This is a genomic window from Bradyrhizobium sp. CB82 (assembly GCF_029714405.1).
GTDB lineage: Bacteria > Pseudomonadota > Alphaproteobacteria > Rhizobiales > Xanthobacteraceae > Bradyrhizobium.
Genome location: NZ_CP121650.1, coordinates 3,546,375 through 3,660,024, shown reverse-complemented (window position 1 = coordinate 3,660,024; position 113,650 = coordinate 3,546,375). Strand labels below are relative to the sequence as shown.

The 113,650-nt window shown below is 63.2% G+C and carries 103 protein-coding genes, 1 tRNA gene and 5 pseudogenes (2 of these 109 only partly in view); 59 read left to right on the top strand and 50 right to left on the bottom strand.

Annotated features, from left to right (window positions below; all coding sequences use genetic code 11):
* On the bottom strand, window positions 1-235 hold the 5' portion of the coding sequence (locus QA640_RS17560) for a hypothetical protein (RefSeq protein ID WP_283041834.1). The gene continues 122 nt to the left of window position 1, outside the view; only the first 235 of its 357 coding nucleotides appear in the window; its start codon is at window positions 233-235; the stop codon falls past the left edge of the window.
* Between the two features lie 270 nt (window positions 236-505).
* Between QA640_RS17560 and QA640_RS17555 the strand changes: the two genes are divergently transcribed.
* Window positions 506-1,045, top strand: a complete 540-nt coding sequence (locus QA640_RS17555; RefSeq protein WP_283041833.1) for a tetratricopeptide repeat protein — start codon at window positions 506-508, stop codon at window positions 1,043-1,045.
* A 111-nt stretch (window positions 1,046-1,156) separates the two neighbouring features.
* The gene (locus tag QA640_RS17550; protein ID WP_283041832.1) at window positions 1,157-2,542 is read left to right on the top strand and encodes a serine hydrolase domain-containing protein; all 1,386 of its coding nucleotides are present in this window, start codon (window positions 1,157-1,159) and stop codon (window positions 2,540-2,542) included.
* Here QA640_RS17550 and QA640_RS17545 read toward each other — a convergent pair.
* Window positions 2,532-4,055 (bottom strand): peptidase S10, encoded by a 1,524-nt coding sequence (locus QA640_RS17545; protein ID WP_283041831.1) that lies wholly within the window; start codon window positions 4,053-4,055, stop codon window positions 2,532-2,534. The two genes, QA640_RS17550 and QA640_RS17545, sit on opposite strands and share 11 nt — an antisense overlap.
* 222 nt (window positions 4,056-4,277) lie before the next feature.
* Here QA640_RS17545 and QA640_RS17540 point away from each other — a divergent pair, with 222 nt between their 5' ends.
* The 3 genes from QA640_RS17540 to QA640_RS17530 all read left to right on the top strand — a co-directional run bounded on the left by QA640_RS17540 (window position 4,278) and on the right by QA640_RS17530 (window position 6,426).
* Complete coding sequence (locus tag QA640_RS17540) at window positions 4,278-5,057, top strand: NAD kinase (protein ID WP_283041830.1); 780 nt, start codon at window positions 4,278-4,280, stop codon at window positions 5,055-5,057.
* Window positions 5,058-5,271: 214 nt separating this feature from the next.
* Window positions 5,272-5,817, top strand: coding sequence for a response regulator (locus QA640_RS17535; protein ID WP_027525630.1), 546 nt, complete (start codon window positions 5,272-5,274; stop codon window positions 5,815-5,817).
* A gap of 30 nt (window positions 5,818-5,847) precedes the next feature.
* Window positions 5,848-6,426: an Hpt domain-containing protein gene (locus tag QA640_RS17530; RefSeq protein ID WP_283041829.1), complete on the top strand. Its 579-nt coding sequence runs from the start codon at window positions 5,848-5,850 to the stop codon at window positions 6,424-6,426.
* 127 nt (window positions 6,427-6,553) lie between these two features.
* On the opposite strand, the gene QA640_RS17525 is transcribed toward QA640_RS17530, so the two are convergent.
* The 4 genes from QA640_RS17525 to folE form a co-directional block, all read right to left on the bottom strand.
* On the bottom strand, window positions 6,554-7,729 hold the full coding sequence (locus tag QA640_RS17525; protein WP_283041828.1) for a DUF2336 domain-containing protein: 1,176 nt from the start codon (window positions 7,727-7,729) through the stop codon (window positions 6,554-6,556).
* Window positions 7,730-7,876: 147 nt separating this feature from the next.
* Window positions 7,877-8,893 carry a lytic transglycosylase domain-containing protein gene (locus QA640_RS17520; RefSeq protein WP_283041827.1) on the bottom strand — a complete coding sequence of 339 codons (1,017 nt, stop codon included), beginning with the start codon at window positions 8,891-8,893 and terminating at the stop codon, window positions 7,877-7,879.
* Window positions 8,894-9,109: 216 nt separating this feature from the next.
* Window positions 9,110-9,532, bottom strand: coding sequence for a phosphoribosyl-AMP cyclohydrolase (hisI, locus tag QA640_RS17515; RefSeq protein ID WP_283041826.1), 423 nt, complete (start codon window positions 9,530-9,532; stop codon window positions 9,110-9,112).
* Between the two features lie 28 nt (window positions 9,533-9,560).
* Window positions 9,561-10,253, bottom strand: a complete 693-nt coding sequence (gene folE / locus QA640_RS17510; protein WP_283041825.1) for a GTP cyclohydrolase I FolE — start codon at window positions 10,251-10,253, stop codon at window positions 9,561-9,563.
* Window positions 10,254-10,508: 255 nt separating this feature from the next.
* On the opposite strand from folE, the gene QA640_RS17505 reads away from it, so the two are divergent.
* Entirely contained in the window at window positions 10,509-10,964 is a 456-nt protein-coding gene (locus tag QA640_RS17505; protein WP_283041824.1) for an iron-sulfur cluster assembly scaffold protein, read from the top strand.
* Window positions 10,965-11,032: 68 nt separating this feature from the next.
* Here QA640_RS17505 and QA640_RS17500 read toward each other — a convergent pair whose 3' ends face one another.
* Window positions 11,033-11,932, bottom strand: coding sequence for a hypothetical protein (locus QA640_RS17500; protein WP_283041823.1), 900 nt, complete (start codon window positions 11,930-11,932; stop codon window positions 11,033-11,035).
* A 250-nt stretch (window positions 11,933-12,182) separates the two neighbouring features.
* Between QA640_RS17500 and yidD the strand changes: the two genes are divergently transcribed.
* Both yidD and QA640_RS17490 read left to right on the top strand, forming a co-directional pair.
* On the top strand, window positions 12,183-12,521 hold the full coding sequence (gene yidD, locus QA640_RS17495) for a membrane protein insertion efficiency factor YidD (RefSeq protein WP_283041822.1): 339 nt from the start codon (window positions 12,183-12,185) through the stop codon (window positions 12,519-12,521).
* Between the two features lie 108 nt (window positions 12,522-12,629).
* Window positions 12,630-12,800: a hypothetical protein gene (locus QA640_RS17490; protein WP_283041821.1), complete on the top strand. Its 171-nt coding sequence runs from the start codon at window positions 12,630-12,632 to the stop codon at window positions 12,798-12,800.
* On the opposite strand, the gene QA640_RS17485 is transcribed toward QA640_RS17490, so the two are convergent.
* Both QA640_RS17485 and QA640_RS17480 read right to left on the bottom strand, forming a co-directional pair.
* Window positions 12,801-14,003, bottom strand: coding sequence for a hypothetical protein (locus QA640_RS17485; RefSeq protein WP_283041820.1), 1,203 nt, complete (start codon window positions 14,001-14,003; stop codon window positions 12,801-12,803).
* A gap of 14 nt (window positions 14,004-14,017) precedes the next feature.
* The gene (locus QA640_RS17480; protein ID WP_283041819.1) at window positions 14,018-15,385 is read right to left on the bottom strand and encodes an amino acid permease; all 1,368 of its coding nucleotides are present in this window, start codon (window positions 15,383-15,385) and stop codon (window positions 14,018-14,020) included.
* A gap of 353 nt (window positions 15,386-15,738) precedes the next feature.
* Between QA640_RS17480 and QA640_RS17475 the strand changes: the two genes are divergently transcribed.
* Entirely contained in the window at window positions 15,739-17,037 is a 1,299-nt protein-coding gene (locus QA640_RS17475) for an alpha/beta hydrolase (RefSeq protein ID WP_283041818.1), read from the top strand.
* 63 nt (window positions 17,038-17,100) lie between these two features.
* Here QA640_RS17475 and QA640_RS17470 read toward each other — a convergent pair whose 3' ends face one another.
* The 3 genes from QA640_RS17470 to QA640_RS17460 form a co-directional block, all read right to left on the bottom strand.
* A complete protein-coding gene (locus tag QA640_RS17470) occupies window positions 17,101-17,496 on the bottom strand; it encodes a hypothetical protein (RefSeq protein WP_283041817.1) in 396 nt (131 codons plus the stop codon).
* A 106-nt stretch (window positions 17,497-17,602) separates the two neighbouring features.
* Entirely contained in the window at window positions 17,603-18,781 is a 1,179-nt protein-coding gene (locus QA640_RS17465; protein WP_283041816.1) for an MFS transporter, read from the bottom strand.
* 65 nt (window positions 18,782-18,846) lie between these two features.
* The gene (locus QA640_RS17460; RefSeq protein WP_283041815.1) at window positions 18,847-20,013 is read right to left on the bottom strand and encodes a hypothetical protein; all 1,167 of its coding nucleotides are present in this window, start codon (window positions 20,011-20,013) and stop codon (window positions 18,847-18,849) included.
* Window positions 20,014-20,527: 514 nt separating this feature from the next.
* Between QA640_RS17460 and thrS the strand changes: the two genes are divergently transcribed.
* From thrS to QA640_RS17445, 3 genes are all read left to right on the top strand, one after another.
* Window positions 20,528-22,570, top strand: a complete 2,043-nt coding sequence (gene thrS, locus QA640_RS17455; protein WP_283041814.1) for a threonine--tRNA ligase — start codon at window positions 20,528-20,530, stop codon at window positions 22,568-22,570.
* Between the two features lie 93 nt (window positions 22,571-22,663).
* Window positions 22,664-23,227, top strand: coding sequence for a nitroreductase (locus tag QA640_RS17450; protein ID WP_283041813.1), 564 nt, complete (start codon window positions 22,664-22,666; stop codon window positions 23,225-23,227).
* A 254-nt stretch (window positions 23,228-23,481) separates the two neighbouring features.
* Window positions 23,482-24,756, top strand: coding sequence for a serine hydrolase domain-containing protein (locus QA640_RS17445; RefSeq protein ID WP_283041812.1), 1,275 nt, complete (start codon window positions 23,482-23,484; stop codon window positions 24,754-24,756).
* On the opposite strand, the pseudogene QA640_RS17440 reads toward QA640_RS17445, so the two are convergent.
* From QA640_RS17440 to QA640_RS17430, 3 genes and pseudogenes are all read right to left on the bottom strand, one after another.
* Window positions 24,742-27,204 (bottom strand): annotated as a pseudogene (locus QA640_RS17440) (EAL domain-containing protein). The gene QA640_RS17445 and the pseudogene QA640_RS17440 overlap by 15 nt on opposite strands.
* Before the next feature lie 284 nt (window positions 27,205-27,488).
* Entirely contained in the window at window positions 27,489-27,683 is a 195-nt protein-coding gene (locus QA640_RS17435; protein WP_283041811.1) for a hypothetical protein, read from the bottom strand.
* Between the two features lie 470 nt (window positions 27,684-28,153).
* Window positions 28,154-29,212 carry a hypothetical protein gene (locus QA640_RS17430; RefSeq protein ID WP_283041810.1) on the bottom strand — a complete coding sequence of 353 codons (1,059 nt, stop codon included), beginning with the start codon at window positions 29,210-29,212 and terminating at the stop codon, window positions 28,154-28,156.
* Window positions 29,213-29,448: 236 nt separating this feature from the next.
* Here QA640_RS17430 and QA640_RS17425 point away from each other — a divergent pair, with 236 nt between their 5' ends.
* A complete protein-coding gene (locus QA640_RS17425; protein ID WP_283041809.1) occupies window positions 29,449-30,528 on the top strand; it encodes a patatin-like phospholipase family protein in 1,080 nt (359 codons plus the stop codon).
* 3 nt (window positions 30,529-30,531) lie between these two features.
* On the opposite strand, the gene QA640_RS17420 is transcribed toward QA640_RS17425, so the two are convergent.
* Together QA640_RS17420 and QA640_RS17415 are read right to left on the bottom strand one after the other, a co-directional pair.
* Window positions 30,532-30,960: a CBS domain-containing protein gene (locus QA640_RS17420; RefSeq protein WP_283041808.1), complete on the bottom strand. Its 429-nt coding sequence runs from the start codon at window positions 30,958-30,960 to the stop codon at window positions 30,532-30,534.
* Window positions 30,961-31,152: 192 nt separating this feature from the next.
* On the bottom strand, window positions 31,153-31,959 hold the full coding sequence (locus tag QA640_RS17415; protein ID WP_283041807.1) for a rhomboid family intramembrane serine protease: 807 nt from the start codon (window positions 31,957-31,959) through the stop codon (window positions 31,153-31,155).
* 454 nt (window positions 31,960-32,413) lie between these two features.
* Between QA640_RS17415 and QA640_RS17410 the strand changes: the two genes are divergently transcribed.
* Window positions 32,414-32,968 carry a PAS domain-containing protein gene (locus QA640_RS17410; protein WP_283041806.1) on the top strand — a complete coding sequence of 185 codons (555 nt, stop codon included), beginning with the start codon at window positions 32,414-32,416 and terminating at the stop codon, window positions 32,966-32,968.
* Window positions 32,969-33,175: 207 nt separating this feature from the next.
* On the opposite strand, the gene QA640_RS17405 is transcribed toward QA640_RS17410, so the two are convergent.
* Window positions 33,176-33,370 carry a hypothetical protein gene (locus QA640_RS17405; RefSeq protein ID WP_283041805.1) on the bottom strand — a complete coding sequence of 65 codons (195 nt, stop codon included), beginning with the start codon at window positions 33,368-33,370 and terminating at the stop codon, window positions 33,176-33,178.
* A gap of 231 nt (window positions 33,371-33,601) precedes the next feature.
* Complete coding sequence (locus tag QA640_RS17400) at window positions 33,602-34,570, bottom strand: IS110 family transposase (RefSeq protein ID WP_283041210.1); 969 nt, start codon at window positions 34,568-34,570, stop codon at window positions 33,602-33,604.
* Window positions 34,571-34,972: 402 nt separating this feature from the next.
* On the opposite strand from QA640_RS17400, the gene QA640_RS17395 reads away from it, so the two are divergent.
* Window positions 34,973-35,314 carry a cupin domain-containing protein gene (locus QA640_RS17395; RefSeq protein ID WP_283042816.1) on the top strand — a complete coding sequence of 114 codons (342 nt, stop codon included), beginning with the start codon at window positions 34,973-34,975 and terminating at the stop codon, window positions 35,312-35,314.
* A gap of 23 nt (window positions 35,315-35,337) precedes the next feature.
* Here QA640_RS17395 and QA640_RS17390 read toward each other — a convergent pair whose 3' ends face one another.
* Both QA640_RS17390 and QA640_RS17385 read right to left on the bottom strand, forming a co-directional pair.
* A complete protein-coding gene (locus QA640_RS17390) occupies window positions 35,338-35,856 on the bottom strand; it encodes a hypothetical protein (RefSeq protein WP_283041804.1) in 519 nt (172 codons plus the stop codon).
* 93 nt (window positions 35,857-35,949) lie between these two features.
* On the bottom strand, window positions 35,950-37,101 hold the full coding sequence (locus QA640_RS17385; RefSeq protein WP_283041803.1) for a zinc-binding dehydrogenase: 1,152 nt from the start codon (window positions 37,099-37,101) through the stop codon (window positions 35,950-35,952).
* 280 nt (window positions 37,102-37,381) lie between these two features.
* On the opposite strand from QA640_RS17385, the gene QA640_RS17380 reads away from it, so the two are divergent.
* The 4 genes from QA640_RS17380 to QA640_RS17365 all read left to right on the top strand — a co-directional run bounded on the left by QA640_RS17380 (window position 37,382) and on the right by QA640_RS17365 (window position 40,056).
* On the top strand, window positions 37,382-37,993 hold the full coding sequence (locus QA640_RS17380; RefSeq protein WP_027527896.1) for a PilZ domain-containing protein: 612 nt from the start codon (window positions 37,382-37,384) through the stop codon (window positions 37,991-37,993).
* A 330-nt stretch (window positions 37,994-38,323) separates the two neighbouring features.
* Complete coding sequence (locus tag QA640_RS17375; RefSeq protein ID WP_283041802.1) at window positions 38,324-38,950, top strand: transglutaminase-like cysteine peptidase; 627 nt, start codon at window positions 38,324-38,326, stop codon at window positions 38,948-38,950.
* Window positions 38,951-39,490: 540 nt separating this feature from the next.
* Window positions 39,491-39,832, top strand: a complete 342-nt coding sequence (locus tag QA640_RS17370; RefSeq protein ID WP_283041801.1) for a hypothetical protein — start codon at window positions 39,491-39,493, stop codon at window positions 39,830-39,832.
* A complete protein-coding gene (locus QA640_RS17365; protein ID WP_283041800.1) occupies window positions 39,829-40,056 on the top strand; it encodes a hypothetical protein in 228 nt (75 codons plus the stop codon). Before QA640_RS17370 ends, QA640_RS17365 begins: the two co-directional genes overlap by 4 nt.
* A 41-nt stretch (window positions 40,057-40,097) precedes the next feature.
* Here QA640_RS17365 and QA640_RS17360 read toward each other — a convergent pair whose 3' ends face one another.
* Entirely contained in the window at window positions 40,098-40,817 is a 720-nt protein-coding gene (locus QA640_RS17360) for a GntR family transcriptional regulator (protein WP_283041799.1), read from the bottom strand.
* A 283-nt stretch (window positions 40,818-41,100) separates the two neighbouring features.
* On the opposite strand from QA640_RS17360, the gene QA640_RS17355 reads away from it, so the two are divergent.
* The 6 genes from QA640_RS17355 (at window position 41,101) to QA640_RS17330 (ending at window position 46,652) form a co-directional block, all read left to right on the top strand.
* On the top strand, window positions 41,101-42,087 hold the full coding sequence (locus QA640_RS17355; protein ID WP_283041798.1) for an ABC transporter ATP-binding protein: 987 nt from the start codon (window positions 41,101-41,103) through the stop codon (window positions 42,085-42,087).
* A 44-nt stretch (window positions 42,088-42,131) separates the two neighbouring features.
* Window positions 42,132-43,421, top strand: coding sequence for a PotD/PotF family extracellular solute-binding protein (locus QA640_RS17350; RefSeq protein WP_283041797.1), 1,290 nt, complete (start codon window positions 42,132-42,134; stop codon window positions 43,419-43,421).
* Window positions 43,421-44,377, top strand: a complete 957-nt coding sequence (locus QA640_RS17345; RefSeq protein WP_283042815.1) for an ABC transporter permease — start codon at window positions 43,421-43,423, stop codon at window positions 44,375-44,377. The genes QA640_RS17350 and QA640_RS17345 overlap by 1 nt, the downstream gene beginning before the upstream one ends.
* Window positions 44,377-45,255, top strand: a complete 879-nt coding sequence (locus tag QA640_RS17340) for an ABC transporter permease (RefSeq protein ID WP_283041796.1) — start codon at window positions 44,377-44,379, stop codon at window positions 45,253-45,255. Before QA640_RS17345 ends, QA640_RS17340 begins: the two co-directional genes overlap by 1 nt.
* Window positions 45,256-45,259: 4 nt before the next feature.
* The gene (locus tag QA640_RS17335) at window positions 45,260-45,991 is read left to right on the top strand and encodes an aspartate/glutamate racemase family protein (protein ID WP_283041795.1); all 732 of its coding nucleotides are present in this window, start codon (window positions 45,260-45,262) and stop codon (window positions 45,989-45,991) included.
* Window positions 45,992-46,154: 163 nt separating this feature from the next.
* Window positions 46,155-46,652, top strand: coding sequence for a hypothetical protein (locus QA640_RS17330; protein WP_283041794.1), 498 nt, complete (start codon window positions 46,155-46,157; stop codon window positions 46,650-46,652).
* Between the two features lie 226 nt (window positions 46,653-46,878).
* Here the strand turns inward: QA640_RS17330 and QA640_RS17325 are convergent, their stop codons facing one another.
* Window positions 46,879-47,316 carry a hypothetical protein gene (locus tag QA640_RS17325; protein WP_283041793.1) on the bottom strand — a complete coding sequence of 146 codons (438 nt, stop codon included), beginning with the start codon at window positions 47,314-47,316 and terminating at the stop codon, window positions 46,879-46,881.
* A 92-nt stretch (window positions 47,317-47,408) separates the two neighbouring features.
* On the opposite strand from QA640_RS17325, the gene QA640_RS17320 reads away from it, so the two are divergent.
* Window positions 47,409-47,549 carry a hypothetical protein gene (locus QA640_RS17320; protein WP_283043154.1) on the top strand — a complete coding sequence of 47 codons (141 nt, stop codon included), beginning with the start codon at window positions 47,409-47,411 and terminating at the stop codon, window positions 47,547-47,549.
* Window positions 47,550-47,713: 164 nt separating this feature from the next.
* Window positions 47,714-47,881 carry a hypothetical protein gene (locus QA640_RS17315; protein ID WP_283041792.1) on the top strand — a complete coding sequence of 56 codons (168 nt, stop codon included), beginning with the start codon at window positions 47,714-47,716 and terminating at the stop codon, window positions 47,879-47,881.
* Window positions 47,882-47,890: 9 nt separating this feature from the next.
* On the opposite strand, the gene QA640_RS17310 is transcribed toward QA640_RS17315, so the two are convergent.
* Window positions 47,891-48,421 (bottom strand): gamma carbonic anhydrase family protein, encoded by a 531-nt coding sequence (locus QA640_RS17310; protein ID WP_283041791.1) that lies wholly within the window; start codon window positions 48,419-48,421, stop codon window positions 47,891-47,893.
* An 80-nt stretch (window positions 48,422-48,501) separates the two neighbouring features.
* The gene (locus tag QA640_RS17305) at window positions 48,502-48,831 is read right to left on the bottom strand and encodes a hypothetical protein (protein WP_283041790.1); all 330 of its coding nucleotides are present in this window, start codon (window positions 48,829-48,831) and stop codon (window positions 48,502-48,504) included.
* 205 nt (window positions 48,832-49,036) lie between these two features.
* On the opposite strand from QA640_RS17305, the gene QA640_RS17300 reads away from it, so the two are divergent.
* The 4 genes and pseudogenes from QA640_RS17300 to QA640_RS17285 all read left to right on the top strand — a co-directional run bounded on the left by QA640_RS17300 (window position 49,037) and on the right by QA640_RS17285 (window position 53,641).
* Window positions 49,037-49,750 carry a hypothetical protein gene (locus tag QA640_RS17300; protein ID WP_283041789.1) on the top strand — a complete coding sequence of 238 codons (714 nt, stop codon included), beginning with the start codon at window positions 49,037-49,039 and terminating at the stop codon, window positions 49,748-49,750.
* Window positions 49,751-49,963: 213 nt separating this feature from the next.
* A pseudogene (locus QA640_RS17295) lies at window positions 49,964-50,209 on the top strand (hypothetical protein); the annotation flags it as partial.
* A 1,385-nt stretch (window positions 50,210-51,594) separates the two neighbouring features.
* Window positions 51,595-51,912 carry a hypothetical protein gene (locus tag QA640_RS17290; RefSeq protein ID WP_283041788.1) on the top strand — a complete coding sequence of 106 codons (318 nt, stop codon included), beginning with the start codon at window positions 51,595-51,597 and terminating at the stop codon, window positions 51,910-51,912.
* Between the two features lie 346 nt (window positions 51,913-52,258).
* Window positions 52,259-53,641, top strand: coding sequence for an FAD-binding oxidoreductase (locus QA640_RS17285; protein WP_283042814.1), 1,383 nt, complete (start codon window positions 52,259-52,261; stop codon window positions 53,639-53,641).
* A gap of 148 nt (window positions 53,642-53,789) precedes the next feature.
* On the opposite strand, the gene QA640_RS17280 is transcribed toward QA640_RS17285, so the two are convergent.
* From QA640_RS17280 to QA640_RS17260, 5 genes are all read right to left on the bottom strand, one after another.
* Window positions 53,790-54,047, bottom strand: a complete 258-nt coding sequence (locus QA640_RS17280; RefSeq protein ID WP_283041787.1) for a DUF4242 domain-containing protein — start codon at window positions 54,045-54,047, stop codon at window positions 53,790-53,792.
* A 28-nt stretch (window positions 54,048-54,075) separates the two neighbouring features.
* A complete protein-coding gene (locus QA640_RS17275) occupies window positions 54,076-57,627 on the bottom strand; it encodes an adenylate/guanylate cyclase domain-containing protein (RefSeq protein ID WP_283041786.1) in 3,552 nt (1,183 codons plus the stop codon).
* 580 nt (window positions 57,628-58,207) lie between these two features.
* The gene (locus tag QA640_RS17270) at window positions 58,208-59,932 is read right to left on the bottom strand and encodes an adenylate/guanylate cyclase domain-containing protein (protein ID WP_283041785.1); all 1,725 of its coding nucleotides are present in this window, start codon (window positions 59,930-59,932) and stop codon (window positions 58,208-58,210) included.
* A 762-nt stretch (window positions 59,933-60,694) separates the two neighbouring features.
* Window positions 60,695-61,684, bottom strand: coding sequence for an ABC transporter substrate-binding protein (locus tag QA640_RS17265; protein ID WP_283041784.1), 990 nt, complete (start codon window positions 61,682-61,684; stop codon window positions 60,695-60,697).
* 225 nt (window positions 61,685-61,909) lie between these two features.
* On the bottom strand, window positions 61,910-62,947 hold the full coding sequence (locus QA640_RS17260; protein WP_283041783.1) for an ABC transporter substrate-binding protein: 1,038 nt from the start codon (window positions 62,945-62,947) through the stop codon (window positions 61,910-61,912).
* A 295-nt stretch (window positions 62,948-63,242) separates the two neighbouring features.
* Here QA640_RS17260 and QA640_RS17255 point away from each other — a divergent pair, with 295 nt between their 5' ends.
* Window positions 63,243-63,983, top strand: a complete 741-nt coding sequence (locus QA640_RS17255) for a hypothetical protein (RefSeq protein ID WP_283041782.1) — start codon at window positions 63,243-63,245, stop codon at window positions 63,981-63,983.
* 294 nt (window positions 63,984-64,277) lie between these two features.
* On the opposite strand, the gene QA640_RS17250 is transcribed toward QA640_RS17255, so the two are convergent.
* Window positions 64,278-64,688, bottom strand: a complete 411-nt coding sequence (locus QA640_RS17250) for a DoxX family protein (RefSeq protein WP_283041781.1) — start codon at window positions 64,686-64,688, stop codon at window positions 64,278-64,280.
* Window positions 64,689-64,983: 295 nt separating this feature from the next.
* On the opposite strand from QA640_RS17250, the pseudogene QA640_RS17245 reads away from it, so the two are divergent.
* A pseudogene (locus tag QA640_RS17245) lies at window positions 64,984-65,617 on the top strand (tyrosine-type recombinase/integrase).
* 267 nt (window positions 65,618-65,884) lie between these two features.
* Here the strand turns inward: QA640_RS17245 and QA640_RS17240 are convergent.
* Window positions 65,885-66,784 (bottom strand): GNAT family N-acetyltransferase, encoded by a 900-nt coding sequence (locus QA640_RS17240; RefSeq protein ID WP_283041780.1) that lies wholly within the window; start codon window positions 66,782-66,784, stop codon window positions 65,885-65,887.
* A gap of 119 nt (window positions 66,785-66,903) precedes the next feature.
* Window positions 66,904-68,280 (bottom strand): FAD-binding oxidoreductase, encoded by a 1,377-nt coding sequence (locus QA640_RS17235; protein WP_283041779.1) that lies wholly within the window; start codon window positions 68,278-68,280, stop codon window positions 66,904-66,906.
* Window positions 68,281-68,386: 106 nt separating this feature from the next.
* On the opposite strand from QA640_RS17235, the gene QA640_RS17230 reads away from it, so the two are divergent.
* Window positions 68,387-69,295, top strand: a complete 909-nt coding sequence (locus QA640_RS17230) for a LysR substrate-binding domain-containing protein (RefSeq protein WP_283041778.1) — start codon at window positions 68,387-68,389, stop codon at window positions 69,293-69,295.
* A 137-nt stretch (window positions 69,296-69,432) separates the two neighbouring features.
* Here the strand turns inward: QA640_RS17230 and QA640_RS17225 are convergent, their stop codons facing one another.
* On the bottom strand, window positions 69,433-69,651 hold the full coding sequence (locus QA640_RS17225) for a DUF3126 family protein (protein WP_027536208.1): 219 nt from the start codon (window positions 69,649-69,651) through the stop codon (window positions 69,433-69,435).
* A gap of 145 nt (window positions 69,652-69,796) precedes the next feature.
* Window positions 69,797-70,621, bottom strand: a complete 825-nt coding sequence (gene cysE / locus QA640_RS17220; protein ID WP_283041777.1) for a serine O-acetyltransferase — start codon at window positions 70,619-70,621, stop codon at window positions 69,797-69,799.
* Between the two features lie 272 nt (window positions 70,622-70,893).
* On the opposite strand from cysE, the gene QA640_RS17215 reads away from it, so the two are divergent.
* Window positions 70,894-72,270, top strand: a complete 1,377-nt coding sequence (locus QA640_RS17215) for a hypothetical protein (RefSeq protein ID WP_283041776.1) — start codon at window positions 70,894-70,896, stop codon at window positions 72,268-72,270.
* Here QA640_RS17215 and QA640_RS17210 read toward each other — a convergent pair.
* Both QA640_RS17210 and QA640_RS17205 read right to left on the bottom strand, forming a co-directional pair.
* On the bottom strand, window positions 72,256-73,011 hold the full coding sequence (locus QA640_RS17210; RefSeq protein WP_283041775.1) for an alpha/beta hydrolase: 756 nt from the start codon (window positions 73,009-73,011) through the stop codon (window positions 72,256-72,258). The two genes, QA640_RS17215 and QA640_RS17210, sit on opposite strands and share 15 nt — an antisense overlap.
* 37 nt (window positions 73,012-73,048) lie before the next feature.
* Window positions 73,049-74,185 carry a hypothetical protein gene (locus tag QA640_RS17205; protein WP_283041774.1) on the bottom strand — a complete coding sequence of 379 codons (1,137 nt, stop codon included), beginning with the start codon at window positions 74,183-74,185 and terminating at the stop codon, window positions 73,049-73,051.
* A gap of 308 nt (window positions 74,186-74,493) precedes the next feature.
* On the opposite strand from QA640_RS17205, the gene QA640_RS17200 reads away from it, so the two are divergent.
* Together QA640_RS17200 and QA640_RS17195 are read left to right on the top strand one after the other, a co-directional pair.
* Entirely contained in the window at window positions 74,494-74,739 is a 246-nt protein-coding gene (locus tag QA640_RS17200; protein WP_008140025.1) for a zinc-finger domain-containing protein, read from the top strand.
* Window positions 74,740-74,759: 20 nt separating this feature from the next.
* Complete coding sequence (locus QA640_RS17195; protein WP_283041773.1) at window positions 74,760-75,962, top strand: FAD-dependent monooxygenase; 1,203 nt, start codon at window positions 74,760-74,762, stop codon at window positions 75,960-75,962.
* Window positions 75,963-75,977: 15 nt separating this feature from the next.
* Here the strand turns inward: QA640_RS17195 and QA640_RS17190 are convergent, their stop codons facing one another.
* A complete protein-coding gene (locus tag QA640_RS17190; protein WP_283041772.1) occupies window positions 75,978-76,424 on the bottom strand; it encodes a twin-arginine translocation pathway signal in 447 nt (148 codons plus the stop codon).
* A 2,161-nt stretch (window positions 76,425-78,585) separates the two neighbouring features.
* Here QA640_RS17190 and QA640_RS17185 point away from each other — a divergent pair.
* Together QA640_RS17185 and QA640_RS17180 are read left to right on the top strand one after the other, a co-directional pair.
* The gene (locus QA640_RS17185; RefSeq protein ID WP_283041771.1) at window positions 78,586-79,752 is read left to right on the top strand and encodes an acyltransferase; all 1,167 of its coding nucleotides are present in this window, start codon (window positions 78,586-78,588) and stop codon (window positions 79,750-79,752) included.
* Window positions 79,753-79,807: 55 nt separating this feature from the next.
* Window positions 79,808-79,990 carry a hypothetical protein gene (locus QA640_RS17180; RefSeq protein ID WP_349253726.1) on the top strand — a complete coding sequence of 61 codons (183 nt, stop codon included), beginning with the start codon at window positions 79,808-79,810 and terminating at the stop codon, window positions 79,988-79,990.
* Between the two features lie 946 nt (window positions 79,991-80,936).
* Here the strand turns inward: QA640_RS17180 and QA640_RS17175 are convergent.
* Window positions 80,937-81,284: a hypothetical protein gene (locus tag QA640_RS17175; RefSeq protein WP_283041770.1), complete on the bottom strand. Its 348-nt coding sequence runs from the start codon at window positions 81,282-81,284 to the stop codon at window positions 80,937-80,939.
* A 53-nt stretch (window positions 81,285-81,337) separates the two neighbouring features.
* Here QA640_RS17175 and QA640_RS17170 point away from each other — a divergent pair, with 53 nt between their 5' ends.
* The 5 genes from QA640_RS17170 (at window position 81,338) to QA640_RS17150 (ending at window position 85,882) form a co-directional block, all read left to right on the top strand.
* Complete coding sequence (locus tag QA640_RS17170) at window positions 81,338-82,642, top strand: MBL fold metallo-hydrolase (protein ID WP_283041769.1); 1,305 nt, start codon at window positions 81,338-81,340, stop codon at window positions 82,640-82,642.
* A 947-nt stretch (window positions 82,643-83,589) separates the two neighbouring features.
* On the top strand, window positions 83,590-83,841 hold the full coding sequence (locus tag QA640_RS17165) for a ribbon-helix-helix domain-containing protein (RefSeq protein WP_283041768.1): 252 nt from the start codon (window positions 83,590-83,592) through the stop codon (window positions 83,839-83,841).
* 247 nt (window positions 83,842-84,088) lie between these two features.
* Window positions 84,089-84,177 (top strand) — tRNA-Leu (locus tag QA640_RS17160).
* A gap of 261 nt (window positions 84,178-84,438) precedes the next feature.
* Window positions 84,439-85,689 (top strand): multidrug effflux MFS transporter, encoded by a 1,251-nt coding sequence (locus QA640_RS17155; RefSeq protein WP_283041767.1) that lies wholly within the window; start codon window positions 84,439-84,441, stop codon window positions 85,687-85,689.
* 61 nt (window positions 85,690-85,750) lie between these two features.
* On the top strand, window positions 85,751-85,882 hold the full coding sequence (locus QA640_RS17150) for a hypothetical protein (RefSeq protein ID WP_283041766.1): 132 nt from the start codon (window positions 85,751-85,753) through the stop codon (window positions 85,880-85,882).
* Window positions 85,883-85,891: 9 nt separating this feature from the next.
* Here QA640_RS17150 and QA640_RS17145 read toward each other — a convergent pair whose 3' ends face one another.
* Together QA640_RS17145 and QA640_RS17140 are read right to left on the bottom strand one after the other, a co-directional pair.
* Entirely contained in the window at window positions 85,892-87,490 is a 1,599-nt protein-coding gene (locus QA640_RS17145) for a glycosyltransferase family 39 protein (protein WP_283041765.1), read from the bottom strand.
* 217 nt (window positions 87,491-87,707) lie between these two features.
* Complete coding sequence (locus tag QA640_RS17140) at window positions 87,708-89,315, bottom strand: ABC transporter substrate-binding protein (protein ID WP_283041764.1); 1,608 nt, start codon at window positions 89,313-89,315, stop codon at window positions 87,708-87,710.
* A 270-nt stretch (window positions 89,316-89,585) separates the two neighbouring features.
* Here QA640_RS17140 and QA640_RS17135 point away from each other — a divergent pair, with 270 nt between their 5' ends.
* From QA640_RS17135 to QA640_RS17105, 7 genes are all read left to right on the top strand, one after another.
* The gene (locus tag QA640_RS17135; protein WP_283041763.1) at window positions 89,586-90,716 is read left to right on the top strand and encodes a M20/M25/M40 family metallo-hydrolase; all 1,131 of its coding nucleotides are present in this window, start codon (window positions 89,586-89,588) and stop codon (window positions 90,714-90,716) included.
* Window positions 90,717-90,948: 232 nt separating this feature from the next.
* Window positions 90,949-91,890 (top strand): ABC transporter permease, encoded by a 942-nt coding sequence (locus QA640_RS17130; RefSeq protein WP_283041762.1) that lies wholly within the window; start codon window positions 90,949-90,951, stop codon window positions 91,888-91,890.
* A 23-nt stretch (window positions 91,891-91,913) separates the two neighbouring features.
* The gene (locus tag QA640_RS17125) at window positions 91,914-92,801 is read left to right on the top strand and encodes an ABC transporter permease (RefSeq protein ID WP_283041761.1); all 888 of its coding nucleotides are present in this window, start codon (window positions 91,914-91,916) and stop codon (window positions 92,799-92,801) included.
* 2 nt (window positions 92,802-92,803) lie between these two features.
* Window positions 92,804-94,450 (top strand): ABC transporter ATP-binding protein, encoded by a 1,647-nt coding sequence (locus QA640_RS17120; protein WP_283041760.1) that lies wholly within the window; start codon window positions 92,804-92,806, stop codon window positions 94,448-94,450.
* 301 nt (window positions 94,451-94,751) lie between these two features.
* The gene (locus QA640_RS17115) at window positions 94,752-95,924 is read left to right on the top strand and encodes a M20 aminoacylase family protein (RefSeq protein WP_283041759.1); all 1,173 of its coding nucleotides are present in this window, start codon (window positions 94,752-94,754) and stop codon (window positions 95,922-95,924) included.
* Window positions 95,917-97,338 carry an amidase gene (locus QA640_RS17110; RefSeq protein ID WP_283041758.1) on the top strand — a complete coding sequence of 474 codons (1,422 nt, stop codon included), beginning with the start codon at window positions 95,917-95,919 and terminating at the stop codon, window positions 97,336-97,338. Before QA640_RS17115 ends, QA640_RS17110 begins: the two co-directional genes overlap by 8 nt.
* A gap of 128 nt (window positions 97,339-97,466) precedes the next feature.
* Complete coding sequence (locus QA640_RS17105) at window positions 97,467-98,357, top strand: crotonase/enoyl-CoA hydratase family protein (protein ID WP_283041757.1); 891 nt, start codon at window positions 97,467-97,469, stop codon at window positions 98,355-98,357.
* Window positions 98,358-98,583: 226 nt separating this feature from the next.
* Here QA640_RS17105 and QA640_RS17100 read toward each other — a convergent pair whose 3' ends face one another.
* Together QA640_RS17100 and QA640_RS17095 are read right to left on the bottom strand one after the other, a co-directional pair.
* Window positions 98,584-99,561, bottom strand: coding sequence for an NADPH:quinone oxidoreductase family protein (locus QA640_RS17100; RefSeq protein ID WP_283041756.1), 978 nt, complete (start codon window positions 99,559-99,561; stop codon window positions 98,584-98,586).
* Window positions 99,561-100,169, bottom strand: coding sequence for a 2-hydroxychromene-2-carboxylate isomerase (locus QA640_RS17095; RefSeq protein ID WP_283041755.1), 609 nt, complete (start codon window positions 100,167-100,169; stop codon window positions 99,561-99,563). The genes QA640_RS17100 and QA640_RS17095 overlap by 1 nt, the downstream gene beginning before the upstream one ends.
* Before the next feature lie 282 nt (window positions 100,170-100,451).
* Here QA640_RS17095 and QA640_RS17090 point away from each other — a divergent pair, with 282 nt between their 5' ends.
* Together QA640_RS17090 and QA640_RS17085 are read left to right on the top strand one after the other, a co-directional pair.
* Entirely contained in the window at window positions 100,452-101,474 is a 1,023-nt protein-coding gene (locus QA640_RS17090) for a methionine synthase (RefSeq protein ID WP_283042813.1), read from the top strand.
* Window positions 101,474-101,698, top strand: coding sequence for a hypothetical protein (locus QA640_RS17085; protein WP_283042812.1), 225 nt, complete (start codon window positions 101,474-101,476; stop codon window positions 101,696-101,698). The genes QA640_RS17090 and QA640_RS17085 overlap by 1 nt, the downstream gene beginning before the upstream one ends.
* Before the next feature lie 294 nt (window positions 101,699-101,992).
* Here QA640_RS17085 and QA640_RS17080 read toward each other — a convergent pair whose 3' ends face one another.
* From QA640_RS17080 to QA640_RS17065, 4 genes are all read right to left on the bottom strand, one after another.
* Complete coding sequence (locus QA640_RS17080) at window positions 101,993-103,324, bottom strand: IS1182 family transposase (RefSeq protein ID WP_283037042.1); 1,332 nt, start codon at window positions 103,322-103,324, stop codon at window positions 101,993-101,995.
* Between the two features lie 215 nt (window positions 103,325-103,539).
* Window positions 103,540-104,205, bottom strand: a complete 666-nt coding sequence (locus QA640_RS17075; RefSeq protein WP_283041754.1) for a hypothetical protein — start codon at window positions 104,203-104,205, stop codon at window positions 103,540-103,542.
* Between the two features lie 104 nt (window positions 104,206-104,309).
* Window positions 104,310-104,834, bottom strand: coding sequence for a xanthine phosphoribosyltransferase (gpt, locus tag QA640_RS17070; protein ID WP_283041753.1), 525 nt, complete (start codon window positions 104,832-104,834; stop codon window positions 104,310-104,312).
* A 31-nt stretch (window positions 104,835-104,865) separates the two neighbouring features.
* On the bottom strand, window positions 104,866-105,603 hold the full coding sequence (locus QA640_RS17065; protein WP_283041752.1) for a molybdopterin-binding protein: 738 nt from the start codon (window positions 105,601-105,603) through the stop codon (window positions 104,866-104,868).
* 224 nt (window positions 105,604-105,827) lie between these two features.
* On the opposite strand from QA640_RS17065, the gene QA640_RS17060 reads away from it, so the two are divergent.
* The 3 genes from QA640_RS17060 to QA640_RS17050 all read left to right on the top strand — a co-directional run bounded on the left by QA640_RS17060 (window position 105,828) and on the right by QA640_RS17050 (window position 109,158).
* Entirely contained in the window at window positions 105,828-107,246 is a 1,419-nt protein-coding gene (locus QA640_RS17060; protein ID WP_283041751.1) for a circularly permuted type 2 ATP-grasp protein, read from the top strand.
* A 5-nt stretch (window positions 107,247-107,251) separates the two neighbouring features.
* On the top strand, window positions 107,252-108,196 hold the full coding sequence (locus tag QA640_RS17055) for an alpha-E domain-containing protein (protein WP_283041749.1): 945 nt from the start codon (window positions 107,252-107,254) through the stop codon (window positions 108,194-108,196).
* Between the two features lie 119 nt (window positions 108,197-108,315).
* Complete coding sequence (locus QA640_RS17050; RefSeq protein ID WP_283041748.1) at window positions 108,316-109,158, top strand: transglutaminase family protein; 843 nt, start codon at window positions 108,316-108,318, stop codon at window positions 109,156-109,158.
* Window positions 109,159-109,195: 37 nt separating this feature from the next.
* On the opposite strand, the pseudogene QA640_RS17045 reads toward QA640_RS17050, so the two are convergent.
* Window positions 109,196-110,002 (bottom strand): annotated as a pseudogene (locus QA640_RS17045) (IS5/IS1182 family transposase); the annotation flags it as partial.
* Between the two features lie 197 nt (window positions 110,003-110,199).
* Window positions 110,200-110,583, bottom strand: a complete 384-nt coding sequence (locus QA640_RS17040) for a hypothetical protein (RefSeq protein WP_283041747.1) — start codon at window positions 110,581-110,583, stop codon at window positions 110,200-110,202.
* A 154-nt stretch (window positions 110,584-110,737) separates the two neighbouring features.
* On the opposite strand from QA640_RS17040, the gene QA640_RS17035 reads away from it, so the two are divergent.
* Both QA640_RS17035 and QA640_RS17030 read left to right on the top strand, forming a co-directional pair.
* The gene (locus QA640_RS17035) at window positions 110,738-111,496 is read left to right on the top strand and encodes a proteasome-type protease (RefSeq protein ID WP_283041746.1); all 759 of its coding nucleotides are present in this window, start codon (window positions 110,738-110,740) and stop codon (window positions 111,494-111,496) included.
* A gap of 23 nt (window positions 111,497-111,519) precedes the next feature.
* Window positions 111,520-112,278, top strand: coding sequence for an SDR family oxidoreductase (locus QA640_RS17030; RefSeq protein ID WP_283041745.1), 759 nt, complete (start codon window positions 111,520-111,522; stop codon window positions 112,276-112,278).
* Between the two features lie 101 nt (window positions 112,279-112,379).
* Here the strand turns inward: QA640_RS17030 and QA640_RS17025 are convergent.
* Window positions 112,380-112,631 (bottom strand): annotated as a pseudogene (locus QA640_RS17025) (MFS transporter); the annotation flags it as partial.
* Between the two features lie 196 nt (window positions 112,632-112,827).
* Here QA640_RS17025 and QA640_RS17020 point away from each other — a divergent pair.
* On the top strand, window positions 112,828-113,650 hold the 5' portion of the coding sequence (locus QA640_RS17020) for a nucleoside transporter C-terminal domain-containing protein (protein WP_283041744.1). The gene runs 428 nt beyond the window's last position; only the first 823 of its 1,251 coding nucleotides appear in the window; it begins with the start codon at window positions 112,828-112,830; the stop codon falls past the right edge of the window.

Sequence of the window (113,650 nt, the reverse complement as noted above, 5' to 3'; positions counted from 1 at the left end):
CGCTCGGCGTGACGGCGGCGTTGGCGTTCATCGCCTTCGTCTTGGTGTCTAGCTTGGCATCCGTCTTCGCGTCGGCCTTGACGTTGGTTTTGGCGCCGGCGTTCGACGCCTTGGTCTGCGTCTGGTCGGCCTTGATCACCGGTGCCTGGGTCGTGGTCTTGCCTGCCTCGGCAGCGAAGGCCGGTGCGGCGATGACGGAAGCGGCGATGAAGGCTGCAGAAATGGTCTTCAACATGGTGTGTCTCCTCTTGGCAGGATCTTGAGGCGGCGCCCTCTCGCCGACCCTTCGATCATGGTGCAGACGTTAGGCGGGACGCACTGAACCCATTCTGAAGCACGCAGACGGCTTCCGTTCATCTCGATGACAACTTTGTCATGTTGTCGGCGGCAGGCCCGGCCATGGTGTTCCGGAATAAGCCGGGCGGCCGGGAATGTTTTTACGGCCCGGGTGTTCCGGTCTTGAGGCAATCGTGTAGGATCGCCGCGTTCCATACGGGAGAGATAGATGCGCAGACTTTCAATGCTTCTGGTACCTGGACTTGTCTCGATGGCCATGGTCGCAACGCCGGTCCTGACCAGCGCCTATGCCAACGGTAGCGACGAGCCCTCGCCGCCGAAGTCGGATACCTCGTCCAAGAAATCGAAGAAGAAGAGCTCCTCTGTCAGCGATCCCAAATTCCTCGCGGCCTATCGCACGGCCTACACCACGATCTACGATCGCCACGACTATGCGAGCGCGATCGACCAGCTCAAGACGCTCAAGCGCGATGACGTCGCGGACGTCGCCAACCTGATCGGCTACTCTTACCGCAAGCTCGGCGACTACAAGCAGTCCCAGGTCTATTACGACCTCGCGCTCAAGGACGATCCGAACCACGTGCGCACCTGGCAGTATTACGGACTCTGGCAGCTCGAGCAGGGCAACCGCGAACAGGCGCAGTATCATCTGAACAAGATCGCCTCGCTTGCCGGCACCGGCAGCGAAGAATATCGTTCGCTTGCCGCAGCGCTCGACAAGCCGACGGGCGCAACGCTCGTCTACTGACCACCACTCCCACTCCAGAGTTGAATGAACCGGCGCAACTCTCGGGGTTGCGCCGGTTCTGTCATGTCGGCTAGCTTTGGCGAGGGACCTCTCCTTCGCGTGTGGTGGGCAATGGATGCGTGGTTACGAGCCGCGATCGACTACATCGTCTCATGGATCGAGTTTCAGCTGATCGGGTCGCAACAGCCGGGCCTCATCGTCGCGATCACCCATCGCGGCGAAGTCGTTGCTGAGCACGCGTTCGGCCTCGCCAATCTCGACACCGGCGAAAAGCTGACGCCGCGTCACCGCTTTCGTATCGCCTCGCATTCCAAGAGCTTCACCGCCGCCGGCATTCTGAAGCTGCGCGAGCAGCGCAAGCTGCGGCTCGACGACCCCGTCGGCGAATATGTCGGGGACTTGCATCCGCGCGTTGCCGAGACGACGATCTCTCAGCTGCTCTCCCATAGCGCAGGCCTGACGCGCGACGGCGCCGACTCCGGCCAGTTCATCGACAGCCGTCCCTACCTCGACGAGAACGAGCTGTTGGCGGAGCTGCAAACGACCACTGCGATCGAGCCTGGCACGCGCTTCAAATACTCCAATCACGGCTTTGGCCTGATCGGGCTCGTGATCGAAGCCGTCACGAAACAGCCCTACCCTGCGTGGATCAAGCGCGAGATCATCGCAGCCGCCGGCCTTCGCGAGACCGAGCCGAGCGCGCCGCTTGCCCGAGGCACGCCATTCGCGCGCGGCCACACGCGAAAGCTGCCGTTTGGCGAGCGCTGCGTGATCCCCGGCGATAACCTCACGCACGCGATGACGCCCGCCGCCGGCTTCGTTGCAACCGCCGCCGACACAGCCCGCTTCTTCGCGCAGCTCGCACCCAACGCAAGAAAGAGCGTGCTGTCGGTCGCGAGCCGCCGCGACATGACGCGAAACCACTGGCGCATTCCGCAGAGCTTCGAGGGCTATTACGGCCTCGGCGTCAACGCCGGCAAGACCGACGGCTGGGACTGGTTCGGCCATAGCGGCGGCTTCCAGGGCTACATCTCCCGAACCTGCTCCATTCCGGGCTGCGAGCTCGCCATCACGATGCTCAGCAACTGCATCGATGGCGCAGCGCCAATCTGGATGGACGGCGCGATGCAGATCCTGCGCGCGTTCCAGAGTCGCGGGAGACCTGACCGGCGGTCACGGGACTGGACCGGCCGCTGGTGGACGATCTGGGGTGCGGTCGATCTCGTGCCGATGGGCAACCGCGTCGTGGTCGCCAATCCGCATTTCAACAATCCGTTCATGGATGCGGCCGAGATCGAGGTCACCGGTCGCGATGCCGGCACTTTCGCCACAGCCGCAGGCTATGCCAGTCATGGCGAGCCGGTGCGCCGCAGCCGCGACAAGCGCGGCAGGGTCAGCGACATCTGGCTCGCCGGCATCAACGTCAAGCCGGAGAGCGCGATCGCCCGCGAGATCGCGCGCAAATATCCGCCGCGAAAGCGCCGGCCTATTGCTTGATCATCGCCTCGACTTCGGCACGGAACGCCTGCCGCGATGCATCACGCGAATAGAACATGTGGCCGCCGGGATAGACCACGAGCTTGACGCGCGGCGCTGAGGCGAAGACGGGCAATTGGTCGAGCACGATCTGCGAGCCGAAATAGGGCGTGGCGAGGTCGAACAGGCCGTGTCCGACCAACACCGTCATCTTCGCGTCCGTTGCGAGGATCTGGCGCAGCTCCGACACCGACTGCGCGGGATTGATGCCGTGGCCGAAATCCCAGGCCCGTTCGACCGCGCCATTGAGAACCTCATAGGAGCCGTCCGGCCGCCAGTTGAGCTTGCGCGTGAGGAGATCGACAGCGGCACTGGTCAGCGGCGCCTGAAGCGTGTCGCCCGAGGGATCGCCGAAACGGGAGCTGGTGGAATCGGGATAGGGATCGAAGCCACGCACGGAGGCATCGTATCGGCCGGTCACCTTGCCGTTCTTGCGGTCGAGCTCGCGGCGGAATTCGCCGACGTCGAAGCGGCCGGCGAGCCTGCGGCTCACCGCCTGGTCGATGCCGGTCAACGCCGCGACCTTGTCGGCCAGGCGCGAGGCCGCCTCCCTGTCGGCTTCGCCTTTGACGAGGTCGGCCAAGAACTCGCCGCGCGCGTAAGCTTCCACGTCGGCCAGATCGGCGCGCTTCACCGGACCCTTGGCTTCGCGCACGGTCGCGACATAGCTCGGAAGCGTTGCTACATATTGCAGGAGGCTGGTGCCGGCGAACTCGCGGAAGTCGAACAGCGGCGAGATCATGATCAGGCCGTTGACGCCGACGCCCTGCTGCATCTGCAACTGGCGCACGACCTTCGGCCCACGAATGCCGCCATAGCTTTCGCCCGCGACAAATTTTGGCGACAGCAGCCGGTCGTGCTTCTCGAGCCAGCGGCGGATCACCAGCGCCAGTGCGCTGACATCGCCGTCGACGGAATAGAACCGCCTGCGGACGTCCTCGCCGGTCGCCACGAAGCGGCTGTAGCCGGTTCCGACGGGATCGATGAAGACGAGGTCGGTAAAATCGAGCCAGGTCTCTGCATTGGGCATCACCTCCGGAGAGGTCGATGGCGTGACCTCGTCGGCATTGATCGGCAGCCGCCAGGGACCGGCATTGCCGAGCTGCAGCCAGGCCGACGATGCGCCCGGCCCGCCGTTGAAGAAAAACGTCACCGGGCGCGTGGCGCGGTCGGTCCCGTCGAGCTGATAGGAAGTGTAGGCGAGTTCGGCCTGCGGCTCGCCCTTGTCATCGAACAGGCGGATGGAGCCCGCGGTCGCCGCGAAGGCGAGCGTCCGCCCAGGGAGCTCCAGCGTCTGCCTGGTCGTGGAGTCCGGGGGCAGGCGATGCTGCTCGGCCGCGGACGGCGTGCTCGGCGGTTGGCCGGCGCGCGCCCCGGGACCGCCCTTCTGGCCTGCGGGCGTCGCGGCATCGGGACGCTGCGGCGGGTCGTCCGCGCGGACCGGCGCGAGCGTGGCAAGGGCGAGGAGCGCCAACAAAAGCCCCCCGCGGCAAAGCGCCGATGATGTGATCACGCTGCTCACTCCCTGTTATCCGCTACAGGCTGTAGCACAAGACTGCGACAAAGGCACGGCATCACGGCGGATTGACCGTTTGCCATGGCTCAGGGTCACGCTCGACAAGAACCGCAGAGGTCGTATAGACGACCTCGGCACACGTTTTCGAGCCGGCCTGACCCTTTCGAGCCCCGCGATTTCATGACAAAGCCCAAGCGATATGATCGGATCGCCTTCGTCGCCAGCGCGGGCACCGAGGCCCAGGAAGCCTATGCGCAGCTGACAAGGCTGTACGGCAATTGCACACCCGATGAAGCCGACGTCGTCGTGGCGCTCGGCGGCGACGGGCTCATGCTGCAAACGCTGCACCAGAACATGCGCACGGGAAAGCCAATCTACGGCATGCACCGCGGTACGGTCGGCTTCCTGATGAACGAGTTCTCGACGCACGACCTGCGCGTGCGGCTCGAGGCCGCACATGTGTCCGTGATCCATCCGCTGCTGATGCGCGCCACCGACGTGCAGGGCGCGGTGCACATTCATCACGCGATCAACGAGGTCGCCCTGTTTCGTCAGACCTATCAGGTGGCGCGGCTGAAGATCCTGGTCGATGAGCATGAACGCATGTCCGAACTGATGGCCGACGGCATCATGGTGGCGACGCCGGCGGGCTCGACCGCATACAATCTTTCCGCGCAGGGTCCCATCCTGCCGATCAACGCCGCCCTGCTCGCCCTCACGCCGATCAGTCCCTTCCGTCCGCGCCGCTGGCGCGGCGCCCTCCTGCCCAACACGGCCTATGTCGTGTTCGAGGTGCAGGATTGCGAGAAACGTCCGGTCGCGGCGGTCGCCGACCATGACGAGGTGCGCGACGTCCGCCGCGTCGAGGTGCTGTCCGACAAGACCATCTCGATGCGGATGCTGTTCGATCCCGGTCACAGCCTGGAAGAGCGGATTCTGCGCGAGCAGTTCGGCTACTAGCAATCACCTACGCCGCTTCCACACCCACAACTGTCATCGCCCGCCTTGCCTGTCATCGGCTCGCCGAAGGCGATACCCGGCGGCGGAGCATGACACCTGTTTGGTCAAGGAGCTGACATCCTCGGACCGGACTCGGCGAGCCGGCAAAAGCAACGCTTCGTTAACCCACAACGCGATATGGTTAACGAAGTTTGACCGCTTCGGCCCGGGCGTCATGTTTCGCATCGATTTCAACAAGCTGCGCTTCCTCGTCTGCGACGACAATCCGCACATGCGCCGCATCCTGCGGACGCTGCTGCACTCCTTCGGCGCGCGCGAGGTCTACGAGGCGGAAGACGGGGCCACGGCGCTCGAAATGTACAGCCACTACGTGCCCGACATCGTCATCACCGACTGGGCCATGCCGATCTTCGACGGGCTCGAGCTGGCGCAGATGATCCGGCAGCCGGAATCCAAGGGCAACCCCTACGCGCCGATCATCATGCTGACAGGTCACTCCGAAAAGCGCCGCGTCACCGTGGCGCGCGACGCCGGCGTCACCGAATTCCTGGCCAAGCCGATCTCGGCCAAGGGCCTCTACCAGCGCATCCTGAACGTGGTCGCCAATCCCCGGCCCTTCATCAAGACCAAGACCTATTTCGGACCCGATCGCCGCCGCAACACCAGCTCCGCCTATATGGGCCCCGAACGACGCGTCGGCGAAAAGCACGAGGTGCTGCAGCAACCCTCGCTGCTCGACAAAGCGCGATCCTCCATCTAGCGAGCGTCCTCAATCATCGAGGCAGGCATCATGGCCAAGAACAGCCCCAGAGACATCGAGGTCAAGGCCTTCGCTACCCATCACGTGATCACGCAGCCCAATCCGCTGCGCAAGGTGCTGCGCCGGGTCGAAGAGAAGGACATGGACGATCCGGTCGGTCGCGCCGAGCAGGCGCTCGCCGGACTCTCCGGAGAGTTCAAGGACTGGATGGCGATCGAGACCGGACGGCTGGCTGCGGCCTACGCGGCCGTGCAGAAGGGCGGCTTCACCAAGGAAGCGCGCGACGAGCTGTTTCGTGCGGCCCACGACATCAAGGGCGATGCCGCGACGTTCGGCTATCCGTCTGCCGCGGTCATCGCCGAAAGTCTGTGTCGCGTCATCGAGCATGCGCCGGATCTTGCCAAGGTGCCGAGCGAACTGTTCTCCCACCACATCAACGCCATCCAGGCCATCGTACACGAGAACACCAAGCTCGACAGCCTGAGCGTCTCGGGCGAGCTCAGCCGCCGCCTGCGCAGGGTTGCCGACGACTATCTCGCCCACGTCAACCGGGATCGCCCCGAGCATCTCGAAGCAATTCTGGCGCCGAGCATCGTGCCGGCGGATTAAGGGCTCACCACATGCAAGCCGCCGTAGGGTGGGTTAGTTAGCCGAAGGCGTAACCCACCTCTTTGATTTCCGCGTGTCGAGTAAAGTGGTGGGTTACGCTTCGCTAACCCACCCTACCGAGACTTCGCTACGCCGCGATCAAGTCGTCATAAAGCGGGGCGATCGCCTCCTCCGCCACGAGCTCGTCGCAGAACAGGCGCGCTTCCTCGCGCGCCGATTCCGTCGCGAAGCGGCGCAGCAAGATGAGAAGCGGCTCGGTTGCGTCGCGATCAGTCTCGCAATGGGTGAGCACGCGCTCGACCATGCGCCTGCGCAGCCGCGCAGCGCCATCCTGGGTGTCGGCAAAGCCGTGCTCGTGGCAGGCCTCGAGCGCAATCTGGAAGGCCGCGAAGGTCGATTCCGGAAAGCCCGCCCGGCGCAGAAGCGCGTGCAGGCTGGCTCCGCCGCGATCGTGCAGCAGCGCAGCGACGCGCGCCTGCGGCATCTCCGACAATTCCGCAAGCGCCGTATTGAACAATTCGAGATTGCCCGACAATAGCGCGCGCAGGATCAGGCCTGCCGTAAGCTGCGACGTCGCGCGCAGGTGGCGCACGAGGCCTTGCATGTCCTCGCCGCGCGAGCGCGCCGCGATGTTGACGGTGGAGCGGTCGCGCGCCTCCGTTGCGATGCGCTCGGCGCGATCGGTACTCAGCCAGTTGCGGGCGATCACGAACTGCGACAGCGTCTCGGCGAGTTTTGCGACCAGCGCGGCGCGCGTGGCCGCGGGCAGATCGTCGAGCACCAGCAGTGCTTCGCGGATCGCGGCAAGATGGCCGTGCCGCTCGACGATGCGGTCCCAGGAGAACGGCGCGAGCGCTGCATAGGGATTTTCGATCAGCTCGAGCGCGGCCGCCGCACACCCGACCTCGGCGATCGCGGCGCACACCGACGCCGGCAGCGCGATGCGGCGCGCGACGGCGCATTGCACCTCGCAATTGCCGGTCGCGACGATGTCGACGAGATCGGCATCGATCAGGAGCGGCGAATATTCGAGCACGGGAAGCGCGACCGAGGGCTGGTCGGTCGACAACGCCTGAACGATCGCCGCCGGCGCCTCTGTCGAGCGCGCGAAGGCTTCCGCCATGGCCTGGCGTACCAGCGGTGACGGATCGTCGAGCTGCATCAGCAGCGCGCCTTCGGCGGCGAGGCGATCGTCGCGAGAAAGATCTGAAATCAACCACGCACGGGCCAACGCCCGTGTTGCCTCGGCCCGCTCACCAGCCGGCGCAGTCCTGATCCAATTGACAAACTGCCGAACGATCATTGTGCTTCCGGCCGACGCAACCAAACGAAACGGTGACGCCCGTCACCCGCAAGACAAAATAAACCACGACGCTTAACAAAGCGTTCACCATAACTGACTGGTTTTATTGACGTTTTGTTAAGGGCTGCAAAATGTGCAGCGTGGCTCTCAGCTCGAGAAGGTACCGCCGCGATCGCTGAAGAGGTCGAGCGGCTGCGGCGCACGAACGTCCGGCGTCGCATTCGTTACCGAGGTGAGCGAGGCATTATTGCCCCACAATTTCTGTACGGTGGCCGAAACCGGCTGCGTGCTGTCGCCGGGCTGGTAGATCGAGCGAAACACCGGTGTGCTCGGCGAATTGTCCGCCACCGTCATCGCCGAGGTTGCGCTGACCGGCGTCGCCACGCGCGTATCCGGGAAGGTCTGGAGATAGGCCGCGTTGTTGATCAGCGGCGTGGGCTGTACTCCATTCGCGCTCGCGACCTGCGTCGTCGACGGCGTGTCGCCATAGAGCGCCATGGCCGTACGCGTCGCCTTCGAGTTCGCGGCGCTTGCGTAGCGCGAATCGAGCACCGAATAGACCTCCGAGACACTGCGTGCCCGGCCGTCCTGCGCGTAGAAGATCGAACGGTTGGCGGCCGCGGCATTGGGAAACAGCCGCGCGCCGACGGCTTGGGGATTGTCCTCGGCGTTGGCGATCAGCTTGGCCGCGCCGCCGACGCCCATGAAGTGCGCCATATAGAGTTCGCTGTCGCTCGGACGGCGGCCGAGCAGGCCCGTGAGCTTGAAGCTGTTCGACTGTGCCAGCACCGCTGCCATGCTCGATGCGGCATCGGGGTCGTCGCGCAGCTTCATGATCGAGCGCCGCATGGTCGGGTCGGTGACCGTGTAGCTGCCGGAGGAGGTCTTGGTGATGGCATCGGCATAGCTGCCGTAGCCGAGCAGGGCGCCCGCTTCCTTCACGGTGCCGAGCCAGGTCTGGTCGATGAACTGATAGAGCCCGTGCGCAGACGAAGTCGACGCACCCGCGGTCGGATTGAAATCCGATTCCATCTTCGCGGTGGTCAGCATGTATTCGAAGCTGACGCCGGTGAGATTGGAGGCCTGCTTGATCGCGCCGGTCACACGCACCCGCGACGGATCGATCCCGGCCGTCGTCGTGGCACTTGAGTTGTCGACCGACATGATGGAGCGCCAGCCCTTGCGCGGCAGTTGAGTAGCGCCACATTTCAGCGCCCTGTCGTGCCAACCTGGGACAGCTATGGTTAATGCGGGGTTAAGATGCTTCCGCTTGTCGTTCCGGGGCGCACCGAAGCTGCGAACCCCGAATCCATTCAGCCGCGCGTATTGCCTATCGATGGATTCCGGGCTCGCGCTGCGCATGCCCCGGAACAGCGGAGGCTACTTCTTATAGACCGCGTCGGGATCGAACAGTCGCACGGCCTCGACAAAGACGAGCTTCGCGTCCCCACCATCGGCTTCCACCTTGCGGTAGAAGCACGAGCGGCGGCCGGTATGGCAGGCTGCGCCGATCTGCTCGACCCGGATCCAGACCGCGTCCTGATCGCAATCGGTGCGCATCTCGACGACGCGCTGCGTTTGACCCGACGTCTCACCTTTTCGCCATAACGCGTTGCGCGAGCGGCTGAAGTACCAGGCCTCACCCGTCGCGATGGTTTTGCGTAGCGCCTCGTCGTTCATGTGGGCGACCATCAAGACGTCGCCGGTCGCGGCATCCGTCGTCACACAGGTGACGAGGCCGGCCCCATCGAACCTGGGCTGGAAGCTCAGCCCTTCCTCGATGTCGTGGGAGTGCGTGGACACGAGACCCCTTGCAAATTCGCCCGCGAGGTCAGCGCTGTGAGCCTCGCACCAGGGACAGGAACCGGGCCTGCTCCGCAGGATTGTCGCGGAACATGCCAGTGAAGCGGCTGGTGAACGTCATCGCACCATGCTTGGCAACGCCGCGCACCGACATGCAGGTATGCTCGGCCTCGACCAGCACCGCAACACCGCGAGGCTTCAGGATCTCGTCGATCGCAGCCGCGATCTGCGCGGTCAGGTGCTCCTGGGTCTGAAGCCTGCGGGCGAAGATGTCGGTCAGGCGCGCGAGTTTGGACAGGCCCACCACCCGCTCGACCGGAGTATAGGCGATGTGCGCCTTGCCGTAGAACGGCATCATGTGGTGCTCGCACTGCGAGGTGAACTCGATGTCGCGCACCAGCACGAAGTCGTCATAGCCGGCGGTCTCGCCAAAGGTGCGGTCCAGCACCTCGGCCGGGCACTGGTGGTAGCCCTGATAGAGCTCGTCGAAGGCCTCGACTACGCGGCGCGGCGTATCGAGCAGACCCTCGCGCTCGGTGTTCTCGCCTATATAGGCGAGCAGGGTCTTCACCGCCTGCTCGGCCTCGGCGCGCGCCGGGCGCGGCTGGTCGGCGCGGGCGGCGACAGCGAGGAATTCGGCAGGATCGAGCTCAGCGGGCCGGCCTTCCGGCTGCTTGTCGGAAGGCTTGTTCGGGCGGATGGATTTGATCAGCGCGTCCATGTCAACTCCGTTCGACCGGCCTTCTGGCCGGAGTGTCACCGGCAGACGGGGCGGGATGCCGCCGGACGCCTGAAGAGAACAACCAATTCTGGCGATAAGTCGCCCTCGCCTCAACGTCGGACACGAGGTCTTCGATCATCCGACAAGGCTGCCGGACTGTTTTTCTGCCAGTTCCGACCCTATATAGGGCCGAGGACGGCGGCCGCCAAGGCCGATCCCGCCGGAAGCCGCCCGGAAGGTCTTAGGCCCCATCACATGCTGAACGACATTTATAACAAGCGGATCATCGAACTGGCCGGGAATATTCCCCGTCTGGGTCGCCTCTCCGATCCCGACGCCAGCGCCACTGCTCATTCCAAGCTGTGCGGCTCGACAGTGAAGGTCGATCTCAAGATGAGTGGGGATACCGTCACCGACTTCGCCCATGATGTGAAGGCCTGCGCGCTCGGACAGGCGTCTTCATCCATCATGGCAAGTCATGTGGTCGGCTCGACTGCGAGCGAACTCCGTGAGTTACGTGAAACCGTTCGCAAGATGCTGAAAGAAAACGGTGCGCCGCCGGACGGAAAATGGGCCGAGATCAAGTTCCTCGAACCGGTCCGCGACTACAAGGCGCGCCACGCTTCGACACTGCTGACCTTCGACGCCGTCGTCGACGCCATCGGCCAGATCGAAGCGAAGACGAAGCAGCCGGCTACCGCGCAGGACTAGCTCCTGCTGCCGTCACTCTGGCAGCCCAGCAAAGCGCGGCACCCGGAATAACCGGGCCATTGTCGGGCTTACTTCTGCGACGCCGGGCCAGGCGCCGACGCACCGCCGGTCGCCACCAGCGCTTCCGCCGTCTTGGTCGACTTTACAGGCTGCTCCGGTTCCGCCGCAAAGCGGTCCTGAGCCTTCGGCGCCGCGTCGGCCATCGCAGGGGCCGAGACATCGACGTGCGGCAGCACATCGGAAGCGGCATCGGTCGTCACCAGATTGGTCAGCTTGAGCTCGGCCGTATTCAATTCGTGCAGGTCTTCCCAGGGCGGCACATTCAGCGCGAGCGACAGCAAGTCACCGGCGCCGCCCATGTCGAAGGTGTACTTGGCGAGCCGGCCGATGTCGCGCTCGACGATCATCAGGTCCTGCGCACTGTAGCTTGCGGCCCGCGCGTCGTCGGCGCGGTCGCCCATCCAGATCTGATGCACGCGGACATGAGCTGCATCCGGAACATAACGCTTCTTGCCCGCCAGGAGCAGGAACACGCACATCGATTCGCAATAGGCCTCAGACGCGACCGCCGGACGCCCGCCCTGCCCGCCGCGATTCGGCATGCTGATGCCGACGGTGGTCAAAAGGCCGAGATTACGGAAGCGCCGACCGAGCGCGATCGCATCGTTCACGGACCCACCGCTCGAGTCGAGCACGACGGTCGCGCCGCCGAGCTGCCGTCCGCGGGCAAAATCCTCGAAAGCCTTTGGCGTATCGGCGGTGATGATGCCGACGGCGCTGACCCAGCCGCGGCAATTCGGCTCGCATGCAACCCAGTTGAACTTCATCGGCAGCTTGCGCTCTTCGAGCGTACCGCCTGCATGTGCGGAAGAGCTGAAGGTTGCGACCGCGCCCGCCAGCGCAGCGCAGCAAGCGGTGGTTCCAACCAGCAACCAACCGCGAATATCAAGCGACTTCAGGAGTCTCAACGTGGTCCCTTCCCCAAGCCCCAATGTCGCGCAAACATCCCCCAGTTGCGCCAGATGAGTCTATACATACAGACGTATGTTCCTATCTCACGAACGTCACAAAAATGGTATCCGTGGGAATACAGCTCGTCCATAGAGACTTGCTGCAGTGCTCCCTAAAAACAGGCAAAGTATGGCGCGCGCGCAACAAGTTGATGTTCCGTGCGCAGGAACCGCGCAATTCGCGGCACAGGTTTGCAGCAAAGCGCACATGAAGCATTCAGCCTCCGAATTTGGTTCCACAATCTCCGCCATGCTGCTGCTCCTGCCGCGCAATGTCGGGCGTGGGCTGATCTGGCTGTACCGGCACACGCTCTCGCCGCTGGTCGGCTACAACTGCCGGCACTTGCCGACCTGCTCCGTTTATGGCGACGAGGCGATCGAACGTTTCGGGCTCTGGGCCGGGGGCTGGATGACGCTTGCGCGGCTGTTGCGTTGCCACCCGTTCGGAACATCAGGCATCGACAACGTGCCACTGACGGCCCCGCAAGGCGCACGCTGGTATCTGCCCTGGCGCTACGGACGCTGGCGCGGCGTCAACGCATCCTGATCTCAATCCAGCACTTCCAAGCGTACCGCGCAACTCTGACGTGCGCGGAACCGCGAACGCTACGATTGCGTTGGTGTGTTGTGACGCTCCCATCGGGAGGAAACAACAATGCGCTGGAAAATCAGCCCCCACGGTCACGACCGCAGGACCATCGACCTCCTCGCCATCATCGCGCTGCTCGCCCTCGTCCTCGGCTCCGGTTGGTACCTGGCAACAAGCCTCGCAACTCCGCCAAGCACGACGGCCTTCATCGTTCCGAGCCAGAGCGTTCACTGGTAGCTAGCGAAACCAGAAGAAGCGTCCGGGCGGCGGCGGGATCGGCTCGGGCGGACGCGGCCGTCTGGGACGCACGGGCTTTGGCGTCGGTTCGGCCGACGAGGTGGTCTCGGCCGGCATGGTCTCGCTTCCCGGCACCTTCACCGACAGCAGCAGGTTCGATTCATTCATGCGCCAGCGATAGCCGATGCCGAAATCGATCGGCTGGGCGCTCGAGAAGAGCTCGGCATAGCGTTCCTGATATCGGCCGGGAAATTCCGCAATCGGGCCGAGGTAGCGCCCGAACGGGAAGAACCGCCATTGCCGCGCATTGTAGTTCGCGAGCGGAATGCCGGAATCGTCCTGGATGATCGTGGCGCTGTTGGCGAGCAGCCAGTCGCGCACCATCGTGAAGTTGCCGGCGTGCAGGAGATACGACGCGCTCTTGAGCAGGCTGTTGCCGGGTCCGAGCGTTTCGCAGAACTTCAGGAAGCCGGCCGCGCGCGCGCCGGGATTGGAGAGATCGGTCGAGAAGTAATACAGCGTCCGAGCCGCGCCGTCGCTGCCGGCGAAGGTGATGCGCACGCCGTGCGTGGCGTTCGGACCTGCGTTTTCGCTCGCCATGTGCAGCCCGCCCTTGTCGTCAATCGAGATCATCTCGACGTTGCGGATGGTCTTCCCCGAACGCGCCAGGAAGACGTAGAGGATCGGCAAGGTGCCGTTGACCTCGTTGATGCGCAGGTCGACCTTCATATGCTTGGTGATGAAGAAGCTGAAGCTGAGGATCGAGCTCAGCGACTGCTCCACATTATAAAGCGCGGGCGCAATCGCGCCGCGCGGCACGCGCGTCAGGTCGGGAACGTTGCCGACCGGCTCGAGCGCGCCAAGCACGTAGGTGCTTGCCTTGGAATAGAACGCGTCGGCGTAGAGGAAATCCGGCCCCGAGAACATGTAGAACATGGTCGGCCGGGGCGCGGCCAGATTGACCTCCGACCAGGCGCGGATCCTGGAAAGCTGCCGCTGCTCGAGCTGGGCGAACGCACCGTCGAAGAATTTTGCGTGGCGTTGCCAGGATGGATCCCTGGTCAGCGCCACAAGCGGAGACTCCGCGGATGGCTGCATGCCCGCGAGGAAGCGCGCCGTATCGTCGGCCGTCACGGTGCCGGCCGCACGTGCGGGAGTCACGACCGCGAACAACAAGGTGAAGGCAACGGCCGCAATCTTCATGGGTCGAAACACGTCTATTCGCGATGGCGTGAGGTTGCAGCGGCGTCCGGCCTTCTGCGGAAAATGGCGTAGATCAACAGGCCCGAGAGCATGATCAGCATACTCGACAGCGACTGAACCGGCCGCTCGTTCAACAGATAGTACATCATGAAGGCGGTCACCAGCAGGAACACCACCGGCGTGACCGGGTACCCCCAGGCGCGGTAGGGCCGCGGCAGAGCGGGATCGGTAAAGCGCAGCTTGATCACCCCGAGCACGGTGAAGAACGAGCAGAACAACAGCGCGAACTGGATGAAGTCGAGCACGGCCTCGAAGCTGCGCGTGAAGAGCAGCAGGTTGGCGACCGCGAGCTGAAACAGGATCGCATAGGCCGGCGCGCCGCTCGCCGATTTCCGGGAAAACACGCGGAGCGCAGGAATGTCCTCGCCCATCGTCATCATGACGCGCGGACCGATCCACATCATCGCGCTGATGGAGGAGATCAGACCGATGCAGATCATGGTGCCGACGATGCGGCCGCCGAGGTCGCCGAAGATGGCGGCGCCGCTGATGCTCGCGACCTCGAGCTGGCCGGCGAGCTTGTCCATCGGGGTTGCGTAGAGAAATACCGCGTTCAGCGCCACATAGAGCAGCATCACGATCAGCGTGCCTGCAAGCAGCGCGCGCGGCAGGCTCTGCTGCGGCATGTGCAGCTCGCCGATGATGTAGGTCGCCGCGTTCCAGCCGGAGAAGGAGTACATCACGAAGACGAGCCCGATCGCGAAGGGCGCGCTGGTGACGTGGCCGAAGTCGCCCGCCGCCGGCATGAACGACACCGGCTGTCGTACGCCGATCGCAAAGCCCGCGACCAGGAAACCCAGGATCAGAATGACTTTCAGAATCGTCGAGACGAGCTGGAAGGTCGAGGAGTGTTTGACGCCGGTGAGCTGCACGATCGACACCAGCCACACCACACCGATAGCAAGCGGGATCGGCGGCAACGTCGGAATGACCGACTTTGCATATTGGCCGAAGGCCATCGCCGCGAGCGCGACCGGCGCGGCAAAGCCGACGGTCGCCGAGACCCAGCCGGCCAGAAAACCGAATCCGGGATGATAGGCGCGGCCGAGAAAATTGTACTCGCCGCTCGAGCGCGGGAACATCGCCCCGAGTTCGCTGTAGGAAAATACGCCGCACAGTGCGACGATGCCGCCGACCGTCCAGAGCAGCAGGATCGAGAAGCCGGACGGGATATCCTTGACCTGGAAGCCGAGGCTCGTGAACACCCCGACGCCGACCATGTCGGCGACGACGATCGCGGTCGCCACCAGGACGGAAACGCCGGACTCGCTTCCGAGACGCCGGCCCGTCCACGCCGGGCTTCCCGCATCTGATGCCGTCATCGCCGTCCTTAGCTGAGGCCTCGCGCCTCTCCCAAGCATCGTGCAGATTGGTCCAGTCAATTCAAGCAGGGTTAACACGGGTTAAATGAGGCAAGCGAAGGCGGTATTTTCGCACCACATATGCTCGCTTGCGGGCGATAAACCTGCTCCCGTGCCGTGAAGGCCGGCTCGCCCTCGCCCTCCCCACAATCACGACACGATTGCGTGGTCCTTTTGAGCGTTCCGGATGTGGGGACTTTTCTCCGGAAGCTTAACGTCGCCTAAACACCAGTCGGCTCAATTAGCTCAAGATAGCCGATTGCCTTGGGGTTAGTGGGTGGATGGTCGGGGCCGATCCGAGAGTCGAAACAGCCATGGTTGCTGACCGGGCGAGATCGCCCGGCATGCATCGTCGCGCGCTCCGACTTGCCTGCCGGATCGGCCTCGCCTTCGTCTTTGTGCCGCTCTCGCTGACACTGGTTCATTGCGGCCAAGCCCCCAACCCGACGACGCTCGCCGCGAACTCCCAAGCCAACACTCAGGTCATCGCCAAGACGGACCGCCAGGTCGCGAGCGGCGACACATTCGAGGATCGCTTCCCGGCGCCGCAGTTCAAGGAGCGCTTCCCCACCGCGAGCGAGAGCTTCCTGCAGCGGCAGATGTCGGACTTTTCGCCCAAACGCGCGGCGCAGCAGGCGGAGCCGGCGCCCTACAAGGTCGCCTCGCTCGAGCCGCAGGTGCCCTATCAGCGTCCGCAACGCGACGACCTGACGACGCTCGTCAGCATGAAATCGTCCGCTTTTCCCTATTTCGGCAACAATCCCGCCTCCGATACACCCTTCCTCAACATCTCCCAGGGCGATCGCCGCGGCCACCGCAGCTCTTCGGGACGCGTGTTCTGGCAGGACGAGACCTACAATGACAGCCGCGTGCTCGTGCATGTGCCCGAGCATTTCGACGTGCGCAAGCCCGGCGTGATCGTGGTGTTCTTCCACGGCAACGGCGCGACTCTGGAGCGCGACGTGCGCGACCGGCAATTGGTGCCGCAGCAGATCTCCGACTCCGGCGCCAACGCCGTGCTGCTTGCACCGCAGATGGCGGTCGACGCCGCCGATTCCAGCGCCGGCAAGTTCTGGCAGCCCGGCGGGCTCAAGCGCTTCATGGCGGAATCCAGCGAGCATCTCGCTCGTCTCTATGGCGATCCCGGCAGCGCGCGCGCCTTCGCCAACATGCCGATCGTCATCGTCGGTTATAGCGGCGGATTTCTGCCGACCGCCTGGAGCCTCGAGGTCGGCGGCATCAGCGACCGCGTTCGCGGCGTCGTGCTACTCGACGCGGTCTATGGCGAGCTCGACAAGTTCGCCTCGTGGATCGAAAGTCACCGCTCCGGCTTCTTCGTCAGCTCCTACACGCACTACACCGCGCGGCGCGATCGCGAGCTGATGAGCATGCTCCGACAAAAGGGCATCAGCGTCTCGGAGGACATGGATGGTCCCCTGCGTCCCGGCAGCGTGGTGTTCGTCGAGACCGGCGACGGCATCAGGCATCGCGACTACGTGACCCGCGCCTGGACGCAAAATCCGCTCAAGGACGTGCTGGTCAAGATGTCGGCAACACCATCGCTGGCGCTGACACGCGTGGCCGCAGGTGCGCCATCCTCATCGAGCCGCTAGCATCGACGATAGCTGCACCCGCCGTCATGCGTCTGTGCTGTCTCCAAGGTGTCGTTCGGACAATCAGTTCTTGGGCAGCTTCGGAATGCTTTCCGCAAAGCCGTTGAAGCAGGCCAGGCGCTCGTCCTCTTCCTTGAAGAAGCGGCAATCGGCAACGCCCTTCGCCTTCGCGGGCTTCGGCTTCGGCTGCGGCGGGATCACCCCGTCGTAGCAGTTGAGCCGATCCTTGGTACCATCGTCGATGTCGAGGCAGGCCTGGAGCTTGACCGCGGTGGACTGCGGCTTGCCCTTGGGCGCGGCAGCCTCGGGTTTGCCCTTGGCCGCCGCCTCCTTGGTCCCCTTGCCGCCCCCCTTGGGCTTGACCTGCACCAGCGGCTTGTCGCCGACCATCGGCGTGTCGGTTTGCGCAAAAGCGGCGGCCGAATACAGCACCGCGACAAGCGCCAGAATCATCCTCATCTCAGTCAGCTCTCGTTGGTCCCCAACCCTCGCCTTCTAGCGCCGTCCTGCGCTGTTTGCCAAGCGTCCACTGAGGGGAAAAGCCGGATGTGAGGGCTTTGCACTATTATGCTGCGACCGTCGCCACGGCCGGCCGGGGCCGGGTTAGCCCAACAACGGCAAGTGCGAGGACGACGAAGCCGGCCGCCACGAAGCCGATCGTGTGCAAGAGATCGCGCGCGAACAAGGCCCCGCCCGCTGCAGAGCCCACGGCCTGCCCGATATAGAGCACGGACGTGTTGAGCGAAACGGTAACCGGCGCCAGCGACGGCGCGGCCGCGACCAGGCGCACCTGCTGCATCGAGTTGGTCGAGGCAAAGCCCAGCCCCCAGATCGCGACCGAGAGGATCATCAGTGCAAGATTGCCGGCGCCCAGCGTCCATCCGGCGACGCCCGCGAGCAACAGGCACGTGAACAGAACGGATGTCCTGTAGGGCCCCCAGGTGTCGACGATGCGCGTGGCAATGAGGAGGCCGAGAAAGCCGCAGACACCGTAGATGCCGAAGACCAGACCGATCGTATCGGGACTGGCATCCGTCAGCTTCTTCAGGAGCGGCCCCATGAAGGTGAAGATCACGAACTGCCCGGACATCTGCAGCATGGTAATCGCAAGCAGCAGCACGATGGTGCGATTGCGCCCGACTTCGCGCCAGGTCTTCAAATCGACCGGCGTACCCTTCAGCCCCACCGGCATGCGCCATAGCAACAGGAGGAAGCTGAGGCAGCCAAGCCCGCCAATCGCGCCGTAGGATGCCCGCCACCCGTAGCGGCTTGCGATGAAGGTGATTAGCGGCAGCCCGACGGCCGCGGCAATCGACCATCCGAGAAACACATAGGCGATCGTGCTGCCGCGCTTTTCAACCGGCACGATGATCGCCGCAGTGCCGGCGGCCTGCGGGGTATAGAGCGCGCCGATCGCGAGCATCACCAGGCGAATGGCGAGCAGGCTCGCATAGTCGGGTGCGAGGGCCGAGCCGATATTGCCGACGGCAAGAAGCGCGAGCGTTGTGGTGAGCAGCATGCGCCGCTCGATCCGGCTGGTCAGCCACGCCGTCAGCGGCGAGCCGATGCAGAGCGTGATGGCGCCGAAGGTGATCAGAAGGCCCGCAGTGCGGATGGTGATGTCCAGTCCTGAGGACAATTCGGGGAGCATTCCGGCCGGCGCCAGCACCGAGCAGCCGGTGACGACGTTTCCAAGCATCAGGGCGGTAGGCGCGAAACGGCCGGCGGCGAGATCGGATTTCATGCAGGCGCATGTAGGCAGCAACGGCACGGCATGGAAGGGCCGATCAAATCTATTTCGGCGGATCTCTATTTCGCCGGATCCACAATGTCGCTGCGCGCTCCGGCCGTGTTCACCTTCGCCGGTGCGCAGGTGGCCAGCAGCCGGTCGAGTGCAGGGGCCAACCCCTCGTTCGAGAGCCGGCTGGTGCGGGAAGGCCCGACGCCGTCCGGGCCCTGCGCCGCCTCCGTGAAATCGAAGTGTGGCGCATCCGACAGCGAAAGCAGCGTGGCCCTCCTGAATTGCGTGCCCCAGAACTCAAATCCCTGCAGCGTGACGGGACTCGAGCTGAGCGCGAGCGAATTTGCGCTTCCCAGCGCCACGCGAACCGAGGCGGGGCTGGCCGCGGACGCCGCCGGACGCCGGAACTCGAGTGCGAAACGATCGAGATCGAAGCATGTCAGGCGCCAGGCAAACAAGCGAAAGGATTTGTCGGTGTCATTCCGCTCGGCGACGATCTTCTGCACCATGCTTCGCGTGCTGAACTCAAACAGCCACGGCGTCTCAACGTGCCCTCGTCGATCGATGCCGAATCGCGCGATCTCGTCGCGCGTAAGCACGTGCATGTCTTCATATCTCACGGTGTCGGCGAGCCTGAGCAGACCGAGGTCGCCACCCATCCTGGTGATGTAGTTCGTCAGCAGCTGATCGGCCCGGTCGAGGCCTCGCTTGTTCGCTGCTGCGCGCATTTCCGCTGTCGGCGTCTCGATACGGAAGAAGGTCACGACCTTGGGCGAGTGCACCCCGAGCACGGCATCCGGAGCGATCTCCCGTATCGCAGCGCCCAGGATCAGATAGGGACAGGCCGAGGCGCAAACGACCCCTCGGGTGGAGAGGTCGCCGCGCAATTCGCGCCCCGAGGCCTTCAGCTTCAGACAGACGTCGCTGTCCTGGGCCTCGAAGCCACACTCCTCCGCCTCCGTGCGCCCGACCCGCGCCACTGCGGACCGCTCCCGGAGCATGGCGCCCATCGCCACGGCCTGATCCAGATTTCCACCGGGCGAGGAGAAATAGATCGGCAGGCCACGATCGGGGACCTTGTGCAGGAATCTGCGAAACCGCGGTGCGGCTCCGGCGTCGATCGTGCCTTCAGCAGCGATCCAGCGGTCGCAACCGCGGCCGCAGGCATCGGGCCTTCCTTTGACGACATAGAACGTGATCGGCCGTTGCGAGGTCGGCGGTATCTTTGGCCGCATTGGTGGCATCGGGCGTGCCGGCAACGGCTGACGTAGTTGGGATGTCACAGGGGCTGCGAGACTCGGCCCGCGACCGGCGCGGCCCAGGCAGGAGCGGACGTCGGCCCGCCGACCATTGTCAGAAATGTGACCAGGACGATGCCGGCGCCTTCCCTGAGGCAAGTCGATCCAACCCAAGTCAATCCAACCCAAGTCAATCCAACCCAAGTCAATCCAACCCAAGTCAATCCAACCCAAGTCAATCCAACCCAAGTCAATCCAACCCAAGTCAATCCAGCGAACGTCACGAAGCAACCAACCCCAAAACCGGTAATCCATCCCCGATAAGCCCATGAAACAACAACCTGTGGACGCATGCAACGTCGAGATCGCGTCCGGCGCCGGGCTTCGAAACGGGATGTTTGCGGGCAATTTCCTCGTTTTGCCCGATTGCGCAGGCCGAATCGCCTGATATACCGGCTCGTTCCCGCTTACCTGCGCTCGTTCGCAGGAGTGAGCTTCAGGAGAAATACCCATGTCCGACGACCACAAGTCCGAATCCGGCTTCCAGTACAGCCTCAGCAATTTGAAGCCCGTGACCCCGGCCGCCAAGGTTACCCTCACCTTCCCCGACGGCGCCAATCGCCAATTCGACAAGGGCATTACCGGCCTCGACATCGCCAAGGGCATCTCGCCGTCGCTCGCCAAGCGCACCGTGGCGATGGCGCTCGACGGCGCGCTCGCCGACCTCAATGATCCCATCGAGTCTGATGCCAAGATCGAGTTCGTGGGCCGCGACGATCCCCGCGCGCTGGAATTGATCCGGCATGACGCCGCGCACGTGCTGGCGGAAGCCGTGCAAACGCTCTGGCCGGGCACTCAGGTCACCATCGGTCCGGTGATCGAGAACGGCTTCTACTACGACTTCTTCCGCAACGAGCCGTTCACCCCGGAAGATTTTGCCGCGATCGAGAAGAAGATGCGCGAGATCATCGCGCGCGACAAACCCTTCACCAAGGAAGTCTGGGACCGCGAGAAGACCAAGCAGGTGTTCCGCGACAAGGGCGAGGCCTTCAAGGTCGAGCTGGTCGACGCCATTCCCGGCAGTGAGCCGATCAAGATCTATTTCCAGGGCGACTGGTTCGATCTGTGCCGCGGCCCTCATATGACCTCGACCGGCAAGATCGGCAACGCCTTCAAATTGATGAAGGTGGCGGGCGCCTATTGGCGCGGCGATTCCAACAACCCGATGCTGACCCGCATCTACGGCACCGCCTTCGCCAAGCAGGAGGACCTCGACGCTTACCTCAAGCAGATCGAGGAAGCCGAGAAGCGCGACCATCGCAAGCTCGGGCGCGAACTCGACCTCTTCCACTTCCAGGAGGAAGGTCCGGGCGTGGTGTTCTGGCACCCCAAGGGCTGGACCATCTTCCAGCAGCTCATCGCCTACATGCGGCGACGCCTGACCGGCGACTACAGCGAGGTCAACGCCCCGCAGATCCTCGACAAGGTGCTGTGGGAAACCTCCGGCCATTGGGGCTGGTATCGCGAGAACATGTTCGCGGCGCAGTCCGCCGGCGACGAGGCCGAGGACAAGCGCTGGTTCGCGCTGAAGCCGATGAACTGCCCCGGCCACGTGCAGATCTTCAAGCACGGCCTGAAGAGCTATCGCGACCTGCCGCTGCGGCTCGCCGAGTTCGGCGTGGTGCATCGCTACGAGCCGTCCGGCGCCATGCACGGCCTGATGCGTGTGCGCGGCTTCACCCAGGACGATGCGCATATCTTCTGCACCGAGGATCAGCTCGCCGACGAGTGTCTGAAGATCAACGACCTGATCCTGTCAACTTATGCCGATTTCGGCTTCACCGGCGACCTCACCGTCAAGCTGTCGACCCGCCCCGACAAGCGCGTCGGCACCGATGCGATGTGGGATCATGCCGAGCGCGTGATGGCAACGGTGCTGCGCGAGATCCAGTCGCAGAACAACCACATCAAGACCGAGATCAATCCCGGCGAAGGCGCGTTCTACGGGCCGAAGTTCGAATACGTGCTGCGCGACGCCATCGGCCGCGACTGGCAGTGCGGCACCACGCAGGTCGACTTCAACCTGCCGGAGCGGTTCGGCGCGTTCTATATCGACCATGACGGCGGCAAGAAACCGCCGGTGATGGTGCACCGCGCGATCTGCGGCTCGATGGAGCGCTATATCGGCATTCTGATCGAGCACTATGCAGGCAACTTCCCGCTCTGGCTCTCGCCGGTGCAGGTGGTGGTCACGACCATCACCTCGGAAGCGGACGAATACGCCAAGCAGGTGGTGGAGCTGGCACGCCGCGCCGGCCTGCGGGTCGAGATCGACCTGCGCAACGAGAAGATCAACTACAAGGTCCGCGAGCACTCGCTGGCCAAGATCCCGGCGCTGCTCGTGGTCGGCAAGAAGGAGGCCGAGACGCATTCGGTCTCCGTCCGCCGGCTCGGCAGCGACGGCCAGAAGGTGATGCCGACGACCGAGGCGCTGGCTGCGCTCGTCGACGAGGCGACCCCGCCCGACGTCGAGCGGGCGCGGGCCACGGTCTGATCGCTGAAATCGGTCTAAACTCGCTTTCGGTTGCGGGCATGCATGCCTATCTCGGGTAGGCATGCCCGACGACCAGCCGAAGAGGGAACTTCCGTGCCCGACGCCATCGAACTTCTGAGGACCCGCCGTTCCGTCAAGCCGCGCGAGATGGCGGGGCCCGGCCCCTCGCCGTCCGAGCTAGAAACGATCCTGACCATCGGCGCGCGGGTGCCGGATCACGGCAAGCTCACGCCCTGGCGCTTCATTGTCTTCGAGGGCGAGGCCCGCGCGCGCGCCGGCGAAGTGATCGCGCGCGTGTTCGCGCGCAAGAATCCGGGCGCGCCGGCGGCCGACATCGAGGTCGAAAAGAAGCGGCTCACTGACGCGCCGCTCGTCATCGGGATCGTCAGCTTTACCAAGCCGCATCCGAAGGTGCCGGCCTGGGAGCAGGAATTGTCGGCCGGCGCCAGTGCCATGAACATCGTCACGGCCGCGACTGCGCTCGGCTACGGCGCGTGCTGGCTCACCGGCTGGTTCGCCTTCGACCGCGACGTGCTGGAAGGGCTCGGCCTGAAGCCGGACGAGAAGCTCGCTGCCTTCGTGCACATTGGCAGGCCGACCAAGCCGACCGAAGACCGCCCGCGGCCGGCACTTTCGGAGATCGTGACGCGGTTCTAGCGCAGATCCGGACCCGAAGGGCCGCGTTACTAGCGCAAGTGTGCAGCGGTTTTCCGAAAAGATCGTGCGCAAACAAAGACCTAAAGCACGATAACGATTGATCCCGATCTCATCGCGCTTTAGTCTAGTCGACTTCTCGGAGTTGACGGACCACGCGACTTCCGGCTTTGATCTTGCTGCGCCGGCCGGGCAGGATACCGAAGTGAAGCTTGCTCACGCCTACGCCGCCGCCTGACGCTGCGCGGGCTCCCGCCATGACCACCACACGACGAACGTTCCTCGCCGGCGCAGCGCTGCTCGCCGGCACCGCCGTGCGCAGCCGCGCGAACGACGCCCCCGCGCCCTCGCCCGACCAGCTCGAGCGCATCACGGCATTCTTCGACAACGAGGTCGCGGCCCGCCGGCTGCCGGGTGCGGTCATCCTGGTCCAGCAGCATGGCAAGCCGCTTTATCTGAAGACCTTTGGCGTGCGCGACGTCCGTATCGCCCAGCCAATGACGCCGGACACGATCTTCGCCATCCACTCCATGACCAAGCCGATCACGAGCCTAGGGGCGATGATGCTGATCGACACCGGCAAGCTCGCGCTCGCCAATCCGGTCTCGAAGTACATTCCCTCCTTCGCCGATACCAAGGTTGGATTGGAAGTCACCAATCCCGACGGCACGCTGTCCCTCGACATGGTGCCGCCCAACCGTCCTGTTACCATCCAGGACCTGATGCGTCACACCTCCGGCATCAGCTACGATTACATCGGCGGCAAATGGGTCGAGCAGGCCTATCATAACGCGATGATCTTCGCCGGCCAATTCGACAACCGCGAGTTTGCCGAGCGCATCGCTCGACTGCCGCTTGCACGTCAGCCCGGCACGCTCTGGCGTTATGGCCATTCCACCGACGTGCTCGGCCGGGTCATCGAGGTGATCTCGGGGCAGACGCTCTACGAGTATCTCAAGCAGAACGTGCTCGATCCGCTCGGCATGACCAGCACCAAATTCGTGCTGACGACGCCCGACGAGTTCAAGCGGATGGCAAGGCCGCTGCCGAACGACACCATCCTGCTCGACGCCGAGCGTGATCGTCTCGCGCATCCCGAATGGGAATCCGGCGGCGGCGGCCTGCTCTCGACCATTACCGACTACGGGCGGTTTGCGCAGATGCTGCTCAACGGCGGCGAGCTCGACGGCAGGCGCTATCTGAGCCCCGCTGCCTTCAAGGACATGACGACGGATCACATCGGGCCGGGCTCGGGCGTTGACCGCGACTATTTTTATTTCCCGGGCGACGGCTTCGGCTATGGCTACGGCCTTGCGGTGCGCACCGATCCCGGCGATGCCAAACCGCCGCCGCCGGGCTCGATCGGCGAACTGAAGTGGGATTCCGGCAGCGGCACCTACTTCGGCGTCGATCCCAAGCTCGACATGATCTACGTCATGATGCAGCAGACCCAGACCGAGCGCGGCCGCATCACGCCCGCCTTCAAGGCCCTCGTCTACGACGCCTACCCTCCCGGGCTACGGCGCCCGTGAGGCGCGCTGTCCGAACTTGGTCAGCAGCTGCGCGATCTCGCCGGCGGGACACGCCGCGCTGAACAGGAAGCCTTGCACCTCGTTGCAGCCCTCGGCGCGCAACCAGTCGAGCTGATCCTCGGTCTCCACGCCTTCCGCGGTCGTAGTGATGTTGAGGCTGCGCCCCAATCCTGAGATCGCACGCACGATCGCGACGCAATCGGGCCGCTGCGCGAGGTCTTTGACGAAGGAGCGATCGATCTTGATCTTGTCGAAGGGGAAGCTGCGCAGATAGCTCAGGCTCGAATAGCCGGTACCGAAATCGTCCATGGAGATGCCCACACCGAGCTCGCGGAGCTGATGCAGGGTCGCGAGATTGGCATCCGTCTCGGCAAGGAAGATCGACTCGGTGATCTCGAGCTCGAGCCGTTTCGGCGACAAGCCCGATTGCGCCAGCGCCGAGATCACGACCTGGACCAGGTTGCGGCTGCGGAATTGAGCAGGCGACAGGTTGACCGCGACCTTGATGTCGACAGGCCATTTCACCGCCTCGCTGCAGGCTTCGCGCAGCACCCACTCGCCGAGCTGGGTAATCAGCCCGATGTCCTCGGCGACCGGAATGAACTCGGCCGGCGAGACCATGCCCTTTTCGGGATGTCGCCAGCGCAACAGGGATTCGAAGCCGGAGATGCGATCGGAGGCGATCGCGACCAGCGGCTGGTAGTGCAGCTCGAACTCGCCATTGGCAAAAGCGTGCCGCAGATCCAGCTCCATGTCCCTCCGCTTCTGCGCCTGGAGATCCATCTCCTTCTCGAAGAAATGGTGCACACCGCCGCCATCCGATTTCGCCCGGTAGAGCGCCATGTCGACATTGCGCATCAAATCCTCGGACGTCAAACCATCACCGGGCGAGAGCGCGATCCCGATGCTGGCGCCGATTACCAGTTCCAGGCCGTCGATCTCGTAAGGCGCGCTCAACATCTCGATCAGCAGGCTCGCGCAGGCGCTGGCTTCGTTCGGGGAGACGTCGGCGGCCAGGATCACCGCAAACTCGTCGCCGCCGAGCCGCGCGGCGAGATGGGCGCCGCGGATCGCGGTGCGCAGACGTTCGGCGACCTCCTTGAGCAGGCGGTCGCCCATGGGATGACCGAAGGAGTCGTTGATGTTCTTGAACAGGTCGAGGTCGATGCAGAGCACGCCGACCCGCCTGCCGCCGGCCTGGTCCAGCGCCTGCTTCAGGCGCTCCTGGAAATATTCTCGGTTCGGCAGATTGGTGAGCCCGTCATGATGGGCCATGTAGGCGATGCGCGCCTCGGCCTTCCGCCGCTCGGTGATGTCGACCACCGCGACCAGATAGCCATCGCGGCCTTCGAACGTGACGCGGCGGCCGAAGGTCAGGACCTCGATCTCGCTGCCATCGGCGCGCAGGTGCCGCCAGCTGCGAGAGGAGCGATAGGTGTCGCCGATGCGTTCGAGCGCCTCGTTTTGGCTGTCCCATTCGTCCTGCGGCCAGATCTCCGGCAGGCTCATGCGCAGGAAGGTGGCGCGGCTATAGCCGTAATGCTGGACCGCCGCGTCATTGACGCTGAGGAATTGCTTGGTCTCCGCGTCGAACACCCACATCGGCATCGGGTTGTTGTCGAACAGGAGCCGGAACGAGGCGTCACGCCGCTTCAGCGCAGTAACATCGGACATCGTTAGTGAGACCACGTCGGCAAAGACGGTGGCGCTGAGCCGAAGATAGCGGCCGTCGGTCTCGATCTCGAGTTGCACACCGCGGCCGCCAGAGACCACCGCAAGCAGAAGTTCCCGGACATCGGGCGATGCCAGCAAATTGCCGCCATCCCCGAGGCGGCGCCACAGCAGGTTGCCGCTCGGAACCTTCAGGATCAGTTCGGCGCTCTTGTTGTGGTGCACGACCTGGAAATCGAACGGCCGTCCATTGGCGTCGCGCAGCGTCGCCAGTGACACGACCGCATCGTCGGTCGCGGAGAAGATCGCATCAAGCAGATTATATTGCGTGCCGCGCTCGTTGATGTAGGCGCCGATCAGCGTGGTGCCCCAGCGCGAGGCGGTCGGCAGTGCCAGCACGTCGTAGGTCCTGACCATGCCGTCGCGGACGCAATGCGCGTTTGCGAGATGCGGCCGGCCGTTGTCGAGCGCATTCGCTGCGGCCTCGATCAGCGCAATAGCGCAATCCGGAGCGAGCGCGGCAACCGAGATGTCCCAGCGCTCGTCACCAAGCCATGTCTGCACGTAGCGCCCACTGCGCGACAGTTCGAGCGTGCCGTCATGTCTGAGCAGCGCGATGTGGTCGGCAAGCCGTCAGAGGCTCCCCAGCATCACATCTTCATAGCGCGGCAGCCGTTCGCCCGGGCGAAGGGCGGTGCGCCATTTGCGTTGAAGCACCGGGATGTCGTCGAACGTTTCGGCGGCCGGTTTTCCCGGCGTCTTCTTCGCGGCAGTCATAACGTTCCCCACGCACTCCTGACGTGGCATCCAATGCAGGCCGACTTAACGGTATGTAAAAGATATCCCGCCGCAGGGCGCGTTAGAGACTGTGACAGTTTCGTCTCGCTCTCGATTTTTCCAAACCGTCCCCGCGCGAAGATCCTGGATTGCTTCGCGGAGCCTGTCATCGGGCCGCGCTACGCGCGGACGCGCGGACCCGGTGGCTCGCCCTACGGGATCTCCTCGACGGCAAACGTCGATCGCCGCCTTCCGGCGTCTTCGCGGGGACCGCGTCACGCTCGTCAGTCCCCGCTCGAAGCTGCGGACCGGTTGTTCAGATAAGCCTGGGACAGCAGGAAGAAGAGCGCGCGCTCACCCTGATACTTGGCTGCCGGACGGGTGCGCTCGTATCCATCGGCAAACACTTTGCCCGACTGGTCGCAAACCTGCCACCGCCAGCCAAACCGCTTGCGCCTCGTGAGGACCACTTCGAACATGCCGACGGGCTGCGCCCCCTGCTCGTTGCCGGCCACGCGGGGCGAAAGACACAAGTCCCGCGCATCCGGCCCGTTGGACGGATGCCCGACATATAACGCAGCAGGAGCGAAAGAGAACAAAATTGATTATCGGAATTGCGCTGCAGGTGCGGTGTTTCCCCAGGCCTTGCGCCTGAAGACGGATTGGTAGTGCACTCGCCGGAAACACAAGGCGGAATGGCCGGTAAGCAGAGACTCACCGATCAATCCCATGGCGAGCCTCAGCGGCCGACTCGCGCCTGCAAAATGCGCTGGCCCCACAGCCTTGGCTTTCGCGCGCGCGACGCAGAGGTCGACGAGAGCCTGGCTGGCCTTTCGTGCGCTGGATGAGAAGCGCGGCACGATGTTGGGAAATCGCTCTGGACGAAGGTGGTGCCCAAGCCGGCGCTTACCTTCCCCGTGTTGGTCGAGGCGCTCGTTATCGGAGATGATCAGCGCGCGACGACCTCGACTTCGCCATCGACGCCGTTGACGACGTTGAAGCCACGCTCATAGACCTTGCCTTCGTTCTTGGCGATGGCGCGGTATTCGCCTTCGGAGAGCACGACGCGCGGGAAGGCGCCGATCGATTCCTTGATCACGTCGCCGCCGGGAGTGAGCACCGACCAGGCGGTGTTGGCGAGCGCCTCGCCGCCCTTGTCGCTGACAAGCTTCAGCGTGATCACGGCGGCGCGGTGCGTGATGGTCACGTCAGTGAGCTTGCCCGCCTGAACGCGGATGTCGGAGCGCACCACCGAGTTGGCGTCGCCATAGTTGGAGATGATGTAGTAGGTCCCTTCCGGCAGCAGCACGACGTCGCCGGCGGCGACGTTCGGCACCAGCGAGGAGCGCTCGCCGCCTTCGAACTGGCTGCCCTTGTAGATCGCGAACGAGATCTGGTTCTGCGGGATGCGGCTGGTGCCGACGCGGCCCTCGATGCGCAGCCCTCCCGCCGGGAGCACGAAGGCCTCGCGGTCCGTCTCGGCCTTCAGACTCACCGTTCGCACCGCGCTGACGAGGCCGAAGGCGACGTGCACGACGTAGTTGCCGGGTGGCAGCACGATGTTGGGCGTGGCGTTGCGGTCCTCGCGGATCAGCTTGAACGTGCCGTTCTCGTCGGGACGGTCGGCGAACACCCGCCACACCAGCCCACTGGTGATCGGCGGCAGGTCCTTGCCGTATTTCGCGGTCAGCGACAGCACGGCCTGGCCGGGCGCAGCCGCCCCCATGGGCGCGGCCGGCGGAACGGTCGAGAGCGAGGGCGGGATGGTAGGAGAAGCCGGCTGCGTCAGCGTCGGAGGCAGGCTCGGCGGCGCCGCGCCCGAGGGCGGCGCAAGGCTGACGGCCGCGCCGGGATCGGGTACGGCGGCCGGCGGCACCGGCGGCGGGCGGTCGGAAAACAATTGCGCGTGAGCGGCGCCCTCGCCAAGGAGGAAACAGGCAAGCCAAACGGCTGGCAGCAGCCATCCGCCGCGCCGCCATCGTCTGATGCCGTCACCCCCGAAAATCATGTTCACCTGCTTTCACCGAAAACGCGGCAAATTCAAGCCACCGGAACCCCGGGAAACACCTGTTTCTGGAACCAAGCGGAACCTCAGCTAGTTAGTTTTGCAGCAATCGGCCACCGCCATATTCCTGCCCAGCGTCCTTCCCAAAGCGGCATAAACCATGCTTTGCCGTGTTTCTGGCGGAGCGGGATCGCGGTACCTAGTCTGGTCGGCGTCAGTCGGGTCGTAGGAGATCTTCGGTGCTGGATATGTTGAAGGGGCGCGGCGCGAACGGCTCCAACGGCGAGAAAGTGGGGCTCGGCAGCATTCGCCGGCCGGTCATCGGCCTTGCGCTCGGGGGCGGTGCAGCGCGCGGCTTTGCCCATATCGGTATTCTGAAAACGCTGCTGGCCAACGGCATCGTACCGAACGTCGTGGTCGGCACCTCGATCGGCGCGGTGGTCGGCGGCGCCTATGCGTCCGGTCATCTCGACACGCTGGAGGATTGGGCGCGCAGCTTCCAGGGCGTGCGCAACATCCTCTCCTATCTCGATATCCGCCTCAACGGCTCCGGCCTGATCGGCGGCGAGAAGCTCGCGACCCGGCTGGAGGCGGCGATCGGCCAGACCCTGATCGAGGATCTGTCGATCAAGTTTGCCACCGTCGCCACCGAAGTCCGCACCGGCCACGAGATCTGGCTGACACGCGGCCGCATGGTCGAGGCGATGCGCGCTTCCTATGCGCTGCCGGGCATCTTCGCGCCCGTACTGATCGGCGACCGCTGGCTGGTCGACGGCGCGCTGGTGAACCCGGTGCCGGTCTCTGCAGCGCGGGCGCTGGGCGCGGAAATCGTCATCGCTGCAAATCTTTCCAGCGACATCTTCACCCATTCCACGACGATCTATTCACACGGCGCGATGGCCGCTCCGGTCGAGCCGGCGACAACCGAGGATGCTGCGGCCAAGGACACGGCCAAACGGCGCTTCCCGAGGTTTTTCTCGCCCGAGCGCACGGTGAAGCGCGAGTTCTTCGGCGGCGGCGGACGACCCGGCATCTCCTCGGTGATGGTGGATGCGTTCAACATCATGCAGGACCGCATCACCCGCGCGCGTCTTGCGGGCGACCCGCCGGACATGCTGATCACGCCGCGTGTCGGCCAGATCGGCTGGTTCGACTTCCACCGCGCTGACGATCTGATTGCCTTCGGCGTCCGCGCCGCCGAGCGCGCGATCGACTCCATCCAGGAGGCGATCCACGTGCTGGCGCCGGCGCCGGAAGGCACCGCGCCCAAGACGAGCGACAAAACGGGCGACAAGGCCGCCGAGAAAGTCAGAGAATAAGGCTCAGGCCGTCTTGATGTAGTCGCGCAGGGCTTCCTGCTCGGCCTCGTATTCGCGCACGCGCCATTTGACGACGTCGCCGATCGAGATCAAACCAACCACCTTGCCATTGTCGATGACCGGCAGATGGCGGAACTTGCCCGTGGTCATCATCTCCATGATCTCGGCGACCGTATCGGTATCCTTGCAGCTCACGACCTTGCGGGTCATGACATTGGCGACCGGCTCGTCCAGCACGCCGGCTCCGCGCTCGCCAAGCACGCGCACGATGTCGCGCTCTGACAGGATGCCCTCGATCCGGTTCTGGCTCATCACGAGCACCGCGCCGATCTTCTTCTCGCTCAGCAGCTTGATTGTGGCCGATACCTTCGCGTCGGGCTCGACGCTCGTGATCTGGTGGCCCTTTGTGTCGAGGATAGAACGTACCGTCATTGCCGCCTCCCTGAATCCGACCCTGCCCTCCAAGCTTGGGGCCGGTCTTGTTCGCGAGTCTTCAACTAACAGTCTCAATGCCGGGTTTCATTCCCAGGCGCCGCGCGAAGCAGGGCCGCTACCGGCTTGTCGCATCACGACATTCTTCGCATGCGATGATGGATGAAATCGCTCCATCCCGCAAGCGCCGCTTCAGATGCGATCTGAAATGTCCTGTGATGACGCATCCGCAGCATCGGGGCGTACGCGCGGTACGGGATCGAACAGCGAGAACAAGAGAAGCCCCGCGAAGAAGCCCCCGATATGCGCCTGCCAGGCGACGGTCGCGCCCTCGGTATCGACCCCGATGGCCCCGATGCCGAAGATGATGTTGGCGCCGAACCACACGCTGAGAAAGCCTATCACCCGTCCGTCGCGCAGTGCCCGCGATAGCGGCAACGCCGGCACCTTTGCCGCCGTGTCGGCATCGCTGCGGCTGAAGGACAGGAAGCTGCCCCGCACGAAGGCAAAGCGGATCGCGGCCGCCATGGCGCCGGATACCGACGCCGACGCCCCGATCATCGGCGCCACCGCATGCTCATGGGTGAGCAGATGAGCAAGCGCGCCGGCCGCCGCCGTCACCGCCAGGAATAGGTAGAAGCGCACCGGCCCCAGGCGCCGTGCGAGCGCGCTTCCGAACGGCAACAGCCACAGCACATTGAAGCCGAGATGGGTGAGATTGGCGTGGAGCAGCGAATAGGTGACGAAGGTCCACACCTTCGCACCGGTGCCGCCGGGGATCGCGAGATTGAGCAACGAGGAATCGTAGCGCTTCGGGATGAAGCCGAAGACGTCAATGGTCCAGTTTTCGAGCTCCGGCGGCAGCAGGACCCGCAGATGGATCACCGCCAGCAGCGCGATGTAGGCCGTCAGCGCGCCCGGCAGCGTCAAAACCGGCTCGCGCGGCGCGTCCTGAAGTGCGGCCGGCTCATCCGGCGGGGAATTTGGCGGGGGGTCCAAGGGATTTTTTGCCTTCAAGGCGTAAGCAGAGCGACAAGCGTGGAGATAGTCGCCTTTGCCCACCCCGTGCAAGTGCACAAAAGGAAAAGGGAGGGCCTGGGAAAGCCCTCCCTGTCCGTGCCGGCCTTCCCGGACCTGCAAGGAATGAGGAGTATCCCACCCTCCCCGCAGCCCGCGGCCAAACTGTTTGACGCCTTGTGTACAGGCCCCGCCGAGAACCTGGAGAAAAGCGGCGGAGCTTGCGACCGCCGAAACCATAGCAGCCGCGCGAACGGGTTAAAGCCCATCGTTAATTTAACGTTAACGACGCAAAGAGCTGCCCCCGAGGGCCAAAAACCCGCCTCCGGCATGGACGCTGCAAATCCTCTCCTGCACAACAAAGAAGGGGCCCGAAGTGCACTGAAGTGGGACAAGTCTGTCCCATGACGTGTGGCCGAGGGGCTAACGTAGAATCATGAAACATCCGTCAAGCCGCGAATTCTTCGCCTACTGGGACGACAAGCGCGGCACCGCGCGGGCGCCTGATCGCGCCGATATCGATCCGGCCGCCGTCCGCGGCCTGCTCGGCGACATCTTTGTCCTCTCCTGCGAGCCGACGCTCGGCTTTCCTTTCCGCGTCGCCGGCACGCGAGTCTGCGCGCTCGCCGGCCGCGACCTCAAGGATCAGAGCTTTGCCGCGCTCTTTGCGGGCGAAAGCCGCACCGAGATCGAGGAGATCACGGCAATCGTCGCCGAGGAGACACTCGGCGCCATCGCCGGCCTCATCGCAACGCGGCAGGACGGCACCCGCGCGCATCTCGAGCTCTTGCTGCTGCCCTTCAACGCCCGTCCGCATACCCCGGTGAGCGTCACCGGCGTGCTCGCTCCGTTCGACGACGAATACGGCGCGCTCGGCGAATTCACCCTCACCTCCTGGCGCTATCTGCACCAGCCGGAGAAGCTGTTGCCCCGCGCCATCCGCAAGCTGCAGATCGCACGCGGATTGATGGTATATGAGGGGCTGAGATAGGCGCGCGCCTCGGGCGCGCGGGAACATCGTGCAGTCACAGTGGCGCCGCGCCGAGCCCTCCGACATGCCGGCGATCATCGCGATCGCCACAGTCGTCCATCCCGATCTGCCAGAGCGCGCGGACGTGCTGGCGGAGAAGATGAGCTTGTTTCCGGAGGGTTGCCGGGTACTCATCGCAGGCACGGATGTCTTTGGCTACGGTGTCGCTCACCCCTGGACGCTCCACCTCCGCCGCTCGACGACTTCCTGCAAAGGCTGCCGTCGGCGCCGGACTGAAGGTGCCGTTCGGCTGGTGGAAAGCTTGATCGTCAGATCGTGGCTGTGCGGACGCGACTTGGGCTCGGGCACGATCAGCGCCTCACCTTCGAGATCGGCGATCTTGTGAGCGGTGGTCGACGCCATTCTACAGCTCGAACGAATGATCGCATTCGTAGCAACCATTAAATGGTGGCTGTGTTCTACGCCCTTTTGATCATCCGAGCCCGCCACGATGACGCCGTACTCGCGTCCGTCAAGGCGTGGCCTGGCGGCAGATAAGGTGAGTTCTGGCGAGCGACGGCCAGCCTTGACGGACGCTGCGCGCGGCGTCGTGAGAGGCCGTAGGTCGGGACGAAGAAACTCGTCCCGGTCCAACTAAGAAACAGAGAAGGATCGCACCGGCGGTTCGCCGCACCATGGCGTGCCGCGAGCCACCACTGTGTTGGCAAAGATGAGCATCTTCCTGGCACAGGCAACGAGCGCGCGCTTGTGTTCCTTTCCGGCTGCGGTCAGCCTGCGGTAGAGCTCGATGAGCTGTGGATTCCATCGAAACGATGCAGCCAGTGAAGCGGTATAAAGGGCGCGACGCAGCCGCTTTCGTCCGCCTTCAATATGCCGAACCCCGACCTGGTCGCCGCTGTCGTCGTCATAGGGCGCAAGTCCGGCGAGAGCGACAGCTTGCTCCCGTGTGATCCGGCCGATCTCAGGCAGACGCACCAGGATGGCAACGGCGGTCGGCAGCCCGATGCCGTCGACGCTGTTGATCAGCGCAAGCCTCTTGGCAAGGTCGGGATGCTTGCAGATCGAGGCGACCAGAGCCTTGAGTGCGGCCTTCTCACGTTGTTCCAAACGCGCGATATCCTCATGCCAGAGCTGGTTAATCCCTACATTGCGGCAGCTCTCGATCCTGTTCTTGAGGCGCGCGATATCCTCGCCGATCTGATCGATCATGGTCAGTTGCTCGGCGAATGGCCGCAACCGAGGATCGGGAGCGGCATGGATCTTCCGCACCGCTGCGGTGCAAGCTGCGATAAGAGCAGCATCGATCTTATCGTTCTTGGCCCGCCGCAAGTGGAATTTGGCATAGGCCCGGACCTGAGCCGGCTGAAACACCACAACCACAAACCGCTTGCGTCGCAGTTCAGCGACGACAGGCTGTTCGTAACCGCCGCTCGCCTCGATGCCGATGCGCTTGACGCGATGCTGTCGCAGCCACGCCAACAAAGCCTCGTGACCTTCCGACGTGTTCTCCACCTGCAACTGCTCGCGGCGGCCCTCGATCGCCACATCAAGCTTCCGTTTGCCGGTATCGACCCCGGCACAGGTCGTGGTATGCTTGCCCACCTTCGTCGATCCCTCCCTTGTTATGCGAACCTCAAGTTCGTTCAACCATTCGGGTCCCGATGAAGTGCCGGTCGCGATCTCGCTACGTCGGACAGCCCTTAAGGCTTCGATGGGTACCGATCCGATCGAACGGCGACCCAGCTCGGGCCGTCACCCGGGCTGGGCCATTCCTCACGGAACGGCACCATCATAAGAGATCGGGCTAATACAAGGGTGGGTTAGCCGAAGGCGTAACCCACCTCTTTGGCTTCCGCGCGTTGAGTGAGGTGATGGGTTACGCTTCCCTAACCCAACCTCCGGCATCCCGCTCGCGGCAGCTACGAGCGGCCCCTTGTGGCGTCGGCAGTTCGATCCCAAATCGCCACTGCACGAGATGCACGCAACACGGGTGACTCATGGAAGATATCGCTTGCCGACAAGCTCGCGACATTCCAGGAGTTCTGGTCTCCACGCACCGTCGCCACCTTCAATGACTGCGATGTGATGGTGGTGAAGGTGAAGGGAGAGTTCAACTGGCACAAGCACGATGACACCGACGACTTCTTTCTCGTCCTGAAAGGCAACCTCGACATCGAATTGCGCGATCGCACGGTGACGCTCAAGCCGGGCGAGCTTTATATCGTTCCCCGGGGCGTCGACCATCGACCGGTGGCGCATGAAGAGGTTCATCTCCTGTTGATTGAGCCGACCGGCACGCCGAACACCGGAAACAAGGCGACCGCGGCACCGCGCAAGCTCGCCTAAAGGGCCGATTGCCCTATCGGACACTAGTCCCGAAAGGTCGCCAGCTTGCTGAAGCTGCCGGCAAGCCTTGCTCTGGCCTGCGCAACATGGTCGCGCGCCGCGTGGCTCAAGGCACGAATGGCACGCCAGGCTTCGGTCTCTTGCAGCCAAGCCTTGGCCTCGACGAACCTCGTATAGGCCCAGGCGAAGGCTGGAATCCTCATCAGCTTGTCGCGCGTGAGATGGAACAGGCGCTCGACCAGCACGAGCTTGAGCAACTCGCCGACGAGGAAAGCCGCAGCGCCACTCAAGACCTGGCCGGTTGCGGCCAGATAGGCGGCCACGGGCTTGATCGGTTCCAGGATGATCACGGGCACGGAGAACAAGGCGAGCGAGGGATAAGGCGGCAGCGATCTGATCCAGGCCCGCAACCGCTTGAATTCCAGATGGCGTCCAAGCCAGCGCGATATGGGCCTCGCCACGGCCATGAAGACCGCGTCCACCAGAAAGTAGACGGCGGCCAGGACGTAGGTGACTGGTTTCAGGATTTGCTTCACGGTCATTCTCCCGTGAAGAGAAAGCCGAAACTTGGACCTAAGTTTCACCGCCGCGCGGATATCTCGCGGAGTCTTGATGGAACTTTCTGGGCAAGGAAATCACGCGAGCAGTTCCGGCCACGGCACGATGGTCGACTTCACCGTCTTCATCGCCATCGCATCCGCCACCGCCTGCGCGACGCCCTGTTCCGTGAACGGATAGATCGTCTGCATCTTCAGCCACGGATATTTACCCGCCGTGCGGTAGAGCATGTCGACGCCGAGCGGCAGATCGTTGCCCGTAAAGCCCCAGGAGCCGAGCACGTTGAGGTCCTTGGTGCAGATGCGATGCCATGAGGTCTCGATCGATCCGGCATCCGTGAACTGGCCCATCTCGACATAGGTGCCGCCGTCGCGCAGCATCTCGATGCCTTCGGGGCCGGCGGTAGGATGGCCCGAGCAGTCCATCACGAGATCGGCACCGAAACCGCCGACGATGTCGCGCACGGCCTTGATGCGATCCTGCGGTGACTTCTGCTCATCGATATTCACCGTCGCCTCCGCGCCGAACTCGCGCGCAAGCTTGAGCCGCGGCTCTTCCGGCGCGCCGACGCAGATCACGCGGCCTGCTCCCATCTCCCGGGCAGCCGCGACCGCGAGAATGCCGATCGGACCCGTCCCCTGGATGACGACCGTGTCGCCCCAGGTGAAGCCGCCGGCGCGGCTCGCGCGGTTGAAGGCGCGGATGCAGGACGTGAGCGGCTCGGACAGCGCGCCCAGCCGCAGCGACATGTCGTCGGGCAGCTTGTAGATCTTGGTGCCCGGCAGCATGTCGAGATCGACATAGACATATTCGGCCCAGCCGCCCCACAAATGCGGCGCCATGTCGAAGCCGAGGTAGCGGCCGTAATAGACCGGCGTCAGGCACTTGTTGGCCGTCGCCGGATAATGGATGCAGTAGTAGCAGCGGCCGCAGGGCATCAGCGGCGGGATCATCACCTTTGATCCGACGTGAAGGGGCTTGCTCATGAAATCCTCAGTGAACTCGTCGCCGCATTCGACGATGACGCCGCCGAGCTCATGTCCGAGCGTGAAGGGCCAGGGCAGCGGCTTCGGCCAATGTCCCCTGAGAATGTGCAGGTCGGTACCGCAGACGCCGCAGGCACCGATCTTGATCAGGGCGGCCTTCTTCCCGACCTTCGGCCACGGCACGGCGCGGATGACGGGTTCAGCGCCCGGCCCGGCGTGAGTGCATACGCGGATCGACTCCATGGCGATTTCCTTGCTGCCCGTCTTGTGTCGAATGTCGCGAGCTGATGCGGAGCGTATGTGAGGCAGACGGCGCTGCCAAGCAGCCGTAGCCCGCACGGAGCGCATCGGAATGCGGGACCCGGATTTCGCCGCGCGCTCTATCCAGGCTATGAGGCCGCTTGACCAAGGACATCAACCTCACCCCAGGGCATCCCGCTAACGGCATCCCGCTAACGGCGCGTTAACCCTATGCGCCTTAGGGTCGTTGGGACTCCGCCCAGGCGGGGGTCGGGTAGTGAAAATGGCGTTGGCGAACAAAAAATTTCTTCCGGCCGCCGAGGAACGTCGGCGTTTCCAGCGGGTGAAAGTGCATCTGCTCGGCCGCTATATGCTGCCGGACCGCCGTGAATTCCCCTGCCAGGTGATCAACATGTCACCGGGCGGCCTCGCTTTGCTCGCGCCGGGCATCGGCAATGTCGGCGACCGTGTCGTCGCCTATCTCGACCATATCGGCCGCGTCGAGGGCAAGATCACCCGGATCATCGACAACGGGTTCGCCATGACGATCGGGGCAACGCCGCGCAAGCGCGACAAGCTCGCCGCCCAGCTCACCTGGCTCGCCAACCGCGACATCCTGAATCTGCCGGAAGATCGCCGCCACGACCGTATCGTGCCGCGCAACCCGATCGCGGTGCTCACGCTCGAAGACGGCACCAAGATGACCTGCCGCATCATCGACCTGTCGCTGTCCGGCGCCGCCATTGCCGCGGAGAACCGGCCGCCGCTGAAATCGCAGGTCATGCTCGGCCGCGTCCAGGGCCGCGTGGTCAGGAACCTCGAAGATGGCTTCGCGCTCGAGTTCGTCCACGAGCAGCCGGTCGAGACTCTCGAAGAGAGCGTTACCGCGCGGTAAAGCGCAACGGTTTGAAAAATCCAGCAATCGAGCCGGAAAAGGCGACTTCGCAGCGCGGACGCCGTCTCTTCCGCACCTCGCGCGGATGCGGCTGCCGGTTAACGCGGGCGGCCACGCGGAGCGAAAACGCTGAGTTCCCCGACCTTCGTCCGTTAATGCCTACAATTTTATTCAATTGCAGTATTCTCGAATTTTAGTCGAGTTCTACTCAAATCTAAATCGCATTCAGCGCTCGTTTTACTTGTATTCGTCTCGACTTGACTTGGCTCACTTAGCGGCAACGCAAAAGCTTCGTGCGATTTGTGGTCCCAACAAGAAACAGGGGCCACGATGTTCGACTTCAGGGGACAGGGGAAAGGGCTGGCGGTTGCGGCCATGCTCTTCGGGATCAGCGCGACGGTGCAGGCCGGCGAAGGCCGCCTGCTCTACGCGAGCCTCGGCGACAACACGCGTGCGCCGATCGGCTGGGTCGAATTCTGTACCGACAATGCTGCCCAATGCCAGGGCGGTCCGTCGCAGCCGCGCGACATCGTGATGTCGCAGACGGCATGGCGCGATCTGCTGAAGGTCAATCGCTGGGTCAACGAGACCATCAAGCCTTTGACCGACATGGAGCACTGGGGCGTGATCGAGAAGTGGTCGTTGCCGACGGACGGTTACGGTGACTGCGAGGACTATGTGCTGTTGAAGCGCAAGATGCTGATCGACGCCGGATGGCCGCGCGAGGCCCTGCTGATCACCGTCGTGCGCGACAAGAAGGGTGAAGGACACGCGGTGCTGACGGTCAAGACCGACAAGGGCGAGTTCATTCTCGACAATCAGAACGAGAATGTCGTCGCCTGGACCGAGACCGGCTACCGCTTCGTCAAGCGCCAATCGCAGAGCGATCCCAACGTCTGGGTCTCGCTCGGCGATACCAAGCCGGCGGTCTCCACCGCCAGCGCAAAGGATCAGTAGTCAGCAAGGAACGAGTTACGCGACCCGGTCACATCCCCACCCCTCCCCGTCCCAGACCGGTTCGCGCGCGGCCAGCCATCCCCCAATGGCTGGCCGCAATCTTTTCTGGTGGGTTCAACCGCTCGCACCAGGCGGCGGAAGAAGCATCGTGATCCGGTCGCGACGATCGGCTGCATCACGCTGTTGACTGCGTGCTCGCCAATCCGCCGTCCCATCTCGGTATCGACCCGGGTCGAGGACAGGTAGTGAAATCCGGCCCAGACGCGAGCATTCGCAACCTCGTCGGCGAAACTCGCCATGCCTGGAGCCGAAACCTTCTTAACCTAGGTGAATTATCGATGGGGGCTCGCAAGTGGTGAGGCGAGCCATGCATTTCCTGTCGCCGGGTGACGTATTTTTCATGTCGATGATTACCGGCCTCGTTCTGTTGGCGGAGGTCGGGCTTTTCATCGTCTTGGGCATCATCTGAGGGTCAAATCGGTTCCGCGGCGTGGAACAGACGACCTCTCCAATCGTTCACCTTGGCCGGAGGATCGTGCCATGCGTGTCAACGATTCCGAGCCACTGCGCAGTCCGACCGAAATTCGGAACCGCACTGTGGACGAGTACATCGCACAATCGTTAGAGCAGTTGCGCATCTCGTTGGACCTTCTGAAGCTCAGAGTGCCGAGAACTTGGGGGTGGATCGACTATCGTGCCTATGTCATGGACCCTGACGGACATATCGTCGGCCGCTTTGATCTGATGTGCGCCGATGACGCCACCGCGAAATTGCGAGCGGAGCTACTGGCAGATCACGAGGTGATAGAGCTTTGGCAGGGTTTTCGGCGCGTCGCTCGCTTTGAGCCAACGCTTATCGTGCCCGCACTTGAGGCGACATGAAAAATCCTTCGCCGGGAATGCGCAAGGCATTGCGTCAGGCTCAGCTCTACGGGCATCTGGTTGTCCGAAATGACAGGCTGTATCACCCTGGAGGCAACCATCCGATCTGCTCTGTTCAGACCGCGCGGGAGATGGTCAGGTCCGGGTGGATGAGGAAGCGAGACGGCGAATACGAGATCACACAGGACGGACAGCTCGCCGCCGAAAATGAAAGCTTGCATTGACGCGAGTCTCTGGCCCCACGGAGGCTTGGCGATCCCCGCCTTCAGGCGCCAAGCACGTCGGAGAGTCGCGGCTCGTCCGCGGCCGGCTCTCTCAGGAACAGCTCGGCCTCGATCTCCGTCAGATGTGAGAACATCAGCTCGCGTGCCTGCGACTTGTCCCGCTTGCGGATCGCGGTGACGATCTCGGCGTGATGGCTGGTACCGCAGGCGGGCGTGTCGTGGCGGCGATAGAGCAGGATGATCAGCGAGGAGCGCGCGATCAGCTCCTTGAGAAAGCCGGCATAGATGCTGTGGCCGGACATCTCGGCGACCAGCCGGTGAAACTCGCCGGACAGCCGGATCGAGGCCCTGGCGTCGCCGCGGCTTTCCGCCGCGTGCTCCTCGGCCAGATGTTGTTGCAAGCGCTCAAGCCAATCCGGCGACACCGCGTCGATGGCGTGATCAACGATCGACGGCTCGATCAGCCGCCGCGCCTCGAACACCTCGCGCGCATCTGCCGGCGTTGGCCGCGCAACAAAGGCGCCGCGATTCTTCTCGATGCTGACGATCCCCTCATGCGCGAGCTGGTGCAGCGCGGTGCGGACCAGGGTGCGGCTCGCGCCGTAGATCTCTCCGATCTCGTCCTCACCGAGCTTGGTGCCCGGCAGCAGCCGATGCTCCAGGATCGCGGTCGTCACACCCTCCCGGATACGGCTGACGCGGTCACTGCCATTGTCGGCTGCGAGCGATGTGTCAGACTTCGGCTGAGCTTTGGCGGCCATAGACTTTGGCTTGTTGAATGTGGGCTCGTTGATTTGGAGCTCGATCGTTGGCTCCAAAGGTTAGTCGACCGGCCGTATCCAATGACAGGCGAAACTTTATACAATCCCTGACCATTTTGCGTGCATCATGCTTTGCGGTGGCTACCGCCGCGCCGCCCGGATTTGCCGTCTCCGGGCTAACGATCTGACATTGCTACGCAGTTCCGAAAAAAATGCCGCGGACTTCCGCTTGGCACGGGCCTTGCCGAGGGAAGCGCTAAATCGTCCTTTCCTTGGGAGCCCCATGGCCCTTCCCGCCGCCCTTGAACTTGTCTCGGTCACCAAGCGCTATGACACGACGCTGGCGGTCGATAGCGTCAACCTCAAGATTCCGGCCGGCACCTATTGCTGCCTGCTCGGCCCCTCCGGCTGCGGCAAGACATCGACGCTGCGCATGATCGCCGGCCACGAGGCAGTCAGCGAGGGCGACATCATCCTCGGCCCCCACAACGTCACCGACCTGCCTCCGGCCAAGCGCGGCACGGCGATGATGTTCCAGTCCTACGCGCTGTTTCCGCACCTCACCGTGCTCGACAACGTCGCCTTTGCGCTGAAGATGCGCGGTATCGATCGCGCGACGCGCCACAAGCGCGCGGGCGAGCTGCTCGAACTGGTGGCGATGACGCCCTATGCCGCGCGCCTGCCGGCGCAGCTCTCCGGCGGCCAGCAGCAGCGCGTGGCGCTGGCTCGCGCCCTGATCACCGAGCCGCAGATCCTGCTGCTCGACGAGCCGCTCTCTGCGCTCGACCCGTTCCTGCGCGTCAGGATGCGCGGCGAGTTGAAGCGGCTGCAGCGCGAGCTCGGCATCAGCTTCATCCAGGTCACGCACGGGCAGGAGGAGGCGATGGCGCTCGCCGACCACATCGTGGTGATGAACGGCGGACGGATCGAGCAGCAGGGCAGCGCTCGCGATATCTTCCATCATCCGCGCACCGAATTCGTCGCGCGCTTCATCGGTGGGCACAACGTGCTCTCCGATGCCGGCGAGATGATCGCGGTGCGCGCCGATCAGCTCGGCATCAAGCCCATCGCGGACGGCACCTTCGGCGCCCCGGCACTTTTGACCGAGACCGAGTACCAGGGCTCCTATGTCGCCGTCTCGCTCACGCTCGACGACGGCACCACCCTGTTCTCCCACGTTCCCGAGGCCACCTTCGACGCCCACCCCTTCCGTCCGGGTGATCGCGTGCTGGCCACCTGGGACCCCGCCAAGGCGCAGCGTCTGCAATAGCGCCATCCAGTCCAGAAAATGCGCAACACAGAGGAGTGACTGATATGACAGAGACGACGAGGAAGACCGGCGTCAGCCGTCGCACATTGTTGAAGGGAACCGCCGGCCTCGCAGGTCTCGCCGCCGGCTCCGGCGCCATCACCGGCTTCCCCTACGTGATGTCGGCCGAGCCGAAGGTGCTGCGCTATCTCGGCACCGCCGTGAACGAGGGCGATGACATCTCGAAACAATGCCTGAAGGACACCGGCATCAAGATCGAATACGTCACCGCGACGACCGACGACGTCACCAAGCGCGTGATGACCCAGCCGAACTCCTTCGACGTGCTGGACACCGAATATTTTTCGCTGAAGAAGCTCGTGCCCTCCGGCAACATCCTTGCCCTCGACGCCAAGAAGATCAAGGAATTCGACAACATCACGCCCGTCTTCACCAAGGGCGAGACGCCCGGCGGCAAGAAGATCGGCAATCAGGGCACCGCGCCCTGGAAGGTGCTTTATCTCGAAGGCAGGGATTCCAAGACCTTCGCCAAGTCCGCGACCGAATTCGTGACGCTGATTCCGACGGTCTACAATGCCGACACGCTCGGCATCCGTCCCGATCTCATCAAGCGCCCGATCAACTCGTGGGCCGAGCTGCTCAATCCCGAGTTCAAGGGCAAGGCCTCGATCCTCAACATCCCTTCGATCGGCATCATGGATGCGGCGATGGTCGTGGAAGCCACCGGCAAGTACAAATATGCCGACAAGGGCAACATGACCAAGGAAGAGATCGATCTCACCATGAAGGTGATGACCGAAGCCAAGAAGGCCGGTCAGTTCCGCGCCTTCTGGAAGGACTTTAACGAGAGCGTCAACCTGATGGCCTCAGGCGAAACCGTCATCCAGTCGATGTGGTCGCCGGCGGTCACCAAGGTGCGTTCAATGGGCATCGCCTGCACCTTCCAGCCGCTGAAGGAAGGCTACCGCTCCTGGGCCTCGGGCTTCTGCGTCTCGAAGGGCGTGTCGGGTGCGAAGCTCGATTGGGCCTACGAGTTCGTCAACTGGTTCCTGTCCGGCTACGCCGGCGCGTACCTCAACCGGCAGGGTTACTACTCCGCGGTGCTCTCGACCGCGAAAGCCCACATGGAGCCCTACGAGTGGGCCTACTGGATGGAAGGCAAGCCCGCCGAGAAGGACATCAAGGCGCCCGATGGCTCGCTGCTCGAGAAGGCCGGCGCCGTGCGCGACGGCGGCTCGTATGAGGACCGGATGGGCGGAGTCGCCTGCTGGAACGCGGTCATGGACGAGAACGACTACATGGTCCGCAAGTGGAACGAGTTCATCGCAGCGTGATGGACACGTCCGACGAACTCTTGCAACAGGCATCCCCGGGCTTCGCCCGGGGATCGGGACAGACGCGCCAGAAAGCGGCGCGTCTGTCGCCCTCTTTCATCTCCTGGCTCCAGGCCGGGCCGATGATGCTGGTGTTTCTCGCCTTCTTCCTGATCCCGCTGGTATTCGTCGTCATCGTCTCTTTCTGGGACTACAACGAATATCAGTTGCTGCCGGCCTTCTCCGGGCGCGGCTACACCGACACGTTCGAAGGCTGCATCGCGCAGCTCCCCCAGCTCTGCACGATCGGCAAGACCTATCTGAAAACGCTGAAGCTGTGCTTCATGGTCTGGGCCATCACCCTGTTCATCGGCTTCTGGGTCGCCTACTTCCTCGCCTTCCACATCAAGTCCAAGACCTGGCAGATGGGCCTGTCGCTGCTGTGCACGATCCCGTTCTGGACCTCGAACGTGATCCGCATGATCGCCTGGATCCCGCTGCTCGGCCGCAACGGCCTCGTCAATTCCGGGCTGCTCAAGGTCGGCGTGATCGACCAGCCCGTCGAATGGCTGCTCTATTCCGAATTTTCCGTGGTGCTGGCGCTCGTGCACCTCTTCACTTTCTTCATGGTGGTGCCGATCTTCAACTCGATGGTGCGTATCGACAAGTCGCTGATCGAGGCCGCCTATGACGCCGGCGCCACTGGCTTCCAGACCCTCGTCAACGTCATCATCCCGCTCGCCAAGCCCGGCATCGTGATCGGCTCGATCTTTGTCATCACCATCGTGATGGGCGACTTCATCACCATCGGCGTGATGGGCGGCCAGCAGATCGCCGCCGCCGGCAAGATCATCGAGACCCGGCTCAACGCGCTGCAATTCCCCGCGGCCGCGGCAAACGCCGTGATCCTGCTCGCGATCACCTTCCTGATCATCACCATGATGTCGCGCATCGTCGATATCAGGAAGGAGCTGTGATGCGAGAGGGACGCCCGCGCAGCTTCTACGTCCTCGCCTTGTTCTTCGCGGCCTACGTGCTGTTTCTCTACGGCCCGATGATCGCGATCTACATCCTGTCATTCCAGGGTCCGCAGGGCGGCCTCACCTTCCCGATGAACGGGGTGTCGACGTTCTGGTTGGCAAAATTGTTCGAGGGCACCGGCATTGTCGATCTCGGCGCCGCCTTCCGCCGCTCGCTCCTGCTCGGCCTCGTCGTGATGGCGGTCACCGTCGTGCTGTCGGTTGCCGCCGGCATGGCCTTCCGCCGCAAGTTCAAGGCGCAGAGCATCCTGTTCTATTCGGCGATCGCGAGCCTCATTGTCCCCTCCATCATCACTTCGCTCGGCATCTCGCTGGAATTCCGCATCATCGACGATCTCATCAAGGCGCACTGGAACGAGAATTTCGAGACCTCGATGGGCCTGCTCACCTCAGGTTTAGGTGCGCATCTGACCTGGACGCTACCGTTCGGCCTGCTCATCATGTTCGCGATCTTCAATCGCTTCGATCCCAGGCTCGAGGAAGCCGCGCGCGATCTCGGCGCTACGCCCTGGCAGACTTTCCGCCACGTCGTTTTGCCGATCATCCTGCCCTCGGTGATCGGTATCGGACTGTTCGGCTTCACGCTGTCCTGGGACGAGCTTGCCCGCTCCAGCCAGGCGATCGGGTCGGTGAACACACTGCCGCTGGATCTGCAGGGCCTCACCACCACGGTGACGAAGCCCGACATCTACGCGCTCGGAACCATCATCTCCGCGGTTTCCTTCGCGGTGATTGCCCTCGCGCTCGGCACCATCCACATGCTGAACAAGCGGCAGGCCGCAAAGGGCTCGGATGCCGGCAAGGGACTGGTGTGAGCTGATGCGGCTCCACATCGTCAATCCCAACACCACGGCTGCGATGACGGCAAAGGTCGCCACGGCCGCCCGCGCCGTAGCATTGCCGGAGACGGTGATCGATGCCCGCCAGCCCGCGATGGGCCCGGTCTCGATCGAAGGCTTTTACGACGAGGCCTTTGCGGTGCCCGGCTTGCTCGGCTGCATCCGCGACGCCGACCGCGATGGCGCGGACGCCCACATCATCGCCTGTTTCGATGACACCGGTCTCGACGCCGCCCGCGCGATCGCAAAAGCGCCCGTGATCGGCATCGGCGAAGCGGCCTTCCACATGGCGAGCCTGATTGCGGCGCGCTTTTCGGTGGTGACGACGCTCAGTGTCTCAATCGTGCCGATCGAGCATAATTTACGGAAGTACGGCCTCGCCGAGCGCTGCGCCCGCGTCCGTGCCGCCGAGGTTCCCGTGCTCGCGCTGGAACAGCGTAATGCGGATGCGATCGGTAAGATCTCCGGCGAGATCACGGCCGCGATCCGCGAGGACCGCACGGAAGCCATCGTGCTCGGCTGCGCCGGCATGGCCGACTTCGCCGGCGAGCTCGCGAACAAACACAGCCTCCCCGTCGTCGACGGCGTCGCCGCCGCCGTGCCGATCGCCGAAGCGCTGGTGCGGCTGGGGCTCAAGACGTCGCGGCTCGGGCCCTACGCAGCGCCGCGAGCGAAGACGTATTCCGGGCCGTTGAGCGGCTTTCGGCCCTGAAACCCACGGCCTGAATGGTCTGCTCCGGCCGCGACGGCCCTTTTTTCCGCCCCTAGCCTCTTTTTGGTCCCATTTCCTGCCGAAATGTAACGTTTTCGGGACGCCCCGGCGGCCGTTGCCGCTGGTCTTCGCCACTTCAGTTCATTTTTGGGCTTTGTCAGCGATGATCGATCTCGCACCGCGCGATACGCGAACCAGCGCCTTCACCCGTCTCGGCAGCCAGCCGATCGCGCTCACGGCTGCGGCCCTGCTCCTGCTCGTCACCGGCGTCACCTCGATCGCGATCTGGCGAGTCTATACCGGCGCGACGCCAGAGGCCGACCGGACGGTGGTGTCCCGGCAGCTCCAGGTCCGCGCGGCGCAGGCCTCCGAGCAGCTCGTTGAGAAGACCAGGGGGCTGGAGGCCACCCAGCAGGAATCCATCGACCAGCTTCAGGTGGTGCAGGACCAGCTTCTGACGCTCAAACGCCTGCTGGCCTCGCAGCAGGCCGACACCAAGCGCCTGTCGGAGCAGGTCGCGACCCTGACCGAATCCGTAGACGGGCTCAAACAGTCCTTCGCCAGCGCACAGGCCACGGAAACCGAGACGCCGTCGGCGACCCGGCGGGGAGCGGCGCGCCGCCATGCCAGCCTGCGCAAGCGCGGCAAATCGCGAAGCTGATCCGGTCAGCGGCGATTCGTTCCCGGCTCATACGCCAAAATTTTGCGGCGTGTGAACTGGATCACATTTCCCCGTATGATTCCGCGTCATGCTGCCTGTCACCGGATGGCGTGAGCCAATTTCAATATCCGGGGCTGGCAAGGTCGTTGGCGGTATACTGCGTCAACGGCCTTGTTTTTTACGGCTGCTTTTCAACTACTTAGGGGATCGGCCCGTCCCTGCCGGCTCAGCAGCCGCGGCAGATGCTTTTCACCGTCTTGTCGATCTGCTTGTTCTCCGCATCGACCGCCTGGTCGACCGACCTGTCTCCACCGGATCCCATGCCAACGGTGCCGCCGGAGGACTGCGCGGTGCCGAGGCTGTTGGTCCCGGGCGGCGGAACAACCCCGCTCGTCGACCCGGCGCCGCCCGGACCATTGCCTGACGTCGTCGGATTGGCCGGGCTGAGCTGTCCTTGAACGGCGGGATTTTGGCTGCCCGTTCCCGCCGCCGCACCGGTGGTCACGGAGCCACCCCCCGTCGCGCCGGACGCCGCGCTGCTGCTGCTTCCGCCCGTGCCGCCTCCACTGCTTTGCGCGAACGAAGTCGTCGGCATCGCAAGGACGGCAAGGCCAAGGAGGGATGCGGCCATCGATGCCGAAACTGTTGCTGTCAATCTGATCATCGGAAACTCTCCCTTTCGAGCACCAACAATGGGCGCACAGGCGCGTTCCGGAACAATTCCGTCAGGCACGATTTGACGAGGGAGGCAGCGACATGCGCAAGCCGATCGCATTCGACGACGACACGTTCGGCAAGCTCAAGCAGCTTGCGCGCGATCGCATGGAGACCCTTCAGGATCTGGCGGACGAGGCCTTTTCAGACCTCGTGGAAAGCACGGCATACCGGACGACCTGAAGGAGGCGCTGCGCAAAGCGCGATGAGATTGGGATGAATCGTCACCGCGCCAGAGGTTATTGTTTGCAGCATGATCTCCGCGCAAACGCGTTCCGCGTTTGTCGCGAGGGAAAACCGCTTCACACTTTTCGGGATCATGCTCTAGAATCCGGAAAGGCAACATCATGACGGTTGATCGCGATCCCTTCGCCGAAGGCGAGCGCGCCGCGCGCGAGAACATCCCGCGCGAGGCCAATCCCTATCAGGACGGCAGCGACGAACATGCCCTGTGGTCCGCGGGCCACGAGAAGATCGCCGGATCCCGCGAAGCCCGCGGGTCCGAAGGGAGCTGACGCGCGACGTCAGACGATCCGCTTCAGGCCCTTCTTGAAGCGCGGGCCATTGGCGACGTAGAACTCCGCCGCGCTGCCCATCCTCGCGACTTGCGCGTCGTCGAGCGTGCGGATCACGCGCGCCGGCGAGCCGATGATCAGCGAGCGCTCGGGAAATTCCTTGCCTTCGGTGATGACGGAACCGGCGCCGACGATGCTGTTGCGGCCGATCTTCGCGCCGTTCATCACGGTCGCGCCCATGCCGACGAGCGCGCCGTCCTCGACGGTGCAGCCGTGCAGGATGACGTTGTGACCGATGGTGCAGTTCTTGCCGACGTGAAGCGGAAAGCCGAGATCGGTGTGGCAGGTCGAGCCGTCCTGCACGTTGGAGCCCTCCCCGATCTCGATCCACTCATTGTCGCCGCGCAGCACCGCGCCGAACCAGACGCTGGCGCCGAGCTTGAGGCGCACGCGGCCGATCACGGTTGCGGTGTCGGCGATGAAGTAGTTGCCGTCGGCGGGAAGATCGGGCGCCTGCCCGTCAAGCTCATAGATCGCCATGGAGGTCTCCTGTCACGAAACCTTGGCATAGCGGAGCTGCGACGTTCAAGCAAAGGCGGCAACACGCCAAAAAGGCGCACTCAGGCGAGCACGCCGGCGGCGCGCAGCGTCATCAGGAAGAACGTGCCGCTCATCATGCTCCAGAAGCCCGCGATGATGGTCGCCATCATCACGAATTCGACGCGCCGGCTTTCCAGCCGCGCGCCCCGCAGCGTGTTGCGCATGATGATGAAGGGCGCCGCGAACACCAGGAATGGCACGGCGGCAAACGTCTTCGGCGCCACCCCCTCCTGCAAGAGCCCGAAGCCGGCAGGCCGCTGCGAAAGCGCCTGGTAGCCGTTCACGAGCGCGCCCGCGAGCGCAAACCCGATGCAGATCGAGAAGAAGGAATTCAAGGTCTCAGGAGTCATCGGAAGTTCCGCCCATACGCAACGCCGGTCCCTTCCTGTGACAAAAAGTGCCGGTTAACGCCACATTAGCCTTAAGAAAAGGTTAACGGGGCGTCCCGCTGCCGTCCTCCCCCATGGGGTGCGGCAGGCTGCGCGGAACCGTCGCCGCGTGGCATATTCGCGCTTGATTCGTCGGCCAGCGGCCGACTTTACGGCGACCTCATTGATGAGCGTATTTTCGGCAACTTCCACCCGCGGCCGTCAGGGCCGGACGAGAGCGCATCTTACTCCGCTCGTGCTCGGCGGCGTGTTCGCGGCAGGCGCGGTGGCCGTGGTCGCCTATCTCTTGTGGCCGACCTGGGGGACGGTGGTCGGCGCCAATGCGCCGGACAGGCTGCCGGTCAGCGTCGGCGGCACGCTGTTCAACGTTCCGACGGCGGCGATCCGGATGAAGATCCAGCGGCACACCGGACCGCAGGAGCGCATCGACATCGACTTCCTCTACCCCTCGCTCGACGTGCCGGGCACACCGAAGCACCTCACCGCCGACGACGTGGATCCGGCGGCCATCCAGCCGATCGACCGCATCTTCCTGTCGATCGCAGCGCATCACGATGCGCTCGCGCCCGAACTGCGGGTTAGCACCATCTATCCGCGCTATCTCGATCAGGCCGTGACGTCGCCGGAGGACGGGCTGACGATGCGGATGTTCCGCAGCGATACGCCCTATGGCGACGAGGACCTGTATTCCGCGGCAAGTCCGGCGCTGACCGCGCGCTGCACGCGCGATGCGGCCACGCCCGGCATGTGCCTCTCGGAGCGCCGTGTCGACGGCGCCGACCTCACCTTCCGATTTCCCCGAAGCTGGCTGTCGCAGTGGCGCGACGTGGCCGGGGCGATGGACCGGCTGACGGCGCAGCTGCGCGGCCCGAAGGGCTGAGCGGGGGCTCGTCTGCCCTGCCGCAAGATCGGCTTGCAGGACGCGGGCTGAGCATCCCGACTAAAATATCGAAAACAACCCCATGCAAAGGAGCTTGGCGCTGGGATGCCGAATTTCGTATTCTGCGAATAAGAGTTGACACGTCGGGCAAATCAGGGGTACGATGTCATCATGGCAAACCTGTCGCCGGACCAGATAAGCGTGCTGTCCGATGCACCGGAGATGCGGGTCACCACCATCTATCCGCGCTATCTTGATCAGACGTCGCCGGAGGACGGGCTGACGATGCGGATGTTCCGCGCTGAGACGCTTTACGGCAGCGAGGACCTGTTCTTCGCAACGAGCCTCGTGTTGACCGCGCGCTGCACGATGGAGCACGCCCGGAACGTGCCATTCGGAGCGCCGCATCGACGGCGCCGACCTCACCTTCCGCCTGCCGCAAAGCCGCTATCGCGGTAGCGCGACGTTGCGGAGGCAATGGAGAGGCTGACGGCGCAGTTACGTGGGTCGGAGGGGCGAGCAGACCAGGGCTTCTACTCATAACCGCAACCGTTCGACGATCTTGGTTGAACGTCCGCTTAGCACCCACAAGCCGCACAAAAGACGACATTGTCAAACCAACGCGATGGGCCATAGCACGAAGTCGCTGCGCTCCAGCCCGCTGCGCGGGAGCAGGAGCCGAGAGGCCGGTAGCCGGCTGAGAGGACAGCGATAGCGGGATGGCAAGGTCAACACGATCAACCAGCCTAGTGTTGGCGTGCAACACATGATCGCGCGCGGGTCAGCATCTTCATGCGGCCAGCCACATCATCGGCCGCACCGACAACGCAATGATAGAAAATTGCCTTGACGAAAGCGCCAACCAGTTTGCTTGAATGTGCCGTCTATATTTCGGCTTCGCAAGAAATTGATACAGCCATGTCGCGGGACCGATCGAGCGATTAATCGCGCAGTGGTTGTCGGATGTGTTATTTCTGCACGCGCAACTATTTGAAATTACACATGTCGCGAACATTAAAAGTACTCTTGTGCAACCCTCATGCCGAAACGCGGAAGTTGTGGAAGCGTTCTCTGTCGGGTTGCCGCCTCTCCTCATAGCGCCCGCTGCTTAACCGGTGCCCAACCTCCCGCGACTTCGTGCCTTGGCGCTTTTTGGACGCCGGTCAGTTGAGGGGGCGGAGCCACTTTGTTGCCGGCGTCCAAAAACCTTGTATGGGGCCTATCGGTGTCAAGGAGAGAGTGGCGGTGCTGTTGAGTCATTTTGTCACGTCACTGGATTGCATTTGCGGCATGGATAGCTCCCTTGCTCGGCTACGCTGAGCGGTCAAGCCCCAAAGCCGCTTGCGGCGCGCCGAAGGCGCGGGGCTTGACGGCGAATGCGCAGTCCGAGCCATCATAATTGTCGCCGCAACGTACAAAGGTCATTCGGCGCTGTTGGAGGCACTGTGAATTGCTATTGTGGGGCTCTCCTTTCACCGACATGAGTAGTTTTGCAGCCTGAAGATCGGCACGACTGATCCGAGGGGAGCTTGCCATCGGGGCGCAGAAGTCACGCCACAGCCTTGTATTCGGTCGATCCGTGTGGGGATCGCAACCACGATGCAGTCATACGCATCATCGGCGAAGCTCCGGGGCGGCGGGCCCCTTCTGCACAGCGGCATTTGAAGCCATGGTTTTAGGTCGGGGCACCGCCACCTCGGATTTATCGGCAGACCCGAGCACACGGGGCTGCCAAACCGTTTGTGCTATATCGTTGCTCTCTTGCCCATGCTGTCGTTCATGATGCCGGACGTAACACGACGCCCTGCGGAACCTCGCCCCTTGTCACGAGACGCCAGAGGGCGATGAGCAGCTTACGCGCCAGCGCCACAATCATCGTCTTGCGTGTGCTGGCGCGTCCGTCGGCGGTTCGCGCCGCGAACCATTGGGCCAGGGCGCTGTTCTTTTGGAACCTGATAAAACGCCAAGCCAGCTGGATCATGTCGCTGCGGACGCGGACATTGCCAGCCCGCGCAAGCCGCCGTTTCGATACCAGAGCCAAGGACGCGGGCAATCAGGCGGACCATCGCGTCCGGGCTTTTCGTCTCCGCAGCAGGAGCCACCGCGAGTTTGCGCAGGCGTTCCTGTTCGACCGCACGGATCTGGTCGCGTACGACGCGTAGCCGCGCGAGATGACGGCGCAGTTCCGAAAGCGTGTTCTGCGGCAACGGCGTGCCTCATGGCTCGGACTGCGCATTCGCCGTCAAGCCCCGCGCCTTCGGCGCGCCGCAAGCGGCTTTGGACAGTTCCAAGCGGGCAAATTGTTCAAAAGGACTTCCGCAGTTGAACCATCTCCTTGTCGACCGGACTTACGTCTAGGCGGAGATTTGCCGTTCGCTCTGCCGAACGGCAGCGACAGAACGGTTCGTCACTGCCGGATTTAACACGACGCAGTCCGTGGAGGTGAACGTGACCGAAACCCGGCTGGCCTTGCTGCAGGGCGGGACGACTGCCCTTGCAACCGAGACGATCGCTGCTTTGCAGCAGACATTAAGGGGAAGCGTTTGTCTGCCTGGGGAGGCGGGTTATGATGATGCCCGCACGATCTGGAATGCGATGATCGACCGCCACCCAGGTATGGCAGTCCGTTGCAGAGGCGCTGCAGACATCACCAATGCCGTTCGGTTTGCGCGTGAGCATGGCCTCTTGCTCGCAGTGCGAGGCGGCGGCCATAACATTGCCGGGAACGCGGTCTGCGAAGGCGGGCTCCTGATCGATCTCTCGCAGATGCGCTCGGTTCGGGTCGATCCCACTCGCCGCACGGCGCGGGTTGAGCCGGGTGCCAAGCTCGGCGACTTCGACAAAGAGGCACAGGCCTTCGGGCTTGCCACGCCACTCGGTATCAACTCGACGACAGGAGTGGCGGGTCTCACACTCGGCGGCGGTTTTGGATGGCTTGGCCGCAAATTCGGCCTTACTGCCGATAACCTGATCTCGGCGGACGTCGTAACTGCTGACGGCAAGCTCCTGCAAGCGAGCGCGTCCGATAATTCGGACCTGTTCTGGGCGCTTCGGGGCGGCGGCGGCAATTTCGGGGTCGTGAGTTCGTTCGAATTCCGTCTTCATCCCGTAGGTCCGATGGTCCTATCCGGCCTGATTGTCTATCCGTTTGCGCGCGCAAAGGAGCTTCTTTCGGGATATCGCCGAGTTGCGGCGAAAGCACCCGACGAGCTGACGGCCTGGGTTGTGCTGAGACAGGCCCCGCCCCTGCCTTTCCTGCCTTCCGAGGTCCACGGCAAGGAAGTCCTCGTCTTTGCGCTCTGCTATGCAGGCGACGAAGGCGCCGGCAAGAGCGCCTTGGAGCCGCTTCGGGCGCTCGGAGAGCCGATCGCCGAAATGATCGGCATGCAACCGTACGCGGCATGGCAGACCGCATTCGACCCGCTGCTCACGCCGGGCGCACGCAACTACTGGAAGTCGCACAATTTCCTTGAACTCAGTGACGGTCTGATCGACATCCTTGCAAGCTATGCCGCGAGGCTTCCGACTCCGGAGTGCGAGATTTTCATTGCCCAACTCGCCGGGGCCACCAGCCGCGTCCCGCTCGATGCTACGGCTTACCCGCACCGCGATGCAAATTTTGTCATGAATGTCCATACGCGGTGGCGCGAACCAGCCGACGACCGGCGATCGATCGACTGGGCTCGGCAGCTCTTTGCCGAAACGGCGCCTCACGCAACCGGCGGTGTCTATGTCAACTTCATGCCGGAGGACGAAGGCGATCGCGTGTCGAGCGCATATGGCGCGAACTACGCGCGGCTCGCGGCGCTGAAGGCCAAGTACGATCCGGATAACCTGTTCCGGTTGAATCAGAACGTCCGGCCGGCCGCGGCACAGCGGCCCGCCGGCTGACCGGAAGACAGCAAGTTGGCCACCGCAGAATGGCTGCGTAGCCTCTGTTCGCGGGCCGCCGCGGCGCAGGGCACAGCTATGACAACGCGACGCCTTGCGCCGCATTTCGTCGGTCGGGTCCAGAAACGACCTAGCGCCATGCTACCTTTCACGCAAACATCGCCGGCGTTATCTGGTCTACCTCGATGATCGTGTCGGCCGGAATATTGGCGCGCCTCGCCGCATTGCGAATGGCGTCGGCGTTTTCGGCCTCATAAAGACAGTAGGTTTTGCGCTTGTCGGCACTCAGAAAGGAGAAGATCCACTTCACTCCTTCTTCATCGTTGATGAGATCGACTCTGTCGACTCCTTCCTTCGTCAACTCCAGTTTTTCTGCGAAGTTTCGCTCGATGATGAAACGCGGCATGGCCCTCTCCCGTGTACGAAGTGGCACATCAGTGCAGTTGACCGCGGAGCCTCGTAAGCAGAGCGGTCATGTTCAGGCGACCCGCCGTCGCCAAAGATTCGTTCAACAGCGTATCGGCATGTGCGATGTCGCCATGGCGGCCGCGGCGGCGAAGCATGTGCGCGTATCGGTGCTGCGCATGCGCCAGCCAGGGCCATGCATGCATGTGCCGGTCCATCTGTAGCGCCTCCTCGAAGTGCTCTTCGGAACGATCCCAGTCGCCGAGCATGTCGGCGAGAGCCCCGAGGAAGCGGCCGGCCGATCCGTAGCAGACGGTCGCGATACCGGCTGTGATAGTCACGTGGCGGTAGGGCTCGAGCAGATCGTACAAAACGCGCGCGCAGCGCTCGTCCTCGAGCGCCGCGCAGACATCGGCAAGATAGGAAAGCGTCGTGCTCCGCTTCGCATCCATCGGGAAGGCGAAACAGGTCTGCCGCAACTCGTCCAGCATCTTTTGTGCCTGCGGCTTAAAGCCCAGCTCCGTCGCGACGAGCGCGAATCCGGGCTTCCAGGTATTGCCGTCTGGTTCGTTATTGATCAAATGTTTGATGACAGGGGCAATCTCCGCCAGGCGTCCCTGCTCACGGCGGATCGTGAACATTTGCACGCCGTAGACGCCTTCGGCACTCTCTCCATGCGTCCTGCGACCGATCGCATACGCGTTCTCAGCGAGCTTCTCGGCGGTCGGAAAGTCGCCGATCAGAAGAGCCTGCATGGCTCGCCCAAGCTGCGCAACCCATTCCTGGTGGAGCATCTGCCGACCTTCAATTGCTGACTGAAACGTGTCCAAAGCCGAGATCATCCCCTGGTAGTCGCCAAATTCGGCCGCATAATAGATGTGCACCGAAAGAATTCGGGTGCGGAGGTCTGCGTCATTCAGCCGATCGGCAATCGCGAGCGCCTCGCGCAGTCGGTTGCGCAGGTCCGCAGATTGTGTCCTCGAGAGCGCGATCGGCCCCAGAAATGGAGTAAACAGAACTTCACAGAGAGAGCGGTCGTCCTCGAGGCGGCGCGCCATTTCGATGGCCTCGGAATTCAAAATGTCAGCGCGCGCGAAATCACCCTTCATCAAGAACCCTCTACCGAGCCAACTCAATATCTGGCAGCGCTGACGGCTGTCTCCTCCTTCGATTGCCGATAAAGCTTCGAGCAGCAGCGCGATGGAAGGATCAAAAGATTGATAGTAGAAGCGGGCCTGTCCAAATCCGATGGCGCAGTTGGCGAGTGCATCGCTGTTTCCACGGGCTCGTGCCTCGCCGGCGGCACGCTCGAACGTGTCCGAAGCCTGCTGCAGATGGCCAGCCGCCAACTGCGCCCGACCCAATGCAATTCTTGTCTCGAGCACGGCGTCCTCGCGCCCTTCCGCATCGGGCAGTCTCTCGGCGATGGCCAGGGCCTTCCCGTAATGTTCGATGGCCTCGTGGTTCGCCGAGCGCGCCAGCGCGCGCTCGCCCGCACGCCGCCAGAACGGCAGGGCCAACTGTGGTAATCCGGCCTCGGAAAAGTGTCGCGCAACCAGCTCCGGCTGTCTGTCCGCTGTCTCACGGTGGTACTCGGCAAGGGCGCGGGCAATTGCCGCATGATACCGCTGTTTTCTGCTCGTCAGCAGGGACTGGTATGCCGTGTCCTGAATGAGGGCGTGCCTGAACGCCAAGGCATCCTCGGAAGGCCCCCCTCTCAGAACCAGATGCGCCGCCATCAGCTCGGCGACGGCAGCATCGAGATCGGCGGCCGGAAAATCGCACACATGAGCAAGCAGGTCTCGGCTGAACTCGCGGCCGATGACAGAGGCGATTTGGGCGGTTTCTTTCGCGGTCGGCTGGCAGCGATCGAGGCGTGCCATCAAGGAGCCCTGCAGCGTCGTCGGAAGCCCCACCTCGAATTCGCCGACGCCGGCCTTGCGCTCGACCAGAGAGTGGGCCAGCTCCTCGATAAACAGGGGGATGCCATCGGTCCGACCGACGATCTCATCGATCACGCGCGCGCTGGCAGTGGCGCCGGCAATGTGTCGCACCATATCGGCGATCTGAGGCTTTGCCAGCGGCCCGAGGGAAAGCTGCAGCACATGGCTGTAAAGGCTAGGCCATTCACAAGTCCAGCTCGGCCGGTGTGTCACGAGCAACATGATCGGTGCTCGGTTGATTGGCGCCATCAGCGCATCGAGCAGCTCGGTCGTAGTGGGATCGATCCAGTGAGCGTCCTCGACCATGATCAACACTGGAGAGCGCGCGGCGCGCTGCAGGAACCGGTCCACCAGCGTCTGCAGTGTGAAGCTCTTCCTTTGCTGTGGCGTCAGGTCGATCTTGCCGTACCGATCATGGCAATCGAGGGACAGAAGCTCTGCATAAACGGGAGCCACCGTCCGAATGTCCGCGCCCACGTCGGCGAGCATATGCTCGAGCTTGTCGAGCCGTTGCTGGTTGCTATCGCCCGGCCGAAAGTCGGCGGCACGGCCGAGATTCTGAACAATCGGAAACAGGGTACTGTGGGTATGATAGGGCGAGCATTGAAACCGCAGGACGACATGCGGCGGCATCGCGCCTAGTTTTTCTGTAAAGGCCTGTACCAACCGGGATTTGCCGATGCCGGCATCCCCCGAGAGCAGGATTGCCTGTCCCTCTCCTGCGCGCGCAAGCTCCCACCTTTCAACGAGTAGCGCGAGCTCGTGCACGCGACCTACGAATGGCGACAGCTCTCCGGCATGCGCCGCATGGAATCGGCTTTCGACCTCTCGCTCGGACTTAACGAGATGCACGCGGGTGCCTGTCCCGAATCCCTTAAGAGGCTTCTCACCGAGGTCCTCGACGACGAAGGCGTCGCCGATCAGTCGCCTGGTCGCCTCCGCGACGACGAGTTGATTGGGTTGGGCGATCGCCTGGAGCCTGGCTGCCAGATTGGGGGTCTCGCCGGCGACCGCGCCTTCCTCTCGGACAGAGCCGGCAAAGAGGTCCCCGACAACGACTCGCCCCGTGGCAATCCCAACGCGCGCGTTGAGCTCGACGTCCTTGGTTCTCAGAAGTCGCACGGCGGCCAGGGCCTCAATCCCAGCTCGAACCGCGCGCTCGCCGTGATCCTCGTAGGCACACGGCCATCCGAAATACGCCATGACACCATCGCCCAGATAACGGGCGACGTAGCCGCCATAGCGGGTGACTGCGCCGGAGACCCGATCTTGGTAGCTACGCAGCACCTCCCGCAGGTCCTCGGGATCGAGCCGCCGAGATAATTCGGTGGACTCAACCAGATCGCAGAACAGGACGCTCAGCAGGCGTCGCTCCGGCGGCCGCTCGGGGGGAGCGCGCGGCAACGGCTTATCGTTCGCAAGGAGAGAGTTGGCGTTTGCCGCCGATAGCGCGCCTCCGAAGGACTCGGCCACCGCGGCCAGGATGATCTTGCGGTGTCCGAGCGATACCCCCAGTTCGCGAAGATCCGTCTCCGTAAGATGCGGGAGCACCCTCAGGTCGACATCACCGGCGGCGAAGGCATCACAATATTGCCCGAGGCCAAGAGCGCGCAGCCATGTATTGATGTCTTGGCTCATGAGCCCGCTCGCTGCTTTAGATGTTTCCTCCTCATGGTTCTTGCTCCCGGTCAACTGTGGAGCGCGTGTGCGCCTTTCGCCGGGGAAAGTGCCTCGCCCGCTCTCTTGGTTCCGGGTTGAGCGGGCGCGGACGATATTCTGCAGCGAGTACTTCGGCAGCCGCAGATCACTCTCGATAGGACCTCGTGCCGATGCAACACCTAAGTCCCTACGCAATCACGCTGCACTTTACCGCAAACGTGCAGCCGCGCATAGAACTGCCGCAGCGCGATAATGTCGCAAATGCTGCCCTACATCGCATTCGGCCGGAATAGCGAAGAGGTCCAAGTCGAGATCGACTTGGAAGTCTAGACCAACGCATTGCCATGTTCACCTGTGGGTCACGAGCCGTAATACCTGCTGCGAGCAAATCAAGTCGGCTCTGCCTCTGACAGGAGACCTCAGCGATACCCGCTAGATCTGTCGCGATGGGCCATCAGAAGCGGTCGTTCGTTGTCAAGCGACTACCGACTGCTTCATTGCAAGCAACTGATCTAGGTCGTCGGGACGTGGCTGCAACGGACGTGGGCTGGTAACTGGGTCACTGGCATAGCCGGGCTTTCATGAGCCCGTCGGCAAATCTAGCCCAGTCCTGCTCTCTGAGAAATGGCCACCGTCTTAGATCGCGCATACGAAAATCCGGGCAGGCTTGCATAAGACGTTCGGCTTCCCTGCCTGCGTCCGCGACGGCTCCGGCATGGGTATAACAGCTAATCAGCAGCAATAGACACCTTGGGATGTCGCCATGGATCTGATCGGAACGACGAGCCCATTCGATTGCGGCCAGATAGTCTTCTCGAAGGAAATTCCCGATCGCCATATTATCCATGAACCAATTGTTCGCCGGGAATCGAGGATTTGCTTCCAGAGCCCGCTTGCACTCGCGCAGTCCGGCCTCTGCATCGCCCGCGTACATCCTCGTCATGCCGAGGAGATCGATCGCCAGCGCGTAGTTGGGGTTTAGTTCGAGGCAGCGCTTTGCCTGACGAACTGCTGCATGGAGATCGCGCTTGAGATAGAGAAGGTTCAAGCCATAGATAAGTTGCGCAAAATCGCTGCGCCCGTTGAGCTCGGTCGCTTTTCGCGCGAACTGTAGCGCGATCGTCGCGTCTGCTGGCGACACCTCCCGATACCCACAAACCACCTCGACCATTGCTCCCCACGCCCGGATCGCGAGCGCCATGAAGTTGTTCGGGTCTCTCTTTACCACGAGATCGATAAGCGTGACGGATCGCTCGTAATCAGCCCGTCTCGAATTCAACAATATATGACCCGCCTGACCCATGAGTTCCTCGTTGGTCTGCTCTTCAAGCGAGCGCAGGCGGGAGCGTTCCGTCTCTCGTTCATAGACCTCGTATCGCAAGGCCGAGCAGATACGAAAAGCCAGATCATCCAAGGCGTCGAATGTGGACGCCATATCTCCATCGAAGCGCTCGGACCAAAACTGCTTTTTCGACCGTTGGTCGAGAATCTTCATGATGACTCGAAACCGAGAGCCTGAGGTCTGAACGCTGCCAATAGCATGATAGTTGGCCTCATTGGCTTCGGTGACCAGCGATATGCCAGTAAGATTGGCAAGCGATGACGCCACTGCCTCGTTCAGACCTGCGGCCAGGGGCACGACTCGCGGGTCGCCGCCTAATACATCAAGCGGGGACAGCGCCAGTGAAGGTTTTGCTCCGGCAGGCTTCCCGATCCCTTCCGCGTCTGCACTTGCGGTCACCAATGGTGGCGCTCCCTCCGGCCGCCAATGGAAAACCGTGGTCGCCTGCGCGATGTTTTTTAGTCGCTGTTCCCCGCCATTCTCGAACTGAATGTCGATCTTGCCCTTGATTTCAATTCTTACTTTCTCGGAGATGCAGATGCCATTGGGGCGGGCCACCTGTTCAAGACGTGCAGCCAGATTGATGGTATCGCCGTGGCGATCACCGTCCTCAACGATCACATCACCCAGATTAATCCCGATGCGCACATCGATGCGTTGCTCATCCGAAACATCGCTGTTGCGCTTGAGCATGGACCGCTGCAGCTCTACCGCGCAACTTACCGCATCCACGACGCTGCCAAACTCCGCGAGGAGTCCATCGCCCATGAGTTTGAAGATGCGCCCGTGATGCCTCGTGATTTCTGGCTCAAACAGTTCCTTGCGATGCGCGCGAATTCTTTCGAATGTGCCCTGCTCATCCGCGCCCATCAGACGGCTGTAGCCGACCACATCGGCCGCCAAAATGGCTGCCAAATGCCGCTCGATGCGCTCGCTCGACATCGAAGTTTGTCCCGAAACCAACCGCGCAGGCCGATTAAAGCATATATGGTTCGAATTTCTACCAGTTTCGTTGGGAAGAACGTCCCAAAAAGGTCAAGAGCCGGGGGGCGACGCAAGCGCCGAGTAGAGTCCGGACCACATCAGAGACAGCCGACTTCGTGATGGCTGCTGCGCTGTTCGGCACAGGGCCAATAGCTGCCCACAATGTTAAGACGGCGGCGCGCACTTCGAAACTAACACCGGCACGTCCGGTCGAATCTTCCGTGCCAACGCGACGCGCTCGTTCCAATCGAAAGTAAAAATGGCGAAAACCTTCTGAGAAACGTGCTACACTCGGCCTATGAAAACGTTTTCAGATAAGGTCCGCGACATCGTGCGCAAGATCCCAAAGGGGAAGACCATGACGTACAAAGCTGTCGCTGCTAAAGCCGGCAATCCGAAAGCTGCACGCGCGGTTGGTGCCATAATGCGCACGAATTACGACCCATCGATCCCGTGTCATCGCGTTATTGCAAGCGACGGCTCAATGCGCGGCTACGTTCGTCCGCGCCGTCGGCCGGCCCAACAATGATCCGCTTGACAGGGAGCTTCACCGCTGTATCGCGGAAAACGTGACGTAGCGCGGTTTACCGCTGGCTTTGGGTCACGAGCGTCGCCATCTGCAACACTCGGCTGTCCGTCGACTTCCGCTGTGTCCCGTTCGCGACCGAGGTCTGGTGGCGGTGCAATACGTCGCGAAGGGGCAGTACCGGAAGAGCGCAGCTATTCGATCATCTCGTCAGCCAGCGCGAGCACGCTCGCGGGGACAGCGATACCGAGCGCCTTCGCGGTTTTCAGATTGATGACCAAAGTGAACTTGTCCGCCTGCTCGATCGGGAGATCGCCGGGCTTCGCGCCGCGAAGAATTTGGGCGACCTGACCACCAGCGCGACGAGCCTGATCCTCCCAATCTGTTGAGTATGACATCAACAGCCCAGCTCGCGCCCACCCAGGATAGGGGCCGCACGATGGTTTACCGGTCTTTGCAAGAGAGGCCACAACTTGGGGAATGCGGGGCGTCAGTCTCGCATCGGTGCTCGGGTAAAAAGCGCTTACACCATCGCGTTGCCCCGCTGTGATGGCGTCCTCAATATCGTCGACCGTCCGCAACGGGTAGGTCGAAATCTCAATGCCCATTTGCCCGGATATCTTTTGCGGCAGGTCTCCCCAAAGTTTAAGATTTTCCGCAAGTTCAATTATCGCCAGCCGTGTCAGGTTTGGCACCATCTCCTTGAAAAATCCGAGGAGCTTTGTGAAGACACTCTCCCAGCCGCCCAAGGCATTCTGGACGTTGCCCGTAATCATGCCGCCCGGCCTCGCATAGCTTTCTGCCCAGCCGAGTGCGATGGGATCGACTGCAATGGATGTGAAGACCAAAGGTGTGTTCGGCACCAGCTGGTGTGTCAGACCGACACCACCGCCCAGTACCACGTAGACCCGAGGCTTCGAGCCATCCAGCTCTTTGACGTGCTCTTGCAGCCGCGCGTAGTCACCATTGGCGAAGCGCAGCGTGAGACGATAATCCCTGCCTTCGACAAGGCCGGCTTGTTTAAGACCCGCGCGCAGTGAGGCTACTCTTGCAGTCGCAACCTGCTCCGGTCCTGCCCCGATCAGTGCGACTAGCGGCAGGTTCGCGCTCTGCTGGGCCAATGCCGGCAGCGGACACGCCATCGCGGCACCGCCGGCCAATTGCAAAAACTTGCGCCGCTCCATTCTGTCCCCCACTGCGCGTTCTGTGAGGCGCCGATCAAAACACAACGCCCGGCTTTCGACCAGCGTAACGAGCGACCCGTAGACGTCGGCTGCGGGTCACGAGCCGTAATACCTGCTGCGAGCAAATCAAGTCGGCTCTGCCTCTGACAGGAGACCTCAGCGATACCCGCTAGATCTGTCGCGAAGGGCCAACTTCCGGACTCATGCAGCGCGGCAAGAGTAGAGCTATTCGATCACCTCGTCGGCGCGTCCGATCAGGGAGAGGGGCACAGTGATGTCGAGCGCCTTCGCCGTCTTCAAGTTGACAACCAACTGAACCTTGGTTGCCTGCTGCACCGGCAGGTCTGCAGGCTTTTCGCCTCTCAGGATGCGGCCCGTGTAGACGCCGGCAAGGCGGCTCGCTTCGGCAAAGTCGCCGCCATAGTCCATTATGCCGCCAGCCGCGGCGAAGGTGCCGCCCTGAAAGATGGCGGGGAGCGCATGCTGCAGCGCCATCTTGGCGAGTTTGTCGCTATTCGCCGTGAAGAGAATATCTCCGCCGATCACCAATCCACTGGACCGCAATTGACCAGCGCGAGCGAAGACCTGGTCAAAATCGCTCTCAGTGCTCGCATGCAGGACATGGAGCTGCAGTCCGAGCGTATTCGCCGCGGCCTGCATCTCCCTCAACTGGTTTTCCGTGGTGGGATTTTTCGGGTTTACCAACAGCGCAATATCTTTCGCCGCTGGCAGGAGTTCGTGCATCAACTCTAAGCGCTTCGGTCCCACCTGCACGTTCAAAGAGGTCACGCCGGTGACGTTTCCGGCCGGCCGGCTGAGACTGGGCACCAGACCAATCTGCACGGGATTGCCGATAGTAGTGAAAACGATCGGGATCGCCGCGGTCGTCCTTTTTGCGGCGAGCGCCGCCGGGGTCGTGAAAGCGGCGATCGCGGATAGCTGGCGTTGGACCAAATCGGTCGCCATTGTGAGCAGGCGATCGTACTGACCTTCCGCCCAGCGGTATTCCATGGCAAGGTTTTTGCCCTCGATATAGCCCGTCTCGCCGAGACCTCGCCGAAACGCAGCCGTAAGCGGCGCCCACCCCTCCGAGCTCCCGCTGCCAAGAACGCCTACCACTGGCACCGATGCAGCCTGTTGCGCTCGCGCGGCGGCCGACCAAAGTGCGGCCGCGCCGGACGTCAGGATGAAATCTCGACGCTTCATATCTACCGCTCCAAGGATCGCCGCGATCGATAGTATCTGTTCAGTTCGGCCCGGCAAGTGCGCCGCGCTACGAAGCTCGGCTCATGTCCGAGTTGGGGTGACAAGCTGACATATGACCAGTTCTGGTGCGAGACGCACGTTGGCGACAGAAATTCGCTAAGGTGCAAACTCGAAGTTGCCACAGCCGAGCCGACATTAACCATATGGGGGATCGCGCACTAAGGATCCCTGACGGTTAGTGCGCCCTTAACATTTTTGCGCAAGAGATAGACCCTTAGCGCGGAGATCAATACGCAAAGCGAATGACGGCGGACATTCATCCTCTGAGGTGGATTGTTTGAGAACGCTTCTCGTGATCGCGCTCGCGGCGACCTTGGTCGGCTGCAGCCGTCAACCATCATACCAAGCGGCTACCGGAACGGCGGCTCATCAGCCGATCGAATTCGCATCATTGAAGACCGATCCGCCGACAGAAACCAAGCTCAAGAACGAAAAGCCGCCCCCTCTTCGGGTCCGTGACAGGGTTGCCCGTTTCATCGCCAAGAAAGCAAAACCTGCAAGCATCAGAGCAAAAACTGAGCCTACGGCAACTCGCGTCCCGCTCCCGCCTCCCTCATTGAGGACGCAACTCGAGCCGAAAAGCAAAGCCGATGCGGATTTGGGTACGATAGGGCAGCCCACTGTGGGTCTCTTTCCGAATTCTAAAAGCAGAACCATGAAAGAGCAGGTGGCGGCTGCGACCGAGGTCGCGGAGCGAATGACGGACAATGTCCCCACGGACCTCCTGGTTGCCGTTGTAATGGCTCGTCCGCAGATCAAGTCGGTAGCCGATCTTGCGGGTAAAAGTGTTGCGATGGATGAAAGGTATTCTGCATCCAGCGTTGATGTTTGGGTCGGGTTTGTGGTGGCAGGGGTCTCCGTCAAGGTGAGTGCAGGATACAGCGCGGCGATCGATCGGCTCAGCAATGGCGAGGTGACGGCTGCTGTGCTGGCCCTCGTGTCTCCTGACGCAGCGGACGGGTTTCCTGAAATCGCTGGCTACAAGATTTTTCGCGTCCCGCTTTGGCCATATGCTTCGAAGGCTCGGCCTTAACCAATGAGCAAAACGATCTTCAAAATCTAAGCCTTTGTTGCGATGACGCCCAAAATCCCGAAATCCAGGCTAAGGGTTTGTGACAGTCGCACGAGCTGGTGGAACGCCTATTGGGCAAGCGGCCGCGCCAACCGTCGCGTTGCTCGCCGTGCCGAACTTCCGCTGTGGGTCAAACAGCGAAGAACTCAGGTTGAGCAAATCTGGTCTGCTCTGACGTAGCGAGCGGACCTCGGCCGAGGACGAACAGCTATGATCGCGCCAGCGCGCAATCCAGCGAGTAGCGGCCGCCTCCAGTCACGAAGATCGCCAGCGCGCCCCGATGATGGAAATGTTCTTCAAGAAATTGGTGTACTGTGCGATCTGTTGGGCGCCAGCCGGATATTCCCAGTACCTGTGCGCGATCGCCGTCGCGACGACGACGAACACGATGGTCAGTATTGCGCAATAGCGTGTGCCTAGGCCCAGGATCAAACCTGAGGAAAGCAGGATCTCGAAAAAGAGAGCCGCGGACGTGAACAGGAGAGGCGCCGGTACTTTCAGGGACGTGAAGTAGCCCAATGAGCCGGCGAAATTGATGGCACTTCCATACGCTACTCCCACGAAAACCCATGCGAGCAGGACGCGTGCGAGCAAGATCAGAACGTCGGCGCTGTTCGTTGCGAAGCCGTCGGCCGCTGACAGCAGAGGATGAGAACTGCATTTCATCACGACTCCCCCCTGGGCATGGTCGGGTGCGTGCGGACACTCGTTATGCATTGCACTTAGAGCTACCACGGTCGGCTTTGCTTTTGAAGCCACTCCGCCTGACCGCGCCCCCGGGGCTCCTGGATCCCGAGCACCAGCGACTGGCGTCCTTCGCGGTGCGTCAATGTCCGCTGGGGGTCATTCGCTGCGTACCTAAGATGGCCCCGAGCGCTCCACGGCCGCAAGCCACTGAAAGCAGACACGATCTGCGCGTCATCACGCATGCTCGGCACCCTCACAACCGAGGAGTACGGTCATGCCTGACGACGACAGCCTCTCCACCAAAGCTCACCGGACACCCTGGAACAAGGGAAAGTTGATCGGAGCCAAACCTCCGCTTCGGCCAAACCAAGTCTGGTCGATCCGAACCCGGCTCCTGATCGAAAGACGGACCCGCGACCTTGCCGTTTTCAACCTTGCGATCGACAGCAAGTTGCGTGGTTGCGACGTCGTCGCCTTGAGGCTGCACGGCTCGCTAATTCCCTGTGCGCCGAATGGCTATGCGGTCGATCGTGCGACCGTCCGGCAGAAGACCGGGAGGCCGGTCAAGTTCGAGTTGACGGATCAGACCCGGCAAGCCGTTGACGACTTCTTGAGGGAAGCCGGCAAGAGACCAGGTGAGTATCTGTTCACTGGGCGTCGTGGGCGCGATCGGGCAATGACGACTCGCCTGCTCGCCTTCTTGCCGACTGGGTGACAAGCATCGGGCTTGACCCGAGGGTGTTTGGCACCCACTCCCTGCGCCGGACCAAGGCAACGCTGATCTACCGCCGCACAGGGAATTTGCGAGCCGTGCAGCTCTTGCTCGGCCACACCAAGATCGAAAGCACAGTCCGCTATCTCGGCAGGTGGACGACGCGCTCGCGATTGCCGAACAAGTTGATGTCTGAATCATCAGGGCAGAGCGGACATGCTCTGCCCATCGGCCATCAGCCGCTTCGGGCCAACAGGCGATCTGGTTTCTGGAAAGTGCGAGCGATCAAGCAGGAGACCTGCACTTTCCGGCGTAATCGTGCAGCACAGCGAAACCATAAACACATCCAGCTAATGCTGCATACATCGAACCGAAAACGGTGCGCATTTTTACCCTGATTGCACTGGAAACGGTCGGCCGCAATCCCGGTTACTCCATGAATTTCAAACTCACCTGGATTGAGCTACATGAAGCCCGGATTGCGCGGGAGGTAGCTGACCCAATCTCCGAATTGTCGATTCGACATCAGCAACATCGGAAACGTTAGACGCATTGCGTAGTCCGTCGCCGCCTTGAGCGCTGGCTCGCTCGCGCTCGGCACGAAAGCCGAAATGTTTGGAGAATTGCTCCGTGCCGCGAACGATAAAGCAGCAGCAAACGCGGAACCCACGAGATCTTGCCGAAGGACTGCAAGCGGCCCAATGTGTCCTTCGGAAATATAGACATACCCTACGCAGTCACTGCCGGCGTGGATGGTGAACCCGCTCGTCGTGCTGTCGCCCAGGAGATATCGATGATGCTTCTCTCTGGAAACGCTGAGAGCACTGACATCGATGACCGCAAGTTCGTCAAATCTGGCTGTCTTGGCCGTGAGAGGTTCGAGATGGAGCCGCGGCTCAGCCAGCCGCGACGCCAGCTGATCACGAGGCACACTGACCATGTAGATCGGGAAGCGCGGGAATAGTCCGTGACGAATGTAGAGCCCTTGAGACACGTTGTTAAACGCGAAAGTAATTAGAGCTCTGATGGATGTTGCGCGCATTCGTGCATGATCGAACGTCTTGCTGATAAGCTGACGGCCAATGCCGTCGCTCTGGCGACCAGGCGACACGAACAGCTGCGCCAAAAACCAAAGCTCACCACAAACCCAACTCCACGCGAAGCCGATGATTTCTCCGTCTTCGTCGGCTACCCATAGACCTTCGCTATCGTCTCTTAGCGAGAAGGCCTGAAAATTCGGAGGGTGCGAGGTTGCCATCTTTCCGAAGCCCCGCCGTTCAGTGAGTTCATTGATGCTTGCAACCACGATCTCATCGGCTCGCTTCAAATCGTCCACTCGAGCGGGTCGGCACACGACAGCCATTTTCGAGTCCTCCTCCGGTATCGGCACGCCGGACCAACCATAGAACCGGGCCGCAGCGTAGAGGCCTTGTACTGACATCCTGAATCTGCATGAGTCGACGGAATGCGCGCACTCGGCGATCAGGCCAGCGGCCGGATGTTCTGGTTCATGCGGAAGAAGTTCGTCGGATCGTATTTCGCTTTGATCCGCTGCAGACGCCGGTAGTTCGGTCCATACGCAGCAGCGACAGGATCGCCCGGCTCGTCATCATCCAGATAATTGACGTACCGGCCGGAAGCGAAGAAAGGTCGCATGCTTTCGTACGTTTCGCGTGCCCACGAAACGCAGCGGCTCGTATCGTCAGGCTGCATCCATTGCGCGAGTACCAAAAAATTGTAGCCCTCTTGCCGATGCGGAAATGCCGTGTCCCCTGCACCAACACGGGTCACCGCGCCGTGGATGTGTTCAAGAAGCAGCTGGCCCATCGGGGTCGGGCAGCGCGCGAAACATTCGATCATGGTCGCAATCGCAGCATCACTCAGCTCCATGAGGAAGTTCGATTTCCAATAGTTGAGGGCGCCTTTGGGGTAGTTGGCGTCGATCATGCTGTTGAGCTGGCAATAGGGCATCGGCCCGACTGCGTCCATGATCGGAGCCCCGAACTGCTTCAGCGGCCGTATGGCTCGTTCGGCATCCGTCGCGGGGCCGCAGTGACAAGTGACAAGAGCAGCTACCTCTGTGCCGGACCCGTCGGGCGCATGCGTCAGGGTCGCGAACAGGGTATGCTCGTCCGCCAACAATTGCGTACTGGCCCGGAAGAATTCGAGCAGCTCTCGCGACTTTTCGATGGGGTGGATGATTGGCCCGCCGGCAATGATTGGCCCGACCGTATGAAGGTCGTATTCGAAACTGGTGGCGATGCCGAAGTTTCCGCCGCCGCCGCGGATGGCCCAGAACAGATCGGGCTCCTCTTGCTTGCTGGCCCGCAAAATCTTGCCCTCGGCGGTGACGAGTTCGACAGCCCGCAAATTATCCAGGGCCAGGCCGTACTTGCCCATCAGCCAGCCTAGTCCTCCGCCGAGGGTCAGTCCGGCGATCCCCGTGGTCGAGACCACGCCGCCGGTGACCGCAAGTCCGTGAAGCTGCGTCTCGCGATTGACCTCGCCCCAGGTGACCCCGCCCTGGGCCCGTACGGTTTTGCCGATGGCATCGACATGGACGCCCTTCATTGGTGACAGGTCGATCATTATCCCGCCATCGATGCTCGCCCGTCCTGCGACATTATGGCCGCCGCCACGAACCGCGACCTCAAGGCCGAGCTTGATCGCAAGAGCGACGGCATCAACGACGTCGGCCACACTGCGGCATCTGGCAATTAATGCTGGCCGTTTATCGACCAGCCCGTTGTGGACCTTCCTCGCCTCCTCGTAGCCCTCGTCCGTTGGGTGGAGGAGTTGTCCTCCGAAGGAGGGACTAAGGTCGGCGGCGGCGCTGATGACAGACGCGATGGACGACATGACACGGTCTCCTCAATTGATCCGCGATATCCTCAATCGCGGGCTGTCTCGGAGCAAACCCGAAGAATTCAGGTGACGATGAATTGATTTCACCTAGACTGGCCGTATGCACAAGCTGCCGCCCCTGATCGAGCTTCGAGCTTTTGAAGCCGCCGCCCGCCATCTGAGCTTCAAGAAGGCTGCGGCAGAACTCGGTGTGACGCCGACGGCGATCAGCCACCAGATCGGACTGCTTGAGCAGTATTGTGGTCGCGCTCTATTCCGCCGCAGACCACGGCCTCTTTCGCTGACCGATGCCGGAGCGCGGCTGTTCCCCGCCATTCGCGGCGGGCTTGAGGCGTTTGCCGCTGCAATTGCGGCTGTCAGGCAGGAAAGCGACCAACAGCCTCTTCGGGTGACGACGACCAACGCTTTCGCAAGTCGCTGGCTCGTGCCTCGCCTGCCCCTGTGGCGGAAGTTGCATCCCCACGTGCCGCTGGAGGTTATCGGCACTGACACAGTGCTCGATCTGCAGGCTGGAGACGGCGATGTCGCCATTCGTTATGCGACTAGCCGAGTCCTGCCGACAGACGGGATCGTCGACAATCTCTTCAGCGATACATTCTGGCCCGTCTGCAATCCGCGCCTGCTTTCAACGGGGCGCCTGAAGAAACCAGTCGACCTCGCAAACCACGTTCTGATCCACTCTTATTGGTCGCCGGCCGATCGTGAGCCGCCCACATGGCAGAACTGGCTTGCCGCGGCTCAGCGCAGGTGGCGGGAAGTGCCCCAATTCAAGGACATGCAGCACTTGAGTTTCCGGGAGGAACTGCATGCCATCGAGGCGGTAATCGCCGGGCAAGGCGTCGGGATTTTCAGTGATGTGCTCGTGGCACACGAACTCGCCGCCGGCACGCTCGTGAAAGCATTCAAATTGAGCTTGTCTAGCTATAGCTTCTATGTGGTCAGTAAGCCAGGCCATCCGCGCGCAAGGACCATCCGAGCCTTCTCGGAGTGGTTGCAGTCAAGTACGTAATCCGCTTCTCTGTTGTTCGAATAGTCCGTTCCGGGGTCACAAAGACGCGCCCGTCGCCGGCGTTCCCTACGAGCGCATCGCCGCGCCGATGCCAACATCGCGACGGGCGGGGCCGCAACTCCGCAGCTGCGCCGCGTCTACTCCTGATCGATCAGATCGTCCTCGAGGATCGCCATCTGGAACTGGAACGAGCGATCGTCGTCCTCGTCATCGACGAACAGCACACCGATGAACTCCTCGCCGATATACACCTCGGCGGAATCATCCTTCTTCGGCCGCGGCACGACGCGAATCTTGGGATTGCCGAACACGCGCTTCAGGTACGCGTCGAGCTTCCTCACTTCTTTGACGTCCACGGCAAGTCTCCAATCGAAATCTAACGTGGCGGGGTTTTAGGACGAGATGCGACAAACCGCCAGCATGAATTCCCAAACATTTTGGGGACGATCGGGGCCGGAATGTACGGCGCCGATTCAAGTCAACCGCGATCAAAGCCCCCTATCAAAGTCCCATGGCGTTGATCATCTGGTCCATGGTGCGCGACGGCTCGGCGCAACCGGCCTCGCCGACGATCTTGGCGGGAACGCCGGCAACGGTGACGTTGTGCGGCACAGGCTTGACGACGACCGAGCCGGCCGCAATGCGCGCGCAGTGGCCGACCTCGATATTGCCGAGGATCTTTGCGCCGGCACCGATCATGACGCCGTGACGGATTTTGGGATGGCGATCCTCGTTCTCCTTGCCGGTGCCGCCGAGCGTGACACCATGCAGGATCGAGACGTCGTCCTCGATGAGCGCGGTCTCGCCGCAGACGAAGCCGGTGGCGTGGTCGAGGAAGATGCCGCGGCCGATGCGCGCGGCGGGATTGATGTCGGTCTGGAAGACGGCCGAGGCGCGGCTCTGGAGATAATACGCAAAATCCTTGCGGCCCTTCCGATAGAGCCAGTGCGCGAGACGATGGGTCTGGATCGCGTGAAAGCCCTTGAAGTAGAGCAACGGGTCGATGAAGCGGGAGGTCGCGGGATCGCGGTCGTAGACCGCAACGAGATCGGCGCGGAAGGCGTTGCCGAGATCGGGCTCCTCGCGCAGCGCCTCGTCATAGGTCTGACGCACGAGATCACCCGAGAGCGAGGCATGATCGAGCCGGTCGGCCAGCCGGTGCACCACCGAATCTTCCAGGCGGCTGTGATGCAGCACGGTCGAATAGATGAAGGTCGCAAGCTCGGGCTCGCGGTGGACGATATCTTCAGCCTCGGTCCGCACCCGATCCCAGATTGGATCGAGCGCGGCGAGCTTTCCTGCCGGATTGACCTGATGCATTGCCATGGCGTGCTCTCGAAATTCGCTCGTTTCGTTTGACCTATAGCACAGTCTAGCGTGCCCTGTCCCTGTAGGCTTGCCTGAGAGTGAACACCGGGTTGCCGTCAAAAGTCCATCAACGCGTTGAATCAAAAGACTTTCTTGCAGCACCCCTAATACGGCAAGGTTCGTTCAAGGTGGTCAGCGTTTTGCCAAAATCAAGCGGGGCACCGTCAAACTATTGGTGAATTCCGTCCCAACCGTTATTGCGGGCATCGTCGATAGTCGACGGAGGGGTTTTGAGCATCACCACCGACATCTTGCGCGCCCGCGCCGTGGGATCAACCTGGCTGAAACTGGCCGGCGTCGCGCTCCCCCTCCTTCTGATCGCGCCGGCGTTCTGGAACGGCTATCCCCTGCTTCAATGGGATACCGGCGGCTATCTGGCGCGCTGGTATGAGGGCTATCTGGTCCCGAGCCGCTCGACCGTATTCGGGCTCTATCTGCATATGGGTGAGAGCTCGAGCTTCTGGCTCAACCTCGGCGTCCAGTCTCTGGCAACGCTGTGGCTGCTGCAACTCACGCTCCGCGTGCTCGGCCTGATGGAGACCTTCCGCTTCGTCGCGATCAGCCTGCTCCTGATCCTGTCGACCGCGCTTCCCTGGCTTGCCAGCATGCTGCTCACCGACATCTTCGCAGGGCTCTCGGTGCTGTCGCTGTTCATCCTGGTGATCGGGGGCGACCGGATCTCCGGCATCGAGCGAAGCTCGCTGTTCGTGTTCACCGCCTTTGCCACAGCGACCCACAGCGCGACGCTCGGCGTCCTGTTGGGACTTTGCGCCGTCGGCTGGTTGGTGCGGCCGTTGCTCGGCAAGCGCCTTCCCCGCGCGGGGCTCGCGCACGGCAGCCTGACCATCGTCGCCGGCGGGGCGATGCTGGTCATGGCGAACCATGCGCTGTCGGGCCAATGGGCATGGACACCCGGCGGCTATGGCGTCGCTTTCGGCCGCATGATGCAGGACGGCATCGTGGCGCGCTATCTCAACGACCACTGCCCGCGCGGGAGTTTCAAGCTCTGCCCCTATCGCAACGAATTGCCGGCGACCGCGGACGAGTTTCTGTGGGGCAACAGCATGTTCAACACGCTCGGCCGCTTCGAGGGGATGAACGACGAGATGAGCTACATCGTCGTGCATTCTCTCGCCGACTATCCGGCCTGGCAGGCGGGTGCAGCACTGCGCGCCATGGGCCAGCAATTGCTGCATGTCGGGACCGGCGAAGGCACCAATGGCTGGATTCCGCACACCTACGGCATCATCGAGCGCTACATCCCCGCCCAACTCGCGCCGATGCGCGCCGCGCGGCAGCAGCACTGGCAGATCAATTTCGATGACGTCAACTGGCTGCACGTCCCGGTCGCGCTCGCTTCGATGCTGGCGCTCGTCGCCCTGCTCGGCCATGCGCTGGCAATCCGGCGGCTCGACGACCTGACGCTGCTCGGAGCGACCGTGACCCTGGCGTTGCTCGGCAACGCTTTCATCTGCGCCGTCATCTCCGGCCCGCACGACCGCTACGGCGCGCGAATGGTGTGGCTTGCGACCTTCGTCGTGCTGACGGCGCTGGCGCGCGCCTTCGGCAGGGACGAGCAGGCAGACGATGGCTCAGCCGCGGCGTGACAGGAAGTCGATCACGCCGGTCTTGTAGACCTTGTCACCGACCGCGCGCATGTGATCGCGGTTCGGGATGTCCAGCACCTCGGAGCCGGGGATGATCTCGCCCAGGGCCTTGGCCGAGCCTGCGATGTCATCGGTGGAGCCGACGGCGATCAGCACCGGGACGTCGATGCGCGCCGCCTGTTCCTTCTTCATCAGCTCGCGGGTGCCGCGCAGACAGGCGGCGAGCGCCTTGCGATCGGATCGCGTCTGATCGGCAAACGCACGGAACGTGCGCCCGACGGGATCGGTGACGTCGTCGAGCGAAGGCGCCTCCAGCGCCTCGGCTACACTTTCGCCCGGCCCGGTGCCCTCGATCAGGCCACCGATGCCGATGCCGCCGAGGATCGCCGAGCGCAGGCGCTGCGGCTCGTTGAGCCCGAGCCAGGCGGTCATCCGCCCGCCCATCGAATAGCCCATGATGTCGGCCTGCGGGATGCCGAGATGGTCCATCAGCGCGAGCACGTCGCCGGCCATCGCCGGAATGGAATATTGCGCGGGATCGTAGAGTTTTGCGCTCTCGCCATGGCCGCGATTGTCCAGCGCCAGGACGCGGCGGCCGTTCTTGCGCAATTCCGAGACCCAGGTCGGATAGACCCAGTTCACGTTCTTGCTCGATGCAAAGCCGTGCACCAGGATGATCGGGTCACCCTCGCCTTCGTCCAGATAGGCAATTTCGACTGCGCCGTTGTGAAAGCTCGGCATCAACTTCAAGTCCGCGTGTGTTGGGAAGAGGATGATCTTAGGCGCTGACGGCTGCGCCCGCCAGAGCGATCTGGGCCCGGCGCAGCTTCCGCGCCCGCCTGCGGTCACACCAGGCCTGCGTCAGCCGTTCGGTCGTGGCCTTGATCGAGGACAGGACACCGAACAACGTCAGCAGCGCGCCGAACAGCCACAGTGCGAGATCGAATGCGCCGGTCGCAAGCAACAGCGCGCCGCGGCCGAGCAGCTTCATGATCGCGCGCGTCTTGCCTCCCTTGGCCTCCGCGAGACGTGCCGCTCGCGCAACGTCCTTCGGCCCTTCCGCAACGCGCAAGCTATCGAGCGCGCCGCGCGTGCCCGCCTTTTCGGTGACGCGGACAACGTCCTTGCCGAGCCTAACCAGCGCGCCGGCCTTCTCGACGCGGAACGCGGCCCTGATGGCACTCATGGTCTCGCCCGGCCGCAGCACCGAGCCGGTGGCGACCGCATGCTGTAGTGCCGGCGTGTCCACCACCTCGCGCGCGGAGCGGCCGGCCCATTCCGCCAGTCCCTCGCCGAGCCGGCCGACCTTGCGGGCATCCTTCACCAGCGACAGGCCGGCGCGCGCCGGCGCCGCGCCGCCGACCGAGACATAGGTCGCCGCCGTCACCGCAAGACCGGCCGCGGCAAGCCCGAGCACGAGGCGATCGGTCTCCTCGCCCATGGCCAGATGCTTGCCCTCGCGCACGACGTCCCGGACATCGCCGATCACGAAGAGATCGCCGGCGACCGTCCCGGAAAGGCTTGCGACGTCGTCGGCATTGCCGGTGACGAGGCCGACCGCAAAGCGCTTGGCAAAATGCGATGTGGAGTTCTCTTCCCTCACGGCGTCGCTGACCCGGCTCAAGAGGTCGTCAGGCAGCGCGATGTTGCGATCGCGCGCGAGCTCGACGAAGCTGTTGGCAAGATCGGCATCGTGGGCGGCGAGCGCCGCTTCGATATTGTCCTCGACCAACGCAGTGTTCTTTCCCGAGTTCTTGTCCAGGAGGGAATCGAGCTTCAGCTCCGATAGCGCAGCCGGATCGTCTTTCGCCGCCAGAACAGCGCCCGCCTCGCGCGCATGCGGCACGACCTGCACGAGTACGACGCTGCATGCCACGAGGGTCATCAACGCGGTGCTGATTCGCAGCCACTTCATGCTCAAAGCCCGGACGTTCACCTGGAAATTCGCCTGCCGGTCAGGATTTCCTTCGTCCACGGACATAGTATGCCAAATTTGCGACACAACGGCCCCGACGAAAGAAGGGCTTCTCTGAGGCGACAAGATTGTGTCGAATTTGCATGAGCAAATGAGCATGGGGCACAAATGAGCATGGGGCAGTTGCGAACCTTTTGGTTCCACTGGACTAGCAATCATCTGCACCCCCCAGTATGGTCCGCGGCTTCAATGATGCCGCGTCAGGTTTGATTGTGTCTGCCGCCATTGCCACTCCAGGATGAGTTCCGATGTCCGACCATGTCGTCCCGCACTTCCACAACGATGCCGGTGTCCCCGTCATCGAAATCGGCTCGCAGGAGTTCATGTGCGTCGGCGCCAACCCTCCGTTCGACCATCCGCACGTATTCCTTGATCTCGGCAACGACAACGAGATCATCTGCCCCTATTGCTCGACGCTGTACCGCTTCGCGACCGACCTGAAGGCCGGCGAGGCGCGCCCGCCCGAATGCGTGCTGAAGGACAAGGTGGCCTGACCGGCGGCATCCGCTAAGGGGTGGCCGTCTCCCGAACGATCATCATTGCCGGTGCCGGAATCGGAGGATTGACGGCCGCGCTCGCGCTTGCCGCCAAGGGCTTTCGCGTCGTCGTGCTGGAGAAGGCCGAGCGGCTCGAGGAAGTCGGCGCCGGCCTGCAATTGTCGCCCAATGCGAGCCGCATCCTGGTCGAGCTCGGACTGACGGACCGGCTCGGCTCGCGCGCGGTGACGCCGGAGGCGGTCAGCATCATGAGCGCGCGCGCCGGCGGCGAGCTGATGCGCCTGCCGCTTGGTGCCGCAGCAGCCGAGCGCGCCGGCGCGCCCTATTGGGTGGTGCACCGGGCCGATCTGCAAGCAGCACTCGCCGCGGCGGTCGCGGACCATCCTGATATCGATTTGCGGCTGGGTGGGACATTCGAGGATGTCGCCGCGCACGCCAAGGGGCTCTCCGTCGTCTATCGCAGCGGCACCTTGCGCCGGAGCGAAGTGGCAAGCGCGCTGATCGGCGCCGACGGCGTCTGGTCGACGGTACGCCAGCATCTGTTTCCGGACGTGCAGCCGCGCTTCTCCGGCCTGATCGCCTGGCGCGGCACGTTCGAGGCGACGGAACTACCGAAGGAATATACGTCGCGCCGCGTGCAGCTCTGGATGGGGCCGAACGCCCACCTCGTCGCCTATCCGATCGCGGGCGGACGCCAGATCAACGTGGTGGCGGTCGTGCCCGGCACCTGGAACAGGCCGGGCTGGAGCACGCCCGCCGATCCTTCCGAGGTGATGGACGCCTTCCCCGCGCCGCGCTGGCCGGGCCCGGCGCGGATGATGCTCAACGCGGTCGATAGCTGGCGCAAATGGGCGCTGTTCACGCTGCCCGACGGCGTTGGCTGGAACAAGGGTGCGATCGCGCTCGTCGGCGATGCCGCTCACGCGATGCTGCCCTTCGCCGCGCAGGGTGCAGGAATGGCGATCGAGGACGCCGCCGTGCTCGCCGAGCACCTGAGCGGCAACGCCACCGAGAGCGCCGCCACCATCGCGGCGGCGCTGGCGCGCTATGGCCGGGTGCGCGAGGCGCGCGTCAGGCGCGTGCAGCGGACCGCGCGGCAACAGGGCCGCATCTACCACCTCGCGGGCAACTTCGCACTGGCGCGCGATCTTGCGATCCGCGCGCTCGGGCCAGAGCGCATGCTGGCGCGGCAGGACTGGATCTATCGCTGGCGCGCGTGAGGCGCGACGCCGCCTTCAGTGGACGGCGCTGCCGGACTTCGAGCCAGGTGCCGGCTTCGCCGCAGGCTTGGCGGCGGTCGGCGGGACAGGCGGCGCAGGCGGGGGCGTCGGCTCCATGTCGCTGTCGCGGCACTTGTTGCGCCGCCAGGTCTGTTCCATGAGCTTCTGCTGCCCGCGCAGGGAAATATAGTCGTTGCGGTAGGCGAGCTCCGAGACGACCGCACCGCCTGCGCCCGTCTCCGCCTTCGCCATCAGCTTTTCGAGGTCCTCGATGCGCTTGACCAGGCCCTTGCGTTCCGGGCCGAGCTGCTTGCAGTCCCAGAGCTCGTATTTGCCGGGGTCGACGAAGGCCGGGCTGATGGTGTCGCTGACGCTGGCACAGGCGGTGAGCGCAGCACCCAGCCCGAGCAGCGCGACCAGCGCAAGCGTGGGTCGGCGGCGATTGAGAATCGAAACAGACATGCCGGATTGGTAGTCCCCGTAGATTGACATTGCCTAAAGCAGCCAGAGATGTCCGGATTGAGGCTTCGCCTTGTGCGGTCGGCTCGCTTCAGGAAGGGCACGCCTCGCCCCGTCCGGCCCCAAGCCAGACGGCCAGCAAGGGCGGTTTAAGTATTTGATCCCGTTGGATCAAGCCGCATTACCGCCCGACTGAATTCGCGCTGGCGGATCATCGCATGTCGGGATGGCGTGCAATGGATTCTTCAGCGCCGAGGCTCGCCAGAAAAGCCGCGTAGAGACGATTGGCGTGCTCGCAGCTACTGCCGCACCCGCAAACCCCTAATCCGCTGTACGCGTGAATGCGCTGGCGCCATTGACGCGGCGGTGGCGATCTGCGCCCACTTCGCAGAGTGGGCGGCTCTCTGGGACCGCTCGACTTGACCAGACTTGATCGTCTTCGCGCTGCGAGTTGCCTAAGCTGTCAGAGCTCCTGACATTGCCATCCGCTTCCGGGCTTTCAGGCCTATCCGTCTGGGTCAGGAAGAGTTGCTTCCGCATCTCGAAGAGACAAGCACGGCAATATTCGCGGTACAGAAAATCGAAAATGGCGGGCAAGATCGAGCCCTCCGCGGTTTTGAATGACCGTCGCGCTACCACATCTACGGCTCAGCGCATGTGAACAGGATCACAAAACACGCGATCTATTCCCGATGGCGCATCTGTTGTCCAGCGAGTGCTTGCAGCCGCATGGCCTTGACCATCAACCCTCAATTGAAAGAGGCCGCCTCAGGTAGGCGGCCTCTTCGGGAGGTAAAGGCCCAATCCGGGGCTGGTGAAACTGGCCTTCGCCGACCTTCTTACCCGGAATCGCCTCGACGTGCAGTTACTCAAAAGGAAATGGGTGTTCGCCCAAGAGAACCCGTAGTTTCTCGTGCCCGGCAGTGAGGAACGGCCTCGACACCGGGGCTGGTAAGGTGGCCGCCGAAGCCGTCCCCGTCGCGCGCGCCGAAGCGCGCACTTCAATGTATTGGGGAAGTGCCGCCAAGCCAGACACTCTTTTGGATTATTCCGGGCGTCATAGTCCGTGAGTGTCGGAATCGAAAGGGGCCGCCTCCAGCGACCCCTTGCCGGTTGAAATCTTGTTCGGGATGCGAAATGCCAGCCCCGGCGGAATTAGCTTAGAGGTATTTCCGGCCCACCGTGATTCCGGAAAACTACCGTGCGTAGCACTGTCCTAATCTGACGCCGACTGCACACCGCGCGGCTGGCTTGCGTGTTGAACTGAGGCGGCATCGGTTGGCTGGGGCCATCAAGGGCGCAACGCTGGATTGTTGAGGCCAGCGAGGGCTAGCAGTGGGCCCAGACTGATTGTACATCTCCACGAGCCGTGACTACCTACCTCGCAAATTCGACCCGTGATGCGTTACACCCCCTTGTTGTGCTTGCTCTTGACTGCCTGCTCCTCAATCTGGAACGACACCTCAGTGTCCTTGCCAGCGGTGCAGCCGGTGCAACCGCCTGGCCAGGAGATCATACAGAAAGGCGTTCAGACAGCTGCGACGGAGGCGAAATTAACTCGGCCAGTTGAAATCTCTGGCCTGCGAAAGGCTGATCATGGGCCAGGAGATTACTTTGTCTGCCTGCGAGAGGCGAACCAGTTGCCTGACAAACCGCGTCCTATCTATTCCGTGTTTTTCGACGACGTCTACAAGGGTTCGAGGCAGTCCGTCATTCTGGAAACCTGTGAGCAGCAGCAGTACTCAAGAGTGAACTGAGGCTCGGCGGGGGCACATGGCCCAACGCGCAACCGTTCAGGACACTACAGCATGAGGGGCTTAGAAAATGCAGAACCGTTCGAAGCGCGCGAGCCCATCGATGATATGCTGATCCTGTCCCATACCGGCGCCGACAGATGCCCCCCTGCCCTGCAGGACACGGCCCGATCTGGTCCACCACCCGTGACACCATCGCGCGGTGGATTTTGTGTATCCTGAACGGTGCCCATGCGAGACCGATCAGGCTCCCACCGGCGCCGCACATCAGTGTCCCAAGGGTGCACTTTGTTGACGCGCGGCTAAGCCAGCTCAGAAATCCACAACACACAAAAACACACATTGCAACAATTCAATTAATCGTTGAGAGTGACGCCACATCCACACGGAATGACGGTAGAGACAAGCATTTGACCTGCAGTCCATTTACGCTGGACGCATCCAAGAACGACACGTCATTGGCTCTGGATGCGCTCCGCGCCATCGCGGCTCAGATGGTCTGTGTTGGTCACGGTATCTCGTTCTTCATGCCGGGACTCCGCCAATCGGGGCTCCCTCTGCCCCAGAACGTCGGCGTTCTGCTGTTCTTCGTGCTTTCTGGGTTCCTGATTACCTACACACTGATCGAGAAATCGAGAGACCCCAGATACACCTTCTTGCAGTTCTTCATCGATCGAACCGCTCGCATCTACTCTGCCCTCGTGCCGTGCCTTCTGATTGTGGCCCTCGTCGATACGGCGACAATACGGCTCATTGGCGATCGCTTCATCGAGGGCAATCGAAGTCCAGGCATCTTTCTCGCCAATTTGCTGATGCTCGAGAGCTACCGCGGTCCCCTTGACTACCTGAGCGCTCTGCAATGGCCGATCTTCGGATCTGCCAGCCAACTTTGGACGCTCGTGATCGAGTGGCACATCTACCTGTTCGTGGGCGCGCTGTTTTTTATAGGGGCGACTCCAACCAGGGCGGCTTTGCTGATACCGATAGCCATCATTTTTGGTCAGATCCCAATCCACTATTTGTTCGGAGCCCTGCAGGAGGACAATGGCATCGGTCGATCGCTTTTCGCCCTCTGGCTCGGAGGCGCTTACAGCTTTGTGGTCGTCAGTTTCGGTGCCCTGAAAGGCAGAACAATAGGAGCAGTGCTGGCCGTCGCTTCGATGGTCGCATATGTCGCGACAACCCCCGCATACCTCGAATACAGACCGAGAGGATACCCATATCTCGTGATCTTTGTTTTGGCGGTCGTCGTTGCTACACAGGGGGGACGGATCGTTGTTTCTCCGTGGCCCGCAAAGATCATCCGGTTTTTCGCCAACTATTCCTTCACCCTCTACCTTGTTCATCACACTCTGATGGCTCCGGCTTTTCTGCTCTGGAAAGACGCCGGATGGCTGGTCTTCATCCCAACGGTCGTAGGCGCGAACATTGTCTCGGCCATCGTCGCCAACTACACCGAAATGAGGCACAAGCAGCTCGCGCAGTTCCTCCGACGTGGGATCTCGCGCGTTGAATCCTATGTGCGTGGCGATCGCGACGTCACGAGTTCTATGCCCAGTGAGCGTTCCTCGGACTAGCGACTGCAGTTACGGCCCAGACGATCTGCGCCTCTCCGACATCGAGCGGATACCGATGAAGCTCACTGCCGAACGCCCCTTCACCAACCCAGAGACCGAGACCGCGGCACACAACCTGGTCGAGATCGCCGCCGGCATCGAGCCCGTGCAAGACGGACGTATCCACATCGAGAAAATCAACGCGCCGTTTCTCGACGCGCTCGAAGCCAGCCAGGGCCGAGTTTGGCGCAGGGATTAAGCAAGCGGTCGAACACGGCTGGCTCGCGCTGCACCTTTGTCCGGCTCTTGAAGTCAGGGCCCGCCAAGCATTCAACCATGTGAATTTGGCACCTCGTCCAGAACCAATTCTGGACGCTTTGTGCGCCCGCCAACGTGAACCGGAGGCCTCGCGTGTCCGCCCGGTCACCAGCCGTGGTGACCACCCGGTGACCGGTGCCAGTTCGAGGCATGGCGCGCGACCGAAGCGGGGAATTTTTTACGCCGACTGATCTCTTTCCCGCGCCCAAGCCAATCGCTGATCCCCGTGGGGTTGGCTTCGGGCACCGGGGCGCTGGGGGAAGCCTGGTGCCCCCCGAGAATGGCGCCGCGTTTTGCCACAGGCCCAGCTTGTGACCCCAGGTATAACTACCGGAACGGAAACCGGTATAATAGGTGAAAAGAGTGTGTGCTGTTGCGACCCGAGAGGAGAGAGCAATGCGCATCTTATCGGTAGCGTTCTTCACATTGGCTTCGCTAGCTCAAGCTCATGCACAAGAGAAGATCAAGAAGCCGCCCGAGTCAGCCTGCAGCTATATGATCAGCGTGGGGGATACGTACACAGTGCCCGTTGGTGAGGCGCTTTGCTGGCGCGTGCCACCGCCCTCTTACAGGGAATACACGCTGCTCCACTGTGACGGACCATCGTTCCAGGAGCTTCGCCGGGTGAAGCGAGGCGATCCTCGCTGCAGCAAATTCGAGGAACGGCAATAGATCTTGGCGCGATGCTGGTGGCAATGAGCGTCGCCAACAAACAGACCGAAACTCCGTGGCTGAGGCGGTCGCCTCTTCAGGCCTGCCGGTTCACGCTGGCGGGCCATGGGCGTCCAGGGGGCGGTCATTCGCGTATGAGATCCGTGGCGCTCCGGGTTGCGGCGCAACTTGCGGGGCTCGCCAGAGATCCGCTCGGCCCGGTCGCCGGAATGCGCTCATTGCTCTTCTTTGATGGTCCCGTCATGACAATTGTCGCGGTAGCGGCCACAGTTGTTGTTGCCTTCTATGCCGAGTTCTTCCCGGTACATGCAGGCATCACGCAGCCACTCGCAATTGACATGCGGTGTTGATGGCGAGCAAACCTTGCGAAACTTAACGCAATTGTCCTCGCCTTCGCCAAGTTCGTCTTTCATTTCGCACGCGCGCCGCAAGTCCCGGCAGTCGCCGCCTTGCGGCGTCGTCGCATTTGCGGTGAACTGACCGTCCACATGGGCCGCCAACAGGGCGAATGTTATGACGATCATGAACGCAATGATCGTTGGCCTGTTTGGCTTCTCGCTCATGTTATAATGGCCTCAAATGAGGTACGCGGCATTGTTGCCGCACCGCTTTTTTGGTGCTCTCGCATTTCCCCTTAGGAACGGTCGCCGACCGCAACTGTTCCTGTTGGCTCGGAGCAGAGCCTGCGTATTCGAACGACCGCAGCCAAGGCGACTTTCATCGGACCAGCAACCTTCCGCCGCGCCCCAGGTCGCAGGATTTTGGCGGCTTATCCGCCGGAGGTAGCAGGGAAGCCTTGCCTTTACTAAGAGTCGCTCGAATAATTGCCTCAGGCCATCGGGACGCGGCCAGAAGCGTCACCATATGCGAAGAGGAACGCATGCCCCCTTTTCAGCGAGCGACGCCGACTTCGTTTCGCGCGGAGGAGGTTTCCTCCAGCCCACTGACCGGTCGACGGGAGCTGCTGAGAATTGGCTGCGCCTGCTGTTTGGCGCTGGTGGCACCGCGTGCTTTAGCGGACGCGATGACCCCGGAAGTCGAACGACATCTCGCCGCCGCCGAACAGGCGGCGGGCACCGATCTCAAGGCGTTACTTGTCCTCGGCAAGGCCGCGGATCCTAATTTTCAGGCGCCGCCGCAAGATGTGGAGAAGTTGATCGCACTGCCTGCACCGCCGCCCGGCAAGGCATTCGACAATCTGTATTTCGTCGGCGGCAAATGGGTAAGCTCGTGGGCGCTGACGACTTCCGACGGCATCATCCTGTTCGATGCAATGAACAATGATAATGATGCAGAGCAGACCATCGAGCGGGGCCTCAGGACGATCGGGCTCGATCCGTCCAAAGTGAAGACGATCATCGTAACCCACGGCCATGGCGACCACTATGGCGGCGCAAACTACTTCGCCCGGAAGTACGGCTCGCGCATCGTCCTCAGCGAGGCGGACTGGACGATGATGGAGACCAAACCCGAATTTGACCGTCCGGTGTATGGGCGTCCGCCGAAACGCGACGTCGCTGTGGCGGATGGCGACAAAATCACGCTTGGCGATGCCGCTGTCGACATACTGATTACACCGGGCCACACGATGGGTACGATCTCGCCGATCTTCGACGTGAGATCGGGATCGCAGAGTCATCGCGTGCTGCTTTGGGGTGGCACCGCCTTCAATTTCGGCCGGCAGCCGGAACGGTTACAGGCTTACGTCGATGCGACGGCGAGGGCGCGCGAGGTGGCGAAGCAGCGAGGCGTCGATGTCTTCATCTCCAACCACAGCTTCTATGATGGCTCGATCGAGAAGCTGGCTACAGCCGCGAGTGGGGGTAGCAATCCGTTCGTGCAAGGAGCGCCAACTGTCGAACGTGCACTCACCGTCATGAATGAATGCGCGCAGGCGGTGCTTACTTCCTGGAAGGCGTGAGGGAATGGACCCCATTTTGCCGCGGTGCGGGAGTCCGTTCCTGGCGGCCAATCGCGACATACTGCGCTGCCGCACGAACTTGGTCGCTACAGGAGCAAAGCGAACGTAGTCACCAGTCACATGACGCCGCCGAATTTACAGGTACACGGCTCAGGACCGCAGGAAGTTCTGGATCAAGGTCAAGGACCGCAACCAGGCCCCCAAGTTGAATTGGGCAGTGTCCCAGCTTGTTGTCCGGTTCCGCCCAAGGGCCTAAGATGTTCCGGTCGGAGGAATTGGGTGCGCCTCGGATGGAAATTCTCAGACGATCGTTAGAGCAAGTAACCACTCCGGTTTGCGGGACCTGCAACATCGAAATGGCTTGGTCCCGCTCCGTCCTCATCGCGTCAGAACAGATGATCCTGCACGCATTCATCTGCCCGCGCTGCAACAGAATTGGTCAAACCAAGACGCCTGTGCAACCACCGTCGAAAGAGTAAGGCCGCCGGCCGTCGAGCGGTCGGGAGTTCGCTCGGTCACCGCCGCGAGGTAACCCACCCGGTGACCGCAGCCGCTCGCTAGTTCATCTTTCGGCGGAGCCTCTTGATGATCTCTCGCAGGTCGTTCAAGTACTCCTCGATGATCCGTAGGGCCTCCTCTTTGCGCGAAGGCTTGGGCTCTGACACATCGTTCTCGGATCGATGCTCGTCTGACGGCGTCATGGTCCGATGTTGTGCTGGAGGCAAAGGCTGCCGTTGAGATAGATCAATGGTCGCTGACGACTGCTCAGACTTCGGCAGCGGCTCCCGCGTCCATGGCGCTTCTGGGCTACTCCGAGAGCACGTCTCGCTTTGCCTTCCCCTCGCGATACGATCAATTTGCGCCCGGCGGAGCGCACAGCGAGGGACGGCTCCGGTGTGTACCCAGCCTCGCGCGCCGGAGCCGTTTTCGAGCACGAGGAATAATCCGTGAGATCCCCCGTCGAGAAACGATCCATCGTCGTCAACGGCCACAAGACCAGCGTCAGCCTGGAAGCGGCCTTCTGGAATAGCATGAAGGAGATTTCCGACCTACGCGACATGACTCTGTCGGAACTGGTCGGCGAGATCGACCGCAACCGCCAGCAAGGCAATCTATCGTCCGCGATCCGTCTGTTCGTCCTCGATTACTTTAAGAACCGCGCCGCGGCGGCACTGCAGCCGTCCCGTGATGGAGCGTGAGCCATGGCCGTCTACGACCGCCACTGAGGTCTTCGCCACCATTGAGCATCGCGCTTGGTCAATCTCTTCGGCGATAAGTCCGAACGTATGGGCGAGCCTACACCCATCACGTCGAGCGGGAGGTCAATTGTTTTCGGGCCTTCGAACGCGTGAAGGACAAGCCGTGAACAGGAATTTGCAAAACAGCGAGGGATAGCCTGCAAAACAATTGCGTGAAAGAGGCAAATTCGCTAGGCAAATCAATGCGGCGGGCATGGCGGAATTGGTAGACGCAAGGGACTTAAAATCCCTCGGTGCGCAAGCGCTGTGCCGGTTCGACCCCGGCTGCCCGCACCATCTGGCGACGATACATGCGGACGCGCGCATTGATGGACAGGTCGAGAGGATTGCGGCCAAAGAATTTCGGCCTCCTTCACGTGACACCTCGATTGAGCCAAGCGTCGGCCCCCTCGGGGCTGGTGTCGTCAGGTGTTTCTCTGGTTGGCAAGCCCGAGTCGCAAGGACGAGCCCCACCCCGCTTAACAGCCATCCCAAAACGCTGCTTGTGCGGCGCAGCATCCCCGCTACATAAGCCTCTGCAAATGCAGAGGTAGCTTCGTGTCCGACGTCAATGCCGACAGTTGGGTGTCCTCGGGACACCGTCCGATGGGGTTTCCGGAATTCGTCATCGTGATTGCCGCCATCATGGCGCTCAATCCGCTTGCGATGGACATGATGCTGCCGGCGCTGCCCAATATCGGAGCGGCGTTTCAGATTCCCGTCGCCAATCATCTCCAGCTCGTGCTGTCGACGTTCCTGATCGGGTTCGGCGCCGGGCAGTTCGTGATGGGGCCGCTGTCGGACCGGTTCGGCCGGCGGCCGGTGCTGCTCGGCGGCATGACGGTCTATGCGATCGCGAGCGTGCTCGCGGTCGCGGCGCCCTCGTTCGAGACGCTGCTGCTGGCGCGCGCGCTGCAAGGGCTCGGCACCTCGGCGACGCGGGTGATCGCGACCTCGATCGTGCGCGACTGCTATGTCGGCCGGCGCATGGCGAGCGTGATGTCGCTTGCGATGATGGTGTTCATCGCCGTCCCCGTGATCGCGCCGTCCTTCGGACAAGCGGTGCTGCTGGTGACGCACTGGCGCGGCATCTTCATCGTACTGATGGGCTATGGCCTGCTGGCGCTCGGCTGGACCGTGCTGCGTCTGCCGGAGACCTTGCCCGAGAGTGAGCGCAAGTCGCTGGCACCGCGCGACGTGCTCGACGCCTTCCGCCAGACCCTGACCGACCGGCAAACGCTCGGCTACGCGGTCGCCGCGGGCTTCGTCATCGGCTCGCTGTTCGCCTTCGTGTTCTGCGCGCAGCAGGTGTTCACCGGCATCTACCATCTCGGCCATTATTTTCCGCTCGCCTTCGCGGCGATCGCGGCCGGCACCGCCATTGCGGGCTTTGCCAATGCGCGTCTGGTCGGACGCCTCGGCATGCGCGTGATCTCGCACGGCGCGCTGGTCGGCTATGCCCTCGTCGCCGGCCTCATGCTGCTCACCGCGAGCCTGCACATGCTGCCGCTGTGGCTGTTCATGGTGCTCTCGGCACTCATGATGTTCTCGTTCGGCATGATGATCGCCAACTTCACCGCGCTCGCGATGGAGCCGCAGGGCCACATTGCCGGCACCGCGTCCTCGCTCTACGGCTCGATCACGACGCTGTTCGGCATCGTCGTCGGCATGACGATCGGCCAGAGCTTCGACGGAACGTTGCTGCCGTTTTCGACCGGCTTCTTCCTGTGCACGCTGGCCGCGCTCGCGGTCGTCGCCGTGGTGGAGAAGGGCCGGCTGTTCCGGCCGCATCATCGCGCAGGCTCTTAGGTCGCGCGCGAGGAACCTCACCCGCTCCTCCATGTTGTCATGCAGCAATCGGAGGCACGACATGGAACCAGAGACCAAGGACCCACCTGCGAAGGACGCCAAGAAGGTCGAGCAGGACATCAGGGAACGGCAAGAGACCACACTGCCCTTCGCCAGCGAAGGGCTCGAGCAGTTGCGCGACAGTCATTGTTGAGAGAGCGCCTTATCGCGGCGCGCGCTTGCTCGCGCTGAATTCGTCCGCAGAGCTCGCCGGCGGATCGCGTCCGTCATCATGCGGCGGCACGAGCAGCACGACCAGCTTGCGTGTGACGCCGCGCCGGCCGAGCAGCTCAGCCTGAAGGTTGAATTCGCGCCTGACGAAATCCCCGGCGCGCGCCGAAGTCCGCTCCATCCAGCCGAGGCAATCGGGCTGGTCGTGGAAGCACAGCGCCGCCCAGCCGCGCTCCAGTGTGCTCTTGCGCGGCAAGCCCCAGCTATATTGATAGGCGAACGGCCGCGCATAATGCGGATGATCGGGGCTGTAGAAGGCGGTCGCGAAGGCCAGCGCGTCGTCGCCGCTGACGGCTGACAGCGGCACGCCGGTGTGATCGCGCCACTGCCGCGTGAGCTCGGCAGCCGCCTCGTGATAAAACTCCCGGCCTTCTTCGTAGCCGTGCGCGTTGCGGTAGGCGGCATGGATGGGGGCCACGACCACGAGTGCGACGACGCTGACGCCTGCAACCAGCACCATGGCATTGACGGCATAGAAGCGCTCGATCGGATAACGCGTGCCGCACACGATCAGAACGACGAACAGGAACAGTCCCTGCAACGCCCACAGTGACGGCAGGTCCGTGCCCACGGCGAGCGAAGTCAGCATCGGCAGGAGCAACGTGCCGAGCGCAACGTAGAACAGCAGCTTCAATCCAGGATCCATCGCGCCGAAGTCGGCCGGCAGGCGTTTCAAGCGGTCGCCCGCAATCATCACCCAGGTGACGGCCGCAGCGCTCATCGCCGCGACGAGCCCGAGCGCAAACGACTTCACCTCGCCCAATGCCGTGACGAGGTCGGCATTGGCGTGCGTCAGGGCATAGGAAAAGGTCGGGGCACCCGTGGTCACGAGCCAGTGGAGATGCGGCGACAAAGCCAGAAGCCCGGTGACGGCGGAGATCCAGGGCGAAACCGAGGTAAAATAGGCCCGGCGCGCCGGGTGCATCGCTGCGGCCAGCGCGAAGCTCGCGACCAGGAATACCGAATAGTATTTCCCGACCATCGCCAGCGCCGTCGCAAGACCCACGGCAATGGCCCAGCGCGCCGTGCGCGTCTCGAACGCACGCAGGAAGCAGAAGGTCGCGAGCGGCCAGACCGCAAGCAACACGCTGTTGGCATTGAAACGCTGGGCGTGGAATTGATAGGCCGGCGTCAGCATCAGCAGCAGCAGCACCAGAAGGCGCTTCTGCCCGCTCACGAAGCGGCGCGAGATCAGGTCGACGAACCACAGCGCCAGCGCGGCGTTGGCCATGGCCATCAACTGCATCGACCAGTCGCTCACGGGGAAGATCGCGGTCCAGGCGGCCGCCACCCAGCCCATCAGCGGCGGATGTTTTGGATAGCCCCAGGCAAAATGCCGCCCCAGCGTCCAGGCTTCGAGCGTGTCCGGATGCAGGCCGGCCCCCAGATAGGCGATTGCGAGATAGAGCGTCCAGACTGCCGTGAAGGCCGCGAGCAGCAGCGGCACACCCCAGCCAGCCTCCACGCCGTCGAGCCAGCGCAGGAAGGGACGACGCCAGCGGACAGGCGAGCGATCCGAGCGTTCGGCCATCGCCTGGAATGCAAAGTCTATCGGCACGTCATTCAATTGAGGGAGGAAAAGAGCCGGACAAGCGGCGCGACATCTATTTCAGCTCCTGAAACAAATAGCAACAACCGGAAACTGGAACAGTTTCAAAGGCGCGCCGTTCTCGCCGCACAGACAAAAATGGCCGGGGCGACTGCCCCGGCCATCGTCGATGTCGTCCGCCTGGAGAGGGGCGTGTCGCTTATTCGGACTTGTCCATATTCCAGAATACCGGCGTCGCGGGGCCATCGATCACGCCCGAGATCGACTTCCGCCAGGAGCTCGGCGCGAGATACTGCCCGAGCGGGACGTAGATCACCTGATCATAGGCTTCCTTCTGAATCTCGGTGGCGATCTTCTTCTGCTCGTCGAGTGAGGGGGCGCGGACGAAGGCGTCCTTGAGCTGCTCGATCTTGGCGTCCTCCGCCCAGCCGAACCAGCCGCCCTTCTTGCCTTGGCCGCCGATCGAGAGGTTGGCGATCGGGTTGGAGACGTCGGCAGACACCCAGTTGGTGAAGAACATGTTCCAGCCGCCCTCCTTCGGCGGCTTCTGGCTGGCGCGGCGGCTCACCACGGTCTGCCAGTCGGTCGCCTGGAGATCGACCTTGAAGCCGGCCTCGCGAAGCTGCTGCGCCGCCACGATCGGCTGCGCCTTCAGCGTGATCACGTCGCCGGGCGCCATGATCACCACCGGCGTGCCGTCATAGCCGGACTCGGCAAGCGCCTTCTTGGCTTCCGCCAGGCCGCCGCCCTTGACCAGCGTCTCGGAGCCGACGTCGGTTGCGAACGGCGTGTCGCAGATGAAGAAGGCGCCGCACACCTTGTAGTATTTGGGATTGCCGACCAGCGCGTCGAGCACGTCCTTCTGGCTCATCGCCAGCAACGCTGCGCGCCGAACCTTCGGATTGTCGAAGGGCGGATAGAGGAAGTTCATGCGGCCGAGCGTCTGGTAGCCGAACTTGTTGAGCACCTCGATCTTCAAATCGTTGTTGGCCTCGAGCACCGGCAGCATGTCCCATGGAATGTTCTCCATGAAATCGATGTCGCCCGATTGCAGCGCGTTCACCGCGGTCTGCGAGTCCGGCATCGTGACCCACTCGACGCGGTCGACCCTCACGACCTTGCCGCCGGCGGTCCAGCTCGACGGCTCCTTGCGCGGCACATAGTCCTTATTCTTCTCGTAGACCGCCTTCACGCCCGGCTGGAATTCAGCCTGCACGAACTTGAATGGGCCGGAGCCGATCTGCTCGGGAATCTGCTTGTCCGGCGGCGTCTCGGCGAGGCGCTTGGGCATCATGAAGGCGACGCGAGAGGACGGCTTGCCGATTGACTCCAGTACGAGCCCGTAGGGCTCCTTCAGCTTCAGCGTGAAGGTCTTGGGATCAGTCGCCTCGATGCTTGCCGTGAACCGCATCATCTGCTGGCCCATGCCATCGACCGCGGCCCAGCGCTTCAGCGAGGCGACGCAGTCTTCGGCCGTCACCGGCGTGCCGTCATGCCATTTCAACCCGTCGCGCAGCGTGAAGGTGTAGGTGAGCTTGTCGTCGGAGATCTTCCAGTCCGCCATCTGGGGCTGGATCTTGAAATTCGAATCGGTCGCGATCAACGTATCGTAAACCATGTAGCCATGATCGCGCGTGATGTAGGCCGTGGTGAAGATGGGATCGATGATCCTGAGGTCGGAGTGCATCACTGCGGTGATGGTCTTGCCGGCGGCGAGGACCGGCGAGGCCAGCGCCGCGAGCGCGACGGCCGACAGCGCGAGTTTGGAGACGATCGCGCTGCGTCCCCGGCGCAAGAAGTGGAACATCGAAGCTTCTCCTGACGTGAAACTGGTCAAAGGCAGGCTATTGGTTGAGCATTCGGATCGTTCTTTGGGCGAACTAACCTCATGCAATGCCTTGGTCTTTTCGAGACTTGCAGAGAGCATCGAAGGCGTCAATCCGCTTTCGCTGCATGCCCATGCGTCCGCGCGCACGGGCTCCGTCTTTGCGCGTTTCGCTCTACAACGCGTCCCCGCCTATCATTTCCTGATGCGCCGAATGCGCATCCCACGCGTGCGAAGCTGAAGAGGCCTCCTATGAATCCAGCCAATCTCCCATTTGATTCCGAGGCCATGCTGCAGGGCCTGCGCGCATGGGTCGAATGCGAAAGCCCGACCTGGGACGCGAGCGCGGTGAACCGCATGCTCGACCTCGCCGCGCGCGACATGGCGATCATGGGTGCGACGATCGAGCGCATCGCCGGACGGCAGGGTTTTGGCGGCGGTGTGCGCGCACGCTTTCCGCATCCGAAGCAAGGCGAGCCCGGCATTTTGATCGCCGGGCACATGGACACCGTGCATCCCGTCGGCACCATCGAGAAACTGAAATGGCGGCGCGAAGGCAATAAATGCTACGGCCCCGGCATCTTCGACATGAAGGGCGGCAACTACCTCTCACTCGAGGCCATCAGGCAATTGGCCCGCGCCTCCTTCGTAACGCCGCTGCCGATCACGGTGCTGTTCACGCCGGACGAGGAAGTCGGCACGCCGTCGACCCGCGACATCATCGAGGCCGAGGCTGCGCGCAACAAATACGTGCTGGTGCCCGAGCCCGGCCGGCCCGACAACGGCGTCGTCACCGGGCGCTACGCCATCGCGCGCTTCAACCTCGAAGCAACGGGGCGGCCGAGCCATGCCGGCGCGACGCTCTCCTCGGGTCGTTCCGCGATACGGGAAATGGCGCGACAGATCCTCGCGATTGACGCGATGACGACTGATGATTGCACTTTCTCGGTCGGCATCGTGCATGGCGGGCAATGGGTCAATTGCGTTGCCACCACCTGCACCGGCGAGGCGCTCTCCATGGCCAAGCGCCAGGCCGACCTCGACCGCGGCGTCGAGAAGATGCTGGCACTGTCGGGCACGACCAATGATGTCAGCTTCAAGGTGACGCGCGGCGTCACGCGTCCGGTCTGGGAACCCGACGCCGGCACCCTGGCGCTGTACGAGAAGGCGCGGGGGATTGCCCGCGAGCTCGGCGGCGAGTTGCCGCATGCCAGCGCGGGCGGCGGCTCCGACGGCAACTTCACCGGGGCGATGGGCATCCCGACCCTCGACGGCCTGGGCGTGCGCGGCTCCAATGCCCACACGCTCGACGAACACATCGAGGTCGACAGCCTCGCCGAGCGCGGCCGACTGATGGCGGGGCTGCTGGTGACGCTGACGTAGATCGACCTTGTCGTGTGGGCAAACGCGCTCTTGCGCCGTGCCCACGATCGGTCCGCGCCGGAAATCGCGTTGGTGGGCACGCTTTGCTCTGTACGCAAAGACGTGGATGCCGGACATGACGGCCATCCAGAATTTCAGACCCCAATGGCATGGGAATTGCTGAAATGTTAGGCTGGGTGGCAACCTGCCCAAGGGTGCCTCGCCGGTTTGACTCTAATCTGACGGATCCAACTTGCTCGGATATCTCGTTCGCCGCATCCTTGCCGCCGTTCCCGTGATGGGCGTGGTCGCGCTGTTCGTCTTCCTCCTGCTCCGGCTCACCCCGGGCGACCCTGCCGCGATACTCGCCGGTGACAACGCGACGCCCGAACGGCTCGAGCGCATCCGCGCCTCGCTCGGCCTCAACGAGCCGCTCATCGTGCAGTTCTTCACCTGGATCAACAAGCTCCTGCACGGCGATCTCGGGACGTCGCTGATCTCGAACCTGCCGGTGCTGAAGATGATCGGCCAGCGCGTCGAGCCGTCGATCTCGATCGCGCTCTCCACCATCATCCTCGCCGTCGTCGTCGCCGTGCCGCTCGGCGTGATCGCGGCGTGGAAGCATGGCACCTGGATCGACCGCTTCGTGATGGGCCTCTCCGTGCTCGGCTTTTCCGTGCCCGTGTTCGTGGTCGGCTACGTCCTGATCGAGATTTTCGCCATCGACCTGCGCTGGGTGCCGGTGCAGGGTTTCAAGAGCATCACGGCCGGTTTCGGACCGTTCTTCGAGCGCATCATCCTTCCGACCTGCGCGCTCTCCTTTATCTATATCGCGCTGATCGCGCGCATGACGCGGGCGGCGATGCTCGACGTGCTCGGCGAAGACTACGTGCGCACCGCCCGCGCGAAAGGCATCAGCGAGGTCGCGGTGATGATGCGGCACGCACTGCGCAACGCCGCCGTTCCCGTGATCACCGTGATCGGCACCGGCTTTGCGCTTCTGATCTCCGGCGTCGTCGTCACCGAAAGCGTGTTCAACATTCCCGGCATCGGCCGCCTCACGGTGGACGCGGTGCTGGCGCGCGACTATCCGGTGATTCAGGCCATGATCCTGCTGACGTCGCTGATCTATGTCGTCGTCAATCTCCTGATCGACGTCGCCTACACGTTGCTTGATCCGCGGATCCGGTACTGAGGCAGGGATAAACAAGGTCAAGCATGTCGATCGACACCCTCCCCGAATCATCCATTCCGATCACGAAGCCGCTTCGGCCAAAATTCGGATTTCTCACCTCGACGCCGATCATCGCGGCCGCGACCATCTGCCTCGCGCTGATCGCACTGATCACCATCCTAGCGCCGCTGATCGCCCCGCATGACCCGGTCCTGCTCGCGCCGTCGCAGCGGCTGAAGCCGGCCTCGGCGCAATTCCTGCTCGGCACCGACGCCTTCGGCCGCGATCTCTTGTCGCGTGTGATCTATGGCGGCCGCGTCTCGCTGTTGATCGGCATCGGCTCGGCGGCTCTGTCGATCGCCATTGGGCTCGCCATCGGTCTCGTCTCCGGCTTCTTCAAGCTGGTCGATTCCGTCATGATGCGCGTCATGGACGGCCTGATGGCGATGCCGAGCATCCTGCTCGCGATCGCCGTCGTGTCGCTGTCGGGCGCGAGCATCTGGACCGTGCTGGTCGCGATTACGATTCCGGAGATCCCGCGCGTGGCGCGCCTGGTGCGCTCCGTCGTCCTGTCCGCGCGCGAAGAGCCTTATGTGGAAGCGGCGATCTCGGTCGGCTCGTCACTGCCGAAGATCATGTGGCGCCACCTGATGCCGAACACGATCGCACCGCTGATCGTGCAAGGCACCTATGTCTGCGCGTCTGCGATCCTTACCGAGGCCATTCTCTCCTTCCTCGGCGCCGGCATCTCGCCGGAGACGCCGACCTGGGGCAACATCATGGCCGAGGGGCGCCAGTTCTTCCAGATCAAGCCGTCGTTGATCTTCTGGCCGGGCCTTTTGCTCTCGCTCGCGATCCTCAGCATCAATTTGATTGGCGACGCCGCCCGCGACGCACTCGATCCCCGCATGAAGCAGCGGGAGGGCAAGTAAGAATGACCAGCACCATCCTCGACATCAACGACCTCACCGTCTCCATCGGCAAGACGCCGAACGGACCGAAGATCATCGACGGCATCTCAATCCAGGTCCGCGAGCGCGAGACGCTGTGCCTCGTCGGCGAAAGCGGTTCCGGCAAGTCGGTGACCTCGCTCACCGTGATGGGCCTGTTGCAGAAGGGCTCGCTGGTGCCGACCGGCGGCAGCGTCAGGCTCGTCGGCGAGGAACTTCTCATCGCAACCGACCGCCGCCTGCGGCAGTTGCGCGCCACGCAAATGGCGATGATCTTCCAGGAGCCGATGACCGCGCTCAACCCGGTCGTGCCGGTCGGCCGTCAGATCGACGAGGTCCTGCGCGCCCACACCGATCTTGACGCCAAAGCCCGGCGCCACCGCATCCTCGAGATGATGGAGCAGGTGCGGCTGCCGCAGGTCGAGCGCATCTTCGCCTCCTACCCGCACCGCCTCTCCGGCGGCCAGCGCCAGCGCATCATGATCGCGATGGCACTGGTACTGGAGCCGAAGCTGCTCATTGCCGACGAGCCGACCACCGCACTCGACGTCACCACGCAGAAACAGATCCTCACTCTGATCCGCGACCTCCAACGCGATCACGGCACCGCCGTGCTGTTCATCACCCACGACATGGGCGTGGTGGCCGAGATCGCCGACCGCGTCGCGGTGATGCGGCAGGGCCGCCTGGTCGAGACCGGTACGCTCGATTCCGTGCTGCGCAATCCGTCGATGGAGTACACCCGCAACCTGCTCGCCTCGGTGCCGAGCCTGGTGCCGCGCGCGGCGCGGCCTGAGACCAAGGAACCGATCGTGCTGGAGGCCAACGACCTCGGCAAGGTCTATCGCGAGCGCACATTCTTCGGCAAAGGCCGCGAGGTTGTCGCCGCCGACAAGGTCACCCTCACCTTGCGCAAGGGTCGCACGCTCGGCATCGTCGGCGAGAGCGGCTCGGGCAAGTCGACGGTGGCGCGATGCATCGTGCGCCTGATCGACCCGACCTCGGGCGGCGTGCGCCTGGCGGGCCGCGAAATCTCCGATCTTTCGCGGCGGCTGCTCCAGCCGCATCGCCAGAAAATCCAGATCGTGTTCCAGGATCCCTATCGCTCGCTCAATCCGCGCGTCAGCATCGGCGAGAGCATCGCGGAAGGCCCGATCAATTACGGCGTCTCGCGCCCCGATGCGCTGAAGCGCTCACGCGAGCTTCTCGAGCTGGTCGGCCTGCCCGCTGATGCAGTGTCGCGCTATCCGCACCAGTTTTCGGGCGGCCAGCGCCAGCGCATCGCCATTGCGCGCGGGCTCGCGCTCGATCCCGACGTGCTGGTCGCCGATGAAGCGGTCTCCGCACTCGACGTCTCCGTGCAGGCGCAGGTGCTGGAACTGCTCGACGAGATCCAGAAGCGCCTCGGCATAGCGATCCTGTTCATCACCCACGATCTGCGCGTCGCCGCCCAAATCTGCGACGAGGTCGTGGTGATGCAGCACGGCCGTGTCGTGGAACAGGGCCCGGCAGCCGACGTGCTGACGCATCCGAAGCAAGTCTACACCAGGTCCCTGCTCGATGCGGCGCCCGGCCGCGGCTGGGATTTTGCCAATTTCCGGCCGGTGGAAGGCGTGGCGGCGACGGTCTGAGCCACACACTCCGCCGTCATTCCGGGGCATCGCGAAGCGATGAGCCCGGAATCCAATAGCCGCAGGACCTGTTGAGCAAAAGATTCGGGCTCACGCCCAAGTGGGCGCGCCCCCATTGCGCAGTGCGCAATGGGGAATGACGAGCGGAGAGGATGCGCCGCGCTCGCAACGGCGGCGAAGTGTACCATTCCCAAAACGGCTTGAGGCCATGCGCGACACGATGGAGTCCCTTGCTTGCCCTCGCCGCAAAGGCAGAGCTAACGTCGCGCGCATCATTTGACCCAACTGGATCAAGGACAAGATGCCCACCATCGACCGCATCGACGGCTACGCCGACGAACTCACCGCCATCCGCCGCGACCTGCACGCCCATCCCGAGATCGGCTTCGAGGAGGTCCGCACCTCCGGCATCGTCGCCGACAAGCTGAAGAGCTGGGGCATCGAGGTGCATCGCGGCCTTGGGGGCACCGGCGTGATCGGCGTCATCAAGGGCAAGGGCACCAGTGCAAGGCGCATTGGCCTGCGCGCCGACATGGACGCGCTGCCGATGGAAGAAAATACCAATCTGAAATGGCGCTCGACCATCCCCGGCCGCTTCCACGGCTGCGGCCATGACGGTCACACCACGATGCTGCTCGGCACGGCGCGCTATCTCGCCGAGACGAAGAACTTTGACGGCACGGTGCATCTGATCTTCCAGCCGGCCGAGGAGGGCCTCGGCGGCGCGCGCGCTATGATCAAGGACGGGTTGTTCGAAAAGTTTCCCTGCGACGAGCTCTATGGCCTCCACAATGCGCCGGACCTCAATCTCGGCGAGGTCGCGATCCTGCCCGGACCCGCAATGGCCGGCGCCGACTTCTTCGATCTCCGCATCAACGGCTATGGCGCGCATGGCGCGATGCCGGAGCGCTCGAAGGACGCCGTGATGATCGCAACCACGCTGGCGCAGGCCATTCAGACCATCGTCAGCCGCAACGTCGAACCGCTCCAGGCCGCTGTCGTGTCGATCACCCAGATCCATGCCGGCTCCGCCTACAACGTCATCCCCGGCGAAGCGCATCTCTGCGGCACCGTGCGCGCCTTCTCGGATGACGTGCGCGCGCTGATCCGCGAGCGCATGCGTACCATCTGCAACGGCGTCGCGGCCGCCTTCCAGGTCGAGATCGAGGCCGACATACGCGACGCCTTCGGCGTGCTGGTCAACCAGGTCGAGCAGTCCAAGGCGGTCGAAGAGGCCGCGCGCACCGTGGTCGATCCCGCCAAGGTGATCACCCGCATCCAGCCGAGGATGGGCAGCGAGGATTTTGCCGACATGCTGCAGACCATTCCCGGTGCCTATTTCTGGGTCGGTCACGACGGCTCGGTGCCCGTGCACAATCCCGGCTACGTGCTCGACGACAAGATTTTGCCGATCGGCGCCAGCATGTTCGCCCGCATCATCGAGCAGCGCATGCCGGTCGGTGGCCATGCATAAGCCGCGCACCTACGAGAAGCTCACCTCGCTGCACGATCTGTCTGCGGTCGATCTGATCGCGGGCTACAAGGCCAGGCAGTTCTCGCCGAGCGAGGTACTGGAGGACGTGATCGCGCATGTCGCAGCGTGGGAGCCGCATCTCAGGGCGCTCTACGCCTTCGATCCCGACGGCGCGCGCGAGGTCGCAAAGGCATCGACCGCGCGCTGGTCGGGCGGCGAGCCATCCGGTCCGCTCGACGGCGTGCCGGTGACGGTGAAGGACAACATCGCGACCAAGGGCGTACCGGTGCCGCTCGGCGCGGCAAGCGTGAAGCTCGTGCCGGCGGAGAAGGACGCTCCGCCAGCCGCGCGGCTGCGCGAAGCCGGCGCCATCATCTTCGCCAAGACCACCATGCCCGATTACGGCATGCTGTCGTCCGGTCTTTCCAGCTTTCATGCCCTCGCCCGCAATCCCTGGGACCTCTCGAAAAATCCCGGCGGTTCGAGCGCCGGTGCCGGCGCCGCTGCAGCGGCCGGCTACGGTCCGCTGCATCTCGGCACCGATATCGGCGGCTCGGTGCGGCTGCCGGCGGGCTGGTGCGGTCTCGTCGGGTTGAAGCCGAGCTTCGGCCGCGTGCCGATCGATCCAGCCTATGTCGGCCGCGTCGCAGGGCCAATGACCCGCACCGTCGACGATTGCGCGCTGATGATGAGTGTGATCGCAAAGCCCGACCGCCGCGACGGCATGAGCCTGCCGGCCGACACCATCAATTGGAAGGCGCTGGAAAAATCGCCGAGAAAACTGCGCATCGGCCTGATGCTCGATCTCGGCGTCGGCCTGCCCCTGGAAAAGCCGGTGCGCGAGGTCGCGGTGAAAGCCGCGAAAGCCTTCGAATCCGCGGGCGCCGTCGTCACCGAGATCGAGGGCATTTTGACGCGCGAGATGCTCGATGGCCTCGACAACTTCTGGCGCGCACGGATGTGGGACGATCTGACGAAGCTCACGCCTGCCGAACGAGCCAAGGTGCTGCCCTATATCTTCAGATGGGGCGAGTCCGGCGCAAAGCTCTCCGGCGTCGAGGTCATCAGAGGCTTCAACCAGACCATGGCGATCCGCGCGGCCGCGGCAAAGCTTTTCTGCGAGCTCGACTATGTGATCTCGCCGACCGCGCCGAGCGTGAATTTCCCGGCGGAGCTCGCCTCGCCCACCAACGATCCCATGAAGCCGTTCGAGCACATCTGCTATACCGTACCGTGGAATATGTCGGAGAACCCGGCGATATCAATCAACGGCGGCTTCGACCCAAAGGGCTTTCCGATCGGCGTGCAGATCGTCGGCCGCCGTTTCGACGACATCGGCGTGCTGGGCATGGCCAAGGCGTTCGAGGGTTTGCGCGGTGCGCAGCCGCCCTGGCCGTCGCCGCCGAGGAAATAACGTCTTCCGTCATTCCGGGGCGCCGCGAAGCGGGGCTATGGATTCCGGGCTCGCGCCAAAGAGGGCACGCCCCGGAATGACATGCTACAAATCAAATGAACAAGATGAACAAAGGGAAGGAAACCACCATGGCGTATGAGACGATCGAGTACGAGATTGCCGACGAGATCCTCACCATCACGCTGAACCGGCCCGACAAGCTCAACGCCTTCAACGCCAGGATGCAGGCCGAGTTGATCGAGGCGTTCGACGCCGCCGACGAGGACGACAACATCCGCGCCATCATCGTCACCGGCGCGGGCCGCGCCTTCTGCGCCGGCGCCGATCTCTCTTCCGGCGCCGACACCTTTGATCGCGACGCAAAGCGCGGACCGGTGAAGCGGCTTGCGAGCGGCCAGGTCGACTATAGCGATCCGCAGGTGCGCGATGGTGGCGGTCAGGTGACGCTGCGCATCTTCAAGAGCCTGAAGCCCGTGATCGCCGCGGTGAACGGCCCTGCGGTCGGCATCGGCGTCACCATGCAGCTTGCGATGGACATCCGCATTGCCTCGGAGGCAGCGCGCTTCGGCTTCGTGTTCTCCCAGCGCGGCATCGTGCCGGAAGCAGCGTCGAGCTGGTTCCTGCCCCGCCTCGTCGGCATCTCGCAGGCCCTGGAATGGTGCTACACGGGCCGCGTCTTCCCCGCACAGGAAGCGCTCGCCGGGCGGCTGGTGAGCAAGGTGGTGCCGCCCGATGATCTCCTGCCGACCGCGCGCGCGCTCGCCAAGGAGATCGCAGCCAAGACCGCGCCGGTGTCGGTCGCGCTGATCCGGCAGATGATGTGGCGCATGATGGGCGCGGACGATCCGATGGAAGCCCACAAGATCGACAGCCGCGGCATCTACGCCCGCGGCCGGTCGGACGACGTCAAGGAAGGTGTGACGTCGTTCCTGGAGAAGCGCCCCGCGCAATTCAAGAACAAGGTGTCGAAAGACATGCCGGACTATTTCCCGTGGTGGACGGAACGCGAGTACAAGTGAGCCTGGAGCCGACGGTGCCGCAAGACGGCGTCGTCCTCCTGCACGGGATCAGCCGGACGGCGCGCTCGTTTCGCAAAATGGAAACTGCAATCGGGCGCGCCGGCTACGCAACGCTCAACCTCGACTACGCCAGCCGTCGCAAGGCGCTTCAAGACCTCGCGGATGACATTCATCCCACGATGGGCCCGGCGCAAGAGCGCCTTTGCCCACCCTGCAAGAGGCAGCGTCAATCCATCACCAGCGCCACACGCCCGATCGCCTTGCGATCGATCAGCAATCGCATCGCCTTTGCGTAGTCCTCCAGCGGCAGGCGATGCGAGACGTTGGGACGCAGCTTGCCCTCCTCGGCCCATGCGAGCAGCGCCTTCAGGCGCACCTCGCCGAGGGCCGGATTCTTGCGTACCGCTTCGCCGGCGCGCACGCCCAGCACGCTCGCGCCCTTGATCAGCAGCAAATTTGTCTTCGCGGAGCCGATGCCGCCGGTGAAGCCGATCACCAGCAGCCGCGCGCCCCAGGCGATGCAACGCATCGAGTTCTCAAAGACCTCGCCCCCGACGGGATCGAACACCACGTCGGCACCGCGGCCATCGGTGATACGCTTGACGGCATCGCGAAACGGCCCGCGTGCATAGAGCACGAGGTGATCGGCGCCCCTATTCTTTGCGATCGCGAGCTTCTCTTCCGATGACGCGCAGGCAATCACTGTCGCGCCCAGCATTTTGCCCAGTTCGACGGCCGCGAGCCCCACGCCGCCGCCGGCGCCGTGCACCAGCAGCACCTCGCCCGGCTCGACCTTGCCGCGATCGATGAGCGCGTGATAGGCGGTGCCGTGGCCGGCGAGGAAGGTCGCGGCTTCCGCATAGTCGAAGGTCGACGGCATCGGCGCGAGCTGAGAGCTGGCGACCACGGCTTCGTCGGCATATGCGCCGTAGCGCATCTTCACGATGACCTTGTCGCCGACGCCGATGCCGCGCGCCGCAGCATCGACCTCGGTCACATCGCCCGCGGCCTCCACGCCTGGCGTGAACGGCAGCTCGGGCTCGAGCTGATATTCGCCGGCTGCCATCAGAATATCCGGAAAGTTGAGGCCGGCGGCGCGGATCGCAACCCGCACCTCACCCTCCGCAAGCGGCCGCGACGGGAAGGCCTCGAGCCGCAAGCTTTCGGGCGGACCAAGCTCGCGGCAAACGACAGCCCGCACCATCAAGCTGCACTCGCCTTGCGGCGAAGTAGCGCCTCGCGGATCAGAGGCAGCCGATCGTTGCCGAAATACATGTCGGTCTTGTCGAGAAAGATCGTCGGCGAGCCGAAGCCGCCGCGGGCGACGACCTCTTCGGTGTTGGCCTTGAGCTGATCCTTGATCGCCTGCTCGGAAATTCCGGCGAAGAACTTTTGCGCGTCGACGCCGACCGTCTTGCAGATGTCTGCGAGCACGGCGTCCTGCGAGATATCCCTGTCCGCGCCCCAATAGGTCTCGAACACCGCGGTCGCGAACGGCACCATGTCTTTGCCAAGCCAGATGCAGCCGCGCATCGCTTTCACGCTGTTCACCGGAAACACCGTCGGGGGCATCTTGATCGCGAGCCCCGCCGACCGCGCCCAGTCATTGAGGTCCTTCAGCATGTAGCGTGCCTTCAGCGGCACCGGCTTTTCGCGCTGCGCGTAGACGCTGGGATTGACGCTGTTGAAGATGCCGCCGACCAGGATCGGCCGCCAGGAAATCTCGACGCCGAGCTCCCTGGCCAACGGCTGGATGTTGTGGAATGCGAGATAGGTCCAGGGGCTGGAGCAGTCGAAGAAGAAGTCGATCATGGCGTTTCCTTGTTTTATACTTGATGCGGTCCTCATCCTGGAGGAGGCCGCGTAGCGGCCGTCTCGAAGGATGGCCGCGGGCAACAGCGGGGCCTTCATGGTTCGAGACGCGCCTTCGGCGCTCCTCACTATGAGGAACTGGCACTACTGCTTTCCCAGGACGTCCTTCGCCATTTGTCCGAACATCACGCGCTGTGCCCTCTCGTCGACTTTTGTTGTTCTGTACCTCGACGTTAAGACATGGCAGGAAGGTGCGCAATGACAACCGATGCGGAGGGCGCCATGCTGTTTCCAACCACCATCGCCGGCTCCTTGCCGAAACCGGAATGGCTCGCCGAGCCGAACATGCTCTGGGCGCCCTGGAAGTCGAGGGGCGATGAACTCTTGCGCGCCAAGCGCGATGCGGCGCTGATCTGGCTGAAGATCCAGGAAGACGCCGGCATCGACATCGTCACTGAGGGCGAGCAGGCGCGGCAGCACTTCGTGCATGGTTTTCTCGAGAAGATCGAGGGCATCGACTTCGCGCACAAGGTCGAGATGGGAATCCGGAAGGATCGCTATAAGGCGATGGTGCCGCAGTTGGTCGCGCCGTTGCAGCTCAGGGAGCGCGTCCATGCCTTTGAAGCGCGGGTGGCGCGCACGCACACGAAGCGGAAGCTGAAATTCACCCTGCCCGGCCCGATGACCATCATCGACACCATTGCCGATCGTTACTATGGCGACCGCGTGAAGATGGCCTTCGCCTTCGCCGATCTCCTGAACGCGGAGGCCAAGGCGTTGCAGGCCGACGGCGTCGACCTCATCCAGTTCGATGAGCCCGCATTCAACGTCTACATGGACGAGGTCAACGATTGGGGCATCAAGGCGCTGGAGCGCGCCGCCGAAGGCCTGACCTGCGCCACGGCCGTGCACATCTGCTACGGCTACGGCATCAAGGCCAACACCGACTGGAAGGAGACGCTTGGCGCGCAGTGGCGGCAATACGAGCAGATCTTTCCGGCGATCGATGCCAGCTCGATCCAGCAGGTCGCGATCGAATGCCGCAATTCCAAGGTCCCGCTCGACCTGCTGTCTCTGCTCAAGGGCAAGATCGTGCAGGCCGGCGTCATCGACGTCGCCAGCGATACGGTCGAGACGGCGAACGACGTCGTTGAGGTGATCGATGCGGTGTCGAAATTCGTGCCCAAGAGCAACATCATAGCGACGACCAATTGCGGCATGGCGCCGATGCGGCGGGAGATCGCGGAAGCCAAGCTGATGGCACTCGGCGCCGGCGCTGCGCTGGCGCGCGAGAGGCTCGGTTGATGCGGCTCGCGTGCAGCGTCGCGTTGCTGGCGGCACTCGCGCTGCCAGCGCACGCCGAGGATCGTTCCGTGCTCCTCAATTGCAAGGCCATGGTAGATCGCGCCGCGAATGATACTGGCACGGCGAGCGAAGCCGAGCTCATCCGCTGCCGCCAAGTGATCCGCGAATGGGCGCTGCGCGATGCGCGGATGATCGTGGACGAACAGGGGCGGCCGTTGCGATAAGGTATGTTTCGCGCCACACGCACACTGCGCTCTCTCCCCCTTGTGGGCAGGGCAATCGCATTTGGCGTTTTGGAGGCCGTGAACGTGGTCGGCCTTCATGGTTCGAGACGCGCCGCAAGCGGCGCTCCTCACCATGAGGGTCTAAGATTTTGCCGCGAAACAAGAACCTCATCCTGAGAGCTTGCCAATCTTTCTCGTTTTGCGTGGTCATCGAAGGATGTGGCAGTTCCTCGTCGTGGCAACGCGTGGGCTGGGCGGCTGTGGCGAGGTTGGGGGATGTCGATGAACGCTCCTCTATGCGCTAGCGAGGCGGTTGCCTTGCAGGATGTTGTTGGCGAGGGCGTACCAGAGCACGACGGCGCGGACCTTTTCGAAGCCGCGCACGGTCAATTGGCGCAGGTCCCAGTTGCGCCAGCGGGCATGTATGCACTCGCAAATCGACCGGGGCTTGTATCGGGCCTTGCCCTCTTCGCTCGCCATGCGCGCACGCCAGGCCAACACCCCCGGGCCGTCGCCGCGTCGCGGTAGATGGGGATCGGTGCCGTGCTTGGATTGAGTGGGCGGGCAAAAGATATCGATGCCCTCGGCGTGCGCCCACTCGATGTCCTCGGCACTGCCAAAGCCGCCATCGACGAGATGGTCCTTGGGCAACCCGCCAGGACGCGCGCGCTGCCGCTCCAGCATGGGCCGCATCAGGCCGCGGTCGGACCCGGTGTTGCAGACCTTGATGTCAACGACGATCGGCTGGCCGGCGGCACTCGTCACCTGCACGTTGTAGGCGGGGCGGAAGCCGCCGTCGGCCATCTTCATGACCCGTGCGTCGGCGTCCGTCGTGGAGGCCCGCGGCTCTTTCGGCTTCTTGCCGTTGCCGCGCTTTTCTTCGCGCTCCTTGCGCTGCTGCTTGATTTCGGCGAGCGCCGTCTGCGCCGCTTTGACGCGCGCTCTGCGCTCACGCGCGGCGCGCTCCTTGGCGGCCTTCATGCGCTGATTGCTAGCATCCGAACGAGCGTCAACCTCGCGTTTGAGGTCTTCCACCACCGCCTCAGCCAAGGCCAGGTGCCGATCGAGCGTCGCCTCCCGCCGGAACGAAGCGGCCCCGGCGCTGGCCCGGACCCGAACACCGTCCTGCGCCAGCGTTTCCAGATTGACGAGGCCGACCTTCGCCAGCACCGCCAAATGCTCGCAAAGCAGCCGGTCGAGCAGGTCGGCGCAACCGACCCGGAAGTCCGCCAGCGTGTGATGGTTCACCGACACCCCGCCACACAGCCAACGATAGGCGTCATGGCTCTCGCAAAGCCGCTCCAACGCGCGCGCGCTGCCGACGCCCTCGCTGGTGGCATAGAGCCACAGCGCCAGCAAAAGCCGCGGCGATGTCGCGGGGTGACCAGGCCGATCGCCCCGCGCTTTGATCCGGTTCTCCAGCTCACTCAGGTCGAGTTCCTCGACATAGGACCAGATCAGGCGCACCGGATGGTCTTCCCCGATCAGGCTCTCGATATCCACTGCTCGCAACTCGATTTGATCGCGTTGGGGCTCACGAAGTCGCGGCGCTGCGAGCGGCGCCGCACCGGCTTGCGGCTTTGCCTGCTCCGGCAGATCCCCAAACAATTCATCAGCGGCCATCATCCCTCCTGCGAATCCATCACCGCAAGAGAATCACACAGCACCAGCTTTCGGCTATACCGCTTGCGAGCAGTCAAAAAGATTCACAGCCTCTGAGGAGCCCGCCAAAGGCGGGCGTCTCGAAGGATGGGCCGCAAAGAAACCGCTCGCCAGGTTCTTTTTCAATGCGATAGCCCTGCCCTTGTGGGGGAGAGTTGGAGTAGCCACAAGCTCCGCTCTCACATGGGGCTACCCCCCTCCCTGGCCCTCCCCCACAAGGGGGAGGGAACGCACCGTGCGCTGGGATGGAGCACGGGCTCATAACCAGCGCTTAGCGCGCGCAGCGTCGATGGCGGTGTGAGCAGCATTGCTTTGTCGAGCTCGCGCTTGGCCGCCACATAACCCGCTGGTGACCACAACGCTGCCCCGCCCCTTGCGATCAAAAAACTCTCCTCGCCCTCCTGTACCATTGCGCCGTGCGGCAGTTCAGCGATTGGCATCGGCAGCGCATGCAGCCGCTTCTTGCCGCGATCGAGGCGCTCGCGGTGCAGGACGGCGTCGATCGCCTTCGCGCCGATGCCGCTCACATCGTTCCCCTTCTCCCAGGCGGCCCGAAACCGTCTGGCGTCGTCGCGGCGGCAGAAGAAGCAAGGGCGGTGGCCGGCGGCGAAGGCGGTGGCTTCGTCGAGGAAGAACAGCTCGGTCCAGCTCCGGCGCGCCATCACCGGCCGCCGCCAGCCGCGAAATTCGCACATGCAGGTGATCCAGGCCGGCGTCGACCAGCGCTTGCTCAACAACGTCTTCGTTGCGGGATCATGAATGATGCCGCGATTGCCCGTGAATATCCCGCGATGCGGCGTCGCGATGATCTCGCCGGTCGGCGTGACTCGGTTTTGCAGCGGCATGGGCGCAGCCTCTGGGCGTCATTGCGAGCAAAGCGAAGCAATCCAGACATGCAGACGTGGAAGCAGCCTGGATGGCTTCGTCGCTTCGCTCACAATGACGGAAGTCACGCGGCGCCGTCGCGAAGCGGCGGGTGGTAGGACAGCGCGGTGTCCCAGGGGAAGAAAATCCAGGTGTCCTGCGAGACTTCCGTAATGAAGGTGTCGACCAACGGACGGCCCTTGGGCTTGGCGTAGACAGTGGCGAAATGCGCCTCGGGGAGCATCTCGCGGACGAGCTTGCCGGTCTTGCCGGTGTCGACGAGGTCGTCGACGATCAGAAGTCCCTTGCCGGTACCGCCGCCGAGCTTCATCGCCGCGTCGGAAATGCCCTTCAGCACCTGGAGATCGCCCTGCTTCGTGTGGTCGTAGCTGGCGATGCAAACCGTATCGATGATGCGCACCCCGAGCTCGCGCGCCACGATCGCGGCCGGCACCAGGCCGCCCCGGGTGATCGCGATGACCGCGTGGAACGGACCGACCTCGTTGAGGCGCCAGGTCAAAGCCCGGCAGTCGCGGTGAAACTGGTCCCACGAGACCGGAAAGGCCTTGCCAGCCCGCTCCTGCGCACTCAGTTCCGGTGCCTCACCCATCGTCGTCTCCATTCGTCGCAATCGTCTTCTGCTAGCGGGTGACGTTCAATCCCGCCAGCATTTCCTTCACCGCCGCCATCGCTGCCGCCAGCTTTTCCGGATCGCGCGAGCGCACCACAAGGTTGGTGTTCGGCTTCTGCTCCTCGTCCATGAAGGGATAGCTACCGATGATGGTGTCGGGATGAGCGCCGGCGATGGCCCGCAGGGGCCCGCCGATGTCGCCTTCGCGCGCATTGGCGCGGACCGAATCGGAGAGCATGCGCACGCCCGATTTCAGCTTGGGCGAGACGATATCCATCATCGCCTGCATGATCGATGGCACGCCCGCCATCACGATGACATTGCCGATCTTGAAGCCGGGGGCGAGAATGGTCGCGCTCTGGATCAGCTCGGCGCCGTCGGGAATGCGGGCCATGCGCAGGCGGGCCTCGTTGAGGTCCTGCTCGCTCCAGCGCTCGCGGAAGCGGGCGACCACCTCGGGGTGATGGTCGATGCCGACGCCGAAGGCCTTTGCCACGCTGTCGGCGGTGATGTCGTCATGGGTCGGCCCGATGCCGCCGGTGGTGAAGACATAGGTGTACCGATGCCGCAGTGCATCCAGCGCCGCGATGATGTCGGGCTCGTCATCGGAGACGACCCGGACCTCCTTCAGGTCGATACCGATATTGGTCAGATATTCGGCGATGAAGCCGATGTTCTTGTCCTTGGTCCGGCCGGACAGGATCTCATCCCCAATGACCAGAATGCCCGCCGTGACGATCTCGCTCATAAACCTGTCCCTCACCTGTAGCGCCGACTTTGCCGAGGTAACGCGTTGAAGTCACGCGGTTTTGCTGCCGAAATAAGCAGTCCTCCGCCATTTTTTCAGGCAAGTCTCCGGCCATCCCCGGCAAATGCCCACAGTCCATGCTTATCGCTCTGGCCCGGCCCTTGCTACCACCGGGGTAAGTCATGCACTCTCACAAGCATGGCCACGGAGTACAGTCGGGATCGATGGCAGTCGCGTTTGACGAAATGAACATTCCCGGCGGGGATCTGCGCCCCGCCTATCAGGAGCTGGCACGCTGGCTCAAGGAGACGCCTCCCGAGGCGCTCGAATATCGCCGTCAGGAAGCGGAACTGCTGTTCCGCCGGATCGGCATCACCTTCGCGGTCTATGGGGATTCCGAGTCCACGGAGCGGCTGATTCCGTTCGACGTAATCCCCAGGATCATGTCGGGCAAGGAATGGGCGCTCCTGGAGAAGGGCCTCAAGCAGCGCGTGCGGGCGCTGAACATGTTCCTGCGCGACATCTATCACGGTCGCGACATCCTGCGCGCCGGGGTCGTGCCCGACGACCTGATCTTCCACAACCCGGTGTTCCGGCCCGAGATGAACGGCCAGCAGGTGCCGCACGACGTCTATGTGCACATCGCCGGCATCGACATCGTCCGGGTCGACGCCAACGACTTCATCGTGCTGGAGGACAATGCGCGCACGCCGTCCGGCGTGTCCTACATGCTGGAAAACCGCGAGATCATGATGCGGCTGTTTCCGGACCTGTTCGCCCGCCACAAGGTGGCGCCGGTCGAGCGCTATCCGGACGAACTGCTTGCGGCCTTGCGCTCCGTCGCGCCGCTCAGTGCCTCGGCCGAGCCGACGGTCGCCCTGCTTACACCCGGCGTCTACAACTCCGCCTATTACGAGCACTCGTTCCTCGCCGACAAGCTCGGCATCGAGCTCGTCGAGGGCAGAGATCTGATCGTCAAGAACAACGAAGTGTTCATGCGCACGACGGAAGGGTTGAAACGGGTCGACGTGATCTATCGCCGCGTCGACGATGACTTCCTCGATCCGCTCACCTTCCGCCCCGATTCCGTGCTCGGCGTGCCCGGCCTGATGTCGGCCTATGCGGCCGGCAACATCACGCTCGCCAACGCCGTCGGCACGGGCATCGCCGACGACAAGGCGATCTACTCCTACATGCCGGACATCGTGAAATTCTACCTCGGCGAGGAGCCGATCCTGAAGAATGTGCCGACCTGGCGCTGCCGCGAGCCGAAAGACCTCGCCTATGTGCTCGACAATCTGAGCGAGCTCGTCGTCAAGGAAGTGCACGGCTCGGGCGGCTACGGCATGCTGATCGGCCCCGCGGCAACGAAGGCGACCATCGAAGCCTTCCGCGAGAAGCTCAAGCGCGAGCCCGAAGGTTTCATCGCGCAGCCGACGCTGGCGCTGTCGACCTGCCCGACCTGCACCGCCAGCGGCCTCGCGCCGCGCCACGTGGACTTGCGGCCGTTCGTGCTGACGGGCAGCAAGCGCACCACCATCGTGCCGGGCGGGCTGACCCGCGTGGCGCTGAAGGAGGGCTCCCTGGTCGTGAATTCGAGCCAGGGCGGCGGCACCAAGGACACCTGGATACTGGACGAGTAGAGAGAATGCTGTCGCGTACCGCCGAAAACCTCTACTGGCTCGCCCGCTATGTCGAGCGCGCCGAATATCTCGCGCGCACCATCGATGCGACGCTGCGCGTTACCGCTCTGCCGGCAACCTATGTCGGCAAGACCAACGAATGGGACTCGGCGCTGCTCACCGCCGGCGTCGCCGCGAGCTTCTATCAGAACTACGAGGAAGCCAACGAGCACAACGTCGTCGAATATCTGTCGTTCTCCGCCACTAACCCGTCCTCGATCAAGAACTGCATCGAGGCGGCGCGGCTGAACTCGCGCTCGGTGCGCACCGCGCTGACCAGCGAGATGTGGGACACCATCAACTCGGCCTGGATCGAGTTGCAGGCCCTGTGGAGCAAGGGCACCTCGACGCGCGAGGAGCTGGCAAAGTTCCTGCGCTTCGTACAGGAGACCTCGTTGCGCTTCGACGGCTCGGCCTACCGGACCATGCTGCGCAACGATGCATATTGGTTCTCGCGCTTGGGCTTGCACCTGGAACGCGCCGACAACACCGCACGCATTCTCGACGTGAAGTACCACGTGCTGCTGCCCGAGGAGGAACATGTCGGTGGCCCCCTGGACTTCTACCAGTGGAGCTCGATCCTGCGCTCGGTGTCGGCGCTCACCGCCTATCACTGGGTCTACCGCGAAACGCTGAAACCCTGGCTGATCGCAGATCTGCTCATCCTCAACGACACGCTGCCGCGGTCGCTGGCGAGTTGCTACGGCAATCTCGTGCGCAATCTCGACCAGATCGGGGTCGCCTATGGCCGCCAGGGCCCGGCCCAGCGCCACGCCCGCGGCATCCGCAACCGGCTGGAACACTCCAACATGAACGACATTTTCCAGCACGGCGTGCATGAATTCATTCAGGAATTCATCGCGGATAATTCCAGGCTGGGCGAAATCGTCACGAAGCAGTATTTGATCTAGCCAGGACTGAAACTCTCACCCTTCGTCATTCCGGGGCGATGCGAAGCATCGAACCCGGAATCTCGAGATTCCGGGTTCGGCTCTTCGAGCCGCCCCGGAATGACCGATCTAGAAACACCATGCGCCTGCGAATCCTGCACACCACCACCTATCGCTACGAGCCTGCGGCCACGAGCGTGATCCAGATCCTGCGCATGACGCCCGGCAGTCATGACGGGCAATATGTGGCCGAATGGCAAATCGACGTCTCCACCGACACCAAGCTCGACATGCACGAGGACGCCTTCGGCAATGTCACCCATGTGCTGTCCTGTGGTCCCGTCGCCGATATCAAGATCACCGCCGAAGGCCTGATCGAGACCCATGACACCGGTGGCGTGCTGCGCGGCGCCGACGAGCGCTTTCCGTCGGGGCTGTTCCTACGCTCGACCGAGCTCACCGCGGTCAATCCGGAGATGGCGAGCTTTGCGCGCCAATTGCGCAGCGAGGCCGAGAGCGACACGCTCGGTTTCCTGCACGCACTGATGCCGGAGATCAGCGAGCACATGACGTTCGACGAGGACCCGACCAACAGCGGCACCTCGGCGGTCGAGGCGTTCACGCTCAAGCGCGGTGTCTGCCAGGACTACGCGCACATCTTCATCGCCTGCGCCCGCACCGCCGGCGTGCCGGCGCGCTTCGTCTCCGGCCATTTCCTGCGCTCCGACGGCACCGTCCATCAGGACGCCGGCCATGCCTGGGCGGAGGCTTTCGTGCCCGATCTCGGCTGGGTCGGCTTCGATCCCGCCAACTGCATCTGCTCGACCGATGCCCATGTCCGCGTCGCGATCGGGCTCGACTATCTCGGCGCCGCCCCGGTGCGCGGCACCCGCTATGGCGGCGGCGCGGAGACACTGACAGTCGCGGTGAAAGTCGAGCAGGCCGGACGATCGGGGCAGTGGCAGAGCCAATCGCAGGGATAGAGACAGCGCCACGAACTCGCCCTCATCCTGAGAGCTTGCCAGGACGCGCGCGCTGCCGCTCCAGCATGGGCCGCATCAGGCCGCGGTCGGACCCGGTGTTGCAGACCTTGATGTCAACGACGATCGGCTGGCCGGCGGCACTCGTCACCTGCACGTTGTAGGCGGGGCGGAAGCCGCCGTCGGCCATCTTCATGACCCGTGCGTCGGCGTCCGTCGTGGAGGCCCGCGGCTCTTTCGGCTTCTTGCCGTTGCCGCGCTTTTCTTCGCGCTCCTTGCGCTGCTGCTTGATTTCGGCGAGCGCCGTCTGCGCCGCTTTGACGCGCGCTCTGCGCTCACGCGCGGCGCGCTCCTTGGCGGCCTTCATGCGCTGATTGCTAGCATCCGAACGAGCGTCAACCTCGCGTTTGAGGTCTTCCACCACCGCCTCAGCCAAGGCCAGGTGCCGATCGAGCGTCGCCTCCCGCCGGAACGAAGCGGCCCCGGCGCTGGCCCGGACCCGAACACCGTCCTGCGCCAGCGTTTCCAGATTGACGAGGCCGACCTTTCGCCAGCACCGCCAAATGCTCGCAAAGCAGCCGGTCGAGCAGGTCGGCGCAACCGACCCGGAAGTCCGCCAGCGTGTGATGGTTCACCGACACCCCGCCACACAGCCAACGATAGGTGTCATGGCTCTCGCAAAGCCGCTCCAACGCGCGCGCGCTATCAGGCTCTCGATATCCACTGCTCGCAACTCGATTTGATCGCGTTGGGGCTCACGAAGTCGCGGCGCTGCGAGCGGCGCCGCACCGGCTTGCGGCTTTGCCTGCTCCGGCAGATCCCCAAACAATTCATCAGCGGCCATCATCCCTCCTGCGAATCCATCACCGCAAGAGAATCACACAGCACCAGCTTTCGGCTATACCGCTTGCGACCAGTCAAAAAGATTCACAGCCTCTGAGGAGGCGCGCAAGCGCCGCCTCGAAGGATGGGCTGCGGGCAACATCGGGGCCTTCATGGTTCGAGACGCGTGCTTCGCACGCTCCTCACCATGAGGGTTGAGATTCAATACTCGCAATTCCTGTAGTCCGACGTCTCGCAGGCCTGCATCATCTCTTTCGCGCGGGCGATGTCTTCCACCGTCATCGTCGCGGAGACGGTCTTGAGCTCCGCCTTGGCCGTGGCATCGCCGCGGGAGGCAGCGAGGCTCAGCCACATGAAGGCGTGCGCCGAGCTCTTCGCCACCCCCTGCCCGCGCTGATACATCGCGCCCAGCATGCCTTGCGCCTTTGCATTGCCGGCCTTCGCCATACCGCGGAACACCTGGATCGCCGGCACATAGTCGCCGCGGTTATAGGCGGCCATGCCGTCCTCCCAGGGGCCGGCCATCGCCGCAGAGTTCATGCCCAGCGTAGCCGCGATCAGGCTGCCGATCACCCGCTTCCTCATGTCCCCCTCCTTCGTCCTCGCCTGCTTCTAGCGGGTTGGTACGGCACGCGCCAAGAAAAGGTTTCACGGCAACCGCGGCCGGGGAAATGGGGTTGGAGCGCCACGCGAAATTGGCTACTAGTCTTGCGCAACTGTTCGCGTTCGGGGACTGGAAATGACCTATTGCTGCGGAATCCTGGTTCGGGAAGGCCTGGTTATGATCGCCGACACCCGGACCAATGCGGGGCTGGACAACGTCTCGACCTTCCGCAAGCTGCACATCTTCTCAAAACCCGGCGAGCGCATCATGGCGATCGCGAGCGCCGGCAATCTTGCGATCAGCCAGTCGGTGCTGTCGACGCTCACCGAGGGTCTCGAAGACCCCGACACGGGCGACATCGAGACGCTGATGAACGCGCCGACCATGTTCCAGGCGGCGCAGCGCATCGGCCGCGCCATTCGCGCCGTGCATTCGACCGAGGCTGCGGCGCTCAAGGCCGAGGACATCAATTTCGACGTCTCGTTCCTGTTCGGTGGCCAGATCAAGGGCTCGCGGATGCGGCTGTTCATGGTCTATCCGGCCGGCAACTTCATCGAGTGCACCACCGACACGCCTTACCTTCAAATCGGCGAGCACAAATACGGCAAGCCGGTGCTCGACCGTGCCATGCATTACGACGTCGAGCTTTACGAGGCGCTGAAGACCAGCCTGATCTCGATGGACTCGACGATGCGCTCCAATCTCGGCGTGGGCCTGCCGATCGACGTGCTGGTGGTGCGCACGGACGCGTGCGACGCCGATCTCAACCATCGCATCGAGGCGGGCGAACCCTATTTCCACGACCTGCGCTCGCGCTGGTCGGCGGCCTTACGCGCCGCGCATCAGAACATTCCGCGGCCGCCCTACAAGAACGACAAAGAAGCCAAAACCTGACAGAAAAGAAAAGGCAGGAAACGATGAGTGAAGCGAAAAAGATCGCAGTGGTGACCGGCGCCGGTACCGGTGTCGGACGCGCAGCCGCACTGGCGCTGATGGACGCCGGCTTCACCGTGGTGCTGACCGGACGCCGGCTCGACAAGCTCGAGGAGACTGCAAAGCTCGGACCTGCCGGCAAGAGTCTCTGCGTCACCGCCGACATGACCAATCCCGGCTCGATCGCCGCGCTGTTCGCCAAGGTGTCGGAGACCTATGGGCGTCTCGACGTACTCTTCAACAATGCCGGCATGGGCGCGCCTGCGGTCAACTTCGAGGATCTCAGCCTCGAGCAGTGGCAGGCGGTGGTGAACACCAACCTCACCGGCCCGTTCCTCTGCACCCAGCACGCTTTCCGCATCATGAAGGACCAGAACCCGCGCGGCGGCCGCATCATCAACAACGGCTCGATCTCCGCGCACGCGCCGCGGCCGTTCTCAGCCGCCTACACCTCGACCAAGCACGCGATCACCGGCCTCACCAGGGCCAGCAACCTCGACGGCCGCGCCTACGACATCGCCGTCGGCCAGGTCGACATCGGCAATGCCGCGACTCCGATGACCGACCGCATGGTCGCCGGCCCCGGCGTGATGCAGCCCGACGGCACGATGAAGCACGAGCCGCGCATGGACGCGAAGGCGGTCGGTGATGCCGTCGCCTACATGGCCGGCCTGCCGCTCGATGCCAATGTGCTGTTCATGACGGTCATGGCGACCAAGATGCCGTTCGTCGGACGCGGCTAACCCACTTTCCTTTCGCTCTCCCCGCTTGTGGGAGAGTGAGAGGGCTGCACTTAAAAAACCAAGACAACCCCATGCCCCAGTCGGCGGATGGAGGTATCATGCTACTCCAGCCGCTCGATCTTCCGCAGGCTCGGGAACAGTTTCATCCACAGTTTCATCCATAGCAGCGCGACCGCGATTGTGCCGATGCCACCGAGCACGGCGGTGGGCATCGCGCCAAACAGCGCGGCGGTGAGCCCGCTCTCGAACTGGCCGAGTTGGTTCGAGGCGTTGATGAAGAGGAAGTTGACCGCGTCGACGCGGCCACGCATCTCGTCGGGCGTCGAGAGCTGCACCAGCGAGAAACGGATCACGCGGTTCGCGGACATTGGCTGCTCTTGAGCGAGGCCCGTGGCGCCCAGCGCGGCTGGTGTTGACATTGACGCGTGACCGAGGCCGGACGCGTGACCGAGGCCGGAGGTCTTGTCAACAACCGGTCGGCCTCCGTCAGCCCCGGCATTGCCTTTGCAACGGCCCGGTTGCCATAATCGTTGCGGGAATGGGGACATCATGCTGCGACTGCAATCGGCACTCGGCATTTTCGCATTGCTGTTGATCGCCTGGGCGCTGGCGGAGAACCGTCGCGCGGTCTCGCTGCGCCAGGCGGGAATCGGCCTCGTCGTCACCTTCCTCACCGCAATCGTCCTGCTCAAGCTGCCGTTCGTCGCGCATGCCTTCGGCGCCATCAACGATGCGGTCGGCGCAATCTCTGCGGCCTCGCGCGCCGGCACGTCCTTCGTGTTCGGCTATGTCGGCGGCGGCCCCCTGCCCTTCGATGTGAAGACGCCGGGCGCCGATTTCATCCTCGCGTTCCAGGCGCTGCCGATCGTGCTCGTGATGAGCGTGCTGACGACGCTGCTGTTCTATTGGCGCGTGCTGCCGCCGATCGTGCGTGGCATGGCGTGGCTGCTCGAGCGCACGTTGGGGGTCGGCGGCGCAGTCGGACTGTCGACCGCGGCGAACATCTTCCTCGGCATGGTGGAGGCCCCACTGTTCGTGCGGCCGTATCTGGCGCAGATGACGCGCAGCGAATTGTTTCTGGTGATGACCGGCGGCATGGCCGGCATCGCCGGCACGGTGCTGGTGCTCTATGCGACGCTGCTCGCGCCGCTGATTCCGGACGCCGCCGCGCATTTCGTCATCGCCTCGGTGCTCGGCGCGCCGGCCGCAATCCTGATCAGCCTGATCATGGTACCGGAGACCAGTGACCGGCTCACCGGCGGTTCGCTCAAAGACCCGGACATGCACGCCTCCGGCACGATGGATGCGATCGTCAAGGGCACCTCCGCAGGGCTCGAGCTGTTGCTCAACATCATCGCCATGCTGATCGTGC

What these genes read in the sequence shown, in the direction of transcription:
- gpt (WP_283041753.1), bottom strand. Translation starts at nt 104,834, where the DNA reads ATGGGTGAGGCACCGGAACTGAGTGCGCAGGAGCGGGCTGGCAAGGCC.
- QA640_RS17040 (WP_283041747.1), bottom strand. Translation starts at nt 110,583, where the DNA reads ATGAGGAAGCGGGTGATCGGCAGCCTGATCGCGGCTACGCTGGGCATG.
- QA640_RS17250 (WP_283041781.1), bottom strand. Translation starts at nt 64,688, where the DNA reads ATGAAATGCAGTTCTCATCCTCTGCTGTCAGCGGCCGACGGCTTCGCA.
- QA640_RS17235 (WP_283041779.1), bottom strand. Translation starts at nt 68,280, where the DNA reads ATGTCGTCCATCGCGTCTGTCATCAGCGCCGCCGCCGACCTTAGTCCC.
- QA640_RS17275 (WP_283041786.1), bottom strand. Translation starts at nt 57,627, where the DNA reads ATGAGCCAAGACATCAATACATGGCTGCGCGCTCTTGGCCTCGGGCAA.
- QA640_RS17135 (WP_283041763.1), top strand. Translation starts at nt 89,586, where the DNA reads ATGAATCCAGCCAATCTCCCATTTGATTCCGAGGCCATGCTGCAGGGC.
- QA640_RS17100 (WP_283041756.1), bottom strand. Translation starts at nt 99,561, where the DNA reads ATGGTGCGGGCTGTCGTTTGCCGCGAGCTTGGTCCGCCCGAAAGCTTG.
- QA640_RS17270 (WP_283041785.1), bottom strand. Translation starts at nt 59,932, where the DNA reads ATGTCGAGCGAGCGCATCGAGCGGCATTTGGCAGCCATTTTGGCGGCC.
- QA640_RS17230 (WP_283041778.1), top strand. Translation starts at nt 68,387, where the DNA reads ATGCACAAGCTGCCGCCCCTGATCGAGCTTCGAGCTTTTGAAGCCGCC.
- QA640_RS17405 (WP_283041805.1), bottom strand. Translation starts at nt 33,370, where the DNA reads ATGGCGTCGACCACCGCTCACAAGATCGCCGATCTCGAAGGTGAGGCG.
- QA640_RS17085 (WP_283042812.1), top strand. Translation starts at nt 101,474, where the DNA reads ATGCGGCTCGCGTGCAGCGTCGCGTTGCTGGCGGCACTCGCGCTGCCA.
- QA640_RS17305 (WP_283041790.1), bottom strand. Translation starts at nt 48,831, where the DNA reads ATGACTCCTGAGACCTTGAATTCCTTCTTCTCGATCTGCATCGGGTTT.
- QA640_RS17060 (WP_283041751.1), top strand. Translation starts at nt 105,828, where the DNA reads ATGGCAGTCGCGTTTGACGAAATGAACATTCCCGGCGGGGATCTGCGC.
- cysE (WP_283041777.1), bottom strand. Translation starts at nt 70,621, where the DNA reads ATGGCAATGCATCAGGTCAATCCGGCAGGAAAGCTCGCCGCGCTCGAT.
- QA640_RS17205 (WP_283041774.1), bottom strand. Translation starts at nt 74,185, where the DNA reads ATGAAGTGGCTGCGAATCAGCACCGCGTTGATGACCCTCGTGGCATGC.
- QA640_RS17490 (WP_283041821.1), top strand. Translation starts at nt 12,630, where the DNA reads ATGCGCTGGAAAATCAGCCCCCACGGTCACGACCGCAGGACCATCGAC.
- QA640_RS17335 (WP_283041795.1), top strand. Translation starts at nt 45,260, where the DNA reads ATGCGGCTCCACATCGTCAATCCCAACACCACGGCTGCGATGACGGCA.
- QA640_RS17280 (WP_283041787.1), bottom strand. Translation starts at nt 54,047, where the DNA reads ATGCCGCGTTTCATCATCGAGCGAAACTTCGCAGAAAAACTGGAGTTG.
- QA640_RS17365 (WP_283041800.1), top strand. Translation starts at nt 39,829, where the DNA reads ATGAAAAATCCTTCGCCGGGAATGCGCAAGGCATTGCGTCAGGCTCAG.
- QA640_RS17540 (WP_283041830.1), top strand. Translation starts at nt 4,278, where the DNA reads ATGACAAAGCCCAAGCGATATGATCGGATCGCCTTCGTCGCCAGCGCG.
- QA640_RS17065 (WP_283041752.1), bottom strand. Translation starts at nt 105,603, where the DNA reads ATGAGCGAGATCGTCACGGCGGGCATTCTGGTCATTGGGGATGAGATC.
- QA640_RS17435 (WP_283041811.1), bottom strand. Translation starts at nt 27,683, where the DNA reads ATGTTCGAAGTGGTCCTCACGAGGCGCAAGCGGTTTGGCTGGCGGTGG.
- QA640_RS17105 (WP_283041757.1), top strand. Translation starts at nt 97,467, where the DNA reads ATGGCGTATGAGACGATCGAGTACGAGATTGCCGACGAGATCCTCACC.
- QA640_RS17035 (WP_283041746.1), top strand. Translation starts at nt 110,738, where the DNA reads ATGACCTATTGCTGCGGAATCCTGGTTCGGGAAGGCCTGGTTATGATC.
- QA640_RS17175 (WP_283041770.1), bottom strand. Translation starts at nt 81,284, where the DNA reads ATGAGCGAGAAGCCAAACAGGCCAACGATCATTGCGTTCATGATCGTC.
- QA640_RS17480 (WP_283041819.1), bottom strand. Translation starts at nt 15,385, where the DNA reads ATGACGGCATCAGATGCGGGAAGCCCGGCGTGGACGGGCCGGCGTCTC.
- yidD (WP_283041822.1), top strand. Translation starts at nt 12,183, where the DNA reads ATGAAGCATTCAGCCTCCGAATTTGGTTCCACAATCTCCGCCATGCTG.
- QA640_RS17050 (WP_283041748.1), top strand. Translation starts at nt 108,316, where the DNA reads ATGCGCCTGCGAATCCTGCACACCACCACCTATCGCTACGAGCCTGCG.
- QA640_RS17055 (WP_283041749.1), top strand. Translation starts at nt 107,252, where the DNA reads ATGCTGTCGCGTACCGCCGAAAACCTCTACTGGCTCGCCCGCTATGTC.
- QA640_RS17370 (WP_283041801.1), top strand. Translation starts at nt 39,491, where the DNA reads ATGCGTGTCAACGATTCCGAGCCACTGCGCAGTCCGACCGAAATTCGG.
- QA640_RS17385 (WP_283041803.1), bottom strand. Translation starts at nt 37,101, where the DNA reads ATGGAGTCGATCCGCGTATGCACTCACGCCGGGCCGGGCGCTGAACCC.
- QA640_RS17265 (WP_283041784.1), bottom strand. Translation starts at nt 61,684, where the DNA reads ATGGAGCGGCGCAAGTTTTTGCAATTGGCCGGCGGTGCCGCGATGGCG.
- QA640_RS17240 (WP_283041780.1), bottom strand. Translation starts at nt 66,784, where the DNA reads ATGGCTGTCGTGTGCCGACCCGCTCGAGTGGACGATTTGAAGCGAGCC.
- QA640_RS17080 (WP_283037042.1), bottom strand. Translation starts at nt 103,324, where the DNA reads ATGATGGCCGCTGATGAATTGTTTGGGGATCTGCCGGAGCAGGCAAAG.
- QA640_RS17315 (WP_283041792.1), top strand. Translation starts at nt 47,714, where the DNA reads ATGACGGTTGATCGCGATCCCTTCGCCGAAGGCGAGCGCGCCGCGCGC.
- QA640_RS17555 (WP_283041833.1), top strand. Translation starts at nt 506, where the DNA reads ATGCGCAGACTTTCAATGCTTCTGGTACCTGGACTTGTCTCGATGGCC.
- QA640_RS17125 (WP_283041761.1), top strand. Translation starts at nt 91,914, where the DNA reads ATGTCGATCGACACCCTCCCCGAATCATCCATTCCGATCACGAAGCCG.
- QA640_RS17350 (WP_283041797.1), top strand. Translation starts at nt 42,132, where the DNA reads ATGACAGAGACGACGAGGAAGACCGGCGTCAGCCGTCGCACATTGTTG.
- QA640_RS17525 (WP_283041828.1), bottom strand. Translation starts at nt 7,729, where the DNA reads ATGATCGTTCGGCAGTTTGTCAATTGGATCAGGACTGCGCCGGCTGGT.
- QA640_RS17375 (WP_283041802.1), top strand. Translation starts at nt 38,324, where the DNA reads ATGTTCGACTTCAGGGGACAGGGGAAAGGGCTGGCGGTTGCGGCCATG.
- QA640_RS17380 (WP_027527896.1), top strand. Translation starts at nt 37,382, where the DNA reads ATGGCGTTGGCGAACAAAAAATTTCTTCCGGCCGCCGAGGAACGTCGG.
- QA640_RS17485 (WP_283041820.1), bottom strand. Translation starts at nt 14,003, where the DNA reads ATGAAGATTGCGGCCGTTGCCTTCACCTTGTTGTTCGCGGTCGTGACT.
- QA640_RS17325 (WP_283041793.1), bottom strand. Translation starts at nt 47,316, where the DNA reads ATGATCAGATTGACAGCAACAGTTTCGGCATCGATGGCCGCATCCCTC.
- QA640_RS17470 (WP_283041817.1), bottom strand. Translation starts at nt 17,496, where the DNA reads ATGAGGATGATTCTGGCGCTTGTCGCGGTGCTGTATTCGGCCGCCGCT.
- QA640_RS17345 (WP_283042815.1), top strand. Translation starts at nt 43,421, where the DNA reads ATGGACACGTCCGACGAACTCTTGCAACAGGCATCCCCGGGCTTCGCC.
- QA640_RS17520 (WP_283041827.1), bottom strand. Translation starts at nt 8,893, where the DNA reads ATGTCGGTCGACAACTCAAGTGCCACGACGACGGCCGGGATCGATCCG.
- QA640_RS17550 (WP_283041832.1), top strand. Translation starts at nt 1,157, where the DNA reads ATGGATGCGTGGTTACGAGCCGCGATCGACTACATCGTCTCATGGATC.
- QA640_RS17530 (WP_283041829.1), top strand. Translation starts at nt 5,848, where the DNA reads ATGGCCAAGAACAGCCCCAGAGACATCGAGGTCAAGGCCTTCGCTACC.
- QA640_RS17390 (WP_283041804.1), bottom strand. Translation starts at nt 35,856, where the DNA reads ATGACCGTGAAGCAAATCCTGAAACCAGTCACCTACGTCCTGGCCGCC.
- QA640_RS17095 (WP_283041755.1), bottom strand. Translation starts at nt 100,169, where the DNA reads ATGATCGACTTCTTCTTCGACTGCTCCAGCCCCTGGACCTATCTCGCA.
- QA640_RS17460 (WP_283041815.1), bottom strand. Translation starts at nt 20,013, where the DNA reads ATGCGGCCAAAGATACCGCCGACCTCGCAACGGCCGATCACGTTCTAT.
- QA640_RS17420 (WP_283041808.1), bottom strand. Translation starts at nt 30,960, where the DNA reads ATGACGGTACGTTCTATCCTCGACACAAAGGGCCACCAGATCACGAGC.
- QA640_RS17290 (WP_283041788.1), top strand. Translation starts at nt 51,595, where the DNA reads ATGAGCAGCTTACGCGCCAGCGCCACAATCATCGTCTTGCGTGTGCTG.
- QA640_RS17320 (WP_283043154.1), top strand. Translation starts at nt 47,409, where the DNA reads ATGCGCAAGCCGATCGCATTCGACGACGACACGTTCGGCAAGCTCAAG.
- QA640_RS17535 (WP_027525630.1), top strand. Translation starts at nt 5,272, where the DNA reads ATGTTTCGCATCGATTTCAACAAGCTGCGCTTCCTCGTCTGCGACGAC.
- QA640_RS17140 (WP_283041764.1), bottom strand. Translation starts at nt 89,315, where the DNA reads ATGTTCCACTTCTTGCGCCGGGGACGCAGCGCGATCGTCTCCAAACTC.
- QA640_RS17180 (WP_349253726.1), top strand. Translation starts at nt 79,808, where the DNA reads ATGAAGCTCACTGCCGAACGCCCCTTCACCAACCCAGAGACCGAGACC.
- QA640_RS17445 (WP_283041812.1), top strand. Translation starts at nt 23,482, where the DNA reads ATGACCACCACACGACGAACGTTCCTCGCCGGCGCAGCGCTGCTCGCC.
- thrS (WP_283041814.1), top strand. Translation starts at nt 20,528, where the DNA reads ATGTCCGACGACCACAAGTCCGAATCCGGCTTCCAGTACAGCCTCAGC.
- QA640_RS17190 (WP_283041772.1), bottom strand. Translation starts at nt 76,424, where the DNA reads ATGTCTGTTTCGATTCTCAATCGCCGCCGACCCACGCTTGCGCTGGTC.
- QA640_RS17090 (WP_283042813.1), top strand. Translation starts at nt 100,452, where the DNA reads ATGCTGTTTCCAACCACCATCGCCGGCTCCTTGCCGAAACCGGAATGG.
- QA640_RS17505 (WP_283041824.1), top strand. Translation starts at nt 10,509, where the DNA reads ATGCTGAACGACATTTATAACAAGCGGATCATCGAACTGGCCGGGAAT.
- QA640_RS17475 (WP_283041818.1), top strand. Translation starts at nt 15,739, where the DNA reads ATGGTTGCTGACCGGGCGAGATCGCCCGGCATGCATCGTCGCGCGCTC.
- QA640_RS17210 (WP_283041775.1), bottom strand. Translation starts at nt 73,011, where the DNA reads ATGCCGAGCTTTCACAACGGCGCAGTCGAAATTGCCTATCTGGACGAA.
- QA640_RS17310 (WP_283041791.1), bottom strand. Translation starts at nt 48,421, where the DNA reads ATGGCGATCTATGAGCTTGACGGGCAGGCGCCCGATCTTCCCGCCGAC.
- QA640_RS17200 (WP_008140025.1), top strand. Translation starts at nt 74,494, where the DNA reads ATGTCCGACCATGTCGTCCCGCACTTCCACAACGATGCCGGTGTCCCC.
- QA640_RS17360 (WP_283041799.1), bottom strand. Translation starts at nt 40,817, where the DNA reads ATGGCCGCCAAAGCTCAGCCGAAGTCTGACACATCGCTCGCAGCCGAC.
- QA640_RS17110 (WP_283041758.1), top strand. Translation starts at nt 95,917, where the DNA reads ATGCATAAGCCGCGCACCTACGAGAAGCTCACCTCGCTGCACGATCTG.
- QA640_RS17430 (WP_283041810.1), bottom strand. Translation starts at nt 29,212, where the DNA reads ATGATTTTCGGGGGTGACGGCATCAGACGATGGCGGCGCGGCGGATGG.
- QA640_RS17355 (WP_283041798.1), top strand. Translation starts at nt 41,101, where the DNA reads ATGGCCCTTCCCGCCGCCCTTGAACTTGTCTCGGTCACCAAGCGCTAT.
- QA640_RS17330 (WP_283041794.1), top strand. Translation starts at nt 46,155, where the DNA reads ATGATCGATCTCGCACCGCGCGATACGCGAACCAGCGCCTTCACCCGT.
- folE (WP_283041825.1), bottom strand. Translation starts at nt 10,253, where the DNA reads ATGGACGCGCTGATCAAATCCATCCGCCCGAACAAGCCTTCCGACAAG.
- QA640_RS17150 (WP_283041766.1), top strand. Translation starts at nt 85,751, where the DNA reads ATGGAACCAGAGACCAAGGACCCACCTGCGAAGGACGCCAAGAAGGTC.
- QA640_RS17115 (WP_283041759.1), top strand. Translation starts at nt 94,752, where the DNA reads ATGCCCACCATCGACCGCATCGACGGCTACGCCGACGAACTCACCGCC.
- QA640_RS17120 (WP_283041760.1), top strand. Translation starts at nt 92,804, where the DNA reads ATGACCAGCACCATCCTCGACATCAACGACCTCACCGTCTCCATCGGC.
- QA640_RS17465 (WP_283041816.1), bottom strand. Translation starts at nt 18,781, where the DNA reads ATGAAATCCGATCTCGCCGCCGGCCGTTTCGCGCCTACCGCCCTGATG.
- QA640_RS17300 (WP_283041789.1), top strand. Translation starts at nt 49,037, where the DNA reads ATGAGCGTATTTTCGGCAACTTCCACCCGCGGCCGTCAGGGCCGGACG.
- QA640_RS17030 (WP_283041745.1), top strand. Translation starts at nt 111,520, where the DNA reads ATGAGTGAAGCGAAAAAGATCGCAGTGGTGACCGGCGCCGGTACCGGT.
- QA640_RS17340 (WP_283041796.1), top strand. Translation starts at nt 44,377, where the DNA reads ATGCGAGAGGGACGCCCGCGCAGCTTCTACGTCCTCGCCTTGTTCTTC.
- QA640_RS17145 (WP_283041765.1), bottom strand. Translation starts at nt 87,490, where the DNA reads ATGGCCGAACGCTCGGATCGCTCGCCTGTCCGCTGGCGTCGTCCCTTC.
- QA640_RS17410 (WP_283041806.1), top strand. Translation starts at nt 32,414, where the DNA reads ATGAAACATCCGTCAAGCCGCGAATTCTTCGCCTACTGGGACGACAAG.
- QA640_RS17075 (WP_283041754.1), bottom strand. Translation starts at nt 104,205, where the DNA reads ATGCCGCTGCAAAACCGAGTCACGCCGACCGGCGAGATCATCGCGACG.